General features: G+C 44.7%; 99 protein-coding genes, 6 tRNA genes, 1 pseudogene and 2 riboswitches (1 of these 108 running past the window's edge). Of the genes and pseudogenes, 34 read left to right on the plus strand and 72 right to left on the minus strand.

Annotated features, from left to right (window positions below; all coding sequences use genetic code 11):
- From C1T21_RS15240 to cysE, 5 genes are all read right to left on the minus strand, one after another.
- Positions 1-6,146 (minus strand): non-ribosomal peptide synthetase (locus C1T21_RS15240; protein WP_146032496.1); only part of this gene is annotated, 6,146 nt, incomplete at its 3' end.
- Positions 6,147-6,161: 15 nt separating this feature from the next.
- Positions 6,162-9,437 (minus strand): non-ribosomal peptide synthetase, encoded by a 3,276-nt coding sequence (locus tag C1T21_RS15245; RefSeq protein WP_103048845.1) that lies wholly within the window; start codon positions 9,435-9,437, stop codon positions 6,162-6,164.
- An 18-nt stretch (positions 9,438-9,455) separates the two neighbouring features.
- On the minus strand, positions 9,456-12,641 hold the full coding sequence (locus tag C1T21_RS15250; RefSeq protein WP_103048846.1) for a non-ribosomal peptide synthetase: 3,186 nt from the start codon (positions 12,639-12,641) through the stop codon (positions 9,456-9,458).
- Positions 12,642-12,678: 37 nt separating this feature from the next.
- Positions 12,679-13,686 carry a SagB/ThcOx family dehydrogenase gene (locus C1T21_RS15255; RefSeq protein WP_180984596.1) on the minus strand — a complete coding sequence of 336 codons (1,008 nt, stop codon included), beginning with the start codon at positions 13,684-13,686 and terminating at the stop codon, positions 12,679-12,681.
- Between the two features lie 23 nt (positions 13,687-13,709).
- Positions 13,710-14,282 carry a serine O-acetyltransferase gene (gene cysE / locus C1T21_RS15260; protein WP_103048848.1) on the minus strand — a complete coding sequence of 191 codons (573 nt, stop codon included), beginning with the start codon at positions 14,280-14,282 and terminating at the stop codon, positions 13,710-13,712.
- Between the two features lie 587 nt (positions 14,283-14,869).
- Between cysE and C1T21_RS15265 the strand changes: the two genes are divergently transcribed.
- Both C1T21_RS15265 and C1T21_RS15270 read left to right on the plus strand, forming a co-directional pair.
- Positions 14,870-15,412 carry a PadR family transcriptional regulator gene (locus tag C1T21_RS15265; RefSeq protein ID WP_069012203.1) on the plus strand — a complete coding sequence of 181 codons (543 nt, stop codon included), beginning with the start codon at positions 14,870-14,872 and terminating at the stop codon, positions 15,410-15,412.
- Between the two features lie 13 nt (positions 15,413-15,425).
- Positions 15,426-16,634 carry an MFS transporter gene (locus C1T21_RS15270; RefSeq protein WP_103048849.1) on the plus strand — a complete coding sequence of 403 codons (1,209 nt, stop codon included), beginning with the start codon at positions 15,426-15,428 and terminating at the stop codon, positions 16,632-16,634.
- A gap of 130 nt (positions 16,635-16,764) precedes the next feature.
- Here C1T21_RS15270 and kdpC read toward each other — a convergent pair whose 3' ends face one another.
- The 5 genes from kdpC to C1T21_RS15295 form a co-directional block, all read right to left on the minus strand.
- Positions 16,765-17,493: a potassium-transporting ATPase subunit KdpC gene (gene kdpC, locus C1T21_RS15275; protein ID WP_103048850.1), complete on the minus strand. Its 729-nt coding sequence runs from the start codon at positions 17,491-17,493 to the stop codon at positions 16,765-16,767.
- 19 nt (positions 17,494-17,512) lie between these two features.
- Positions 17,513-19,543, minus strand: coding sequence for a potassium-transporting ATPase subunit KdpB (gene kdpB, locus C1T21_RS15280; protein ID WP_103048851.1), 2,031 nt, complete (start codon positions 19,541-19,543; stop codon positions 17,513-17,515).
- Between the two features lie 37 nt (positions 19,544-19,580).
- The gene (gene kdpA / locus C1T21_RS15285) at positions 19,581-21,257 is read right to left on the minus strand and encodes a potassium-transporting ATPase subunit KdpA (RefSeq protein WP_103048852.1); all 1,677 of its coding nucleotides are present in this window, start codon (positions 21,255-21,257) and stop codon (positions 19,581-19,583) included.
- Positions 21,258-21,407: 150 nt separating this feature from the next.
- Positions 21,408-21,485, minus strand: a complete 78-nt coding sequence (locus tag C1T21_RS28475; protein ID WP_071559652.1) for a potassium-transporting ATPase subunit F — start codon at positions 21,483-21,485, stop codon at positions 21,408-21,410.
- Between the two features lie 183 nt (positions 21,486-21,668).
- Positions 21,669-22,064 (minus strand): hypothetical protein, encoded by a 396-nt coding sequence (locus tag C1T21_RS15295; protein ID WP_023987603.1) that lies wholly within the window; start codon positions 22,062-22,064, stop codon positions 21,669-21,671.
- A gap of 115 nt (positions 22,065-22,179) precedes the next feature.
- Positions 22,180-22,352, minus strand: a riboswitch (cyclic di-AMP (ydaO/yuaA leader).
- A gap of 466 nt (positions 22,353-22,818) precedes the next feature.
- Between C1T21_RS15295 and C1T21_RS15300 the strand changes: the two genes are divergently transcribed.
- On the plus strand, positions 22,819-23,304 hold the full coding sequence (locus C1T21_RS15300) for a glutathione peroxidase (RefSeq protein ID WP_103048853.1): 486 nt from the start codon (positions 22,819-22,821) through the stop codon (positions 23,302-23,304).
- Between the two features lie 144 nt (positions 23,305-23,448).
- Here C1T21_RS15300 and C1T21_RS15305 read toward each other — a convergent pair.
- Positions 23,449-23,531 (minus strand) — tRNA-Leu (locus C1T21_RS15305).
- 262 nt (positions 23,532-23,793) lie between these two features.
- Between C1T21_RS15305 and C1T21_RS15310 the strand changes: the two genes are divergently transcribed.
- Together C1T21_RS15310 and C1T21_RS15315 are read left to right on the plus strand one after the other, a co-directional pair.
- On the plus strand, positions 23,794-24,531 hold the full coding sequence (locus C1T21_RS15310) for an urease accessory protein UreF (RefSeq protein ID WP_103048854.1): 738 nt from the start codon (positions 23,794-23,796) through the stop codon (positions 24,529-24,531).
- Between the two features lie 296 nt (positions 24,532-24,827).
- Positions 24,828-25,049 (plus strand): Rha family transcriptional regulator, encoded by a 222-nt coding sequence (locus C1T21_RS15315; protein ID WP_069291380.1) that lies wholly within the window; start codon positions 24,828-24,830, stop codon positions 25,047-25,049.
- Positions 25,050-25,173: 124 nt separating this feature from the next.
- Here C1T21_RS15315 and C1T21_RS15320 read toward each other — a convergent pair whose 3' ends face one another.
- The 6 genes from C1T21_RS15320 to C1T21_RS15345 form a co-directional block, all read right to left on the minus strand.
- Positions 25,174-25,557 (minus strand): helix-turn-helix domain-containing protein, encoded by a 384-nt coding sequence (locus tag C1T21_RS15320; RefSeq protein WP_069291379.1) that lies wholly within the window; start codon positions 25,555-25,557, stop codon positions 25,174-25,176.
- A 93-nt stretch (positions 25,558-25,650) separates the two neighbouring features.
- Positions 25,651-26,025, minus strand: coding sequence for a helix-turn-helix domain-containing protein (locus C1T21_RS15325; RefSeq protein WP_025722343.1), 375 nt, complete (start codon positions 26,023-26,025; stop codon positions 25,651-25,653).
- Positions 26,026-26,210: 185 nt separating this feature from the next.
- The gene (locus C1T21_RS15330; RefSeq protein ID WP_103048855.1) at positions 26,211-26,666 is read right to left on the minus strand and encodes a MarR family winged helix-turn-helix transcriptional regulator; all 456 of its coding nucleotides are present in this window, start codon (positions 26,664-26,666) and stop codon (positions 26,211-26,213) included.
- Between the two features lie 163 nt (positions 26,667-26,829).
- Positions 26,830-26,912 (minus strand) — tRNA-Leu (locus C1T21_RS15335).
- A gap of 15 nt (positions 26,913-26,927) precedes the next feature.
- Positions 26,928-27,003, minus strand: a tRNA-Lys gene (locus tag C1T21_RS15340).
- 86 nt (positions 27,004-27,089) lie between these two features.
- Positions 27,090-27,161, minus strand: a tRNA-Glu gene (locus tag C1T21_RS15345).
- Positions 27,162-27,405: 244 nt separating this feature from the next.
- On the opposite strand from C1T21_RS15345, the gene C1T21_RS15350 reads away from it, so the two are divergent.
- Both C1T21_RS15350 and C1T21_RS15355 read left to right on the plus strand, forming a co-directional pair.
- Positions 27,406-28,167, plus strand: a complete 762-nt coding sequence (locus tag C1T21_RS15350; RefSeq protein ID WP_013309250.1) for a DeoR/GlpR family DNA-binding transcription regulator — start codon at positions 27,406-27,408, stop codon at positions 28,165-28,167.
- A 69-nt stretch (positions 28,168-28,236) separates the two neighbouring features.
- Positions 28,237-29,112: a Cof-type HAD-IIB family hydrolase gene (locus C1T21_RS15355; protein ID WP_103048856.1), complete on the plus strand. Its 876-nt coding sequence runs from the start codon at positions 28,237-28,239 to the stop codon at positions 29,110-29,112.
- Positions 29,113-29,289: 177 nt separating this feature from the next.
- Here C1T21_RS15355 and C1T21_RS15360 read toward each other — a convergent pair.
- The 3 genes from C1T21_RS15360 to C1T21_RS15370 all read right to left on the minus strand — a co-directional run bounded on the left by C1T21_RS15360 (position 29,290) and on the right by C1T21_RS15370 (position 30,024).
- A tRNA-Ser gene (locus tag C1T21_RS15360) sits at positions 29,290-29,378 on the minus strand.
- Between the two features lie 4 nt (positions 29,379-29,382).
- A tRNA-Asn gene (locus C1T21_RS15365) sits at positions 29,383-29,455 on the minus strand.
- A gap of 44 nt (positions 29,456-29,499) precedes the next feature.
- Complete coding sequence (locus tag C1T21_RS15370; RefSeq protein WP_103048857.1) at positions 29,500-30,024, minus strand: SprT family protein; 525 nt, start codon at positions 30,022-30,024, stop codon at positions 29,500-29,502.
- Between the two features lie 144 nt (positions 30,025-30,168).
- Here C1T21_RS15370 and cmpA point away from each other — a divergent pair, with 144 nt between their 5' ends.
- A complete protein-coding gene (gene cmpA, locus C1T21_RS15375; protein WP_007429337.1) occupies positions 30,169-30,303 on the plus strand; it encodes a cortex morphogenetic protein CmpA in 135 nt (44 codons plus the stop codon).
- A gap of 105 nt (positions 30,304-30,408) precedes the next feature.
- Here the strand turns inward: cmpA and C1T21_RS15380 are convergent, their stop codons facing one another.
- From C1T21_RS15380 to C1T21_RS15405, 6 genes and pseudogenes are all read right to left on the minus strand, one after another.
- Entirely contained in the window at positions 30,409-32,631 is a 2,223-nt protein-coding gene (locus C1T21_RS15380) for a Tex family protein (protein ID WP_180984597.1), read from the minus strand.
- A 179-nt stretch (positions 32,632-32,810) separates the two neighbouring features.
- On the minus strand, positions 32,811-33,161 hold the full coding sequence (locus tag C1T21_RS15385; RefSeq protein WP_007429335.1) for a type II toxin-antitoxin system PemK/MazF family toxin: 351 nt from the start codon (positions 33,159-33,161) through the stop codon (positions 32,811-32,813).
- Positions 33,162-33,167: 6 nt separating this feature from the next.
- Entirely contained in the window at positions 33,168-33,449 is a 282-nt protein-coding gene (locus C1T21_RS15390; protein ID WP_007429334.1) for a CopG family ribbon-helix-helix protein, read from the minus strand.
- 293 nt (positions 33,450-33,742) lie between these two features.
- Positions 33,743-34,939 (minus strand): alanine racemase, encoded by a 1,197-nt coding sequence (gene alr / locus C1T21_RS15395; RefSeq protein ID WP_061829579.1) that lies wholly within the window; start codon positions 34,937-34,939, stop codon positions 33,743-33,745.
- A gap of 257 nt (positions 34,940-35,196) precedes the next feature.
- Entirely contained in the window at positions 35,197-36,474 is a 1,278-nt protein-coding gene (locus C1T21_RS15400; RefSeq protein ID WP_103048858.1) for an outer membrane lipoprotein-sorting protein, read from the minus strand.
- Between the two features lie 100 nt (positions 36,475-36,574).
- A pseudogene (locus C1T21_RS15405) lies at positions 36,575-36,892 on the minus strand (LysE family translocator); the annotation flags it as partial.
- 234 nt (positions 36,893-37,126) lie between these two features.
- Here C1T21_RS15405 and C1T21_RS15410 point away from each other — a divergent pair.
- Complete coding sequence (locus C1T21_RS15410; RefSeq protein ID WP_103048859.1) at positions 37,127-38,119, plus strand: ABC transporter substrate-binding protein; 993 nt, start codon at positions 37,127-37,129, stop codon at positions 38,117-38,119.
- Between the two features lie 107 nt (positions 38,120-38,226).
- Positions 38,227-39,957 (plus strand): ABC transporter substrate-binding protein, encoded by a 1,731-nt coding sequence (locus tag C1T21_RS15415; RefSeq protein WP_103049055.1) that lies wholly within the window; start codon positions 38,227-38,229, stop codon positions 39,955-39,957.
- A gap of 24 nt (positions 39,958-39,981) precedes the next feature.
- Here C1T21_RS15415 and C1T21_RS15420 read toward each other — a convergent pair whose 3' ends face one another.
- From C1T21_RS15420 to C1T21_RS15430, 3 genes are all read right to left on the minus strand, one after another.
- Complete coding sequence (locus C1T21_RS15420; RefSeq protein WP_103048860.1) at positions 39,982-41,613, minus strand: formate--tetrahydrofolate ligase; 1,632 nt, start codon at positions 41,611-41,613, stop codon at positions 39,982-39,984.
- 213 nt (positions 41,614-41,826) lie between these two features.
- Entirely contained in the window at positions 41,827-42,135 is a 309-nt protein-coding gene (locus C1T21_RS15425; protein ID WP_025722058.1) for a hypothetical protein, read from the minus strand.
- A gap of 98 nt (positions 42,136-42,233) precedes the next feature.
- The gene (locus C1T21_RS15430) at positions 42,234-42,737 is read right to left on the minus strand and encodes a DUF6933 domain-containing protein (RefSeq protein WP_103048861.1); all 504 of its coding nucleotides are present in this window, start codon (positions 42,735-42,737) and stop codon (positions 42,234-42,236) included.
- A gap of 888 nt (positions 42,738-43,625) precedes the next feature.
- On the opposite strand from C1T21_RS15430, the gene C1T21_RS15435 reads away from it, so the two are divergent.
- From C1T21_RS15435 to C1T21_RS15460, 6 genes are all read left to right on the plus strand, one after another.
- Complete coding sequence (locus C1T21_RS15435; RefSeq protein ID WP_025722060.1) at positions 43,626-44,333, plus strand: response regulator transcription factor; 708 nt, start codon at positions 43,626-43,628, stop codon at positions 44,331-44,333.
- A gap of 1 nt (position 44,334) precedes the next feature.
- Positions 44,335-45,279, plus strand: coding sequence for a sensor histidine kinase (locus tag C1T21_RS15440; RefSeq protein WP_103048862.1), 945 nt, complete (start codon positions 44,335-44,337; stop codon positions 45,277-45,279).
- Between the two features lie 108 nt (positions 45,280-45,387).
- A complete protein-coding gene (locus C1T21_RS15445) occupies positions 45,388-46,311 on the plus strand; it encodes an ABC transporter ATP-binding protein (RefSeq protein ID WP_103048863.1) in 924 nt (307 codons plus the stop codon).
- A complete protein-coding gene (locus C1T21_RS15450) occupies positions 46,304-46,999 on the plus strand; it encodes a hypothetical protein (protein WP_103048864.1) in 696 nt (231 codons plus the stop codon). Before C1T21_RS15445 ends, C1T21_RS15450 begins: the two co-directional genes overlap by 8 nt.
- 121 nt (positions 47,000-47,120) lie before the next feature.
- Positions 47,121-47,265: riboswitch (FMN riboswitch) on the plus strand.
- A gap of 172 nt (positions 47,266-47,437) precedes the next feature.
- Positions 47,438-48,385: a DMT family transporter gene (locus C1T21_RS15455; protein WP_076292438.1), complete on the plus strand. Its 948-nt coding sequence runs from the start codon at positions 47,438-47,440 to the stop codon at positions 48,383-48,385.
- A 240-nt stretch (positions 48,386-48,625) separates the two neighbouring features.
- On the plus strand, positions 48,626-50,656 hold the full coding sequence (locus C1T21_RS15460; RefSeq protein WP_103048865.1) for a methyl-accepting chemotaxis protein: 2,031 nt from the start codon (positions 48,626-48,628) through the stop codon (positions 50,654-50,656).
- Positions 50,657-50,799: 143 nt separating this feature from the next.
- Here C1T21_RS15460 and C1T21_RS15465 read toward each other — a convergent pair whose 3' ends face one another.
- Positions 50,800-52,281 carry a carboxylesterase/lipase family protein gene (locus C1T21_RS15465; RefSeq protein ID WP_103048866.1) on the minus strand — a complete coding sequence of 494 codons (1,482 nt, stop codon included), beginning with the start codon at positions 52,279-52,281 and terminating at the stop codon, positions 50,800-50,802.
- 153 nt (positions 52,282-52,434) lie between these two features.
- Positions 52,435-52,998, minus strand: coding sequence for a GbsR/MarR family transcriptional regulator (locus tag C1T21_RS15470; RefSeq protein ID WP_023987581.1), 564 nt, complete (start codon positions 52,996-52,998; stop codon positions 52,435-52,437).
- Positions 52,999-53,513: 515 nt separating this feature from the next.
- Here C1T21_RS15470 and C1T21_RS15475 point away from each other — a divergent pair.
- The gene (locus tag C1T21_RS15475) at positions 53,514-54,737 is read left to right on the plus strand and encodes a quaternary amine ABC transporter ATP-binding protein (protein ID WP_029516322.1); all 1,224 of its coding nucleotides are present in this window, start codon (positions 53,514-53,516) and stop codon (positions 54,735-54,737) included.
- Positions 54,712-57,309 (plus strand): glycine betaine ABC transporter substrate-binding protein, encoded by a 2,598-nt coding sequence (locus tag C1T21_RS15480; RefSeq protein ID WP_103048867.1) that lies wholly within the window; start codon positions 54,712-54,714, stop codon positions 57,307-57,309. Before C1T21_RS15475 ends, C1T21_RS15480 begins: the two co-directional genes overlap by 26 nt.
- Before the next feature lie 92 nt (positions 57,310-57,401).
- On the opposite strand, the gene C1T21_RS15485 is transcribed toward C1T21_RS15480, so the two are convergent.
- The 8 genes from C1T21_RS15485 to C1T21_RS15525 form a co-directional block, all read right to left on the minus strand.
- A complete protein-coding gene (locus C1T21_RS15485) occupies positions 57,402-58,625 on the minus strand; it encodes an ABC transporter permease (RefSeq protein WP_103048868.1) in 1,224 nt (407 codons plus the stop codon).
- A 1-nt stretch (position 58,626) separates the two neighbouring features.
- Positions 58,627-59,991 carry an HlyD family secretion protein gene (locus C1T21_RS15490; protein ID WP_103048869.1) on the minus strand — a complete coding sequence of 455 codons (1,365 nt, stop codon included), beginning with the start codon at positions 59,989-59,991 and terminating at the stop codon, positions 58,627-58,629.
- Between the two features lie 23 nt (positions 59,992-60,014).
- Complete coding sequence (locus C1T21_RS15495) at positions 60,015-60,599, minus strand: TetR/AcrR family transcriptional regulator (protein WP_103048870.1); 585 nt, start codon at positions 60,597-60,599, stop codon at positions 60,015-60,017.
- Between the two features lie 264 nt (positions 60,600-60,863).
- Positions 60,864-62,228, minus strand: coding sequence for an ABC transporter substrate-binding protein (locus C1T21_RS15500; protein WP_103048871.1), 1,365 nt, complete (start codon positions 62,226-62,228; stop codon positions 60,864-60,866).
- A 125-nt stretch (positions 62,229-62,353) separates the two neighbouring features.
- The gene (locus tag C1T21_RS15505) at positions 62,354-63,175 is read right to left on the minus strand and encodes a carbohydrate ABC transporter permease (RefSeq protein WP_025721535.1); all 822 of its coding nucleotides are present in this window, start codon (positions 63,173-63,175) and stop codon (positions 62,354-62,356) included.
- Positions 63,172-64,137 (minus strand): carbohydrate ABC transporter permease, encoded by a 966-nt coding sequence (locus C1T21_RS15510; RefSeq protein ID WP_103048872.1) that lies wholly within the window; start codon positions 64,135-64,137, stop codon positions 63,172-63,174. Before C1T21_RS15510 ends, C1T21_RS15505 begins: the two co-directional genes overlap by 4 nt.
- Before the next feature lie 277 nt (positions 64,138-64,414).
- Positions 64,415-64,789: a PH domain-containing protein gene (locus C1T21_RS15515; protein WP_103048873.1), complete on the minus strand. Its 375-nt coding sequence runs from the start codon at positions 64,787-64,789 to the stop codon at positions 64,415-64,417.
- Positions 64,790-65,443: 654 nt separating this feature from the next.
- Positions 65,444-66,160, minus strand: coding sequence for a hypothetical protein (locus tag C1T21_RS15525; RefSeq protein ID WP_103048875.1), 717 nt, complete (start codon positions 66,158-66,160; stop codon positions 65,444-65,446).
- Positions 66,161-67,149: 989 nt separating this feature from the next.
- Between C1T21_RS15525 and C1T21_RS15535 the strand changes: the two genes are divergently transcribed.
- Positions 67,150-67,938, plus strand: coding sequence for a polysaccharide deacetylase family protein (locus C1T21_RS15535; RefSeq protein ID WP_103048877.1), 789 nt, complete (start codon positions 67,150-67,152; stop codon positions 67,936-67,938).
- A 240-nt stretch (positions 67,939-68,178) separates the two neighbouring features.
- Here the strand turns inward: C1T21_RS15535 and C1T21_RS15540 are convergent, their stop codons facing one another.
- The 3 genes from C1T21_RS15540 to C1T21_RS15550 all read right to left on the minus strand — a co-directional run bounded on the left by C1T21_RS15540 (position 68,179) and on the right by C1T21_RS15550 (position 71,945).
- Positions 68,179-69,507, minus strand: coding sequence for a prolyl oligopeptidase family serine peptidase (locus C1T21_RS15540; RefSeq protein ID WP_103048878.1), 1,329 nt, complete (start codon positions 69,505-69,507; stop codon positions 68,179-68,181).
- 100 nt (positions 69,508-69,607) lie between these two features.
- The gene (locus C1T21_RS15545) at positions 69,608-70,489 is read right to left on the minus strand and encodes an AraC family transcriptional regulator (RefSeq protein ID WP_103048879.1); all 882 of its coding nucleotides are present in this window, start codon (positions 70,487-70,489) and stop codon (positions 69,608-69,610) included.
- A gap of 1,042 nt (positions 70,490-71,531) precedes the next feature.
- On the minus strand, positions 71,532-71,945 hold the full coding sequence (locus tag C1T21_RS15550; RefSeq protein WP_081112447.1) for an Lrp/AsnC family transcriptional regulator: 414 nt from the start codon (positions 71,943-71,945) through the stop codon (positions 71,532-71,534).
- Between the two features lie 142 nt (positions 71,946-72,087).
- Here C1T21_RS15550 and C1T21_RS15555 point away from each other — a divergent pair, with 142 nt between their 5' ends.
- From C1T21_RS15555 to C1T21_RS15565, 3 genes are all read left to right on the plus strand, one after another.
- On the plus strand, positions 72,088-72,852 hold the full coding sequence (locus C1T21_RS15555; RefSeq protein ID WP_103048880.1) for an MBL fold metallo-hydrolase: 765 nt from the start codon (positions 72,088-72,090) through the stop codon (positions 72,850-72,852).
- A 187-nt stretch (positions 72,853-73,039) separates the two neighbouring features.
- The gene (locus C1T21_RS15560; RefSeq protein WP_103048881.1) at positions 73,040-74,224 is read left to right on the plus strand and encodes an MFS transporter; all 1,185 of its coding nucleotides are present in this window, start codon (positions 73,040-73,042) and stop codon (positions 74,222-74,224) included.
- A 133-nt stretch (positions 74,225-74,357) separates the two neighbouring features.
- Positions 74,358-74,870 carry a GNAT family N-acetyltransferase gene (locus tag C1T21_RS15565; RefSeq protein ID WP_103048882.1) on the plus strand — a complete coding sequence of 171 codons (513 nt, stop codon included), beginning with the start codon at positions 74,358-74,360 and terminating at the stop codon, positions 74,868-74,870.
- Between the two features lie 451 nt (positions 74,871-75,321).
- Here the strand turns inward: C1T21_RS15565 and C1T21_RS15570 are convergent, their stop codons facing one another.
- On the minus strand, positions 75,322-76,737 hold the full coding sequence (locus C1T21_RS15570; RefSeq protein ID WP_103048883.1) for a helix-turn-helix transcriptional regulator: 1,416 nt from the start codon (positions 76,735-76,737) through the stop codon (positions 75,322-75,324).
- A gap of 240 nt (positions 76,738-76,977) precedes the next feature.
- Here C1T21_RS15570 and C1T21_RS15575 point away from each other — a divergent pair, with 240 nt between their 5' ends.
- The gene (locus tag C1T21_RS15575) at positions 76,978-77,433 is read left to right on the plus strand and encodes a hypothetical protein (RefSeq protein WP_103048884.1); all 456 of its coding nucleotides are present in this window, start codon (positions 76,978-76,980) and stop codon (positions 77,431-77,433) included.
- Positions 77,434-77,594: 161 nt separating this feature from the next.
- Positions 77,595-78,341 (plus strand): site-specific integrase, encoded by a 747-nt coding sequence (locus C1T21_RS15580; RefSeq protein WP_258012479.1) that lies wholly within the window; start codon positions 77,595-77,597, stop codon positions 78,339-78,341.
- A gap of 68 nt (positions 78,342-78,409) precedes the next feature.
- Here C1T21_RS15580 and groL read toward each other — a convergent pair whose 3' ends face one another.
- The 7 genes from groL to C1T21_RS15615 all read right to left on the minus strand — a co-directional run bounded on the left by groL (position 78,410) and on the right by C1T21_RS15615 (position 83,753).
- Complete coding sequence (gene groL, locus C1T21_RS15585) at positions 78,410-80,038, minus strand: chaperonin GroEL (RefSeq protein ID WP_013369880.1); 1,629 nt, start codon at positions 80,036-80,038, stop codon at positions 78,410-78,412.
- A 73-nt stretch (positions 80,039-80,111) separates the two neighbouring features.
- Positions 80,112-80,393: a co-chaperone GroES gene (gene groES / locus C1T21_RS15590; RefSeq protein WP_007429271.1), complete on the minus strand. Its 282-nt coding sequence runs from the start codon at positions 80,391-80,393 to the stop codon at positions 80,112-80,114.
- Positions 80,394-80,749: 356 nt separating this feature from the next.
- On the minus strand, positions 80,750-81,517 hold the full coding sequence (tatC, locus tag C1T21_RS15595; RefSeq protein WP_103048885.1) for a twin-arginine translocase subunit TatC: 768 nt from the start codon (positions 81,515-81,517) through the stop codon (positions 80,750-80,752).
- Positions 81,518-81,628: 111 nt separating this feature from the next.
- Positions 81,629-81,880, minus strand: a complete 252-nt coding sequence (locus C1T21_RS15600; protein WP_013309213.1) for a twin-arginine translocase TatA/TatE family subunit — start codon at positions 81,878-81,880, stop codon at positions 81,629-81,631.
- A 103-nt stretch (positions 81,881-81,983) separates the two neighbouring features.
- Entirely contained in the window at positions 81,984-82,466 is a 483-nt protein-coding gene (locus tag C1T21_RS15605) for a MogA/MoaB family molybdenum cofactor biosynthesis protein (protein ID WP_013309212.1), read from the minus strand.
- Between the two features lie 113 nt (positions 82,467-82,579).
- A complete protein-coding gene (moaC, locus tag C1T21_RS15610) occupies positions 82,580-83,068 on the minus strand; it encodes a cyclic pyranopterin monophosphate synthase MoaC (protein WP_103048886.1) in 489 nt (162 codons plus the stop codon).
- A 52-nt stretch (positions 83,069-83,120) separates the two neighbouring features.
- Complete coding sequence (locus C1T21_RS15615) at positions 83,121-83,753, minus strand: 5-formyltetrahydrofolate cyclo-ligase (protein WP_103048887.1); 633 nt, start codon at positions 83,751-83,753, stop codon at positions 83,121-83,123.
- Positions 83,754-84,023: 270 nt separating this feature from the next.
- On the opposite strand from C1T21_RS15615, the gene C1T21_RS15620 reads away from it, so the two are divergent.
- The gene (locus C1T21_RS15620) at positions 84,024-85,988 is read left to right on the plus strand and encodes an ABC-F family ATP-binding cassette domain-containing protein (RefSeq protein WP_103048888.1); all 1,965 of its coding nucleotides are present in this window, start codon (positions 84,024-84,026) and stop codon (positions 85,986-85,988) included.
- A gap of 548 nt (positions 85,989-86,536) precedes the next feature.
- Here the strand turns inward: C1T21_RS15620 and tsaD are convergent.
- The 4 genes from tsaD to tsaE are packed head-to-tail and all read right to left on the minus strand — an operon-like array spanning position 86,537 to position 89,450.
- Positions 86,537-87,601 (minus strand): tRNA (adenosine(37)-N6)-threonylcarbamoyltransferase complex transferase subunit TsaD, encoded by a 1,065-nt coding sequence (gene tsaD / locus C1T21_RS15625; protein ID WP_013309208.1) that lies wholly within the window; start codon positions 87,599-87,601, stop codon positions 86,537-86,539.
- Positions 87,598-88,113: a ribosomal protein S18-alanine N-acetyltransferase gene (rimI, locus tag C1T21_RS15630; protein ID WP_039269584.1), complete on the minus strand. Its 516-nt coding sequence runs from the start codon at positions 88,111-88,113 to the stop codon at positions 87,598-87,600. Before rimI ends, tsaD begins: the two co-directional genes overlap by 4 nt.
- Before the next feature lie 17 nt (positions 88,114-88,130).
- Positions 88,131-88,967 carry a tRNA (adenosine(37)-N6)-threonylcarbamoyltransferase complex dimerization subunit type 1 TsaB gene (gene tsaB, locus C1T21_RS15635; protein ID WP_103048889.1) on the minus strand — a complete coding sequence of 279 codons (837 nt, stop codon included), beginning with the start codon at positions 88,965-88,967 and terminating at the stop codon, positions 88,131-88,133.
- 3 nt (positions 88,968-88,970) lie between these two features.
- Positions 88,971-89,450 carry a tRNA (adenosine(37)-N6)-threonylcarbamoyltransferase complex ATPase subunit type 1 TsaE gene (tsaE, locus tag C1T21_RS15640; protein ID WP_103048890.1) on the minus strand — a complete coding sequence of 160 codons (480 nt, stop codon included), beginning with the start codon at positions 89,448-89,450 and terminating at the stop codon, positions 88,971-88,973.
- A 134-nt stretch (positions 89,451-89,584) separates the two neighbouring features.
- Between tsaE and C1T21_RS15645 the strand changes: the two genes are divergently transcribed.
- The 5 genes from C1T21_RS15645 to C1T21_RS15665 all read left to right on the plus strand — a co-directional run bounded on the left by C1T21_RS15645 (position 89,585) and on the right by C1T21_RS15665 (position 94,066).
- Entirely contained in the window at positions 89,585-90,115 is a 531-nt protein-coding gene (locus C1T21_RS15645; protein WP_103048891.1) for a cysteine hydrolase family protein, read from the plus strand.
- A 611-nt stretch (positions 90,116-90,726) separates the two neighbouring features.
- Positions 90,727-91,911 (plus strand): acetyl-CoA C-acetyltransferase, encoded by a 1,185-nt coding sequence (locus C1T21_RS15650; protein WP_103048892.1) that lies wholly within the window; start codon positions 90,727-90,729, stop codon positions 91,909-91,911.
- 55 nt (positions 91,912-91,966) lie between these two features.
- Complete coding sequence (locus C1T21_RS15655) at positions 91,967-92,707, plus strand: acetoacetate decarboxylase (protein ID WP_061829615.1); 741 nt, start codon at positions 91,967-91,969, stop codon at positions 92,705-92,707.
- 41 nt (positions 92,708-92,748) lie between these two features.
- Positions 92,749-93,417: a CoA transferase subunit A gene (locus tag C1T21_RS15660; protein ID WP_103048893.1), complete on the plus strand. Its 669-nt coding sequence runs from the start codon at positions 92,749-92,751 to the stop codon at positions 93,415-93,417.
- On the plus strand, positions 93,410-94,066 hold the full coding sequence (locus tag C1T21_RS15665) for a 3-oxoacid CoA-transferase subunit B (RefSeq protein WP_103048894.1): 657 nt from the start codon (positions 93,410-93,412) through the stop codon (positions 94,064-94,066). Before C1T21_RS15660 ends, C1T21_RS15665 begins: the two co-directional genes overlap by 8 nt.
- 242 nt (positions 94,067-94,308) lie before the next feature.
- Here C1T21_RS15665 and C1T21_RS15670 read toward each other — a convergent pair whose 3' ends face one another.
- Both C1T21_RS15670 and C1T21_RS15675 read right to left on the minus strand, forming a co-directional pair.
- Positions 94,309-94,488, minus strand: coding sequence for an H-type small acid-soluble spore protein (locus C1T21_RS15670; RefSeq protein ID WP_103048895.1), 180 nt, complete (start codon positions 94,486-94,488; stop codon positions 94,309-94,311).
- A gap of 60 nt (positions 94,489-94,548) precedes the next feature.
- Complete coding sequence (locus C1T21_RS15675) at positions 94,549-94,788, minus strand: hypothetical protein (RefSeq protein WP_103048896.1); 240 nt, start codon at positions 94,786-94,788, stop codon at positions 94,549-94,551.
- A 211-nt stretch (positions 94,789-94,999) separates the two neighbouring features.
- Between C1T21_RS15675 and ku the strand changes: the two genes are divergently transcribed.
- Positions 95,000-95,914 (plus strand): non-homologous end joining protein Ku, encoded by a 915-nt coding sequence (gene ku / locus C1T21_RS15680; RefSeq protein WP_103048897.1) that lies wholly within the window; start codon positions 95,000-95,002, stop codon positions 95,912-95,914.
- 22 nt (positions 95,915-95,936) lie between these two features.
- Here ku and C1T21_RS15685 read toward each other — a convergent pair whose 3' ends face one another.
- From C1T21_RS15685 to C1T21_RS15715, 8 genes are all read right to left on the minus strand, one after another.
- Positions 95,937-97,748 (minus strand): ABC transporter ATP-binding protein, encoded by a 1,812-nt coding sequence (locus C1T21_RS15685; RefSeq protein ID WP_103048898.1) that lies wholly within the window; start codon positions 97,746-97,748, stop codon positions 95,937-95,939.
- Between the two features lie 20 nt (positions 97,749-97,768).
- A complete protein-coding gene (locus tag C1T21_RS15690; protein ID WP_103048899.1) occupies positions 97,769-99,262 on the minus strand; it encodes a nucleotidyltransferase domain-containing protein in 1,494 nt (497 codons plus the stop codon).
- Between the two features lie 71 nt (positions 99,263-99,333).
- Positions 99,334-99,795 (minus strand): lasso peptide biosynthesis B2 protein, encoded by a 462-nt coding sequence (locus C1T21_RS15695; RefSeq protein ID WP_103048900.1) that lies wholly within the window; start codon positions 99,793-99,795, stop codon positions 99,334-99,336.
- A 1-nt stretch (position 99,796) separates the two neighbouring features.
- On the minus strand, positions 99,797-100,099 hold the full coding sequence (locus C1T21_RS15700) for a lasso peptide biosynthesis PqqD family chaperone (RefSeq protein WP_025720436.1): 303 nt from the start codon (positions 100,097-100,099) through the stop codon (positions 99,797-99,799).
- A complete protein-coding gene (locus C1T21_RS15705; protein WP_103048901.1) occupies positions 100,086-101,129 on the minus strand; it encodes a serine kinase in 1,044 nt (347 codons plus the stop codon). Before C1T21_RS15705 ends, C1T21_RS15700 begins: the two co-directional genes overlap by 14 nt.
- 191 nt (positions 101,130-101,320) lie before the next feature.
- Entirely contained in the window at positions 101,321-101,449 is a 129-nt protein-coding gene (locus C1T21_RS27040; RefSeq protein ID WP_134902123.1) for a paeninodin family lasso peptide, read from the minus strand.
- Positions 101,450-101,502: 53 nt separating this feature from the next.
- A complete protein-coding gene (locus C1T21_RS15710) occupies positions 101,503-103,428 on the minus strand; it encodes an asparagine synthase-related protein (protein WP_103048902.1) in 1,926 nt (641 codons plus the stop codon).
- Positions 103,425-104,693 carry a sulfotransferase family protein gene (locus C1T21_RS15715; RefSeq protein ID WP_103048903.1) on the minus strand — a complete coding sequence of 423 codons (1,269 nt, stop codon included), beginning with the start codon at positions 104,691-104,693 and terminating at the stop codon, positions 103,425-103,427. The genes C1T21_RS15710 and C1T21_RS15715 overlap by 4 nt, the downstream gene beginning before the upstream one ends.
- A gap of 214 nt (positions 104,694-104,907) precedes the next feature.
- On the opposite strand from C1T21_RS15715, the gene ligD reads away from it, so the two are divergent.
- Positions 104,908-105,810 (plus strand): non-homologous end-joining DNA ligase, encoded by a 903-nt coding sequence (ligD, locus tag C1T21_RS15720; RefSeq protein WP_103048904.1) that lies wholly within the window; start codon positions 104,908-104,910, stop codon positions 105,808-105,810.
- A gap of 68 nt (positions 105,811-105,878) precedes the next feature.
- Here ligD and C1T21_RS15725 read toward each other — a convergent pair whose 3' ends face one another.
- Both C1T21_RS15725 and cls read right to left on the minus strand, forming a co-directional pair.
- Entirely contained in the window at positions 105,879-106,823 is a 945-nt protein-coding gene (locus C1T21_RS15725; RefSeq protein ID WP_103048905.1) for a YitT family protein, read from the minus strand.
- A 195-nt stretch (positions 106,824-107,018) separates the two neighbouring features.
- A complete protein-coding gene (cls, locus tag C1T21_RS15730) occupies positions 107,019-108,449 on the minus strand; it encodes a cardiolipin synthase (protein ID WP_103048906.1) in 1,431 nt (476 codons plus the stop codon).
- A 146-nt stretch (positions 108,450-108,595) separates the two neighbouring features.
- Here cls and C1T21_RS15735 point away from each other — a divergent pair, with 146 nt between their 5' ends.
- Entirely contained in the window at positions 108,596-109,627 is a 1,032-nt protein-coding gene (locus tag C1T21_RS15735) for a M23 family metallopeptidase (RefSeq protein WP_023987449.1), read from the plus strand.
- Positions 109,628-109,672: 45 nt separating this feature from the next.
- Positions 109,673-110,134 (plus strand): bactofilin family protein, encoded by a 462-nt coding sequence (locus C1T21_RS15740; RefSeq protein WP_103048907.1) that lies wholly within the window; start codon positions 109,673-109,675, stop codon positions 110,132-110,134.
- Positions 110,135-110,177: 43 nt separating this feature from the next.
- On the opposite strand, the gene C1T21_RS15745 is transcribed toward C1T21_RS15740, so the two are convergent.
- The 6 genes from C1T21_RS15745 to C1T21_RS15770 all read right to left on the minus strand — a co-directional run.
- Complete coding sequence (locus tag C1T21_RS15745; RefSeq protein WP_103048908.1) at positions 110,178-111,263, minus strand: AI-2E family transporter; 1,086 nt, start codon at positions 111,261-111,263, stop codon at positions 110,178-110,180.
- Between the two features lie 241 nt (positions 111,264-111,504).
- Positions 111,505-112,287 carry an ABC transporter permease gene (locus C1T21_RS15750; RefSeq protein WP_103048909.1) on the minus strand — a complete coding sequence of 261 codons (783 nt, stop codon included), beginning with the start codon at positions 112,285-112,287 and terminating at the stop codon, positions 111,505-111,507.
- Positions 112,280-113,200: an ABC transporter ATP-binding protein gene (locus C1T21_RS15755; protein WP_029516218.1), complete on the minus strand. Its 921-nt coding sequence runs from the start codon at positions 113,198-113,200 to the stop codon at positions 112,280-112,282. Before C1T21_RS15755 ends, C1T21_RS15750 begins: the two co-directional genes overlap by 8 nt.
- A gap of 109 nt (positions 113,201-113,309) precedes the next feature.
- Positions 113,310-113,801 (minus strand): hypothetical protein, encoded by a 492-nt coding sequence (locus tag C1T21_RS15760; protein WP_103048910.1) that lies wholly within the window; start codon positions 113,799-113,801, stop codon positions 113,310-113,312.
- A 130-nt stretch (positions 113,802-113,931) separates the two neighbouring features.
- Complete coding sequence (locus tag C1T21_RS15765; RefSeq protein ID WP_103048911.1) at positions 113,932-114,909, minus strand: LCP family glycopolymer transferase; 978 nt, start codon at positions 114,907-114,909, stop codon at positions 113,932-113,934.
- Between the two features lie 14 nt (positions 114,910-114,923).
- Positions 114,924-115,343 carry the end of a UDP-glucose dehydrogenase family protein gene (locus C1T21_RS15770; protein WP_103048912.1) on the minus strand. 921 nt of this gene lie beyond the right edge of the window, so 420 of the gene's 1,341 nt are visible here — the last part of the coding sequence; the start codon falls outside the window, past its right edge — the gene reads right to left on this strand; the stop codon is at positions 114,924-114,926.

The following is a 115,343-nucleotide window of genomic DNA, read 5'->3' on the forward strand; positions in this document are numbered from 1 at the left end:
TAAGCTGCTCCAGCCTTCAAAATACCTATGACATTAGCAACAGTTGCAATGCTCCGGCTTGCCGATACGCTGACATAATCACCACGGCATACCCCCTGCTCTTGCAAATAGCGGGCAATTTGATTCGAACGTTTCTGCAGTTCTCCATACGTAAGGCATTCATCCTTATGCATTAACGCCACTGCTTCTGGAGTACGTGCTGCCCGCTCCTCAAACAAACCGTGCAAGGTGCTAGACGGTATAGTCTTGTTCGTATTATTGTATAACCGGTTAGCTTCCTCATTTTCTACTTTAATTTCCAGATTTGAAGAATGCATAGCATCTAACAAAAGAGAATCAATGATTTGCGTAAACTGTCTGAACATGCCTTCAATCATTTCTAGTGAAAACAATTCCTCTACATAATCCCAAAATAGCCATAATTCATCTGCTACTAATGTAGCCTGAAAATCAATATAGACCTGTGAGGTTTGCGTTATTCCCGTTTTCAAGTTTCCTAATTGTTCAAGACCAGGTGTGCGCTCTGTGTTATTTTCAGAAAGCACAGAGGTAAAAACGTACGGAATTACAGCCTTTCCATGTCTAATCCCATGATGTCTCACAATATCTCTAATAAACTCAACACCCTCATAGTGGCGGTGCTCCAACGCATCAATTAAGACAAACTGAACGGCCCTGGCCTTTTCCCAGAATGACATACCCGGTTTAAATGAAATACCAAGCAGAAGGTTTGATGTAAAGTCACCTACTATATGCTCTACCTGCTCATGAAAAGGGTAACGATTGAAGACCGTAAGATTAATGGACAAGTTCTCTTGATTGCCCCATATGGAAAGAAGATATGAATAAATAGTCGCAAGCAAAGCGGATGGAGTCACTCCATTTTGTAAAGCCAGCTGTTTTAAAGAAATCCACTGTTGCTGATTGTATATCTTCTCTTTTCTTTGGAATTTTGGTGTTTTTATTTGTTCTGGATCACATTGTAAAGGAAGAACAGGCGCTAATGGAAAATCTTCTACTTTATTAAGCCAGTATTTGCGATCCAGCTCATGTATTTCAGATTGCTTCAAATCTAAATAAGCAAGAATATAATCGCGGAAGCTGAAGTCCAATTTGGGCAATTCGGCATTTGGATTGTGATAGAAATACATCAGATCACGACCGATAATATCCATACTTGCTGCATCAGCAATGAGCAAATCTCTGCCCATACACAATAGATACTTATCATTCTCAAGCAGGAAAGCCTTAAATTCGAACATCGGCCACTGTTCAGGAACAAACACATGGTGTGACATCCGGCTTCGCTCCAGATGAATTCGTTCCTCTTGTTCTCTTCTTTTCAGGAATCGAAGGTCTTCTATAACCATTTGATACTCAGGCACATCTTTAAGAATAACCTGCTCGCCGCTTGGCATGATAATCGCCCTTAGCATCGGGTGTCTCTGAATGACTTTATTCAAGCATTCATTAAAACGCACCATGTCAACGTCAGTCTCCACCTCGGTATATACATGAGTGGAAACGCCGCCCATTTCAAGTTCATCATTTCGACCTAGAAAATATGCCATCTGAATATCAGTTAATGCAAAAGGAGCGTTTAATTGTTCTAAATCAGGAAGCACTATCGGGTATATTTTTTCACTAACCTCTCTTGTTCCACATGTTGCGCAATGATTGATAATTTCCAAGAGATGATTTTTAAAATTTAGGGCAACTTCGGCCAGGGTATCTTCATCATACTCATACTCATTGTATATAAAAGAAACTTTCAGCTCGTCTTCCATGACTGCTGCCGTTATATCAATGGAGTAACTTCGCTCTGATTGTGGATCAAGCATTTGGCCCTGAGGCATATCAGAAAGCGTAAAAACTTCCTGATCTATACTTTGGGAAAATTCCCCTAAATAGTTAAAGCAAACTTCTGGATTGAGTTTCCACTTCATTGATTTTTTGTGTTCCAGAGCAGTAATATATTTTAACAGACCATATCCGATCCCTTTTTTTGGGATTTGGCGTAATGTTTGTTTTACATGTTGAACAATATCCTGAACAGAACAAGATGGCGGAAGATCAATTACTACAGGATACATCGTTGTAAACCAACCGATCGTCCGGGAGACATTAATATCAGAAACTATGTCTTCTCTCCCATGCCCCTCTAAACCGATAAGAATCTGAGTATGATGTGTCCAATCTCGGAATGCACTCCCTAATGCAGCTAACAATAAGTCATTAATTTCCGTATTGTAAGCCTGATTGGAATGACGAAGCAGATTGTCTGTGTCCTGCTTGGATAGTTGAATATTTATCGATCTCGTATCCTTGATAAAGTTGGTTGGACATGTGTGATCCTTAGGTAGAGGCTCAAAATACCGCTGATCTATATTCATCCAGTATGGAATCTCATCAAGTAATATCGGACTATTCGCATACTCCTCCAGTGTGCTAGCCCAGCTCTTATAGGAAGTAGTCTTATACGGTAATGAAGGCTTTTCTCCAGAACTAAGCTGTTTATAAACCTGTGTGATATCTTCTAGCAATATCCTCCAAGAAACACCATCTATTACCAAATGATGCACAACCATAAGGAGGTAATCTCCTTCTATGGTTTGAAATACCCCTGCTTTCAGTAGAGGACCTGTAGTTAAATCCATACTCTTTTGAATCTCTTCTGAAAAATTTGCGATACGCTCCCTTACATCTAGTTCACTTGATAGATCCATAACCTGCAACCAAGCCGACTTTTTCATGCCCTGATTTGTTTGTACAATAGAGTCTTGCTCGCTTGAATACACTATACGCAGAGCGTCATGATGATAAATAATATAATTCATCGTTTCTTGAAGAGTCTCAGGTTCAAAACCTTCTTTTCTATACAACATAAAAGACTGATTCCAATGATGACGTTGTATCCCCTGATGTTCAAAAAACCACTTTTGAATTGGGGTAAGCGGAACGATCCCCTCAACAACACTCTGATCTACAACTTTTGTTTGTATAGCTAACACCTGATTTAATTGTGCAATCGTCGGATTCGCGAAAATATCTTTGATCCCGATATGCACATGATGACGTTGTAAACGTGACGACACTTGAATGGCTTTGATAGAATCTCCCCCGAGTGCAAAAAAATGGTCATGGATGCCCACTTTTTCTACCCCCAGCACTTCTTCCCATATCTCTGAAGTCACGGTTTCAATATGATTTCTTGGCGGTGTGTAGCTAGCAGATACCTTTACTTTGATGTCCGGTATTGGTAAATTCCTACGATCAATCTTTCCGCTTTGCGATAGAGGAAATCTATCTAACTTTATAAAACAAGACGGCACCATATAATCTGGTACGTGTTGGATAAGATATTTTTTTATGGAATCTTCATCAATAGATCGGGACTCCATAATATATGCGCATAAATGTCCATTATTTTCGGCATCCATATATACTGTGACTAATGCCTGCTGTATACCTGGATATTGATGTAGAACGTTTTCTATTTCTCCAATCTCAATTCGATATCCACGTATCTTAATTTGAAAGTCTTTTCTCCCCATGTACTCAATATTCCCATCACTCATCCATCTTGCTAAATCGCCTGTTTTGTACATTTTTTGACCCGCTCTAAATGGATCTCTTACAAATTTCTCTTCAGTTGCTTCTGGAAGATTCACATATCCTGCTGCTACACCTGTACCCGAAATACATAATTCTCCTGCTACACCAATTGGCTGTAATTGACCATCCTGGTCTATTATATGCATTTGAATATTATCGATCGGCTTGCCGATTGGTATGGAATCCCTCTCAAAATCAGAAGGGCAATCAAAATAAGAATCATGTATAGTGCCTTCAGTCGGTCCATATAGATTAGAGAAAACAATGTTTTTATCTCTTCTCCATCCATCGTTAAACCGTTGAACATGCCAGCATGTCAGTGCTTCACCACTAGTAAATACTTTTTGTATAGACAATAAACGCTGAATATGTCCCTCTCCATATTCTAAATAGTCTAAAAATGCATGTAACATAGATGGAACAAAGTGGATTACAGTTACTTTTTGTTGTTCAACTGTGCGGATTATGCTCTCAGGATCTTTTTCAGCTCCAGGCTCCAATAAACATAGGGTAGCAGCGCCCTGAAAATACCACCAGCACAATTCAAGCACAGACACATCAAAAGTATAAGCTGTTTTTTGCATGATAATGTCTGCTTCTGTGATCGAATACTTTCGTTGCATCCATAACATATTGTTGACAACGGACCGATGCTGAACTATAACCCCTTTTGGTTTGCCAGTAGAACCTGATGTGTACATAATGTAAGCCATATCCTCAGGTTTATTAACACAATTTAGATTGGTGTCATCCTCGTTATCAGACAAACTTACATCCATAAGCAAGATTTCTGTTTCAAAACCTGAGAGGCATTCCTTCCAATTTGTCTTTGTTAAGACAAGGTTAGTTACGCTGTCTTGTAGCATATAGCGAACCCGCTCCTTGGGATAAGCGGGATCGATAGGTATATAAGCCCCACCAGCCTTATGAGTCGCCAGTATAGCTATGATCATTTCAAATGATCTTTCAACCATTATTCCAACGGTCCGGTTACTACCTATCCCCTTGCGTCGTAGTATTCTGGCTAGCTGATTGGCACGTTTGTTAACCTCTTCATAACTCATATTTTGTTCACCCAAGATGAGGGCAGTTTTATTAGGATAAGCTATAACTCTATCTTCAAAGTATTCGTGTAAATATTTTTGACCAGAAAAAGCTTGGTCTGTGTTGTTGAATTCTGTTAATATACGTTCTTTTTCATCTGGCGTGAGAATTGAAATGTTTCTAACAAGTATGTGTGGATTTTCAGTGATGGAAGTAGTGACCGCACGAATATGTCCGGCAACCTTTCGCATATCTTCATGCGAATAGCAAAATGCATTATACTTTAAACATACAGATATTTCTTCGGAGGGGATGATAATGATATTGAAATCATAGTTTGTTTGGTCCTTTAATTCAAAATCATAAATTTTCAACTCACGGACATGCTGTCCGTCTAATAAATTGAATTCCAAAGGCACATTTTCAAAAACTACAATATGATTGATTAAATTCTCTTTCAATGGCGTAGCCGCTTGTATCTTCATCAGGGGATAATGACTATGCTCTTGGGAATCAATCATTTGCTTATGGATGAGTATCAACAGATCTTCAAAATGGATATCTTGTTCAAATTTTATTCTTACTGGATTGGTATTGATCAATATTCCGATCATTTGGTCGATTCCGGAAACCGCTGCATGCCTTCCTGAAACGACTGTTCCAAAAACCACATCATTGGTATCATTATATCTTTTTAGCACAATACTCCAGATTGCTTGAATAACAGCATTCATCGTTACACGATAGGCGAGTGCCAATTCCTTAAGTTTTTTAGTCATTTCCCGATCGAAGGTAAACTTAATTTGTTCCTGCAAGTAGCCTTCCCTTTTCTGTTTGGGTTGCCATGGTAGAGCAGTGGACTGTTCAATCCCCTCTAAATATTGGTTCCAGTATAAACTTGCAGAATTTTGATCCTGATGTTTAAGCCATTCGATATAATTTTGAAAAGAGTGAATTTCCCTTAGATCAGGAGATCTTTGCGCAGATAAGGCACTATATATTTCAAAAAGCTCTTGTACAATCGCGCTCAAGCTCCAACCATCTACAATAATATGATGAAAGCTTAGAAGTAATCGAAAATGTTGTAGATTCGTCTGGAATACAGCAAGCCGAACAAGCATTTCAGCAGTTACATCGAAGCCTCTCATTTTTTCTTCATCGGCATAATGAGAGATATATTCCATTTGGCAATCATGATTTTTTTCAGTTAAATCCTGAAAAACAATTTTATGTTCCAAATGGTCTACGACTATTTGAATGGGTCGCTTCGCTTTATCGACATTAAAAAGCGTACGAAAAACTTCATGTCGCTGTACAAGCAATTGCATACTCTTATTCATAATATCTAGTGAGAGAGGCCCTTCCACACTGAAAAAAAGCTGAACTATAAAATTCCCCTGATTTTCTTCACGCAATGTATGGTATAGAATTCCTTCTTGCATCGGTGTTAGCGAATAAATCTTTTGTAAAAGTTGTTTAGACGACATGACTAGTTCCCCCTGTTAATTGATCTTGGAATTCAACTCTGTTTGAAGTTCGTGCAGATCACTTGCGGAAATCCCTAATTCGTCATAGCCATTTTGGATCACAGTAGTATTCACAGACTGGGCCTGCTTGGATTGTCCCTTTATAATAAAGGTGCTTAAATCCGCTACGCTTGGATACTGGAATATATCTTTGGTAGTCACTGTAATATCTTTCACTCGAAGTTGCGCCGAAATTTGAATTGCTTTTATTGAATCTCCTCCCAATGTATAAAAGTCCTCGACTACACTTATGTTTTCAATCCCCAACACCGTTTCCCATACATGGGCTATCGTCTCTTCAATGCTGTTCCTTGGATGTATCGCTTGATTCTGAAAAAGCTGGCTTGTATCAGGTATTGGTAGTTTTTTATGATCCACTTTGCCATTTGCATTTAGAGGCAACTTATTTACCTTTACAAAATAGGCAGGAATCATGTAGTTTGGCAACCTTTCGGAAACCCATTGCCTGATTTTTTCGGTATTCATTTCTTGATCTGCAGCAAAATACGCACATAAGCGCTTATCCCCTTGTTTATCTGTCTGCTCCATGATGAATACTTCTTTAATGGCCTGATTTTCAAGGATACACTTTTCAATTTCACCTAATTCAACTCGGAATCCCCTAATCTTTACCTGATGGTCATTACGTCCTAGAAATTCAATTTCTCCGTTTTCAAGTCGTCGCCCTAAGTCACCTGACTTATATAATCGTTTATCATGCAGATAGAAAAATTTCTCTTGAGTTAATTGGTGATTGTTGAGATAACCTCGTGCGAGACCTTCTCCAGCAATACACAGTTCCCCAATTGCCCCAATTGGCTGCTGCTGATTATCCGAATTAAGAACAAGCACCTCCGTATTCTTAATGGGTCGGCCGATCGGGATCGTAAACATCTCCTCATTAACTTCTTGAACTTCATGATACATCGCATAAACGGTACTCTCTGTGGGGCCATACATATGAATAATTTTCCCTTTACCCATCAACTGAAAAGCTTTATTTACATGTACTATGGATACTCGCTCGCCACCAAAAAGTACCTTTCTTACATTGGCCAAGCAATGAATTTCAAGGTCTACGAGTGTATTAAAAAGAGCCGTTGTCACAAAAAAAACGGAGACATTCTCTTTTAAAATCAACTGAGCTAACTCAGATACATTAAGCATTGTCTCTTTGTCTATTAAAACAAGTCTTGCTCCATTCAAAAGACTCCCAAATATATCAAAAATAGAACCATCAAAAGCAAAGTTGGACAATTGGAGAATGGTATCTTGTGGTGTAATTTGTACATAATCTGAACCCTTCACAACTCTCATTACATTGATATGTTCAATCATGATTCCTTTAGGTATACCGGTCGAGCCAGAAGTATACATTACATAAGCCAAATGGTTAGCCTCTGATAGGCGTAGTGGATTACTCTTATCACGATCATTTGTTTGTTCCAGCACGTCCTCAAGAACCAAAATCCGATGTCTTTCGGAACCTTCCAGTTGTGCTATTAGCTTTGTAATTAAAGAAACCTTTGATCGCGAAACTACAATGATTGATAAGTTCGCATCCTGCACAATAACCTTTAACCTCTCACTTGTATTTTCCGGATCAAGAGGAGTATAGCCTGCATTAGATTTCAAAATGCCTAGTATCCCAATAATCATCTCTGGTGAACGCTCAGTAAGCAGTCCAATTAGTTGATCAGGTTGAACACCTATATCTTGCAAAACATAGGCAAGCTTGTTGGCTTGCCTATTTAACTCACCATAGGATATATGAGTTTCTCCATAGGTAAGGGCCGTTGCAAATGGCGCAACTTCAACTTGTCTTTCAAATAAATCTGCAAGTGTTTCTGTACCGCTATGCTCCATACTCTTTGAGCTTCTCAGTGCAATAAGTTCGATTTCCTCATCAGCACTCAAAATACAGATATTTTTCAAGCAAGCAGAAGGTTCACTGTAGATTTTCATTGCGACATTATATATATGATTTGCCATTCTTCTCACAGTATCTTCAGAATAGATATTGGAATTATAGATAAATGTTATGTTTGTTTCATCTCCCGGAAGCACTGTAATACTTAAGTCATAATTAGTATGTTCTATAACATTAACGTCCTTGATGTGTACATTTACTTCTGTTAATTGATGTTTCCATGAGGAATTTAAAGGCGTATTATCAAACACATAAATATGATCAAACAGGCTTTGTCCAATCGACTGATTTTGAATCTGTGAAAGGGACAAATGCTCGTAGGGCTTAGAATTCAAATTCAGATGATGAATTTGCTGTATTAGTGAAGTAAAGGTTAAGTCTCCTGCTGATTGTATACGTAAGGGAACTGTATTAATAAACAACCCTATCATTCGCTCAACTGCTGGGATCTCTGGTGGTCTTCCTGCAACAACTGAGCCAAATACAACATCGTTACTATTATTATATTTTTGCAGCACAACCCCCCACAGACTCTGATAGACCGCGTTTAATGTGACTTGGTTGTTTCGGGCCAATTCTTTTAAAAAATTGGACAGCCGACGCTCTAATTGAATAGAATGTTTACCCAAGCTATAATCTTGAATTAATTTGTTTCCATTAGTATGTGTCTGACCTGGCATGATTGAGCACTCTTCAAAACCGCTTAAATAATCTTTCCAGTATTCAAGCGCACTATCTTGGTCTTGTTTTGCCAACCATTCTATATACTGACTATAAGGCTGCTCCATACAAATGGTTTGGCTTTGTCCTTTAACTAAACCAGTATAGATTTCGAATAATTCGCAAAGGATTAAATCAGAGCACCAGCCATCCATTAAAATATGGTGAAAAGTGAGTATACAAGTACTTTCACTAGAGCTTGTCTGGAGCACGGACAGCCTAATGAGCGGATCTACCGTTAGATTGAATCCTTGCTGACGATCCTTTTGTAAATAATGCTGAATCCACTGTTTTTTATCCAGATTTGATATATCAGCTCTGCTTTTATAAACAAATTGAAGAGGTCTTTCCGTCAGCACTACCTGAAGTGGCTGCTTGACCTTTTCCAATAAGAAAGTAGTTCTTAATACATTGTGCCGTTGGATAAGTGTCGAAAAACTTTGCTTCATAAGTTCAGCATTAAGATGACCTTCCATGGTTAGGATTAGCTGTACTATATAAGTGTTGGGATCTGTATCTGAGAGAGAATGATATAATATGCCTTCTTGCATAGGGGACAGCGCATATATATCCTGAATTTGTCCTTTCGAAAACGGGTTCACTCTACTCACCTGCCTAATCTAGTGTTTAGAATTCAAGGAACTGAGAAGTACATCATAAATCATATCTAAATCCTCTTCCTTTAAATTTTTTAATGTAAAATCACTTGGAGTGCGCAACTGCTCCTTCTTGTCTATGCAATGCTGAATAATCCTGATAAGCTGCTTTTCATATCCTTCCGCCAAATGCTGGATTTCTTGTCCACTAATTCGTGCACTATCATAGCCGATAGAAAGATGCAATTGATCTCCCGTGATATATCCTGTTATTTCAAGTGCATAACACAGTTCATTATTAGGGCTGATATTCCCTAATCCCTCGGGTCCAAAGGAAGCTGCACTACTGTAAGAAGAGAGTTGGAAATATGGAGAACTTGAGATTGGGTCAAGTTGACCTAAATAATTGAAATTAATTTCTGGTTCAATAGAAAATACCAAAGGCGCCCTCAAACTTTCCGTACTAAGATATTTGAGTACCTCATAGTCCAAACCTTTATTCGGAATAGTTCTAAGATTCTCTTTGGTTTTTATAATCCAATCAGACAAATTGTCAGGCTCATACATACATAGAAGTACGGGGCACTGAGATGTGAACCAGCCGACTGTACGTGTAATATTCATATCAGGTAAAATATCTGTACGGCCATGGGATTCCATATTGATTACAACTTGTTTGACTTCAAGCCAGTCATACAGAGCTATCCCTAAAGCAGTTATCAAAACATCATTTATATCGGTGTTATATGCATGATGAACTTGACCAAGAACCCATTTTGTGTTTTCTTTTGACAGAGCAAATTTTAAATTACGTTTGTTCCTTTGTGTTGACACCTGCACTTGGTCATTCTTCCACAGTAATAATTCCTGATTAACTTTTGCATTAAAATTCAGCCAATAAGGGATGTGTTTTACTATTTCCTTACTATATGAATAATTCTTCAATGCTTCAGCCCATTTTTGGTATGAATCTGTTTTTCCTTGCAGTATAACCTTTCTGCCTTTAATAATTTGCTCATAGGACTTTGAGAAATCTTCGATTAATATACGTAAGGAAATTCCGTCCATCACTAAATGATGTATCGACAACAGCAAATGATCTCCCGACTTGGATCTGAACAGTCCTAAATGTACTAATGGACCCTTCTCCAAACTTTTACTCCCTTGAATCTCTGAAATTTGGTCAATAATAAATTTTTCTTCATCCTCATGCGGCACGTCGAATACATTGAAGCCGAATACCTCGGGACTCACGTCCATGTTCACCTGCTTTAAAATACTTCCCTCCATCTGGTAAGTCATTCTAAGCGCGTCGTGGTGCTCAACCAATGTTTTCAAAACTCTGAGCAATGCTTCTGTTTCATACCGTTCCGGATTATAAAACAGAACAGATTGATTCCAATGATGCTTATCAGTTAACTTTTTTGTAAAAAACCAATGCTGAATAGGGGTAAGGGGGACATTCCCCAAAATTTTGCCTTGGTCACTCTTACGGTGAATCTGTTGAATGGACTGGCCAAATTGTGCAATAGTAGGTTGTTTTAAAAGATGATGACTACCGAGCTTTAGATTATGGGAGTTCAACTTTGCAGATAATTGAATGGCTTTAATTGAATCACCACCCAAATCATAAAAGTTATCATATATTCCCACCTGCCCTACGCCAAGAACCTCGCTCATTAGTAGGCATAAAAGTTCTTCTAAATTAGTGCGAGGCTGATGATGATTAGATTGCTCCGATAAATCCCTGGTTGGCATAGGAAGGGCTTTTCGATCCACTTTTCCATTAATGGTCATAGGAAGTTCAGATAAATAAACAAAATAGGTTGGCATCATATAAATCGGTAATTCTTGCCTGATAAACTGACGCAACTCCGTTGTGCTAATCGTATTTTGAGCTACATAATACGCGCACAACTGCAGCTGATCCTGCTCATCCCGAATAGCCTGCACCACTACTTCTGTGATTTCTTTATATTTAAGAAGAATCGCTTCAATTTCTTCCAATTCGATCCGATGTCCACGTATTTTTACTTGCTGATCCATCCTCCCACGATATTCCAAATTCCCGTCAGGAAGCATCCGAACTAAATCACCAGTTCTATATATTGTTATTTCCGGAATTCTTGGATGTTGGATGAATTTTTGTTTTGTAAGCTCTGGACGATTCAAATAGCCTCTTGCCAGCCCACAGCCGCTTATGAAAAGTTCCCCGATTTCTCCAGCATCAACAGGGTTCAGTTGCTCATCAAAAATAAAAAAATGCGTATTCGGCAATGACAAGCCTATAGGAACTGAATTACCTTCAAAATATGCTGAAGGAGCCACCCATAAAGAAGCACATATGCTCGCTTCTGTGGGCCCGTATGCATTCACATAAGTTGTACACGGACTCCATTGATTCACCAAATTACTGGATGATGACGATCCGGCTGTTATCAGCAACCTTAAATCCGAAATATGTGAAGCTTCCAGGTACACTGCATAACTTGGAGGCAGTGTTAAGACGGTAATCATATTTTCTGAAACATAGGATTCAAAATCGATGGGATCATGTATTATTTTCTGAGGAATAATATATAAGGTCGCCCCATTAAAAAGTGCCATGAAAAGTTCCCATACAGAGGCATCAAATGAAAAGCTGGCGAACTGACCGATTCGATCTTTTGAAGTAATATGGAAATTATTTGCCCAAATTGACTGCAAATTTTCAATTCCCTTATGTTCTAATAAGGTTCCTTTAGGCTGCCCTGTTGAACCTGAGGTATAGATTAAATAGGCGAGATCGCTTGAGCAAACATTCCGCTCCAAATTATCAGTCGAGCGATTACAATACAGCTGTTCAGTCATTATTAATTTACTTAATCCTGGATGATTAGGAGTTTTCAAATGCTGTTGTGTAAGCAGCAACTTTACGTTACTGTCACTTAGCATGAATCTAATTCTCTCCTCAGGGTAACCTGGATCAACTGCCAAATAAGCTCCTCCAGATTTAAGGACCGCTAATACTGCAATGATCATATCGACGGAGCGTTCCATCATAATTCCAACAATACAACCAGTACAAACATTATGCTCAACCAGTACTTCAGCTAATTGATTGGATTTTTCATTTAATTCGCGATAGGTTAGGTATTTTTCACAACTGACAACAGCGGGATGATCTGAATTAGCTACTACTTGCTTTTCAAATAGACTGTGGATAGTCATATTGTTATTCCTCCCTGCCGAGTTTCCATCGTTCTATTCACTTGAGTCCAACTTCAATGGAGTGCAGCATAACCTGACTGGAATTTAGTTTGAAATATTTTTTAATTTTCCGGAAATTCATATCACCAATAGAACACAACCCCACCTGTTCCAGTTCAGCTACTTGAGTAAACAGTTGCACCATAATTCCACAGTCGATAGCGGCATACAAATAGCCCATTCCTCCATATTTCGGCATCGTTACCTCACTGTTATAAACCATAAACACAGAAAAAGCTGATGTGCTAAATATTTCTTGATTTTGGGCATAATGAGCTTCTTGTGTGATAACACAAGCGCTGCTTACCATTTGTAGCATATTACGTACAGGATTATAGTAATATAAGCCTGCCTTTACCTTTTCTACACGGGCGTCCTTAACATAAATGAATATATCGATTGGATATAATCCACCATCGGTTGCGTAAAAATAGCGAATCTCCCCATTCGTTATCGTCTGCTTAAAAACAGAGATTAGTTTTGAAAATGTTTTAAATGGAAGTTTAAGATTTATATCAAAATTACGAAAAGATCTGCGATTTACAATCTCTTCTGTGAAAGAAACATCCTCTAGAGGAAGTTCGTACTCCATAACATTCGAAAATGAGCGTTCAAGCTGTTTTTGTTTGAAGTAATTGTAACGTTCCGGATCAATGAAAGTGTCATCGTGGTGAGGATTGTGTACAAGATAATTATGCGGATAAAGGAGCTCTTGAGGGGATAAAATAGAATTTACTAATATACGTTCATTAATTAAGTGTTTAATAAAATCAACAAATAGTCCCTGATCTAAATGAGAATAATGCTCGATAAGAGATTCCAGCTTTATGCCTTTTTGCGTTATGTAGTACAATTCAGGAAATAATTCAAGTGCTATACCAGAGAATATGGATTGCTCAATTTCAACAGCATCCTCTGTTTTGCACCAACGAACGGATGGAGACCAGAAATACTCCGCTTCATCATGGATTAATTTGGATAATTTCACAGGTACTTGCTTATGCATAATAGTTCCTCCTCTAAATATGATCATTTAAGATATCTGACCACTGACTTATTATGCTGGTTGTTTTTTATGAAAGAATACCCGTTCCATTTCACTATGCCTGCCGAAACACCGACAACTGTACAATTAGCAGGTACATTTTTTAACACAACTGCGCCTGCTCCTATTTTGGAGTAATCGCCAATTGTAATAGGGCCCAATACTTTGGCTCCCGCCCCTATAACAACCCTGTTTCCAATAGTAGGGTGCCGTTTCCCCACATCTTTCCCAGTGCCCCCTAAAGTAACATTCTGATATATCGTCACATTGCTCCCAATTACAGTAGTTTCACCTATTACAACTCCAATACCATGATCTATAAAAATCCCATCTCCCATCTTCGCACCCGGATGTATATCTATTCCCGTAAAAAATCGTCCCCAATTAGATAACATTCGTGCAAATAAATACAAATGAGCCTCAAAAAGGAAATGAGATAATCGATAGAATATCAAAGCATGAAGACCTGGATAACATAATAGTATTTCTAGCCAACTATTTGCCGCTGGGTCCATTTCTCTAATAAACCGGATATCCTTGATCAACTTGCTTAACATTTCGGATCACTCCCCTTGCAGAAGTATCTTTCCGATGTAAATGTAAGCATCATTATAGACTGTTCATATATTCCCACCTCTCTAATAGCATAGAAAACATTAATAACTATACATTTTTTAAAAAATATAAAATACTTAATATTTAGTATGTTACACAAGAAATATTCTACCTCCATATTTTCGTAAAGTAAATATTGAATTAATGTTTTTTAGGTTAAATTTATAATTACAAACTATATAAAATCTATCAACTTAATGGTAAAAAGCTTTCCCTTAAACAAAGGGATTATGAGGTGCTTATCTAAGGATACCTTTCTCCATTTAATACTATTGATCAGTAACCAACCGAATGGTATTTAAAAGACAACAAAGCTCACGTACTCCGATGTTGAGGTCAGCCATCGTGTCTCTAGGGATAAAACCTATTAATTTCTTAGTACGGCTTCTTTTGAAGAAGCACAGTGAGAAACGCATGTAGGCAATAAACCTTTACATCATTGGATTGTAATGATATAATCCGACTATAATCCTTTACTAAATATTTAGTATAAAACATTTAGCAATAAAGTTATGGAGGAGATATCATCTTGAGTACAACACGTGTGATGGTTCTTGGGCTCTTGCTGCAATATGGAGCAATGTCAGGATACGAAATACAACAGAAAATGCAATCAGCACAAACGGATAAATGGGCTTATGTGCAACCAGCTTCCATATATCATGCCTTAAAAAAAATGGATTCAGAAGGAATTGTACAGTTAGAAACGTTAGAACAGACAGGGAACCGGTCCAAAGCTATATATGCTATCACGGAGGCTGGAAAAAGTGAGTTTAGTCGGCTTTTAATCGAATCATTTAAGGAATCTTCTGTTGTATTTCCAACAGCACTGTACACAGCTTTAACTTTTATGAATGAGGCTGGGCTCCATGAAATTGAGGAAGCTTTAAGTTTCCAGCAGCAAGCCATCGAAAAAATCTATAAAGAAATGAAATTAGGGCAAGAACAAAAAGCTGAACTTATGGATATCCCTGTAAACGTTATGTTAATTTTCAGAAATATTTATGATCAATGTGAGCTTCAATTAAAATTTGTTAAACAAATTAAAGAGGAAATAAGAAGAAATTTATGAGGAGGATGTAATAATGAAACTGAGTAAAGGAGTACAAAATAAGCAAAAAGCTGCACTAATTGTTGTCGGATTAGCTGTATTCATTGATATGTTAATCTATGGATTAGTCGTTCCCATTTTGCCGAGGTATGCAAATTCTCTGGGCGCAACTCAAACTGAAATCGGATTTTTATTCAGCAGTTATGCAATCGCATTATTTATAGCTACACCTGTTTTTGGCCTATTAACGGATCGGATTGGGAGAAAGACACCTCTATTATGGGGGTTAATTGGACTCATAGCCTCCACTTTTATGTTTGCCATAGCCCACACTTTCTGGCTACTTATAGTGGCACGCGCTCTTCAGGGAATCGCAGCCGCAATGACCTGGACAGCAGGACTCGCTCTCTTGGCTGATCTATACCCTTCTGAAGAACGTGGTAAAGCTATGGGCTTGGCATTATCCGGTCAAGCCGCCGGAACCCTTCTCGGACCGACAATTGGCGGTTGGTTGTATCAATGGGGAAGTTACCAGCTTCCTTTTTACTTTGCCATCTCCTTGGCCGTCATCGATGCTGTACTTCGACTAATTCTCCTGCATGATATTCCGGAAGCGAAAAATGAAAAGTATATTTCCCCTTTCTCGTTCATGAAAAATAAAGATTTGCTTTTGGTTATTGGAGTGGTGATTATCGGCGCATCCATCCCAAGCGTACTTGAGCCAACATTACCGTTACACCTACAGCACAAATTTAGCGCTAACCCAGGAATTATTGGATTATTATTTGCTATTCCCACGCTTGCTTATGGCCTGGCAACACCTTTTATAGGACAGTTTTCTAGTAAAATCGGCTATAAAAATGGAATTCTCCTCGGTCTACTTATGGTATCCATCGCACTTCCTCTAACTGCACTTCCAGCAATATTATCGCTTCAAGCTGTTATTTTAGCTATTTTAGGGGTTAGCATGGGTATGGTCCTTGCTCCCTGCTTACCTCAACTTGCTGATATCTCTCAACGAAGTGGAATTCATTCTTATGGAATTACTTTTGCACTCTATAACACGGCATACTCGATTGGCCTAATGATCGGCCCTATTTTGAGCAGTACTCTCACGGATCTAATGAATATTAAGTTCTCTTATTTAATCATAGGCATTATTGTATTTATATACATGTTCGTACTCGCTTCAGCCTTAAGGAAAACCAAAAATTCATCAAGCAATGTAAAGCTAAGTAAATAAGTGAACAAAAATTCATATCCACATAAATAATAAAACATTTTATTGCATATTTTCCATTATACAGAATTTCAACCCCTGAAAAAAGGTATTCCTCAAGCTTATCGCTCAGGAATACCTTTTTTTGATCCATCTATGGCTTGGCAGGCTCTACCTTCATTTGCGCCTCAAGCGCGAGATTCAGCTTGAGCACGTTCACACGCGGCTCGCCGAATACCCCGGCGCTGCGGCCTTCTGTCTGCTCCTGCACCAGTGCTCTCAGTTGATCCTGCGGGATACCCGTCAAGCCGCTAATGCGCGGAATTTGCACCTGTGCCGCCTGTGGCGAGATGTGCGGGTCCAGACCGGAGCCGGAGTTCGTAATCAGGTCCACCGGAACCTGACTGACAGGTACATCCGGGTTATGCTTCTGCCAATCCGCAATAGAATCCTTGACTCGCTGTATCAAGGCCGGATTCGACGGTGCGTAGTTACTAGAGCCTGAACCAGCCCCATTGTAATCAACGCTCGATACCCGACCTTGGAAAAACGCCGAATCGGCAAAGGACTGCCCAATCAATTCGGAGCCGACCACCCGCCCCTCTGCGTCACGGATCATACTACCGTTTGCTTGCTGCGGAAACAGAACCTGCGCTACTCCTGTACTGACTAGCGGATATGCCAAACCGCACAAAAGAATCATCAGCACCGAAGTTCGCAAAGCCACTCCAATAACTGTACTTCCTCGCATCTCTTGTCTCTCCGGTTGTCCTTCCGACACTGTCCCGGTCCCTGTACGTTTGTTATGACCTTGCCCGCCAGATTCGGCTTTTTCGTGCGCAGCAAATCTGCGTCCAGACATCATCCGATAAAAACCATTCATGTCGTTCACCCTTTCTGCGCTAAATCCACAAATGCACCAGCAAATCAATGGCCTTAATGCCGACAAACGGTACGACCATACCGCCCAGACCGTAAATCAGCAAATTCCGTCCCAGCAGGCGATCCGAGCTCATCGGCTTATACTTCACGCCCTTCATGGCCAGCGGAATCAGAAGCGGAATAATAACCGCGTTAAAGATCAGCGCCGACAAAATAGCGGACAGCGGAGAGCCAAGCCCCATGACGTTCAAAGCGCCCATTTGTGGAATGGCCAGCATGAACATCGCCGGGATGATGGCAAAATATTTGGCAACATCATTCGCAATACTGAACGTTGTCAATGCTCCGCGCGTCATAAGCAGCTGCTTGCCGATCGCGACCACCTCAATAATTTTGGACGGATCGGAATCCAAGTCCACCATATTAGCCGCTTCTTTGGCCGCGACTGTGCCGCTATTCATGGCAAGACCGACATCCGCTTGCGCCAGCGCAGGTGCATCATTGGTGCCGTCTCCGGTCATGGCAACCAGCTTACCCTGTTCCTGCTCACGGCGGATAACCGCGATTTTGTCCTCCGGCTTGCTCTCAGCTACAAAGTCGTCCACTCCCGCTTCCCGTGCAATTGTAGCAGCGGTCAACGGGTTATCCCCGGTACACATGATCGTACGGATACCCATTTCCCGGAGCTGATCAAACCGTTCCTTCATGCCTGGCTTCACTGTATCTTTCAAATAAATAATGCCGTATATCTGATCATCCAGCGCGACTGCCAGCGGTGTACCTCCTTCAGAGGCTACCTGATTCGCTTTTTCCTCCAGATCGGCTGGAACACTGCCGTTTTGCGATACGATCCATTGCCGAACAGAATCCACCGCGCCCTTGCGCACCTTTCGTCCATCGGCCAGATCCAGACCACTCATCCGGGTCTCCGCCTTGAATTCGATAAAGGTTCCACCTGCCGCTAAGGATTCATCCAACGTGTGCTCCTGTTTGCGCATCAACTCGAGAACCGAGCGCCCCTCTGGCGTCTCGTCCTTCATAGAGCTAATCGCTGCCCACTTCACTAGCTCTGCCTTCTCCACGCCCTCTACAGGCACGAATTCACTCGCCATCCGGTTCCCGAAGGTGATTGTACCTGTTTTATCCAGAATCATCGTGTTGATATCCCCAGAAGCTTCTACCGCCTTGCCTGACATGGCTAGCACATTAAACTGGGTGACCCGGTCCATACCGGCAATCCCGATGGCTGACAACAGTCCGCCAATCGTGGTTGGAATCAGACAGACTAGCAACGAAATCAGCACAGGAACAGGCAAATCAATATTAAAATGACGGGCAATCGGCGCTAGCGTAACCACCACAATTAGAAAAATAATCGTCAAGCTAATCAGCAAAGTGTTCAGCGCAATCTCATTCGGCGTTTTTTGCCGCTGTGCGCCTTCCACGAGCGAAATCATTTTATCAATAAATGTCTCGCCCGGCTCTGTCGTAATCCGCACCTTAATCCGGTCACTGACCACTCGCGTCCCGCCAGTTACCGAGCAAAAGTCACCACCCGATTCCTTGATGACCGGAGCCGATTCTCCCGTAATTGCAGATTCATCCACCGAAGCCAGACCTTCAATGACCTCACCATCGCTTGGAATCATTTCGCCCTGGGAGACAATAACCACGTCCCCCTTACGCAATTCGGTTGAGCTAACCACCTGAATGTCATTTCCGATGAGCTTGTTAGCTTGCGTATCCTGCTTGGATTTTTTTAAAGAGGCAGCTTGTGCCTTACCCCGCCCCTCCGCGAGCGCTTCGGCAAAATTAGCAAAAAGCAACGTAAACAACAGAATAACAAACACGGCCAGGTTAAAGCCCATTTCCTTGCCAGTTCCAAAATAACCGGGAAACAGTAACATTAGCAGCACGACCAATGTACCGATCTCCACGACAAACATGACAGGATTTTTCATCATAATCATCGGATTTAATTTTATAAAGCTATCCTTGATCGCATGCTTCAAGATGCTTCTGTCCAGCATGTGTTTGCGCTGTTCCTTCATGATCAAACACCCCGTTCATCCATTCTCATTTTCTTCTTCACATGGTCAAAAATTCAGCAACAGGTCCCAATACGATGACGGGTAAAAAGGTCAACGCACCAATCAGCAGCACGACCCCGATCAGAATGGCTCCAAATAACTTGTTGTCCGTGCGCAGTGTCCCCGTCGTCACCGGAGTCGGTGCTTTGGCATTCAACGAAGCCGCCACAGCCAACAATGCAATCATAGATACATATCGTCCGAAGAACATAACCATCCCCGTTGTCATGTTCCAGAATACGTTGTTATCCGAAAGACCTTCAAATCCCGAACCGTTATTTGCGGCAGATGACGCATATTCATAGAGCACCTGAGTCAACCCGTGATAGCCAGGGTTAGTGACCGCATCGTATCCCCAATGACTCATAAACGCAAGCGCAGTTGGGGCGAGAATGAGAAACGGATGTACCAAAATGGCAATCGCGATCAGCTTCATTTCCTTGCCTTCAATTTTCCTTCCCATAAATTCCGGAGTTCTCCCGACCATCAGTCCGCATATAAACACACCCAGAATCGCATACATCAGCATATTCATCAGCCCGACACCCTTGCCGCCAAAAATGACGTTTAGCATCATTTCTCCCAAAGCAGCCATGCCACCCAGCGGGGTTAGTGTATCATGCATATTATTGACCGAACCTGTCGTTGCTGCTGTTGTGACCGCAGTGAATAAAGCCGATTGTCCAATGCCGAAACGAACCTCTTTCCCTTCCATGCTTCCTTGAGAAGCATCCACACCCAGTGTCTGGATTAACGGATTACCTGTCTTTTCAGACACGTACGTAATGGATAGAAAAATAAGAAACAATACCATCATGGAGCCAAAAATAATCCAGCCCTGCTTACGATTACGGGCAAACAATCCAAAGGTATACGGCAACGAAGCCGGCATTACCCACATTGCCAAAATTTCCAGCACGTTCGTCCAAGGACTTGGATTTTCAAAAGGATGCGCAGAGTTAGCTCCCGCATAACCGCCTCCATTCGTCCCCAAATGCTTGATGGACTCCAGAGAAGCAATGGGTCCCATAGAAATCTGCTGCTGTGTTCCGCTCAGCGTCGTAAGATCCGCCGTAGGCTGTAGCGTCTGTGGTACCTTCAATCCAACCAGCACCAGCGTAAGCACAAAGGCCAGCGGCAGGAAAATCCTTATAATGGCTTTAATAAAATCTTGAAAGAAATTGCCCATCCCTTCACCGCGCCGCGTCAATCCCCTCATAAAAGCCGCAGCAACCGCAAAACCGGAAGCAGCCGAAGTGAACATCATCATCGTGACGAACGCCATCTGTGTCAGATACGTAAGCCCGCTTTCTCCGCTATAATGTTGGAGATTCGTATTCGTCATAAAGCTGATTACCGTATTAAAAGCTAGTGATGCTTCCATATTACTGTTTCCCGCAGGATTACCGGGAAGCATTCCCTGTAAACGCAACAGCAAGTAGCTGATCGCCACAAGCACCACATTCGTTGCAATGAAACTCATAACATACGTAGTCCAACGCATGCTCTCCAGCTTCTTCAATCCTACTACCTTATAAATCAGCTTTTCTGTTCCGCCAAAAATCCGATCCGTCCGATTGGGTTCATTCGAGAATACATGATACATATAGGTGCCCACTGGCTTTACCAAGAGCAGCAATATGACGATCACAATTCCAATTTGAAGCAGCTCCATCCTTTATTCCTCCTTCAAAATGCTCCTGCGTTTGGAACAACAGACCTGCTTCAGAGCACCAAACGTGTGCACACGTTTGCGAAAACCCGTTACCTATGATGCTTAATATTCAGATCTGTTGTTCCCGCCCGCTCTATCCCCTATAGCTGACTAGAACTTTTCAGGGTTCAGGAGTGCGTAGATTAAATACATAAACACAATAGCCGTAAGCCCAAGTATAACGATCATCCTCTTCGTCCTCCTTTAGAGGTCTGCGCATCACACCAGCGTACAAACAGCAGTATCACTCCATAACTCACAGCCATGACGAGCAGCATGTATATATCCATCATGTTTATACCCTCCGTATCGGTCCTCAGATCGCCATTCTTATTTGATCATAAAATCATAAAACAACTATGTTATAAGCGCTTATCCGTTCAGCAGAAAACCCACCTCTCCGTTCAATGTGTAGATCACATGGTCCGCTCCCAATCCCCGATAAATTCCTTGTGGATTACAGCCGTGCGTAATAACATAGATCGATTCCGATGTTAGTGGCCGACATATTTGCAGGAAACGGCAAGTCAGATTCAAGCTGTTCTCGAACAAATACACACTACCAATTTCTTTTTTTGGAAAATTCCATTTTCCCGCTTGCATGGTATTGATGCGGACAATGTGCTCCACACCCATTTTTTTGAGCTGTCGTTCCTCCTGGGCGCTATTCGTCAGAACTGCAAACGCCAATTTTTTGAAAATAAGCAATTTCACAAAACTTCTGCCCGCTTCATTCGGTGCAGTGACAATAATTAACCGACCTTCCATCAGTAGCTCCTCTCCCGGTATAAAAAGACAACAAAAAGAAGCCGAAGGAAAAAGGCTTTCCTCCGGCTTCTTACATATCCATGATAAAATAAACCATGGCTGCACACGGCGGTTTGTTGCCTCTCCCTGTACGCTTACGAGGTTAGCTGTCGGATTCGGACGTGAGAGTCGCCCTATTTCTGGCACTTGACCGGAAAATTCACCCCATGAGACACACGGCTTTCGAAGCCGTACAGTCTCGATTGGTTCCCCCGCTTTTGCAACTGCAAAATTCAGCGCTATAGACATTTCGTTGTTGCTTCATTCAAGTTAATTTGAAATTACGTCTTGAATCATACACCCGCGCATGGAAGACTGTAAAGCTCAACTGCGGGGTTATAAATCGGCCTTTAGAGCCTAGGATATTAATAATAGCGCTTACAATGCAACTATGCTTCTCACAGCTCCTTCAATCTCTGTTTTTCATCCCTTTTCGAAAATGACAAGCATGTCAATATTGGCGTAGGGTAGAGCGTTTTTGGCCTTTTTTTGTAAAAAGAGAAGAAAATACGCTATATGTACCAGCTAAACACCGATTGAACCCGCTTTTATAAGAAGAAACACCTTAATTCGCTCCATTTGCGGTGCGATTTACTGTTTTGAACAAAATACGATTTTACAGCGGCTAAAGGCTTGATACAGCTTTTCCAAACTTGCAACCTCGCTTTTAATTGCTTACAATTTAATTGCTGAATATTGAATAAGGAGAGATACTATGACCGTTTATGAATATGATGCGCAAACCCTGCAAGGGAAACAAATTCCGTTATCCACATATGAAGGGAACGTTCTGCTTATCGTGAACACTGCCAGCAAATGTGGGTTAACCCCCCAATACAAAGCGCTACAAGAGCTATATGACCAGTACCATGAACAGGGGCTCGAAATTTTGGGATTTCCCAGCAACCAGTTTGCCAAACAAGAGCCAGGTTCTAGCGAGGAGATTTCCGAATTTTGCCAGATCAATTATGGTGTTACCTTTCCGATGTTCGCCAAAACAGATGTCAATGGAGATCAAGCGCACCCCTTATTTCGCTACCTTACCCAAACAGCTCCGGGGGTATTAGGATCCAAAGCGATCAAATGGAATTTTACTAAATTCTTAATTACACGAGAAGGTAACGTATTTAAGCGCTATGCACCGCAAACCACTCCAGATAAGCTGGCGGGAGATATAGAGAAGCTTTTGCAGCAAAACTGACATTCTTCTTAATCACAGTTATTAAACAACCTGTTGTCTACCGTTGCTTCTGTGGCTAAAGGATAACGAAAAATGCTTAACAAAAAAAGCATCCCTTCACGTAAACCGTGTCAGGATGCTTTTTTAACTGGGTCTTGCATATAATGCGGTCGAGAGGACTCGAACCTCCACGGGCGTACGCCCACTACCCCCTCAAGATAGCGTGTCTGCCATTCCACCACGACCGCAAATCATAATGTATTGAGGCAACAGATTTATTATACTCTCTCATCAACTATTTGTAAACAAAAATAGAATAATTATTTTCTATGTTATTTTAACTGACATATATGGACAATAAAAATATTTAATTTGACACAAATGATACTTAAGTGTAAATATATATTACATATATATCAAATATTTTTCATTAAACCAAGTGAATAGTAAAATAATATAACATAATGATTCACTTCGAGGAGGCGAACCGCCCTGCATAAAGGCAACCGCTTGCTGAACTATGCATTATTATTGGACCCTTCCCTACCTGTTGGTGGCTTCACCCGTTTTAACGGACTGAAGAAACTATTCCGCAACGGACATTTGAACAGTCTACAAGACCTGGAGCATTACATGCTGGATGATTTGTATCCTCAATTTACAACCGTTGACGGCATGGCCATCAAAAGTCTGTATGTCGCCATCCAGCAGAATGACGGTTGGCGAATCGCTCTCATTGATAAGATGCTGCATACCCAACGTCCCTCCTGGCAGCATGTGAAGGAGTTGCGTCTATCCGGTCAGCGTCTGCTCAAGCTCGCCAAGGCTCTTTATCCTTGGCTTGAATTTGACCAGTTGGAATCCATACTCATTCAATACAATGCGATTGGCACACTCGCTACCGTTCACACCTGGATTAACTTCCTCCTCGGAAACGATGTAGAACAGACCGTGCACGGCTATCTTAGCGCAGCGGTGTCCTTCTGTGTGGAAGATGCCTTCAAACTACTCAATCCTCCTTATGAGGAAAAGAACCCTCTTATGGAGCGTATGACCAGCGAGCTGCTCTCCGCCTGGAAGAAGCTTAACCAACCTGAGCCAACTGCATCTCAGCGTCGCTTTCTTCACAGACATTGGTCCAGCTCCTACATCACTCTACCTCTTTATATGAGCCATAATAGCCAATTGGATGAACCTAGACTGTTTTCCTCCTCAGGTCTATTCAAACGCCTTCCAGCATCCCCCTGATGCGTCGTTTCGCCAATGTGGCCACAACACCAAAAACACTCTGTCCCTTTCCTCAGGTGGCAGAGTGTTTTTTATCCACATATAATCGCAATTCACACCATTAGCAGACTCTAGACGGATTATCAGAACCACCTAGCACTTAATTAAGTAATTAATTCAACAAAATGACGCATTTAAGATTGTAAAAACACGTATAAAAGTGTATCATAGTGTCAGATGGTTAATTCTAACATGTTTACTGATGATTATTATAACACACCAATTATTCTGCAAGAATCCGTAAGGGGCGATTTCTCTTGAACAACAAAATGCCTGTCACCTCCTTCGGGTGGGCCATCAAACAACGGCTTGTCGAACTTCGACTGGATCAGAAAACATTTTGTGAGACACACAATATTCCACCTTCACGCTTGTCCAATCTGATTCACGGCACCCGCAAAGCACAAAGGTACAGAAAACAAGTTGCTGCAATTCTGAACATCGACGATAACGATTATAAGGAGGCACCGCCACTCTAAACCCAACAAGCATTCCAGTTACATATAGGTCATTCCATACCACCAAGAAACCAAATAAACCCGTAAAGCGAACCTCTCCAGTTCGTTTACGGGTTTTCAACCCAGACGATCTTTAGCTAAAAAATTATTCCGGCTTTGTTTTATCCTTCTCACTTTTTTGCTTACGGTATTTCGCAAATTCAACATATTCTAAAATAAAATTCTGTTCTTCCGTCTCAAGATCTTCTGCCTGGCAATTGAGTGGCCCCATCACTCCAAAAAAATAAGCAGCCTTCTGCTCCTGAAGTACGCCTTCTCCTGGCTTAATCCCTTTCATTAACCAATCAAGCGATACATTAAAAAAGTCTGAAATCTGAATCAAATGGGCGGTACCCGGCGTTGTTTTACCTCTTCTCCAATCACCAAGATTCCCTGAACTGATTTTAAGTTTTTCACAAAATGCCTTCTTGGTCATTCCACGATCCTTAATCAAAGCTTCAATCCGCTGATAAATAGTTTGATCTCCCAAAATGTTTCCCCTCCGACACAGTAACTTTTTCTGAAATAATTTTCATTTTTCAGCCTTACTCATTAGTAATCCCCATCAAATCCTAAGCAACCATTACCCCATAGTAGAATTGCGCTGGTTTTTCTCTTTACGAAAGCGGGTAAATTCAATATACTCAAGTATAAAATTTCTTTCCGCCTCACTAAGCGGTTCCCCCTGGCAATTCAGTTGCCCTGAAGCGTCAAAAAAATAAGGGTCTTGCGACTCCTTTAGCACCTCACCCTGTACATCTCGACCCAGCATAATCCAATCCAGACTGGCATCAAAAAAAGAAGCGATTTCAATGAGTTTATTCGTGCCTGGCGTCGTTTTTCCTCTTTTCCAATCCCCGAAGTTCCCTGTACTAATGCCTAACTGCTGGCAGAACGCCTTTTTCGTCATTCCCCGTTCCTTGATGAGTTCCTCGATGCGATGGTAAATAGATTGCATAGAAGTTCCTTCCTCCCTAGCAGGCTCTCAAATAACGATATCATGTTCTCTGTTCCCATTTCAAAGATCACGTATGCTAAAATTACCGAATTATGTATGTTGGTTCCCATTATACCACAACACGCAACAAAAACCGCCTGTTTTCCGAAGAAAGGGCGGTTTTTAAGCCGGTTCACTTACGCCAATCACGTAGCAGAGTTGTCGATTTTAAGTAAGATATGCTTCAATTCATTCAAAGTTTCACTCAGATGCAATAAATCTTCTTCTGGCAGATACACCAGTCTTTCTTGAATTTTATTGGAGAAGGTATGAAATACCTGTTCACAAAAAGCATCGCCTTCCTGTGTAATCGCCACATTCACGACTCTGCGATCCGAATCACACGACTGGCGGTCAGCCAACCCATGCTCCACCAGTTTGTCCAGAAGAGGAGTCATGTTCGGACGTGAGACATTGAGCTGTTTGGATAAATCAGATACCGTAGACAAGCGCACCTCACGCAGAAGCAGTAATACCTGAAAGTTATTAGGCGACAAGTGTAATGGGAAATCGAGCGGACCGTAGGTGAAAAATTTCTTCTTCACAATCGGAAACAAGCCCAAAATATTTTCTGATATATTTCCTAACAGTTGAGTGTCCATATTTTTCACCGTCACTTCATAAGTTTATACTTATCATTCTATAACATTATGGCATTATATTATACTATGGAATCATTATTTCATCATAATCATTACTTTATTACATCACTACACAAATAAAAAAAGCCTCTACCGCGAGAGACTTTTCCGTTTATTCCATTGATGCGGTCGAGAGGACTCGAACCTCCACGAGCGTACGCTCACTACCCCCTCAAGATAGCGTGTCTGCCATTCCACCACGACCGCATAACAAAATATAAATGGTGAGCCATGAAGGACTCGAACCTTCGACACCCTGATTAAAAGTCAGGTGCTCTACCAACTGAGCTAATGGCTCATGCTGTTCATCCAAGCTGTCCGCCATTAGACCAGACCTCAGGAATTTCCCTTAAGCATGCAACATGTAGTCTATAAAGACAACAATGACCCGTAGGGGATTCGAACCCCTGTTACCTCCGTGAAAGGGAGGTGTCTTAACCCCTTGACCAACGGGCCTTATTATTATGCGCCAACTTGGCGACAAGAAAGAGTATATCAAATAGAATAACGAATGGCAATACTTATTTCTAAAATTTTAAAAAAAGCAGTTTTTATAAGTACAAAATGCGTATTTACTTACAATACCTTATCTCAAATCACTAAAATCCTGAAAACAGCGATAAATGATTGCAATATCACTTACATTTACTTATAATCACTTACAAGATACCGAAATAATTATATATCAGAGGAGCTTTTTATGTATCAGGAAGAACGAATGTTAAAAATCGTTGATTACTTACAGCTTCATAAGCGTATTTCGGTGGATGATATTTGTGAATTTTTCAATGTTTCACGAGATACGGCGCGTCGAGACCTCGTAAAACTTGAAGAACATCAAAAAATTATTCGCACCCGCGGCGGCGCTCTTCTCCCTACACTGCATCACGATCCAATTGGAAATTATAACGAAAGACTACTTACTGTATCCGAGGAGAAACAAGTGATCGGACAGCTGGCTGCCAGCATGGTACGAGATAAGGATCGTATTATATTGGATTCCTCTACCACCGTACAGGCGTGTGCAGAAAGACTGAATGTGCAGGAATGTTCGGTCATCACCAATTCAATCAATCAGGCTGACGTGCTATCTGGAAAAGACGGTGTCTCCATTCATCTGCTGGGAGGCCGCCTGCAAAAAGAACACCGATATGTATATGGCTCCTCCGTGATCGCCACTTTGTCTCACTATTTTGTAGACAAAGCCTTTATCGGGATTGGTGGTATATCTGCCCACGGACTAAGCCTGATTCATGAAGAAGACGGTATGCTGAAGCATCAGATGATGAAGCAGGCAGATCAGGTGATCATCCTTGCGGACCATTCGAAATTCGGAATCAATTTTCCATATCGTTTTGCCGATCTGTCTGAAGTTAATATCGTGATCACCGACAGATTGCCAGAACCAGCGATGCTGGAAATTTTGCAACATTATGATGTTGAAGTTGTTGTACCCTCATAAAATATGAAACTGCTTAGCTAGAACTCAAGATTTATCACAGAGATATCGAAAGACAGGAGTTGGAGAGAAATGAAACTGTTTGCGATTGATATGGATGGAACACTGCTGAACGAGGAAGGAAAAATAAGCAAAGTGAACGCGGAGGCTATACGCCAAGCACAGCAGCAAGGCGTTCAGGTGACAATCGCCACTGGTAGAGCCGCTTATGACGCCTGGACGAAGCTAGAGGAAGCAGAGCTTATAACTCCAGTCATTGGAGCAAACGGTGCAACCGTACATGATGTGCATCGTCGTCAGTTAACCTCTACTCCTATGGGCCGCAGTGAAACGTTTGAAGTGCTGAGCTGGCTGCATGACAACGACTTTTACTATGAGGTCATGACAGACCGCGCTATTTATTCTCCACAAAACGGACATCAGCTACTTGCTGTTGAAATGGACCGCTTGCTGAGTGCCAACCCGGATATTTCGCTGGATACTTTATTACATGCAGCTGAAAAACAATATGAACAGACTGGACATACCCGGATCGCTTCATATGAGGACATTCCACTGGATGTAGAGATTTATAACGTGCTCTGTTTCTCCTTTGATCAAGCCAAATTGGAGCGGGGCCGTGAGCGTTACCGAGGTTTTCAGGGCCTGAACATGGTCATCTCTTCAGACCGTAACTTTGAAGTCGAGCATAGGGATGCGTCTAAAGGTAATGCATTGCGTTATCTGGCGAATCATCTGAGCATTCCCATGCAGGAAGCCGTAGCGATTGGGGACAGCTACAACGATATCTCCATGCTAACGATGGCAGGAACAGGCATTGCCATGGGCAATGCAAAAGACGATATCAAGGCCGTCTGCTCCCAAGTGACTCTGACTAATGCGGAAGATGGCGTCGCTCATGCTCTGTTGAACATACTCAAGACAGTCGAGGCTGACACCGTGAAATAGACGTCATTGGCTGCGTACAAGACAGGCTAGCGCCGCTTCATGCTGTACGCAGCACGTCCCCTCTCCATTTAAACGATTTCAGTCCACCGTTATTCTCAAAGCAGATATAGACGAAAAGGACGCTCGCAAGCATCATTACAATGCATACGAGCGTCCTTTTTCTACTTAAAATACCAACGGAGAGAGAGGGATTCGAACCCTCGCACCGCTTTCGCAGCCTAACCCCTTAGCAGAGGGTCCCCTTATAGCCACTTGGGTACCTCTCCATGACTCCCCGAACAGGACTCGAACCTGTGACAACTCGATTAACAGTCGAGTGCTCTACCAACTGAGCTATCAGGGAACATTACTGTAAATTATCTTACAGTATGGTTAATTTACCATGATTCAGGGGGTGCCGTCAAGTGCCAACAGGCGTAGCTTACCTCCACATTTCCCACAGCGATACCGCTGAGGATTCATCTTGCGCTTGCGCATATACTCCTGTTTACAGGAAACGCATACTAGCTTGTAACGATAAGGCTGAGGCTCACGTTCTTTTCTTCCCGGCAGAGTCTGACAATGCCTGCTTCCTCCTACACGGGCCAGCCATGCTTTGAAGTCAGCATCTCGATGCTGATAGCCCATCCCGCGCAAATGCAAATGATAATGGCACAGCTCATGCTTAATAATTTTCTCCACCTCAGAACGTCCGTAAGCTGCGAGTTGATGTGGATTAATTTCAATATGATGACTTTTCATAAAATACCTACCACCTGTGGAAGACAGGCGCGCATTAAAGGTGGCTTGATGTCGAAACGGCACGCCGAAGCTCTCCAGCGAAATGCGCTCTACCCATTCTTGAAGCTCTTCATTACTCATAGAACGGTTCATTGAATGGTTCATTGAATCGCTCAGGGACTTGGACTCCATTCTAACGGTCTCCCCTCCATTGCTCCTTACTGACAAGCATATTATAAAATAACGACCGAAGTCTAACCCCCAATTCATAAGCACACTTTAGGTACCCACCCCATATGCTAAACATACAGATGTAACGCAGAGGAGGAGATCGGCTTGCCTCAATGGCTCAGCAACCAGCTCATGCGGGCCTTTTACAAAAAGGACCGGCGCCAAATTAAACTGTTGAACGATTGTTGGTTTTTTTATCATAAAGCACCTGGCGTGGAGTTCGATGCCAACAACGGGTAAAAGCTAAAGGCATCCAAAAATGAAAGCCGGAAGCTCCGATGCAGTTCGGAGATTCCGGCTTTTGTTATACCTTCACAAGAAGGTTGTACAGCTTTATTTAAAGTATTATGCCTGCGATTGCGCCTCTGCAGGAGGTTTCATCGTCAGACCAACCCTGCCTTTTTTCAAATCAACATTCAACACCCACACCGTTACGTTATCACCGACAGATACGACATCCATCGGATGCTTTACGAAGCCACTGCGCAGCTGTGAAATATGAACCAACCCGTCACTTTTAATACCGATATCGACAAACGCGCCGAAATCAATGACATTGCGGACGGTTCCCTGAAGCTCCATACCCGGTGCCAGATCCTCGATCTTCAGCACATCCTTGCGGAATACAGGCAACGGCAGCTCGTCACGCGGGTCACGGCCCGGACGCTGGAGGCTGTCCAGAATATCCTTCAGTGTCGGCACGCCGACTTCCAGCTTCGCAGCCAATTCGTCAATGTTGGACACGCTCAGTGCTTCCATTGCAGTCTTAGTACCCAGATCGTGAGCGCTAATGTTCAATTCCGCCAACAGGCGGTCTACGACAGCATAAGATTCAGGGTGAATCGGTGTGCGGTCCAGCGGATTTTCTCCACCCGGTATACGGATAAAGCCTACAGATTGCTCGTAGGTTTTTGCACCAAGACGCGGCACCTTCTGCAACTGACGACGGTTGCTGAATTTACCGTTTTCCTCACGGTACTTAACAATGTTTTTGGCAATCGTCGCATTGATCCCTGCTACATAGGATAACAGCGCAGAGGAAGCCGTGTTCACATCCACACCGACATGGTTAACGGCTGATTCGACAACGTCCTTTAAGCTTTCATCCAGATGTTTCTGCGACACATCATGCTGGTATTGGCCTACACCAATAGCCTTCGGCTCAATTTTGACCAGCTCAGCCAGTGGGTCCTGCACACGACGTGCGATGGAAGCCGCACTGCGCTCGGCCACGTCCAAATCGGGAAATTCCTCCTGTGCCAGCTTGGAGGCAGAGTATACGCTCGCGCCCGCCTCATTGACGATCAGATACGCTAGACTGCTGTCACCAATGTCCGCGATGACTTCTGCTACGAATTGCTCTGTCTCGCGCGAAGCGGTTCCGTTACCAATGACAATCAATTCGATACCGTATTGGGCAATCAGCTGCTTGAACTTTTCAGCAGCCTCGCGCTTCTTGTTGTTCGGCGGTGTCGGATACGTCACTGCTACTTCCAGCAGCTTGCCGGTGTCATCGACAACCGCCAGCTTACAGCCTGTCCGATAGGCCGGATCGACACCGAGCACACGTCGGCCCTTGATCGGAGCCTGTAGCAACAGACTGCGCAAGTTGCCTGCAAAAATGGAGATGGCCTGCTGCTCGCCCTTCTCCGTCATTTCAGCGCGCACTTCACGCTCGATAGACGGCGCGATAAGTCTTTTATACGCATCCTCAATGACACTGCGCAGCAGCTCCTCCACGACAGACGATCCTTTAATCACTTGGCCTGCCACGTAATTGTAAATGGAATCTGGCACTACCTCCAGACCAACCTTAAGAATGCCTTCCCGCTCCCCGCGATTAATCGCCAGAATACGGTGAGGTGGCATTTTCTTAGCGAGCTCACGATAGCTGTAGTAATTCTCATACACGGATTCTTGCTCCGCGTCCTTTGCTTCGGAGGTCAACATACCATGGTCCAGCGTATATCGGCGTACCCATTGGCGAATAGCCGCATCATCCGCTATATTTTCAGCTAAAATGTCCAAGGCTCCTTGGATGGCCGCCTCAGCGCTGTCCACTCCCAGTTCCGCATTTACATAGGACTCGGCTTCTTTCAGAGCATCGCCCTGCTTCGGCTGGCTCCAGATCCAGATAGACAGCGGCTCCAGTCCCCGTTCCTTTGCTACACTAGCGCGGGTTTTGCGCTTTTGCCGATACGGACGGTACAGATCCTCCACTTCCTGAAGTTTAACCGCAGAGGTGATAGCAGCCTGCAGGTCTTCCGTCAGCTTGCCCTGCTCATCAATAATGCGGATGACCTCTACCTTACGATCCTCCAAATTACGCAAATACACCACACGATCTTCAATTTCACGTAGCTGATTTTCATCCAGCTCTCCTGTCATTTCCTTACGATAACGCGCGATAAAAGGAATTGTATTCCCTTCATCCAACAAACTGATCGTTGTCCGGATTTGCTTGAGTGCCAGCGACAGCTCTCTCGCCACTTGTTTGACAATCCGCTCTTGGCGTTCTGCTTCGTTCGGCTCCTGCCGGATTTCCGTCTTCGTTTCCTCGTTAGACAAACCTATCCCTTCTTCCTCACAGCTCTTGTCATACACCATGTCTTTCATTATCACAAAAAATGATTCAAAGCGCCAGCAGGTGACGTTAAAGCAAGCCCTACCTGCATTTTTCATCGGACACGCAAAAGGACAGCGCCCAAGCGCTGCCCTTTTCCCGTTTCACTCGTCGTTCCATCACGCTAAAAATCAATCAAACCGAGACTGATTTGTAGCGAATCGCTCACTTTGCGCATGGTTTCTTCATCTAAATGGGTGATTTTGTCGGTAAGCCTTTGCTTGTCGATCGTCCGAATTTGCTCCAGAAGAACAACAGAATCACGATCAAAGCCATGCGTCGCCGCGTCGATTTCCACGTGTGTAGGCAGCTTTGCCTTCTGAATCTGGGCAGTGATGGCTGCTACGATCACAGTAGGACTAAACCGGTTGCCGATATCATTTTGAATGATCAGCACAGGTCTGACGCCACCTTGCTCGGAACCGACTACGGGTGAAAGGTCTGCAAAAAAAACGTCGCCGCGCTTTACGATCAATATGGATTACACCCCGCTAACTGTACGGCCCAAGGTGCTGTTTGCATCTTCCTCCGCGTGAAAGGCTTCGGATGCCATGGTTAAGTTAATTTTAGCCATTTCCATGTATCCACGCTGCATAGCTTCACGAATGTAACGTTTTTTACGTTCGCCTACATACAGCTTCATGGCCTGCCTGATAAATTCACTGCGGTTGGAATTTTCCATAGCTACGATCCCGTCCACTTCCTGCAAGAGATGATCTGGCAAACTGATCATTATTCTTTTGGTGTTCTGCAAATTAGCCAACTTCTCTTCCACCCCCAAAACCTTGTCGCCATTGTACCATTATAACGTTATTCCCGGTAATTTATTCAAACGGAATACAAGAGAATGTATATGATATTCGTATATCATCTATGCTGCATTCCATTATAAACTACGCAGTTCGTTTTCGTACAGGCGTTTGATCCCCGAAATACAAGTGTCAGCGGAGCCTGATGCGTCTTTTGACAGTTATAGCGCTCTTTTCTTTCCTTTGTACATATTTCGGGACGTTCTGCGAAAACTCCTGCTTTTATTCGGTAATTTGCGTTATGAAATTAATTCCAGCGGGTTGGAAGAAGCGAGTTCACTCGAACAACAGGAACATGATCTCGTGTGTATACACGCGGTACCCTGTCTGCGATCATGCAGATTACCTCATAGTGGATCGTACCAAGCTTGGATGCCAGCTCATCCGCCGCGATAGTTTCGCCGGACTGCTGGCCGATGAGAACAACCTCTTCGCCGGTTTGGATTTCTTCCGCATCTTCTGCGAAAGATTGTAAGGATACCATACACTGGTCCATGCAAATCGTACCGAGTACCGGGACGCGGCGACCGCGTATCAACACTTCGATCTTCCCACTCAGCATGCGGGAGTATCCATCCGCATAGCCGATTGGCAGTGTACCGATCCGTTCTTCACTGGAGGTCACGTACCGGGTGCCATAGCTAACTCCCCAGCCGGGAGGAAGCGTCTTGGTATAAACCACTGCCGTCTTTAATGACAACACAGGCAACAGTTCAATGGCTTGCCGGTTAACCTCATCAGACGGGTACAGACCGTATATACTGATACCAATCCGCACCATATTGGGGGAAAGAGAAGGGGTATCAATGGTGGCGGCGCTGTTGCCCGTATGTATAATGGGAATGGTGATACCTTGTTCCCTTAGCGCTTCCGCCACGCCCCGAAACCGATCATATTGTAGCAGTGTATAGCTTTTGTCTTCTTCATCCGCGCGGGCAAAATGGGTGTACATGCCTTCCAGCAGCACTTGCTCTAATTCGTTAGCCTGCCGGACAAAAGCCATAGCCTCTTCTCCAGGCAACAAACCCAGTCTTCCCATGCCGCTGTCTATTTTGATGTGCACCTTCAGCTTGCGTTCGTTTCCTTGGCGGTCCAGTCTGCGGATACCCTCCAGCACTTCCTCACTGAACACTGTCAATGAGATATCATGCTCCCAAGCCGTTTGTACAGCTTCCGGTGAGGTATAACCGAGTACTAGAATTGGTAGCTGAACCCCCGCATGACGAAGCTCCAACGCTTCATCCAGAAAAGCGACGCTCAAATAATCCGCACCAAGGCGTTCCAATTCCTTTGAAATTTCCACGGCACCGTGTCCGTAGGCATTTGCCTTAACACAGACCAGCATCAGCTTATCCGCTGGCAATGCCTTGCGAAAAGCTTCATAGTTGGCGCCAAGGAGATCCAGGTTGATTTCGGCCCGGGTCGATCTGTATTGTGCTTGCAAAATCCAGTCACCTTCTTCAATTGTTAGCCTGTAACATAACCTTTACCATTCGGAGTGTGGCACATACCTTACTTCCAAAGGTTAATGGTAATGTTCAGAAACGTGGCTGTCAATGGCAGGGGGCGTTTGCCAGCATCCTCTACAATGAACACGACTTACAAGCGATGCACATCCTAGACCGCGAATGAACAAAAGACGGATACGGGCGGCAGCAGAGTAATTTACACTCTAGACCGTCTGCATCCGTCTATAAAGTTTTATTTACCCGATTGATCCTGTATAGAAGCGGCAATTTGTATCATTTCGCTTACAGGCAGGTCAGCACTGGTGATTCTGAACTCGATTCCGTCATTCATCCAGGTCATCGTCTGCTGTTCGCTTCCGGTCAGAACGGCGAAGCTCCCTCCAATATCAACCAGTTCACCTGCGGCCAGTGCGACCGCCCGATCTTTTGGACGTGCCTCCACAATGGTATAATTATACGTTCCACTATACCGCAGCATCACGGCATGTGTCCCATTATCCTCCAGCTCCGGCGTATCCTTGATCTGTACTCCGGCTGGCGTGTAGGACGGCTCGATCAAGCCGAACTCACCCATCACTGCTTCTGCTGCATCTGTTCCCGCTGATGTTCCGTTTGCGGCATCCGATGTGCCTGGTGTTTGTTGCTGTGCCTCTGCGTTGGCTGCTCCATCCGGTTTGGACGTATCGTTTGTGGCAGTACCATCCACCTTTGCTTCCCCTGACGGCTGCTGGACTGCATCTCCTGCTGTTCCCTGCTCTTGTCCGGGTTCGCCAGACGTCACGCCAGTCGTCCCATCCATCGCACCGGAAGGATCAAGCTGACCGCTGGGCTCCACTGCTCCAGAAGATGGCGCCCCTTCGCTACCCGTACTCGTCTTACCTGAAGCCATATTCCGCTCCATATCAAAAGAGTCCTTGTCAAACTTCGTATCAAAAGCAAATTGATCGAATTTCAGATCAACAACTACCTTGGCATTCGCATCAGACACTTGTACCTGAGTGGGTGCATAGTCATTTTTGGATAGCCATATCTTTTGTCTCACCAGCGCATGGCTGTTGTAATTCGCTGCCACATCAAACACATAGGATTTATCGTCGGTAGCCAACTGACGGGAGGCATCGCCGATAATGCTGCGAACCAACGTTTCATATAAATATACTTGACCCTGATTGTTTGGCCAGTCGCTTTTGAAACGGAAGCTTTTGTTCAGACTGGGTGTCAGTACAAATACACCCTCATCATTACGAAGCACAATTTGCGTAACATCCTTTTTCTCGTTCGTCATGGCAATTCGGTAATAGGACGGCTTGCGGTAGGAAATATCCACCTTGTATTCCTGCGGCGTGTCGCCGGTATGCAGCGTCATCAAAGCTGTACCGTGGTAGCTGTTCAGGTCGCTCACCACGTCACTCAAATCTTTAACCACATCGTCCGCGCTCTTCTTGCCGCACCCGGCCAGCAGCAGCGTTACACACATGACCATGGCGAGCATCCATGAAATCCGGCGCATGTCATCAACCCCTTCAGCACATGTTTTAAATGAATTAGTACATGTCTATGAAGGACTTGTTCGATTTATGCAGACTGGCATGACAAGCTTGAACGTATCCTAATGATTTCGTCTTTTTCTCTCCTTCTAGCGCAATATCATGATCTGCATTTTTAATGCTGTCGTACCCCACGTAGCACAAAAATATAGCACCAATGAGCCACATGATCACCTGTACAACAGATAATGACAAAACAGAGGCCAGACCAAAATATAAACCAATGATTAATAACAAATCGACGGTCATCCCCCCAAGACCCACAATCCATCCATGCATGAATCCATTCTTTAGCCCTTGCTTCGTCATTTCAATGGTAATCGTACCTACAGGTAGTGCTATAGAGAAACCTAGTAAAACATATGTAATAAACAATGCCATTTCAAACCCCCTTTCAAATGTATAAAAATGATATTCTATACCATAAAAAATGACAAATCAATAAAATTTGAAACCTGAAATGAGCTAAGAACTCATGAGACTTATTTTGTACAAAATCGGATTCATTGACCAAGTTTGTCCATTGAGTATTGAGGAGCCAGCGCTTATCATTGCTTTTGTGATAATAATTCTCATTTGAAAAATTCTGAATCATTCTATTATACGGAGGTTGCTATGACCAACAAGAACTCGACAATCAACAGAAAATCTACTCGACAATACACTGCTCTGATCTGCCTATTCTGTCTTATGGGGGCGTTGCTGCTGGGATGCGGTGCATCTGACAATCAGACTGCAAGCAGCAACACAACAGCATCTGCAAAAACATCGGAAGCTGCCACAACTCGTGACTACACAGACTATAAGGGACATACAGTGAACATTCCTACGACTCCCCAACGCATTGCTTATTTTGGAGAAAACTACGGGGATTTATTGGTTTTAGGCGTACAAGCTGTAGGTACATCGACTTCTATAATTGAAGGCAAGGTTTATGAGAAGCAGGTTCAGAACGTGGCCGATCTGGGGTTCCCGATTAATTTGGAAAAAGCCTTGGAACTACAGCCTGACCTGATCATTACCGCCGATACGGATGAAAAGCAATACGCAGCGTTAACAAAAATTGCACCTACAATTATGTTCGATACCTTTGCCCCGTTAAACGAACGTTTGCTGCATCTCGGAGACATTGTGAACAAGAAAAAGGCTGCTGAAGATTGGCTTGCCCAATATAAAATAAAGGAAGCGGAGATGTGGACCAAACTTCACGCAGAGGGTGTTAAGGCGGGGGAAACAGCTTCAGTCTTTACCTACTATCCAGGTGACCGTTTATTCGCAATGGGACGGACAGGACTGTCACAAATACTGTATGAAAAGAATGGTTTCAAGCCTACCTCTCCTATTCAGAAAGCATTGGATGAAGACAAAGGATTTGTTCAAATATCTCAGGAAGTGATCGGACAATACGCTGGAGATCGGATTTTCATACTAAGAACACCAAGTTCAGAAGCCCAACAATCCACCGAACAGTTAATGAAAAGCAAGCTGTGGCTCCAGCTCCCTGCTGTCAAACAGGGGCGTGTGTATACTCAGGATATTGGCAAAACTGAAAGTGATGCTTCCACTCGAGAATGGCTGCTGGAGGAATTGCCCAAGCTCATCAAATAAAATTGGAGAAGCTTATCGACACTTGTTGATAGCTTCTTTTTTGTTGAACCTAAAGGAGGTATACTTATATATACATGATAACCATTCTCAATAAAAGGAGCAATACCGTGAACCAGTCTCCGTCGTCCGTATATCCTCCCCCGTTCAGCTCACTGCTTTTTCATTTTAAAGAAATTGCGTTGGTTGGTCAGCCTACCGATGACTTATTATCACGTCCCAATTCATATCACTGTCTGCTTATATTCATCGGTGGGACAGGTATGGTGGACATTGACCCAGAGCAGTATCTATCCCCTACAGGTCATGGGTATTGGCTAGTTCCAGGTGAATCCTATCAAATCGCTCCCCTGAATGGAACTGTACCCGAATACTACAAAATCACGTTTGAGGTCATCGCTTTGCCGTCAGAACCACAAGCGGACATGGCCTTGGCTGAACACGCATCGCGTATGCCATCCATATATCATGGACCTGTCCTGCCGAGACCGCGCGAATGCATCGTCTCCTCTTCTTCCTCCAAACTTATTCAGTTGACTGAAGAGCTATTTCATAGTACCCAACAAGCGGTACAGCCGAATAACCAGATATCTGTATTACGGCAGCAAATCATGTTTCAAGAGTTGCTCTTGCTGTGGCAGGAAGACCACACCCATATTGATCAAAATAATACCTCTAATCCGGCATTGCCAGCATCGGTAGAAGGCACTCTCTCATATATGGAAAACAACTATGAAAAGCCCATTACCGTCAAGCAGCTTGCCGAGCAGGCGAACGTTTCCATATGGCAATACTCACAAATGTTTCGTAAAATGACAGGCAAAAAGCCGCTGCATTACCTCACTGAGCTGCGCTTGAACCATGCCAAGCGGCTGCTGCTGGAATGCAAACGGCCTTTACGTGAAATTGCCCGTCAGGTTGGTTTCTCTGACGAATATTATTTTAATCGACGGTTTAGGCAAATGACCGGGATTCCCCCTGGCAAGTACGCACTTTCTGTCTCCGGATCTGTGCGCGTCAAGGATTGGACGGGCCACCATATTCACATTCCACGCCGAGCAAGCCGTATCATCTATCATGGAGAAACGATGGGCGATCTATTGGCATTAGGGGCCAAAGCCATCGGTGGAAGTCTGCGACTCAGTGAATACAGCGTCTATAAACATCGTCTTGTGAATGTCGCCGATGTGGGCCTTCCCCTGGATATTCGCTTGACCAGCGCTCTTGATCCTGATCTAATTATCATCGCCAATTCGGATGAACAGGAATATGAGCGCATTGCCAGTATCGCTCCCACCGTCACCTTCAACTCCTTCGCCACGCTGGAGGAACGGATGCGTACACTTGGCGCCTGGCTCGGTAAGGAGCGTGAGGCCGAACGCTGGTTGTCTACCTTCACAGCCCGCAATCTGGCAATGTGGCAGCAGCTCGGTACGCAAATCACAGCTGGAGAAACGGCCTCCGTCTTCATTTTCGATCATGGTGATCGGCTCTTTGTCATGGGTATGTCCGGATTCTCGTCGGCCCTCTACCACCCACAGGGCTTTCAGCCCGTTGAGCCGATCCAAAAGGTGCTCGACGCGGAACAAGGCTTCGCGGAAATAGATCCGAACGAATTGCCTGATTACGCCGGGGACCGCATTTTTATGCTTGTCCCAACAGCCCCAGAATCCAAACATACGCTGGAACGCATGATCAGCAGCCCTCTCTGGCGCAGCCTTCCTGCTGTACGTCAAGGTCGGGTATATTTCGTAGAAGCTGACCGCTGGAACTGGAGCGATGCCATGACCCGGCAAAAACTGCTTACTGCACTGCCCAAACTGCTTGGAACTCCATCCTGAGAAGCTGCCATTTTTCTAAAGATACTACATTAGACCATGAATGCTCCCATCTGCTTCCAGCGACATATGCTCAGCTGCTGGGGATTTGGGCAATCCTGGCATCGTCATAGTATTACCTGTTTCCACGACCACAAAGCCTGCCCCTGCGGACAAAGAAACGCTGGACACGTGAATGGTAAATCCCTCCGGTGCACCTAGCAGAGAAGGTTGATCTGAGAAAGAATACGGCGTTTTGGCCATGCATACAGGCAGTTGTCCAAAACCAAGCTGCTCCATACCGGCCAACGCCCGTTTGGCCGCAGGAGTGTAAGCTACCTCTGCCGCACCATAAAGCTCCTTCGCAATGACACTAATTTTCGCTTGCAAATCAAGTGTATGCTCATACAATGGTGCAAAATGGGCTTTGTTCTCCTGAAGCAGGTTGAGCAGGCTTTGGGCCAGCTTCTCTCCACCTTGGCTTCCCTGTGCCCACACCTGTGACAGTTCTACGGGTACACCCAGCTTGCGGCATTCCGAGAAAATCAGTTCCAACTCGGCTTCGCTATCTGTTACAAAATGGTTGACCGCTACCAGTACTGGCACGCCAAACTTTTGCAAATTCCGTACATGCCGATTCATGTTGACTAATCCAAGTTGCAATTGCTCCAGATTTTCTGCGTCCAGCTCATTTTTAGCTACACCGCCGTTATATTTCAGCGCTTTGGCGGTTACGACCAACAGAGCCGCATCTGGCTGCAAACCGGATTGACGGCACTTGATGTCAAAAAACTTTTCCGCGCCCAGCTCGGCCCCGAATCCAGCCTCCGTGACGACCACCTCTCCCAGCTTCAGGGCCAGCTTCGTACCGATCAAACTACTGCATCCATGCGCAATATTCGCAAAAGGTCCGCCATGCACAATAACTGGAGTTCCCTCCAACGTTTGCACCAGATTGGGTTTCAATGCTTCCCGAAGCAGCACAGCCATACCTTCCACCGCATGTAGTTCCTCAGCTGTTACCGTTTCGCCATCTTCGTTATAACCAATCACCATCCGACCCAATCGCACTTTAAGATCGTCCATATCTTCACTTAAACATAATACTGCCATCACTTCTGAAGCCGAGGTAATCAGAAAGCCACTTTCTCTCACTGCTCCATTACCTGACCCCAATCCGGTCACAATATTTCGCAAACTCCGGTCGTTCATATCAACAGCGCGTTTCCACACGATCCGCTCCGGTTTCAACCGCAAAGCATTTCCATGAAATAAATGGTTATCGATCATCGCTGCCAGTAAGTTATGCGCTGCCGAAATCGCGTGAATATCACCTGTAAAATGCAGGTTAATGTCTTCTGCCGGAACAATCTGGGCTTGTCCTCCCCCGGTTGCTCCTCCTTTCATGCCGAAGCAAGGGCCGAGGGACGGCTCACGCAACGCAGCAACGGTTTTATGCCCCAGCGCATTCAGCGCCTGTGACAGCCCGATGGTTGTCAGCGTTTTTCCTTCTCCCGCCGGCGTGGGATTCATCGCTGTAACCAGCACCAGCTTTCCATTCGGGCGATCCTTTAACTGCTCCCACAGGGACGGATTCAGCTTCGCTTTATATTTTCCATACGTCTCCAGATGTTCTTCTTCAATTCCTGCTTCCTTGGCTATATCAATAATCCTCTTCATCTTTCGTTATGTACCCCCCGTTTTATAAGTCTGACCGATGGTGTCAAACCCTGTATCGTTTTATTTTACCAAAGTGTGCCGCTTATTGCGCTATGATTCATTTCATCGCAAGCGTTGCTATCATGTGAGTTATAAAAAAAGAGCATTCCCCGGCCGCATGGACTTCGGTGAATGCTCTTTTGACACGTCTCGTTTTAACAAGCAGCTCTCAAATTAACCTGCAAAGTTAGCAGCGTAATTTTCAGCAATAAATCCCTTAGAAATCAGGATAGCTTGGGATTTCTTAGTAGCAGGACCATAGCCTTGGGTCAGCAGGTCATTAATATGTAAGCGGTTATATATGAAGCAAAATACAAAGTTGGACGCCCCACTCGTAAGGATCGATACCAGAAAAATAATAACAGCCCACTTCCAATCCCCTCTAAACAACGCAGGGAAAAAACCGAAAAAGAGCGTAGTCCATGAAAAACCTACTTTGCGTTCCTTGATCATTCCCGTTTTATTTCTCAATTTAATCTTCATTTACCCCTTACCTCTCTTTATATAGTCTTTTAGAACTATATTAGATTATATAGGACAGAGGGAATAAATGGAACTCATTTCGTAAAATCATAAATTTCTCAAATACTTTCTAGTTTATAATGCTTTTCTAGCATTTCTTTAAAAACATCAACAGGGTACTTGTATTCAACTGTTTTGAAAACAATCCGGTTATTCCACTGGTTTTTTTCCAGCTCGCACCCATGCTCCATATCCAGTTCCTTCATGATAAAAATAATCTCATCCAGGGTTCCCATCACACTATGTCTATTTGTCGTCGTCACCAGCATCTGCTCGCCTTCCTGTATGTATGCCTTTACGATACGCTCATCAATTCCTTCGCTGATCATCAATTCCTTCAAGGCTTGCACAAAAAGAGTCGGCAGGTTGTTGTACTGCGATTTTTTAATCCCAAAAAGCGTGATGCTTAAGCGGGATATATCATGCATAAACACTATATTTTTTCTTCGATTCAGTAAAAACAAGCTGGCATGCCAACTATTCAAAGGCGGATAAATATCAACTTGAAGTGGTTCAGTCTCCCATTCCTTCAGCAGTTTTTGTGTTCCTCGTATGACAAACATCTTTGCTCTCCTTTATGACGGTCCTGTGCCGTAGCTCGTGATTAGACATACCTGATTTCTTGTATAAAGCATGTCACGTATATCATAACATCGTATTCCAAACACCGGATTATAAACTCTTTCAGTATAATAGAGAGGCTAGCAGCTGCCAGTAATTTGATCACATCTTCTGTTAGGAGTGGAGATGAAATTACTACAGTGCCTTCAGGTTAAGAGCATTTTGAATACTTCTCTGTTGTGGTTAAAGGGATCGGAAGCATGGGCTATTTGAAAAATTAAACTAATTTCAATACATTCCATGTTGTGGTTAAAGTTTAGAGCAAGCTCATTGATTTTATCCTGAATCTATTTCAATACATCCCATGTTGTGGTTAAAGCATCGGAATGCATGGCGGTAGACGTTCGCGACTCGCATTTCAATACATCCCATGTTGTGGTTAAAGTTCAATACATCACATGTTGTGGTTAAAGGCTAGTAGAATCAAGCTTTTCAGTTTTAATAATGTGCTTATTTTACTACAGCCACTAGGGTTTCGCAATTTTTTCCCAACCGTAGACCCCTCCCCTCTGATTGTAGAGAAAAACGTCTAAAACCCTGGCACCTCTAAGAAATTCCACGTCTCACCCTTTTAAGAGGTTGGGAAAAAATCACTTACAACGCTTAATGAAATACCTTAATTTAATAGGAACATCATTGGATGTACACCGTGGAATTCATTCTTGAAATAAAGCCAATGCATCGGGAAAAACACCCTTTTAACTTTCTATGAATATTCCCCACTCAACTTCAATGGATAATTTTTATGGAAATCCCCTCCACTGCTCTATATAATTCAGGTACAGTTCGTCACGCGAGCTTAATCTAAAAATTAGGGGTGTTCCACACCTATGTCACAGCATATTTTACTTATTGAAGACGATCTATTCATTGCCGAAATGCTACTTAAAGCACTCACCAAGGAAGGTTACACTTTAACCACCGCCTATGACGGGGAAGAGGGACTTCTTGCCTTTGAACGTCATACCTATGATCTGGTACTGGTGGATTTGATGATGCCGAAGGTGGACGGTATGGAGGTGATCCGCCGAATCCGTACCCACAGCGCCGTACCTATTCTGATTATGTCAGCCAAGGACAGCGACGTGGATAAAGCGCTTGGACTGGGCTTTGGGGCAGACGATTATGTTGCCAAACCTTTTTCAATGCTCGAAATGACGGCTCGTATTCAGTCCGCGATCCGCAGATCTACTACATATGCCCGTCAGCAACAACAGGAGGAACAGCCGCAAGCACAAGTTTTGACCTACGGCAGTCTGCGCATTGATTTTGATCATTTTACAGTCATACGCAATGAAAATGAAATTCAGCTAACAGCCAAAGAGTCCGATATTTTGAAGCTATTTGTAGCCAATCCGAACCGGGTATTTACAAAAGCACAATTATACGGATTTATTTGGAAAGACGATTATATGGGCGACGAGAACGTGATTAACGTCCACATTCGCCGCCTGCGTGAGAAAATCGAAGAAGATCCCTCTCATCCTCTCCACATTAAAACGCTATGGGGCATTGGCTACAAATGGGAGAATGGCTGATATGAACATCGAAAACATTTCTGAGTGGATTGTCGGCCTCATCATGTCAGTCGTTATAGTATGGCTTTGGCGGGAGCGTATGGCCTATAAGCGCAAAATAAAAGATATACGAGCGCTACTAGAGCGGATTGTGACGGTGAATCATGCGGAAAAGCTGCTATATGTCACAGGTGACGTTGAACTGCAACGACTCATGACGGAAATTAATCGACTGCTGGACTTGAATCTCAGAGTGTCTGCAGATTACAACCGTAGCCAAATTGCTATGCGCAAAATGATTTCGAACATTTCACACGATCTCAAGACCCCGCTTACGGTTGTGCTTGGATATGCCGAGATGCTGGATGGCGATCCGACTATTTTGCCGGAAGAACGTATAAAGCTGCTATCCAAAATTCATCAAAAGACAAGCGAAGCGATTGAGTTGATCGCAAGCTTTTTTAATTTGGCGAAACTGGAAGCTAATGATACGGATATTCCGTTGACCCGACTGGAGATAGGAGAACTGTGCAGACGCAGTATTTTGGAGTATTATGACCTGCTGACTGCACAGGGATTTACTGTGCATATTGAGATCCCCGAGTACCCCATTCATGCCTTGGGGAACGAAGGAGCCATTGGGCGGGTGCTGAATAATCTGATCTCGAATGCCGTTCGCTACGGGGCAGATGGACGGACGCTAGGCCTGACACTGTCAGAACAGCAGGATACAGTGCGTATAGAGGTATGGGATCGTGGGAAAGGCATACAGGAATCTGAGCAAGATAAAGTTTTTGAACGCATGTACACACTGGAGGACTCCCGCAATAAGGCGGTACAAGGCAGCGGACTGGGCCTTACGATTGCCAAACGTCTGGTTGAAACGATGAACGGAGAAGTTCAATTGACCAGTAGACCTTATGAGCGGACAGTCTTCTCTTTTACATTGAAGAAAATCAACTATTAATCGTACTCAACATGCTCAACTTAATAAATTTGTAAGAATCACGAAAGAAAAATGAACATTTCGCCCTGTATCCTTGAATTATCAGCAGTATACGAAGGGAGAACACCCATGACTTACGTAATACGTACACATCAGTTGACCAAGGCCCTGAAGGGCAACGAAATTGTAGCGGGAGTCAGTATGAATGTGCGCAAGGGAGAAACCTATGGCTTTCTCGGCCCTAACGGGGCAGGCAAGACGACGATGATGAAAATGATTACGAATTTACTCAAGCCGACATCGGGTGAAATTGAATTATTCGGTGAGAAATTAACGCCAAAATCGTATCATCTGCTCGGACGGATGGGTTCGATTATTGAATACCCGATTTTTTATGACAGGCTAACGGCGCAGCAAAATCTCGAACTTCATTGTGAATACATGGGCTACTATAATAAGCAGGCTGTCCGGGATGCCCTGGAATTAGTGAACTTGCAGAATGCGGGTGACAAGTCGGTAAAAGACTTTTCACTGGGAATGAAACAGCGTCTCGGGATTGCCCGCGCTATTGCGACTAAGCCAGAGCTACTCATTTTGGATGAACCGATTAATGGTCTGGACCCCGTGGGAATCAAGGAAATCCGCCAATTATTCCATATGCTATGCAAGGAATATGGGATGACCCTGCTCGTGTCCAGTCATATTTTAGCGGAAATAGAGCAGATTGCGGATACGGTAGGCGTGATTAATCACGGAAGGCTGATTGAGGAAGTGTCGATGGAACAGGTGCGAGAAACCAATACGGAATATATCGAATTTACGACCAACGATTGTAAAAAAGCGACCTACGTCCTCTCCCATCATCTGAATCTGAATAATATAAGGGTACTAAATGAACAGAGTATACGTATTTACGATTCAAATGTACCGCAGAAACAAATTACGAAGACGCTCATTTTAAATGATATAGAAGTGGATTCCATTCATCAGAAAAGCAGCACCCTGGAAGACTACTTTTTACGGCTGTTAAACGGAGGTGATCTCCATGCTTAAATTGATGCAGTTGGAGCTGAAAAAATTTCATCTGGCGGGTTATATCCGTTCAGCACTGATCGCCAATGCATGCATTCTTGGGCTGCTCTGTATTATCGCGCTGGACAGTCAAAGTGAAGGAATACCTGAATTTACACAGTACACTCAACTTTTGGATATAATAGACATTTTTGTAAGAGCCACATTTATTGTGTTTTCCTCCGTTTTGCTATGCCGCTTTATCGTCGGAGAATTTAAATCCAAATCGATTACGATCTTGTTCATGTATCCGATTCACCGTCAAAAGTTGATGATCGCCAAGCTCTTGGTTGTGCTGCTGTTTACGTTCTTGTCTATTATTATATCTGAAATAATCATTACGGCCGCTATTCATCTGCTCAACCAGTTTGTCTTGATTGTACCGGATAACCTTACTCTTTCGATACTGGGTCAACAATCAGCACGGACGTTAATCAATGCCGTTGCTGCCAGCTTTATGGGATTGGTTCCGCTGTATATGGGGATGCGAAGATACTCTGTACCCACCACTATTGTGACCTCAATCCTGATTGTAGCATTGCTTTTCTCCAATAATAACGGCGCTACACTTAGCTCCATAGCCCCCGTGCAAATTGGCTTCTCTATACTGGGAATGCTTGTGGCTTATGCGGCGATTCGACGTATTGAGTATAAGGATATTACCTCGTAATATGTAATTTCGTAGAGCGCTTTCAAAAAACAGATGAAAATCATTGTTAGATATACACACATTTTTCACTGGACTTCATTCTAAAACAGGTATATCCTATAGGAGAAATTAAAAACGGAATAAGGATCTTCGGGGTAGGGTGAGATTCCCAACCGGCGGTATGGCTCATGGAGCTAAGCCCGCGACTCTGTATCTGGCAACAGGATACGGACTGATTTGGTGAGATGCCAAAGCCGACGGTAAAGTCCGGATGGAAGAAGATCGAAATATCAACATGCCGCGAAGTGGATGAATACTGCGTTATTAGTTTTGCAGCAACTTCATTTAACTTGCATAAAGCGGCAAGTTTATTTGATCAACCCCCGTCTTGCATGGCCTTTCGCCATGGACGGGGGTTTTTGTGCCACCGGTCCTGTATTCGCAAGGAGCTAATTGAGTATGAGTCAATCTTCTACTGTACTAACATCCAAAGGTTTTGATCGTAGCTCCCACATGAAAAGCGGTTTTTGGCTGGTCGCAATTGGAGCGGCCTTGTGGGGCGCAGACCCGCTGTTTCGTATTATTTTGCTAAAGTCATTTACTTCAACACAAATTGTACTTATGGAGCATGTGCTGCTCTTCCTCGCTCTGACACCGATGCTGTGGAAGCATCGTGAGGAACTCAAAGCGGTACGGCTTCGTCAAGTTTTCGCTATTTTATTCGTCTCGTGGGGCGGCTCGGCTCTGGCCAGCGTGATTTTCACTATGGCACTCAGCAATGGTGATTTGAATGCTGTACTCTTACTCCAGAAGCTTCAACCCTTGGTCGCTATTGTTCTAGCCCGTATTATTTTGAAGGAAATGTTGCCGCGTCATTTTGGATTATTAATTGTCGTCGCTCTGTTCGGGACGTATCTTCTGACCTTCGGTTGGTCGCTCCCCTTCGGACATGTTCGTGATTTTGTTCAGGTTGGTAGTCTGCTTGCACTCGGTGCAGCAGTTCTGTGGGGCGGTTCGACAGTCATGGGAAGTTACTTGCTTCGTTCAATGAAATATGAAACAGTAACCTCCCTCCGCTTCATGGTGGCGCTCCCTCTGCTGATTGTCCTCACCTCTGTAGAGCATGCGCCATGGAATATGCCTGCCGGTACATGGGCGGGCGCAGCTGTGATTATCAATCTGCTATTGCAGGCATTGCTTCCGGGTCTTCTCAGCTTGCTGCTGTATTACAAAGGCTTAAGTACGACCAAAGCGTCTTATGCCACGATGGCAGAACTGAGCTTTCCCATGGTTGGTGTCGTGATTAACTGGATCGCATTTCAGCAAATCGTTACTGTAGCGCAATTAACTGGTTTTATGCTCATCTGGATTACGCTCTTTATGATTTCACGTCAGCAAAAAAATTAACAGGTTCAATGTCCCTTTCATGACTCACCCAAGCCAAATCGTGAAGATGCCTTTGCATCTCCGATTTGGCTTTTTATGTATTAGTATTAATATTTCAAATAGTTCTTTAGACCTATTTTTCGACAAAAGTGTCTAAAACATGAAACTATTCCTCGTTTCCCATAGATTACATCTTTAAAATTTATCGGTTTCTGTCGAATAAAACAATGTAGTGATCATCAGACACAGAGGAGCAAGAATATGACTAAAGAAAAACAAACAGTTCCATGGTGGAGCAGGTTTCTCAAACAGTTTTATTTAATGAGGACAAAATTAATTGTAGCTTTTATGGCAGTCCTATTGATTCCCAGCATACTTATTGGATACTTTTCTTATCAGGGTGCTACGACGCAACTCAGTCAGCAAATGGGCGGTGCCGTGTACACGAATCTGTATCTGATCCGAAGCAATGTCAATCAGTATGTATCGCCTATTATGAAAGACGTTGACGTGCTATCCACTGAAATCCAATCTGATTCCATTGATTCCAACGAAGAGGCTCTTCAGAAAAAATTGGATGTCATCGTCAAAGCTCATCCCGAATTAGATGCTGCGCTCCTCGGCAATGAGGAAGGACAATACATTCGTACGCCGAAAAAAAAGGAAACCGATTATGATCCAAGGGAAAGAAAATGGTACAAAAACGCGATGCAGGAGAAGGGTAAAGTAGCCGTCAGTGTTCCAGCTGTCAGCGTCACGACAGGGAATTTAGTGGTTAATTTATCAAAAACGCTGGAGGACGGTCAAGGAGCTATTGCATTAGCTTTGAACCTAGACAAGATGAGCCAAAACCTGCAGTCTGTAAAGATTGGGGAACGCGGAGGACTCATTATTGTTGATTCTGATTATAAAATTGTGGCTGGAGCTGGAACTGCCTTTAAAAATACAGGCAAAAAACCAACAGACATCATAGAGGGACTTCCCGAAGTAGCGAAAACCGCTGAAAATGATACTCCCTCCATATCACAAATTCAATTTATGAATAGGGACGTGTTGGCCTTTACACTCAAGGACCCTCTCACCGGATGGAACATTGTCGCACTGTCGGATCTGGAGGATTACAGTGATGCAGCCCAACCGATTCTGAAGCAAAGCCTGATTGTAATTATTATTTCCATACTGGCCGCTGCCATTATCATCGTGCTCATGATTCGCTCGTTCCTGATTCCACTGCGCAAGCTGCAAGCAGGAACACGTATCGTCCGTGACGGAAATCTGACCGAACGTGTTAATCTGTCCAGTAAGGACGAGTTCGGCGAGCTGGCACAGAATTTTGACCAGATGACACATGCCTTGCATACGATGGTCTCCGAGGTCAATCAAACGTCCTCCCGACTCGCTTCCTCTTCCCTGATGATCAAGGAAAGCACAGAGCAAACGACGGAGTCCGTACAACACGTAGCGGAAACGGTTATGGAATCCGCAGAAAATGCAGCCACCAGCGCCGAGGCATCCGAGCAAACCGCTAATGCCGTTGAAGAAATGGCCAAGGGTGTCAGCACCATTGCCGAATCAGCAAGCTCCATCGTGGATTCAGCAGGACAAACCGAGCATGATGTAGCTCAAGGCAGTCAAATGATCAGCCATGTGCGGACACAAATGGACCGTATTCTGGAAGCTGTAAGCCAAACGGCTAGCCTGATGGATGAGCTATCCCAGCTCTCAGACGATGCGAAGCAGATGAATACAGCTATTGCCGCCATTGCCAAGCAAACCAATTTGTTGTCTCTGAACGCGTCTATTGAAGCTTCCAGAGCTGGCGAAGCCGGGCGTGGATTTGCCGTAGTCGCTATAGAGGTACGCAAGCTGTCTGAGCAATCCAAGGAAAGCGCAGATTCCATCAGTCAGATCATTACTCAGATGCTCGATTTGATTCAACGCTCCACCGCTACCATGAACGGTAATGTTCGTAACCAGGTAGGTGAAGGATTACGTATTAGCCAAGATGCAGAAGGTGCATTTACGAATATTGAACGCTCTACATCTCATATTGTGGAACAAATTCAAAGTGTGTCCGCTGCGGCTGAACAAATCTCAGCCAGTACAGAGGAAGTTTCGGCTACTGTCACCCATTTGGCAAGTCTGTCTCGCAATTCGGCGGACAGTTCGCAGACAACCTCTGCTGCCGCTCAGGAGCAAATGGCGGCCATGGAGGAAATCGCATCTTCGTCTCAGGAGTTGTCCAACATGGCGCAGGATTTGCAACAGCTGGTTAAGCGATTTAAGATTTAAGTTACACATCGTATCGTTGCAATTTCATGCAAGTAAGAATGAGCAGCAGTACATCTAATGACTAACAAAAGCCTTCGTCCGTATACTAATTACGGGCGAAGGCTTTTTCCATGTGAGTACTTGGGGTGATCTCTCTTGTTTACTTATAGGGTCATCTGACCGGTTAACTGACGGCGTCTATCTCCTTCGGGGTCGTGCTCCATTTTAATATCCTGATGGAAAATAACTGTAGTCCGCTCTTCCCTGTCGTACATCGGCCAAGCCTCCTCGGACAGCACAGGCTTCCCATCACGTGCAAAAGCAACCCATGCCTGCTGCATAGCTTGAGCGAGCTTCTGCATCGACGGTTGAATCTCTAATCCAAGCTTACCTAGCAGCTCCAGATTATCGAAAACAAACGCAATTTCTGCACCGTGAACCGCTTGTCCAAAGGTAGGATGCCCCGGCAATGTCCAATCAAAACGATACATCCATACAGGCGCATGCGCCGACTGCGCAACAGCAAGAGCCAATGCAGGACGCCAAAAAAATAGATCAGTCAACATTTGTGCCTGTCCCTCAATCGTAACCGGAAATGGTTCTATCAGGTCGCCGATGTCTGACATGCCCGTCATCATTTCCAATGCCTGACTCGCTGTTGACTTGTTCATTAGATGGGATTCTTTTCGGATGAAATAGGCCCCCTCATGCAAGTTCGTTCCAATCAAAACGGATACCTGCTTTGCTGAACCTTGCACGATTGCAGATAGGGGTACATCTGGCAAGGTCACACCGTCCACAACGGGTTGATAGATCATCGCCATCCCTGGTCCGATGACTTCATGCGTCTTCGCCATAGCTAGCATCAGCGCATCTGTCGGCAGCGTAAACAACCGTTCTGGATGCTGAGTGTCCACACCCAACTGCTGCAGATACACAGCCGTCACTTGTTCGGCCTGTGAAGTTGGCAATACCTGCGACGCACCGCTCTGTAAAATTGCACGCTGGAACAGTCCCTCAGCTGCTGGCATTGCCAATAAAGCGGCAATACTCATCGCGCCTGCTGATTCACCGAACACCGTTACTTCGTCCGGGTTACCGCCAAAGGCAGAGATGTGATCCCTAACCCATTTCAGCGCAGCGATCTGATCCAGCAGTCCCGCATTAGAGGTCAGGCCATCTCCCTTTGGAGTCAGATGCAAAAATCCTAACGGCCCCAATCGATAATTGATCGTAACAACCACAACATCGCCATTCTTCGCCATACGTTCCCCGTCATATAAAGGTATAATCCCGGACCCCGTGACAAAGGCACCACCATGAATCCACACCATCACCGGGCGTCCCTTCTCAGGGGCCTTCGAAGCAGGTGTCCAAACGTTCAAATATAAGCAATCTTCGGACTGCTCAGGCGGTTCCACCAGATTTCCAGTCATACTTTCAGCGGATGGCATAGGTTGCGGGCAGATTGGCCCAAAACTCGACGCAGCCCGCACACCCTCCCAAGGCTTCAAAGGCTGGGGCGCGTGAAAACGTAGTTTTCCAACAGGAGGCTGTGCATATGGGATACCTTTCCACACATGATATCCATTCCCCGTTTCCCCACGTAATTGACCTAAACGAGTATGTACCGTAATACTCTCCATCATGAAGCCTCCTTTATTTCGTATGTTCAACACAACGGTATAATATCAATCTTTACATATCTCTATTATACCCTTTGCACACGGCCAAACCAAAAAATACCGGAAGCACTTTTGCGCTCCGGCATTTTTAAAAACAAGATAGGGAAATAGCGATTAATCCCGAACTTCTTCTTTGGGAATCAGCTTGTAAATTTCTTCGCTTTCCATAGAGTCAATTAATCGGTCTAGCCACTTGTAATAAGCGACGGCCTGCTTCATTTTCAAACGATCTTGCTGAAGAATCGCCTTAAATTCCTCGTACTCTTCACCCTGATTCATCAATCTATCCAGCTCATCAATGGCTTTGCGCAGCACCAGTAAATTTGTTTCTACCGCTTTTCTCCATTTAATAGCGAAGAAGTCAGTGAATGTTTGATGCCAGTCATATTCGACTTCATACAAGTCCTTGCGTGAGCCCTTGCTCCATACCTTATTTACCATTTTCAGATCCAATAATGTTCGAACTCCTGTACTCATGCTCGTTTTGCTCATTTCCATTTCACGGCCCATCTCGTCCAGCGTCATCGGTTTATCCGCAAAGAAAAGCAAACCGTATAAATGCCCCGCAGACAAAGTGATCCCATACAGGTCCATGTTTTTACCTATAGCTTCTATAACACGTTTGCGAATTTTTTGCAGCGAAGCCTGCTGCTCATCACCTAACTGGTACAAGCTCATGCTTGCAACCTCCTAATTTTAGAGCATTTTGCACAACCTAGTATGAACGATTTACCCGTAAAAGATTAGCTTTGACGCAATGTATGAAATCTTTCAATAATAAATGAAATGTTTCAAAAACAAAGCTTCTGTCTATATTACAACAGCATGGATCGTTCAAAATCATAATTCGCAAAATTGCTAATGATAGTAGATTTTTAAAATTATGGATATACATAAATCTTTTTCTTATGGTTATATTTCATTGTCTATTTTAAAAAAAGCACTATCGGTTGTAAAGTTCCGAATGTTTGAGCATTCTATAGAACGAAGGAGCATATCAAAGGAAACTTTGTACAGTTTTTTCTGTACGTACTTTATGAACAGTTTTTTTGTTTGAAATGTAAGCAATGCTTCTGTTACAATTAATTTTGTCATTAACCGTTCAGGATGTTCAGAATTATGATTTTTATACTCAATCCTTAATGCAACAAGGGGTTAATACCAAGCAAAGTATAGAAAGAAGAGGTGTATGTATGACGATTTTGGAAGTCAAAAATGTCAGCAAACTCTTTGGTCCTCACGCAGAGCAAGGTGTTCCGCTCCTGGAGCAAGGCTGGGGCAAGGAAAAGTTGGCCAAAGAAAAACAGATTACTGTTGGTGTCAATAAGGCCAACATGGAAATTAAGCAAGGTGAAATTTTCGTAATTATGGGGCTATCGGGCAGTGGCAAGTCCACTTTGGTGCGAATGCTAAATCGCTTGATTGAGCCTACCTCCGGTGAAATTCTGGTCCACGGCAAAGATCTCCGTAAGATGAACAAAGAACAACTTCGCGAAGTTCGTCGTAAAACCATCAGCATGGTTTTTCAAAAATTCGCCCTGTTCCCACATCGGACTGTATTAGAAAATGTAGAATATGGTCTTGAAATTCAAAAGGTAGAAAAAGCACAGCGTCAGGAAAAGGCGCAACAAGCGCTGGAACTGGTTGGTCTTAAAAACTGGGGCGATAAAATGCCCGATGAATTGAGTGGCGGTATGCAGCAGCGTGTCGGCCTGGCACGGGCGCTGGCTAATGACCCTGAAGTGCTCCTGATGGATGAAGCGTTCAGTGCATTGGACCCTCTCATTCGCCGTGACATGCAGGATGAGCTGTTGGAACTTCAAGATAAAATGAAGAAAACAATTGTATTTATCACCCATGATCTGGATGAAGCGTTGCGGATTGGTGACCGGATTGCATTGATGCGAGACGGTGCGGTCGTACAAATCGGTACACCGGAAGAAATTATGATCCAACCGGCTAACTCTTATGTAGCCCGCTTCGTCGAGGATGTGGATCTGTCCAAGGTATTGACGGCTGCTCATGTCATGCTTCGTCCAGAAACCATCACCATGGATCGTGGTCCACGTGTGGCTCTGGAATTGATGCGGGAGCGTGGGATTTCCAATTTGTTCGTCATTGACCGTACTAAAAAGCTACTGGGTGTTATTAACGCCGAGGATGCTGTTCATGCACTGCGCAATAATTTGAAGATTGAAGATATTTTGATTACTGACGGACCGCAGGTTGCTGCCGAGACTGTCATTAATGATTTGTTTGAAATTACAAGCTCGTCCAAGGTGCCGTTGGCTGTGGTCGATGACAAGCAAAAGCTGCTGGGCGTTATCGTCCGTGGAGCATTGCTCGGCGCACTTGGTGGAGATGTTACCACTACGAAGGAGGTGAATGCCCATGATACCGAAACTGCCAATCGCTGAGTGGATTCAATCTATTGTCGACTGGATGGGTATTCATCTGGCTGGATTGTTTAATGTTATTTCTTCTATTATAGAAGCTGTAGTAGGCTTTTTCTCAGGTCTGTTCATGCTTCCGCACCCTCTGGTGTTCATCGTGATCATCGGGATTATCGCCTTTATGATCGGGCGAGTTCAGCTTACGCTGTTTACTGTCATCGGCTTCCTGCTGATTGATAATCTCGGCTATTGGAGTGAAACAATGAATACGCTCGGACTGGTCATCACGTCTGCGCTCGTATCCATTGTTATCGGGATTCCCATCGGGATCTGGTGTGCATACAGTAAATCCGCATCCCGCATTATCACGCCTTTACTTGATTTTATGCAGACGATGCCTGCGTTCGTGTACTTGCTCCCAGCGGTTACCTTTTTCAGCCTGGGTGTTGTACCTGGTGTTATCGCATCTGTTATCTTTGCTATCCCCCCAACGATTCGCATGACTAACTTGGGAATTATGCAAGTATCAGGTGAGCTGATCGAAGCCTCAGATGCTTTCGGTTCAACCTCTGCGCAAAAGCTGTTCAAAGTTCAGCTTCCACTGGCATTGCCTACCTTAATGGCTGGTATTAACCAGACGATTATGCTGTCACTGTCCATGGTTGTTATTGCTTCCATGATCGGTGCAGAAGGCATCGGTGCTGTTGTGTACCGTGCTGTGACACAGCTGCAAATCGGTAAAGGTTTTGAAGCCGGCTTAGCTGTTGTCGTTCTGGCTATTGTGCTTGACCGTTTTACGCAAAACCTATTTAAACCTACGCAAAAAGGCAAAAGCCGCGTATCCAGCAAACAAAAAGTATGGATTACTTCTGCAGTTACAGCTGTCATTTTGATCGCTGGTGCATCCCAATATTTTGTTGGTACGGATCATTCCGCATCTGGCAAAGGTAACGCTGCTGCCAACCCGGTTGGCGAAGAAGTCGGTTACAAAATTATCGGTATTGATGCCGGGGCAGGCATTATGAAATCGACTGCCAAAGCAATTCAAGACTACAATTTGTCTGATTGGAAGCTGGTTGAAGGTTCCGGTGCAGCTATGACGGCCACACTGGACAAAGCCATTAAAGCGAAAAAACCGATCATTATTACAGGTTGGACTCCACACTGGATGTTCAACAAGTATGATCTCAAATATTTGGAAGACCCTAAGAAGTCTTATGGTGAAGCCGAGGGGATTCATACGATTGCCCGTAAAGGCTTGCAGCAGGATGCTCCTATCGCTTATGAGTTTCTAAAACGTTTCAAATGGACACCGGAAGATATGGGTGAAATGATGGTTGCCATTCAAGCCGGAACCAGTCCTGAACAAGCTGCCCAGGATTGGGCGGAGAAACATGCCGACAAGGTTCAGAAATGGACTAAAGGACTGCAACCTGTCAATGGCGACACGTTCAAGCTGAGTTATGTGGCTTGGGATTCCGAAATTGCCAGTACGAATTTGCTAAGTTATATTTTGGAGAACAAACTGGGTTACAAAGTAACCGCACTTCAAGTGGAAGCAGGTCCTATGTGGACGGGTGTCGCTAGTGGTGATGTAGATGCTTCACCGGCTGCATGGCTGCCGTTAACACATGCGGATTACTGGGCTAAATACAAGGATAAGCTCGACGATCTTGGGGCTAATATGAGCGGTGTTAAAACCGGATTGGTCGTTCCAGCTTACATGGATGTTAAATCGATTACTGATTTGCAGGATAACGGAGCCGAAGCGGCTCCGGCTTCCGCCACAACTGAGGACTTTGGCAAAGAGGTCGGTTACCGCATTGTCGGTACCGACCCTGGCGCCGGACTAATGAAGCTGACCGCTAAAGCTATGAATGACTATGGCTTATCCGACTGGAAGCTGCTTGAAAGCTCTGGAGCTGCTATGACCGCTACACTGGATAAAGCTATCAAAGCCAAGCAGCCTATCGTCGTTACAGGTTGGACTCCTCACTGGATGTTTAACAAATATGATTTGAAATACTTGAAAGATCCTAAAAAAGCGTACGGTGATAAGGAAGAAATTCATACAATCGCCCGCAAAGGTTTGAAGCAGGATGCTCCTGTGGCTTATGAATTTCTAAGCCGCTTTAAGTGGACTGCTGAGGATATGGGTGAAGTAATGATCGCGATTCAGGACGGTACTGCCCCACAGCAGGCTGCCAAGAACTGGGCTGATAAACACCCTGACAAGGTTCAGGAATGGATCAAGGGCCTACAGCCCGTCAACGGCGATCCTTTGAAGCTGAGCTACGCTGCTTGGGATTCTGAAATTGCCAGTACGAATGTATTGAAATATGTACTGGAACAAAAATTGGGCTATAAAGTAACAGCCCTGCAAGTGGAAATCGGCCCGATGTGGACTGGCGTGGCCGGCGGAAGTGTAGATGCTACTGCTGCCGCTTGGCTTCCATTGACGCATGCTGATTATTGGGCTCAATACAAGGATAAGGTGGATGACATCGGAACCAGCATGACTGGCGTTATGTCCGGGCTTGTCGTTCCATCCTATGTGCCGATTGATTCTATCGAGGATCTTAAGGCGCCGCAATAATATTCCGCTTTTAAACCATACGAATAAGTAAAAGGCAGATCAGGGTTTACTCCTGATCTGCCTTTTTATGAATTCCATATTTAAAGTTGCTCTCAGCCTTTTAGCGTGAATCCTTCTTGAGCAGGCACATCGGCATGCTGCCTTGCCGTCTGATGCTGTTTAAAGAATAACGGATAGATCGCGAAGGACACCAGCAGACTCACACAACCAATGACGCCTAGAGCAATCATATCTTTGAAGATGTAGGTGATATCCAGTCCTTTGAGCGTGATGTTCCGTACAGCATCCAGGTAATACGTCAGTGGCAATATTTCAGCAAGCCCCCGCAAGAAGCCGGGCATTGCTTCCAATGGCCACGTATAGCCTGACAGCATAAAGGAAGGAACAGCAATCAGCATCAGCGTTTGGGTCGCATCCACTCTGGTCTTGGAAAAGAGACTGAATAAGAAGCCTAATCCGCACAATGCAAAGTTAAAGACCAGCGATACCAAAATTAACGGCAGTACCTGTCCCCTAAACGGAATATCGAAGCATAAAGCGCTGATACTGAATACAGTCAGCACATTGAAAGCTCCCGCCGCATAATACGGTGCCAGCTTGGCAATAGCCAAACGCCAAGGGGTATTTTTCCATGCACCAAATCTCCCCCAAGTCCCTGCTTCCTTATCACGCGTGCAGGACAACGCGATACCAAGCAGCAAACACTGCTGGAGAGCCGCAGAGATAACCCCTAGTGGCATGAAAAGCTTATAATCATATACCGGGTTAAATAGCACTCTGGATCGGAACGGGATGGTAGTCAGCGTCGACGCGGCCTGATCGGCGTTCATTCCCTTTTGCTTCATGGAATTGACCGATACTCCAGCGCTCACGCTGCTAATGACCTGATTCGCAATCCGACTGGCACTATTGGAATACATCATATTACTGCCGTCAATCAGCGTGAGCACGGGTGGATTCTCCCCATGCTTAAGCCGAGTCGTAAAGTTGTCGGGAATGACGATTCCGACCTTAGCTTCCCCGGTCTCTACCTGACGGACAGCATCTTCCTGATTGGTCGCTTGCCGTGTAACGGCAAATGAGTCGGTCGAATCGAACGCCTGAATGATCTGGCGACTGAGCTGTGAATTATCTCCATCGTACACTGTGACAGGCATCTCGGTAATTCGCTGATGTGAATATAGAAAGCCGAATAGTATCGTATACACAATCGGCGTAATCAGCAGAATAGCCATAAAACGGCGGTCCCGGAAGATGCTCAGCCATTCCTCGCGAAACACATCGCGGATACGAAGTCTTTCCTGTGAATCCTGCATATTACTGCGCCCCTTTGCCTGTAAACAGGACCGTGGAGCCTGTTGGAACCGAAGCAGCAAGGTCCGGCAATGCTACTTTAACACCGAAGGAACGGACATCCTTGTCACCGGAGCTTTGGCTTGGTTTTTGAATGGCAAAGTCGGCAGCCGATTCTAACAGAATGACTTTACCCTTCAGCTCCTTACCGCCAGACAGCAATTTAATTTGGACGGTATCCCCTGCTTGAAGACCGTTCAGAGACGTTTCAGGTACATAGAATTTAGCCCAACGTTGTGTCGAAGTTTCAATGGTATAGACCGGGAATCCTGCGCTAGCCATTTCACCTAAGCTAAGCGACTTGGATTTTACGATTCCATCTTCAGACGCATATAGCGTAGTGTAGCTCAAATAGGTCTGAGCCTCTTGAAGCGCGGCTTCCGCTTGGGCTACCTGTGCATTGGCACCTGCAACCGCAGATTGAGCCTGCTCAACTGTGGATTGCGCCGCCTTCACAGCGGATTGCGCTTGTTCTACCGAAGCCTGAGCGGCTTTGACATCTTCCTGCTGCAAAGCAACTTTACCTGCTCCTGCCTGTGCTTCCTTCACCGCGGCCAATGCCTGACGGTACTGTGCTTCAGCCGCCGTAATTTCTTCCTTGCGGCTTCCCTCACGTACCATATTCAGTTGTTGAGAAGCAGAGTTGTACTTGGCTTCTGCCTGTTGATGGTCCAGCGTCGCTTGATCCAGTGACGCTTGTGTTGCTGCCCCGGCCTCTTGAAGCTTTTTGGTGCGCTCCAAATTTTTAACGGTCAGATCCAGTGTTTCTTTGGCTGCTTTCACAGCTACTTGCGCTTGCTCCAGCTCTTGTGGTCTTGCGCCGCTCTTGAGGGCGTCCAGCTTTGCTTTGGCTGCGCCCGCAGCCGCTTGTGCCTGTTCAATCTGGCTGGATGAAGCCTGTGCAGTCACGCCGACCGCTGTCGACCCCTGGCTCTTTTTGGCCTGAGCTGCGCTCACGGTAGCCTGTGCCTGGCCTACTCCTGCTTGAGCCTGCAACACACCGGCTTTTGCTTTGGATACATTACTCTTGGCTGCCAGCAATGCCGCCTGTGCCTGCTTCACTTTATCTTCCAGCTCACGACTTTCCAGATGGGCTAACACTTGCCCCTTTTTCACCTGATCGCCCTCTTTAACGAGCATCTGGTCAATCCGTCCTGCCATTTTAAAGCTGGCATTGAGCGTATCCGACTCCACATAAGCCGTAGGAATGGAAGAAGACTGATCCGCAGACAAGCTGCTTCCATCTCGTTGAAAAGCGGTCAAAGCATAAATTCCTACCGCGATTAAAACAATAAGTACGGCGAAAATCGTATATTTTTTAGCTTTCATGTTCTCATCACTCCACCTGTCTATTAATGTTGCATCCCCAGCGCGTTACATACAAATACTTCAATACTTTCGCGAACCTCCTGCAGATTCATAGTTTCGCCCCAAACCATCGACCGCATCGGAGTGAAAATGTAAATACCGAATAAGCAATTGGCCGTCGTTTTGGCATCCAGCTTACTTGAAATTTTCCCATGAAACTTACCGGAATCGATCTCTGCCTCCATAAAATCAAAATAGTCAGCCAGTACCTGCCTAATATTAAAATGCTGTTCCTGTGAGACCCATCCCTTACTGACCAGGAGACGGCAAAAGTCCGGCTCTCTCCCAATGAACTCAATATGTACTTGGATCAGCTTGCGAACCCTAAGTTCTACCTGATCCATAGGAACCTGAGCCATAGCTTCATGGATATCCTGGACAAAACGCTCCATCCCCATTTTCAGAATGTAGATGTACAATTCTTGCTTGTTTTTAAAATTGTAATACAGGGTTCCCTTGGCTATGCCGCATACCTTGGCGATTTCCTCCATATTTGTTTCATTAAAGCCTCGTTCGGAAAAAGCTTTGAGTGCGCCATTAAAAATAATTTCCTTCGTCTGCTGTTTCATGCTTCCTCCTTTTTTTGAACTGACCGTCCAGTACAAAAATTATGTATTTATTATAAGCCCATTTTTAGTTATCCAGCAATAGGAAATGTGCAAAAATGACCATTTTAGACAGATCGTCTAAACGCTTATTCTAAAAGGGGAAATGAAAATGCAAAAACGGACCGAATAAGTGAGGGGGTCACTCATTCGATCCGTTATTTCATAAAATCGGCTGATAAGGGGGCGCATACTACGGTTTATCAGTCGATTTTAAGGGAAGGCCGACTATTTTTTCACCGTTTGATTGTATTGCGCAATTTTGCCTGTAATTTCTTGTGCAGCTTGATCCAATGCCTGTTTTGGCTGTTGCTGGCCACTCAGAACGGCCTCGATTGCACCTTCGACGATTTGGCGCGCTTCTGGGAATACGCCCATCACTGCGCCCTGTGTAGCGGTGGATTGTGCCGATGCGTGTAATTGGTCAACTGCTGTCTGGAATTGCGGATATTTTACCATATTGTCTTTGAGTACCTTCTCGTCATAGGCTGCTTTCGTGATCGGGAAGTACCCGGTATTCACACTCCATTGTGCCTGTACAGCTGGGGAAGCGACGAATTTAATGAACTCCCATGCTGCCTTCTGCTGAGCTTCGGGCTTGTTGTTCATGATGTACAAGCTTGCGCCGCCTACAACCACGCCGCCTTCTTTAGCTTCATTGGCTCTTGGCAGGAATCCTGTGCCTACTTCAAATTTATCGCCAACCTGCTCCACAATATTACGCAGCGAAGCGGTGGAATCTAGCGTCATCGCAATTTGTCCTGCGGAAAAAGCCTTTGCCGTATCGTCCGAGTTACGTCCCAGATTGGATACAACCTTTTCATCGATCATTTTCTTCCACCACGTCAGCGTTTTTACACCGGCATCCGAATTCAGCATGGATTCCGTTGCCGCTTGGTCACGACCATTGCCATTATTCACATAATCCGCGTTCTGATTGGCAAACAGTTGCTCCATAAACCAGCCGTAGATGGCAATGGAAGCACCGGATTTACCATCCTTGCTCAAGGCTTTTGCAGCCTTTTCGAACTCATCATACGTTTTCGGAGGGTTAGCTGGATCAAGTCCTGCGGCTTTGAATGCATCCTTGTTATAGTACAAGATCGGGTTTGACGTATTGAACGGCATGGCGTTTAATTTACCATCAATCGTGTAGTATCGTGTAATATTCGGCTCTAGCTGCGACAGATCGAACTTGTCTGCATCAATAAATTGTTGTACAGGTGTGATCATTTTGGAGTCAATCATGAATTTACTACCGATTTCGTATACTTGAATGATGTCCGGGCCGCTGTTGGAACCAAGCGACGCTTTCAGCTTGTTCAAGCTATCATCATATTTGCCTTGATATACTGGCTCTACCTGAATGTCCTTATGACTGGCGTTAAAGTCAGCAGCGATCTGCTTGATTGCTTTTTCACCGTTACCGGACATCGAATGCCACCAAGTCAGCTTCACTGGAGAAGTCGCTGCTGCCCCATCACTACCATTACTCGGCTTCTCTGCAGCAGTATTATTGCTACAACCTGCTGCAACCACCATGGCAGTCAAAATAAGCAGGGTCAATGTACTTTTTAGACGAAAAAATCTCATAGTCTCTCTTCTCTCCCTTTGATTAAATGATTCTTGAATTGGCATTCTCTTGCGATATTCTTGTGTGTTGAAGCTCTGTATATGGGCTGCTTGCGCAGGTGTTGCTTTTCATTCAAAATACGTGATCAGCCTTTAAGCGCTCCCGCTGCCATTCCACGAACCAACTGTTTTAGTCCAAAGATCAGCAGGAGCAGAGACGGTAAAATGACAAGGGCCGTACCCGCAAATACCAAATTCCATGAAGTCGATTCCTGAAATTCGAGCATGGATATTCCGATCTGTACCGTACGCATATTCTCACTATTGGTGATCAATAAAGGCCAGAGGTACGAATTGTACATATTCAGGAACGAATACACAGCCAGTGTTCCAAGCGCAGGGCGCGATAATGGAAGCACATGGAACAGAAAGTAACGGATATGTCCGCACCCATCCATTCGAGCCGCCTCAAACAGTTCCTTGGGAAGCTGGAGAAAAAATTGCCTTAACAGGAATGTTCCGAATGCCGTCGCCAGAAAAGGAACCGTTAACCCTTGATATGTATCAAGCCAGTTCCAGCTTCGTACCGTCAGGTAGTTTGGAATAATGGTCACTTCCCAAGGGATCATCATCGTCGCTACAAACATGCTGAAGATGAAGTTTTTTCCCTTGAATTCCATTTTGGCAAAGGCGTAGGCCGCCAAGCTCGCTGTAATCAACTGCCCAATCATCGTCAGACCCGAAATGAGAAATGTATTTCCAATAAAGGCTGCAATCGGAACAATTTCAAACACTTCAGTGAAATTCGCCATATGAAAAGAATGTGGAAGAAAGCTTGGTGGATAAGCGCTTGCTTCCTCCGGCGACATGACTGCCATAAAAAACGTATATATAACCGGATACAAAATGAGAGCAGCTGCAATCGTAAGCAGTACATACAGCAATGTTGAATTCAGGTGTCGTTTCATTGGTAATGCACCTTTCTTTCCACCCATTTGAACTGAATCATCGTGAGCAGCAGAATGACGGCAAACAAGACAATGGCCTGCGCGCTCCCCGTTCCAAACCGGAAATTAACGAAAGCTTCCTGATAGATGGAATACACGAATACATTCGTACTGTTCACCGGACCGCCTTTGGTCAAAATGTTAATTTGAGCAAAAGACTGGAAGGCTCCAATGATGGAAACTACTGTTACAAAAAAGATCGTCGGTGATAACAGTGGCAGGGAGATACGCCAGAACGTGACGAGCGGGCCAGCTCCGTCCATTTTGGCACTTTCATACATGTCATCTGGAATCCCTTGAAGTCCGCTCGATAAGATAATGTAATTGAAGCCAAGATTCATCCAGATGGTCATCATGGCTACTGAGAACAGTGCCCAATCCGGGCTGGTCAGCCACGGAACCGGATTGATATGTAGCAGGGAAAACACATAGTTGAACATCCCCAGTGTCGGATGAAAAAGAAATTTCCAAATGACCGCAGATGAACCGACCGACAACACCATCGGCAGCGAAAAGGCAAACTGGAAGATACGCATTCCCCGCAATTTACTGTGTGTAAGTGCAGCCAGTACCAGCGCCAATAAAATACCTACTGGTACTGTTAGCAGTGCAAACAGGAGTGTGACCTTAATCCCTTGTAGAAACAGTCCCGAGCTGAAAAGTGTAGTAAAATTATCTAACCCCACATAAGCTGCAACGTTTCCTGCGGGATCTGTAGAATGCAAGCTGAGATAAACGGATTTGACCATCGGATAAAACATAAATACAGCAAACAAAATAAGCGATGGAGCCAAAAAGGTATACGCCAGCGCGTTTTCGCGCAGTCTTTGAATTTTTAGCGAACCCGTGCGTATGCGGGCTTTAGACGAAGTCTGTTGCTGACTCCTCGTCCCCAGTCCCATAGATTTGTTAAGCTCACCCAAAACGGAGCGCCCCTTTCTTTTCAAACCAACCTCAGTAAGTGTATCGTTTTGATGTAAAGGGAACATCAAGTGGGCTGGAGTAAAATGTTAATGTTTTTTCTTTTTGTAAAAGCAACCCTCTATAGGTATGAGCACAAGGGCGGTTCTAACCCTGTTGAGCTAGCGCTCGATCCATATATATCTCTCTAATTAAAAGACAAAAAACCTCCAAATTTGTAAGGAGCCTTCTTGGCACATTACGAAGTTGGAGGTTTTAGTTATTTGTTTTTCATAATCATTAGTTCTCACAAGAGATACCTGCTTCTTGCTCTAGTACAGCTATAAACCTTTCTATACAATCTCCACTCGGCAGGTGGGTGAACACCTCGTTCACACCCTGATTGATCAGCGTGATGTTCCCCCTAGAATCCGACAAATCCTTATCCAGCTTAGCCAGTGAAATATGGTGATAATTGATGAACTTGACCCAAGGAGTACCCATAGTGCAGGAATAAAAGATGATTCGTTGGGATGTCACTGCCAGCATTCCATGATGCGATATCTTCTGGGAGCTCTGTTGCAAATCATACGTACACCCCATACATGATCGGATGTGTTCGCCCGCTTCTAACGTCAGACTAATAGCTCGCAACTCTTTTTCATTTGTTTGCATCCCGTCTCATCTCCTGTTCGAAGTTCAGGAACGAGTCGCAGCTCCTTGACCTCAGATCAGCTTTTGCGGCTTGTCCCGTCGACCTCTTCATTTTTCGTCAGATTAAGACTCTCACGAACTGGACAATGACCTACCTCAACTGCACATTGAAACCAAGGATGGATATGTACAACTTAACATGGGTACAGGATGTTATCAACAAGCAAGCTACCACTCTTTTTCAGCATAACTCCGCAATCTGCGCATTGTTGTGTCAGCTTGTATCTCACAATACTATACTAATATTACTACGCAGGTCGTATCACACCTCTCCCCTGTCCTTACAGGGATGATATAACAAAGGGACATTGTATGGGAAGTTCAACCGACCATAAGAAAATGAAAAGAAGGACATGAAGTCTGCAATCATACCTTCCATAATCCATCCTTCCATCATAGTTCCGTAACAAAGCTCTGTCTGGAGGATCAGTGCCAAGTCCGCATCGTATAAGTTACGGGTACAGAACCCCATCTTTTTCCTCCTCCAGATGCTTCCTATACTGAACTTGCTCGTCAAATCATAAAAAAAGACTTCCCCGAGTTTATTCACTTGGAGGAAGCCTTTTTCTGTTTCTCGCTTATAAATAGAATAAAAAAATACAACAAACTATTTAATTAATATGTTTGTAATTGTGAGGTTGCTTGACTGTTGTGAACATATAAAAATAATTTGTATGTAGAGCTAAAGTAACCATTAATTTTAACCCAAGTAAATGTCAAGGTTGCACGAGCAGGTCTTGAGTCAGTCTGTTTAGGTTGATCAACAACCAAATTATCTCCACTTGAGTATCCCCCGATGATATCAACATAAGGATCATAAGCGTCTGATATATAGCTATTTCCACCTTGAACTAATGTATAATCAGCAAAAAATCTTGCTTTAACGAAAGAGGTTTCTTCTCTTACTGTTGCATTTGTAAATGTTCTATAACCAGTTCCTCCTGAGGCATATCCTCCTGAAACATCATTTGGAGTAATAACATGTTCTTCCTTTATTTTCGCGTTTGTAAGATCTATTGTTGACTGAATTACGGAGCCATCGGGAAATGTAGTTTTTTGTATTTTCAAACCATCTGATGATTCTATTTCACTTGTAATACCAGTACCTTTTTTCTCGGGATTGTCAGAATCAGGAAGTTCCCCTGCCTTAATCTTTTCTATTAAGCTTTGTTGCACTTTTTCAGAAAGCCCCAAATCATTTAAATGATTAGATATCTTATCTAAATCCTGATTTGAAAATGTAACAGAAGGAACCTCACTTGCAAAACTAGGGGGTGCCACTGAAAGTAAAAGAGAGGCGGACAATATTGCAGACGCTACAACTTTTTTCATGTCCTTCCTCCTATAATATGGTATGATACTATTGAAGATTAACATATTATAGATTTATATGTCAAATATTATTAAAATTTGGAGGATTATTTATGTTTGACAAATTATTTCTTCATGAAATGTCTATTTTTTTTTCTTAGGAAGCGAAATACTGCTCTTCATTTTTGCGCTTATTTTTATCATTAACACTTTTAAAAAAAACAAAGCAATGCATCAATTGGATAAGATTCTGGCAGAAACAACCCAGCTAATAAAATCGAAGTAAGGAGAGGATTCCAATAGGAACCTGGACTATATCTGTAACCATAATCTACTGGTTCTGCTTTATTCATATTTTTATATGTTCATGTGCGTTGATCTACTTCTTTAAAGTAAGAAAAACAAATAAATTATTCCAGAGAAAAATAGAATTGCTTACTAAGCAATTAGAAATACTCAAGGAGCAGCTAGAAAAAAAATACTAATTTGCAAGAGGGATTATTAGTATTAGGCACTATTCGCTAACTTGAAATTCTAACCGAGTTATGTTAAGGAATATATAGTCTATTTCAAAAAATCGCCAACCAAGACCTCTCACAAGTTCAATGAACTCATGTGAGGCCTTGGTCTCTTTAGAAGTGATCAATTCCATTATTACATCTTGCACCCTCTTGGATTTAGCCTCATCAAATGATCGCATTTAATCTTAAGACCTGTTCTAAAGCTTATACCCCTCCCTTTAAGAAAAATTTTATCGTTACATTCATTCGCCGAAATTATGATTTTTAGCGTGTTTTCTTAGTGTAATCTTTCGTGAGTTTCAAATTTCAAATACCGCATCGCCCTCCACGCAAATGGTCGTATCAACAGCTTCTTTACAATTAACAAAATCGCCATGCTTCTCTTCCTGAGGTTTAATATCCCAAAAATGAATTTCAGAAACGAGGAATGGTATACGCTTCTTCTTGGCAAGCTAATGTGAGAATACGTTAGAACGGAGAAGAAGCCTTATGAAATATAACCGTTTGCTGTGCGCTGGAATTGCTGTTTCTTTACTGTGTATCAGCTCTTGTCCCACTCCATCTACCAATGCACAAGCCCCATCATACGCCTCCCCTACTCCTACAAAGGGAAGGGCCTATTACGAAGAACGGGGCGACATTGTATGGGAAGTTCCTACCCATCGTAAGCTTATCGCTCTCACATTTGATGACGGACCGGACGAAAGCAATACGCCTGCCATTTTGGATTTGCTTAAAGAATACAATGCTAAAGCAACCTTTTTTGTCGTCGGCAGCCGTGTAGAAAATCTTCCTGATATTGTGAAACGAGAACGAGCAGAAGGGCATGAAGTGGGCAATCATACCTTTTATCATTCATCTTTTCAGTATATTTCCCGTAACAAAGCTCTGTCAGAATTGGATCAAGCCCAAGCGAGCATCGTTCAAGCAACTGGTGCGGGAACCCATCTTTTTAGACCCCCCGGCGGCTCCTACACCGATTCGTTAGTCAAGCTCTCCAAGGAGAAGGGGCTGAAAATTATTTTATGGTCCTGGCATCAGGATACCCTAGATTGGCGAAAACCAGGTGTACACCGTATCGCTAATAGGGTGCTTCGTAACGCCCGTAATGGCGACATTGTCCTGATGCACGATTATGTACATCAAAGTACACAAACCGTCGAAGCCCTGAAAATCATTTTACCGGAGCTCAAGAAGAGAGGGTTTACCTTCGTTACGGTATCCGAATTACTCTCTAATCGTGAAAAACCGGATGGGCTCATTGAAGTGAATAAGTAAAAGAGAGCAATAAAACTCCGTCAATTATTTGTTGACGGAGTTTTATACATGAGGATTTTGCGAAAACCCAATAAGAAAGTGATAATTCTCCGAGCGATAACGTGTTGTTAACGAATGACTCAGAGAATGTACGGTATGGCTGGCTTCCCAAAAGCATAATCTATTTTTCAATAATTTTTCATTGAACTTTAAAAAAGCCTATTACATCATATTGCTATTTTCATTTGCTAGCTATACCTTTCAGTCCAACGTTTTGGAGGCTAGCCATTGCATCATCGTTATTTTCTTTCCGTTAATCACCTTCGATACTTCGTTGTTATAGACGTAAATCCAAGACCAGTGGCCATTGTATTCATACGGTGTTTGGTCGCTCTTTTTGTACAAACCAGAGGTATCTACTACGTTATCAAATAACGACATATGAACATCCTTTGCTCCAGCATTCACTAAACGGTTGTAGGTCGGAATCGTATAATCGTTGGGCGGAACCACAGTGTCAGTTTTGGCAGCCACAAACCAGATCGGCAGCTCCTTCATTTCGTTAATCTGTTCATCCGTTATAAGGCTATCCTTCAAGGCTTCACATGCGACCACAGCGGCGGCAAAATAGTCTTTATAATCACGGATCATCAGCATAGTCATATAACCACCGTTGGAGTCTCCTCCAATGTAAATTCGATTTGTATCAATGTCTTTGTTCTTGGCCACGTAATCCTTAATTAAGGACATCAATGCTTGCTCGTATTTGGAGGTGCCGTCTCCGAAGCCTGTAAAACCATCCATCCAGTAGGTTGGAGTCTGAGGTGCCAGCACATAAGCCCCTTCAAAATAGGATTGAATATCTTTAGATGCAAAATTTGCTGCATTATTTCCGGAAATCGGAATCGTCGGATCTGTACCTCCCTCACCCATACCATGCAGCCAGATCACCAAGGGGTTTTTCACTTTGTCTTTTGACGGTGCATAGTCCGCATAGGCTAAAGTAATCCCGTCAAAAATAGCTTTGCCGGTTGTAAATTGATCAACTAGCTTCCGTATCTGTCCTGCGGAAGTATCAATCTTCAAGCCGGAAATCGTTCCTGATGTGGTTTTAATAGCTTTTTGCTGCGTGATTGTGTATTTGTTATCATTCCATGCGTTAAACCCGGAACCTGCCGCATCATAATGAATAGCTGAGCTTAGTGTTAAGGCCGGGCCGACTTCCATTTCTAATACGACATAGCTTCCAGTTTTATTTACAGGGTTGCCACTTTTGTCCGATACATAGGCCTTGGTGACTTTCCGGTTGCCACTCTCAATAAAGGGATTTACCAATCGGCTGTCGCTTCTTCCCACATGCACCTTAAATGTATCCTTTGTTATCGCATCTTTAGGTACTGGCTTACCCAGGTTAACAATGATCTTCGTAATGGCTGCTCCCCAATCCTTAACCTCCGCAACCGTCTGGTACGAGGTGGGCTGTATCTTTACATCCTTGGCCCATGCACCGGAATTGAAAGCAAGGGTCGTACCGATAGTTAAAGTGAATAACATAGTTGTTTTAGCAGCCTTTTGAAACCGTTTAAACATGATGTCTTACCTCCCAGGTCCATTAATAAAACGCTTACATTATTTATTCTAATGATTTTTTTATTTGTATCCTGTCTTTTATTAGCTTAATTAAGGTCAATTACTGACTCCTTGCTCCAGAATACCCCTTGTTCTCTTTTCGATATTGATGCGGTGTCGCCTGATAAACCTTTTTAAATACCCTGGCAAAAGACTTCTCGTTCGGAAATCCATGTTCCAGCGCAATTTGTATGATGGAATGATCCGTATTCATAAGAACTCGAAAAGATCTCTCCAGACGGATGGCATTGATATATTGAAATAGGGTCATCCCTACATGCTTCACAAAAAAACGGGACAAATATTCGGGAGACAACCCAAAAACCTGAGCTATCGAATCCAAGGATAAACTTTGATCGTAATTCTTTTTGATATAATTGGTTATCAACGTCAGCCGCTCCAAATATTTATCGGAGTTAAAGCCACGGATAGATTCATTATCAATTTTAAAATGCATTAATAACAGATACACCAGTTTATAAGATAGCGATGTTAAATGGATATGTGCTAAAGAGTCATTATGCTGGTTGAGATAAGTCGCAAATAAGGTGTTTAATAAGTCACGCAGCTCCGCAAAATGCTGTAATTTCTGCTCGTTGGTTTCGAAAATGGAAATACAGTCAAATAAAATAGGATTACTGCCGTTAACATTTTCTCGAATAAATCCAGAAGGAATCAGGACGGTTATAGCCTCTCTTCCTTGTCCCTTAGCCACAGAGAAGGAATGAATAGCATTCGAATTAATGAGCACAATATCTCCTTCTTTGGAGCTATAACTGGCGCCATCAATATAGATATTATCGATTTTTCCTGAAAGCACATAGGATATTTCGATGCTATCGTGCCAATGCCTAGGTATGTACGCTGGTTCATTGGAGGAATGAACTATAATTTTTAACGGAAAATGATTGTCTGCCTGGACCAGCTCATATTTGTATTCCAAGTTTGTCGCTCCTCTCAGATGTGAACTCATAATAGAAGAAAATGGCTTCAGCAAAGTGCCGAAACCACTTGTATTTAACCTTCCTTTCTCTATAAACAAAAAAACCTAAGTATAACAAAATACATAAGATCCTTAGATCTTAACATTTTGTCCCTTAGGTTTTGCCTGCGTAACAGTAACAATCCTAGTGCTATTCATTTAATTAGCTAAGTATATAGCGGGTTGAAAATCATGTCAACGCTTTCATTCAAGGCGTAATAAACGAAAAGGTCTTATAGATCATGCGTAAATCTATATATAACACTGCAATTTGGATCATTAAAAAAGGCTGATTATGAGAGTGTCCATAATCAGCCTTTTGTTATATGTTATGTGGTCAAACAGGGCTTCTAATCATAGAAGCCCTTGATGCATAAGGGTTTTTCAAACCTATTACATCATGCCGCCCATCTTTGATTTACTCTCGCCGATAAACGTTTCCGAACTTAACTCTTATTTTATAACATGTTTTGTTCCCTATTCAGAAAATTTCATTTGCCTATATTCATACATATTCGCCGAGATTGTGATTTTTTATGTGATTTTTTGTGATTCAAATAACGAAATATTCACCACATATCGGTCTCATCAACAATTTACTTCTATTGTATATTGAGGCATAGGAAGTAGCAATGATATTTCTGGAATTTTAATACTCTAAAGTACCCTTCTCCGTCTCCTGCGTGCAATTTTCTAATTGCGATCCCCAGCCCTCCAGAGGACAATATCCCGTAGTGTAGAATTATCCACTCCCATAAAGTTAGGTATCCGCTCTAAAGCAAGCAACCTAACTTTTATGTCCTCTGTGCGCTTCCCCGTCTTTATCTCCAGCTCCTTAATAGCTCGCATCTTACGGCGGCCTGCTGAAAGCTTATAGACTGAACGGCGACGTTAAGCTAATGGGCAGGTTAGTTTAAAAACCTTCTTATATACTCTTTTTAAGGGTGGATCTTTTTCTGATGGGTTCGTTTCTCAGAAATACAAGTTTCTTTGACGTTCTTGTTTACAAGGTTTTCTCGATTACAATGGATAATTTGTAGTTAGCGTAGTTGTTTAACTCTAATAAAAATTGGTTTAACGCTTCATTACTTGGAAACCTACATTCAAGCAGATAGCATCCATCACCGCTTATTTTGTAATTATTTAGGATGTGATCCTCTTTAGAATGAATGAATGAAAGAAATGGTTGATGGTGTGTATCTTTAATATAGATATTTAGAAATGCATACGTAAAACATCCTAATTTTGCGTGATTAACTTTAATGCTGTATCCCTCTATAACTCCAGTATCCTCAAGTTTTTCTACCCGGGCTGCTGCTGCAGGTCCAGTTAGGTGCACTCTTTCCCCTAATTCTTTCATGGTAATTCGACTATTTTGACTCAGCTCTTCAATAATTCGTTTATCTGTTTGATCCAAATCAAACGCATCTCCTTTAAAAAATAAAGTAAAAAGACCAATACACTTTATTTAATCTGTGTATTTGAAGGTTACATCTAGTATAAACTTATCATTGTCAACAAACAAAATTAAAAAAACAGAAGGAGAATTATATATAAATATGCACATTCAACAAGTTCGAAATGCAACAATCATTGTTCACTATGCAGGTAAAAAGTTCCTAGTCGATCCAGTACTTGCGGACAAAGGTCTGTATGATCCTTTCCCGGCGGGGATCAGAGAGGATTTGAGAAATCCTATAATTGATTTGCCAATGTCCGTTTACGACATCATTAAGGATGTCGATGCTGTTATTCTAACTCATTTGCATCTAGATCACTACGATGATATAGCAAAAACAGTGCTTCCAAAAGGCACTAAAGTTTTTGTACAAAACGAAGAAGATGCTAAACAAGTTGAAAGTGACGGTTTTCAACAAGTAGAAGTACTTGCTGAAGATACGCTTTTTGAAGGTATTCAGTTAATTAAAACAAAAGGCGAGCACGGCAGAGGGAAAGATTTATTAAAAATGATGGGTCAGGTATGTGGTGTTGTCTTCAAACATGCCAACGAGAAGACGTTATACCTAGCCGGAGATACAGTATGGTATGAAGGTGTCGAAAAAGAAATCATTTCCCACACTCCTGAGATTATCGTGTTGAACGCTGGAAATAATAGTTGGCATGATTTGGGCTCACTTATAATGGGCAAAGAAGATGTTTACGAGGTGCATAAGGCGGCTCCTAACGCCAAAATTATCTCAGTCCATATGGAAGCAGTTAATCATTGGACATTATCTAGAAAAGAACTAAAAAGCTTTGGAGAAGAAAAGGGATTCACCTCTAATTTATTAGTTCCCGAAGACGGCGAATCGTACACTTTTTAATGTGCACTGCGAAAGGTAGGAATATGAGTCGCATTGGAGATTGTGTTGTTCAAATAATATGAGACCTTCATATGGGTCTCATTTTATTATGAATTTTTATAACAAAATTATTTATTCCTTTAATGCAGAATATTAGCTCACTTGCATATCAAGTATTTACCAAAATCTACAGACAGGAGAATATGCTGTGAACCAAACGAATCCTAAACTGTGGACGAAAAACTTTATTATTCTTTCGTCTGTCAATTTCATTATGACATTAATTTTCTTTTTATTAAACGCGACAATCACACTTTATGCAATTAATGAATTTGATGCATCAACCGGCCAAGCTGGTATCGTCGCAGGTATTTTTATTATCGGTTCATTATTAGGGCGTTTGTTTACAGGACGTCTTATACATTCCAAAAAAATCTTGATGACCAGCTTGTTTTTATTAATTTTAACAACATTACTTTATTTCGTTCATCTTAATGTTAACTTTCTCATATTAAATCGGCTTTTAAACGGTATCACAGTGGGTATTATATCTACAATTGTGAGTACGGTTGTTATATTTAGCCTTCCTGCATCACGAAAAGGTGAAGGGATAAGTTATTTTGCAATTAGTACGGCCTTGGCCACAGGAATCGGTCCATTTATTGGTTTAGTTTTGAGTCAAAACTCAAACTTTGAAATGATTTTTTCTTTAAGTCTATGGCTTGGAATTTTTAGCTTAGTAATCGCATTTTTTCTGAAGTTTCCCGCAACGTACAAGACTGAGAAGAACAATAAAAAGGGAATAAAAATTTCTGACTTTGTTGAGCCAAAAGTAATGCCGATAGCAATTATTATTTTTTTCATGACTTTTTGTTTTTCCGGCATAGTTTCATATTTAAATATTTATGCTTTGGAGTTAGGGTTAATAGACACAGCAAGTTTCTTCTTTATGGTATATACTGTTTTTGTCTTAATATCACGACCTTTTACAGGACGAATAATGGACAAAAAAGGAGCTAACATTATCATATATCCGGCTCTTATTATATATGGAGTAGGGATGCTTCTTTTAAGCTCAGTTAACAGTAGCTTTACATTGTTATTGGTAGGAGCATTAGTTGCTCTGGGATTTGGTAATATTTCTTCCATAACTCAAGCCATAGCCATCAATTTAGCTGAACCTCACCGAGTTGGCTTAGCAACTGCGACGTTCTTTATATTCTATGATCTAGGGAACGGATTTGGCCCATCTATTATCGGTTTGATAATTCCAGCTACAGGATATAGTGGTTTGTATGTAATACTCGGATTAATTGTATTAGCTACACTTTTTCTATATTACATGTTGTATGGAAAGAAAGAAGGTAAAATTCAAAATCAAGTGGTAAACTAAAGAGCACTTAAAGAGAGGATCCTGAGAATTTGAACTGTGACCTGTAAGAGATAGACATCTATATATTTTTTTCATATCAAAGCGATTGGCATAAGTACGAAATCTTCTTAAAAAATAGAGCGAGGAGAAATTTATGACTGTAGTATTAAAAAGAGTTAATAACGAGAATATTGATGAGATAAAAAAAATCTATGATGATTCGTTTCCTAAAGAAGAGATGGTCCCATATAATAAATTGGTAGAGATAAGCAATGATACCGACCATTTGTTTTATGGAATATATGATGATTACACGCTGGTAGGAATGAATTATCTAATCGTAAAAAACGATATGCTTTACATATTGTATTTGGCAATTAGTAAAGCATATCAAAATAAAGGGTACGGGAAAGCAGTTGTTAATGAGATAATAAATAAATACTCTAACTATCGGATTTGCCTGAATATTGAAGAAGTTAACCCTAAATTTCTTAATAATAATCAAAGAATTAAAAGGAAAAGTTTTTATCAACTCTTAGGTTTTGAGTCTCAGGATTACTTGTTTTCAAATTATGAAGGCGTAACTTTCGAAACGATGTCAATAAATGGGGATGTATCCTATAAAGAAATTCATGCGTTATTCGATTATTTTAAAAAGCTAAGATAGACTGAGAATAACACGGACGGGTAGCAAGAAAAATTATCAAAAGAACGGTATCTAACTGTAAATATGTTGATGGCGTGTGCATATTGGGGTAAAGCTAATATGCACACTTTACTATATTTTCTTGATGTCATGATGAAGAAAAAAGTCAGATCATTAAACTAACGGGAAACGTTAGTTCAATGAAACAGCGTCTAGGGCTTTATTTTCCCGTCTAGCCTACCGTTGTTTCTTTTATTGTAGTTATCAAAACTTTATTTTCATCGAACATTTAAAAAGTGGATTAAAAGCACCTTGAATGTCCGTCTGTAAACAATTTCTTTAATTAAAAAGCTCTGCCGACCAATTAAGGTTAGCAGAGCTTTTGCTTTAAAATCCTCCAATGGTAACGTTAGGCTGAATACTGTGGTGGTGGTTAAAGGCTTGGTCCGGCATAGTAACAATAAACAAAAAGCTAGCCGCGATGACTAAAAGTACCATTTTTTTGAACATTGTTTTCCCACACCCTTTCAATAAAATTGAAATACTCAGCTTTAGTTTCAGGAACTGCATGGGCTTGAAAACGAACAAACAACCCCATACAGTTTATAAAGTAAGTTTCATTATTTATTATATGTGACTTTACCATTGCATTCATCAAATATTTAAAGCCATCAATGTACTTCCCTCGGTGTAAATAATAAAAACCTAACTCGTAACCAAACCACGCGATATAATCCGGTATCACTTGTCGGGTATACATATCATCTGATGATGGTTGCTGTGAAAAAGTCGCAATTATCGTTTCAAACCGTTTGAGTATATCGTCTACATCTATGCTAAATTGGTTCGCTGCGATTATAACATTCAACAGTTTTGAGAGCTTTTCATTCTCGTTAGCGGCTGATGTTACAGCAATATATTCAACATATTCGTTCAGTAGATTTATTTCTCCTGACAACAATTTATATACGTAAGCATTACCTTCTGCCCACTGACTGAACAAGTTTACCCAGTGTTTTGTATCGTCGTCATCCTCTTTAACCCAGTCTAAATCCGCATAGGCGTATGTATATTGTAGAGCTTGCTGATAATCGCCACGGGCTTCACAAACACTTGCACACAACAGGTCAGCATAAGCAATGTATCCAAATAACGGTCCTCTTGTTTTCTTTTCTGGCGTTCCATCTTTGCGTTTCTCATTATGGACGAACGAATATTGGATTTCCGCTTTACCTCTCATCTGTCTTGCCATTTCGCCAATCTTGTCCCATTTACGTAAAGACCTGTATACGTTCGCCAAATCCTTCAGTGCGTCAAGCTGGTCAATTTCGTCCAAACGTTCAACATAAGGCTCAAAGAGAATAGCTGCCTTGAGATTTCGGCTTTGATCGTCTCCAATTTGAATCGTAAATATACGATATTGGCAGACTGCCAAGCGTTCAGAATGTTGATATTTCTCCGCTTCAGCTACCCCCTCATAGAGCAGCAATGCAGCTGAATGTCTTCCCTGCGACAACAATTCTTCTGCAATTTCAAATAGCTTCGGTGAATAGAGTAGATTGTCCATGATGGCTCCAACCACTCGACGGATCGCATCCAACTTGTCCAACTCTGCACAGCGAAACAAAAATGGCTCGATTCGCCTCATATTCGGGGGATGATCGATGATGTAATTTTCTATGAACAAGTCGTAAAAGTGACCTTCCGGTAAACCCATAGCCTCAGTGATTAGGTCAAGCTGGTTAACAGACATAGACTTATTCCCTGTCACAATAGCACTTACTATTCCCCTATTCATGCCTGCAAGTTGCCCAAATTGCGCTATGCTCAAACCCTCTTGTTGTAGGAATCTGTCTAATTCTGCTCGAATCGTAGGTGTATGCTCCATGCCATAGCCACCTTTCACACAGAAATTCCAAAAAAATATATATTATTGCAATCTATTGTTGTCCATAATTTAACAGTTGTCAATAACTTTTATTTTTTTGCAGTCATTGTCGATTCCTGTAAAATAAGCAGTTCCGAAGAATCATTTTACAAAATATTAATATGTTTATACAGACATTTCCTTTTTATGTGGTATAATGGCTAAGTATTCCATATATTATAGAAAAGGAAGTGCTTTCGAGTGTTAAGGTTGAAAAAAACAGCAGTTATCCTTACAGGTGTTTTAGCTCTTACGGCAGTAGCTCCGCTGGCTGCTTCAGCCGCACCAGTTACCGGGTTTGAAGTATCGAAGGATCATGGAGGTATAGTTATCCAAGAAACTGGTCAAGAGGTACATGAGGTTCTTGGTGGGACAAGTCCGACGATGGACTTAACTGTTGATAAAGGTTATGGACATGTAAAGATTAAAGTTCGGAATCAAGGAACATCAACTATCTCTTGGAGCTTGCAGGGTAACGGGAAAGAATATGTCTATAAAACTGTTGGCAAAGGAGGCTCATTAACGTGGAATAGTCTTAATTCATTCCCTAATGGGATGCCTTCAGGGAAATACGTAATTCAATTCAGAGCCGACGGAAACAAAGTTGATGGCGAGGCTTGGGCTACTACTGGTCAGTACCCATCAGACATTAACTAACCGTTATTACAAGCAGGGGAGCGTCTTGGAGTTAAATCCAAGGCGCTTTATGTATTTAATGTTGCCATACTCAGTGTCTAACAAAATCCCCCGACAATACGTTATCAGGTGTACATTCAACCGGCAGAATGATATTTTCATATGGTTTAAAAATCGGGGCTTTGAAAACAGATCCTACATCAAATGCTTTTGTGTCTAAGCCCCAGAAAACAGTCCAAGAGCTTGAACAGAATAACGAACTACCGAAATATTTAGAAAGGGATGAACTCGTCCATTTCTTGCAGGTCGCTCAAGAACACGGATTGGACAATGACTTTGAAACCTTTAATACATTGGCTTATACAGGTATGAGAGTCGGCGAGCTATGCGCGCTAAAGGAGCTAGACGTCAACTTTGGGGATGACAAGATCAGAATAACAAAAACACTATACAATCCAAATAATAATTATGCTCTTTACAAACTCAACACACCTAAAACTGTATCATCGGTTCGCGAAATAGATGTGGATCACGAAATTATTGTAGGATTTCAAAATCTCCTGACCATTCAACAAATAGAGAAATCAAAAAGACCAAAAACTTATCACGACCAAGGTTTCATATTCGCGATAATCGGTAAATTCGCTGGGTATCCTCAGGTTATAAAAATGGTTGAACTTCGGATGAAGCGACTACTAAAACTAGCTGGGCTTAATCCTGATCTCACCCCGCACTCACTTCGCCACACTCATACATCACTATTAGCCGAAGCTGAGGCTACTCTCGAACAAATCATGCAGCGGCTTGGACATGCAAACGACGAGATAACACGCAGAATATACCTGCATATAACTAAGCCAAAAAGAAAAGAGGCTGCTCAAAAGTTCAGCGAACTAATGAGAGCCTCAAAAAAATCTGATCAGAGTTAACAATTTGTTAACAAATCAATATAACAATCACCTAAACCCTTGTTACAGCAAGGGTTTTGAGGCCCTTATTACATCATGCCGCCCATTCCACCCATGCCGCCCATGTCAGGCATTGCAGCCTTTTCTGGTTCTGGCTTGTCAGCGATAACAGCTTCGGTAGTCAGGAACATTGCTGCTACGGAAGCAGCGTTTTGCAATGCATAACGAGTTACTTTCGCAGGGTCCACGATACCAGCTTCGATCATGTTTACCCAGTCGCCAGTAGCTGCGTTAAAGCCTACGCCAACTTCTTCGCGTTTCAGACGCTCAACGATTACAGAGCCTTCTTCACCTGCGTTAGCAGCAATGGTGCGGATTGGAGCTTCCAGAGCGCGCAACACGATGTTCACGCCTGTTTGCTCGTCGCCTTGCAGTTCAACAGCTGCAACTGCTTTGTATACGTTCAGGAGCGCTACACCACCACCGGATACGATACCTTCTTCAACCGCAGCACGGGTTGCGTTCAGGGCATCTTCGATGCGCAGTTTGCGTTCTTTCAATTCTGTTTCAGTTGCCGCACCGACTTTGATGACTGCTACGCCGCCGGACAATTTAGCCAGACGCTCTTGCAGTTTCTCTTTGTCGAACTCGGAAGTGGTTTCTTCCAGTTGCGTACGGATTTGGCTAACACGAGCGTCGATGTCGGCTTTGTTTCCAGCACCGTCAACCACAATCGTATTTTCTTTTGTGATACGCACTTGACGTGCTGTACCCAGTTGGTCTACGGAAGCTGTTTTCAGGTCCAGACCCAGTTCTTCTGTAATCACTTGACCGCCTGTCAGGGCAGCGATATCTTGCAGCATTGCTTTACGACGGTCACCAAAGCCTGGAGCTTTAACAGCTACAGCGTTGAATGTACCACGCAGTTTGTTAACAACGAGCATAGCCAGTGCTTCGCCTTCGATGTCTTCAGCGATCAGAACGAGTGGCTTGCCTTGTTGTACGATTTTTTCAAGCAATGGCAGGATTTCTTGTGTGTTTGTGATTTTTTTGTCTGTGATCAGGATATACGGATTGTCCAGTACAGCTTCCATTTTGTCCGTATCTGTAATCATGTACGGGGAAATGTAGCCACGGTCAAATTGCATACCTTCAACCACTTCCAGCTCTGTTGCAAAACCGCGGGATTCTTCAACAGTGATTACACCGTCTTTGCCCACTTTTTCCATAGCTTCAGCGATCAGTTCGCCTACTTCGTCATCAGCAGCGGAAATACCGGCTACTTGAGCAATGGATTGTTTGCTTTCGATTGGTTTGGAGATGGCTTGCAGTTCAGCAACAGCCGCTTTAACCGCTTTGTCGATCCCTTTACGGATACCGATTGGGCTTGCGCCAGCAGTTACGTTTTTCAGGCCTTCTGTGATGAGGGCTTGAGCCAAAACAGTAGCAGTAGTCGTACCATCACCAGCTACATCGTTCGTTTTGGTTGCTACTTCTTTAACCAGTTGAGCGCCCATGTTTTCGAACGCATCTTCCAGCTCGATTTCTTTTGCAATCGTTACACCGTCATTGGTGATGAGCGGGCTACCGAATTTTTTCTCCAGTACAACGTTACGGCCTTTCGGTCCGAGTGTTACTTTAACAGCATTAGCCAATGCGTCAACCCCGCGCAACATAGAGCGACGAGCGTCTTCACTGAATTTAATATCTTTAGCCATTTGTGATAAACCTCCCTATGGATTATGAATGATTTGTTTCAATTCCTATATTCAGGTCTTGTCCGGGTTCCGGTTAACCGATGATCGCGTGGATATCGCTTTCTTTCATAATCAAATATTCTTTACCTTCATATTTGATTTCCGTTCCAGCGTATTTAGAGAAAATGACACGGTCGCCTTCTTTTACTTCCAGAGGAATACGGGCACCGTCTTTCAATGCGCCTGCGCCAACCGCGATAATTTTGCCTTCTTGCGGCTTTTCCTTGGCAGAGTCAGGAAGTACGATCCCGAAGGAAGTCGTTGTCTCTTGCTCAATTGCTTCCACCAATACGCGTTCACCCAAAGGTTTGATCATGAAAAAATAGCCTCCTTATTAAGTGTTTTATCCTGTAATTTGGTTGTTATGTTGTATGTATTAGCACTCGACAGTCGTCAGTGCTAACAACCAACTTTATGATACTCAACTTGGGATTGAATTTCAAGTCCCTAATGTATTTTTTATGGGAATTTTTATGGACAGCCCTTCCCGATTATATCCATCTATCTGAAAAATAACCGTTAACTCAAGGCTAATGGTTATTTTTAAGGCGCTAAGCTGCTGCTGTTATGCTCTATAAATAGTCATGATATACAAATGCCATTCATCATCTGCAAGTGACATGTAGCGCGGACCCGAATAAATTGTTACTGAGCCATTCAGGTCCTGCCTTATTATTCTGAAGCTACACGCAATTGGGCCTCACGTTCCTCCTGTGCACGCAGCTGCCTGCGGTACACGACCGAAGACAAATACACGCTCACTTCATATAGCACCAGCAACGGAATCGCCACCAAAAAATCGGAAATAAAGTCCGGCGGGGTAATGACAACCGCAACGAACACAAGCAGAAAATAAGAAATCTTCCGCCATTTGCGAAGCCGCATCGGTGTTAAAACATGTATCCCCGTCAGAAACATGATAAGCAGGGGGAGCTCAAACAGCAGCGCTACAGGTAGTACAATATTAAACATAAAGGTGAAATATTGTGCGATCCCGTACGTTTCCTGTAATCCCATACTTTTGGTGACGGACGATGTAAACTGAATCGCCATTGGGAAAATAATGAAATAGGCAAAAGCTGTCCCAATGATGAACAAAAGCAGCACATAAGGCACATACCGCAAAGTCGCACTCCGTTCTTGCGGTCTTAAGCCCGGGCTGACAAACTTCCACAGTTGGTAGCAGGCAAACGGTAGCGCCACCGCAATCCCGATGATCATGGCGATCTTCATGTAGATACCAATCCCGTCCCAAAAGGAAAACGCGTTTAACTGAAAAGCTTGCGCCGAACCGGAGCGAATAAGCCAGTCATAGACAGAACCCGCCGCGAACAGACCACCAGCCAGTGCCAATACAAATACAATTAGCACATAGATAATTCTGCGGCGAAGCTCTCCCAGATGTTCCATTAGCGGCATTTCATGCTCTGATGGGGTCAAGTCCACTCCTCCTTTCTGAACGGAACGCAGCAGCGCCTCCTAAAAAATAAAGCCCTTCACTGAAGAAGAGGCTTTTGTTTATTGTACAAGATCAAGAATCGATCACTAAATCTATGACAAGCGTTTATCCTCAGGCTGAGGTTGAACTTCTGAAGACGTCGTTTGTGATGCTTTGACCACACTATCTTTGCTGTCTTTACGCTCAGTCCGTTCATCTTCTGATAAAATATCGCGTGCCCCGTTTTTAAACTCACGGAATGTACGCCCTACAGCTCGACCCAGCTCAGGCAGCTTGTTCGGACCAAATAACAGCAGCGCCAGAATGATCAACAAAATATAACCCGGTGCTCCAATATTGGGCATGTGTAGTAATCCTCCTTATGTTGACGGACAAAATAAGAATCTTTGTCCGTATACGGCCTTATAAATTCTTATAGGTATCATACCACACACGATGTGCTGCCTTCTACCGGAACTGGCCTGTCACCATAAGCAGCGCTTCTGGAAGTTGGTCCATTATCGCTGCCAAATTTTCATGCACACCTTTGGGCGTTCCTGGTAAATTGACGATCAGTGTACGTCCGCGTATTCCTACGATTCCACGGAATAGCATAGCCGCTGGATTTTTCTGCATCACGATCATTCTCATGGCTTCCGCCATGCCTGGCACTTCCCGTTCCACAACCCGCCTAGTCGCCTCCGGTGTCACATCACGGATCGCCAGCTCGGTTCCACCCGTAGTTAGTACCAGGTCTGCATGAAAATAATCGGTCATTTCGATTAAAGCTGCAATAATTTCATCCGGTTCATCGGGAACGATCCGGTATTCCACAATCTCTCCGCCCAGTTCTTCTTCGATGAGTTCCCGGATGACCTGTGCGCTTGTATCCTCACGCTCTCCCCTTGCCCCTTTATCACTGGCTGTTAGGATCGCCGTTTTCCACACCATAAGATCACCCTTCTCCTATCATGAAAGAATACTTTCTCTTCTGAAAATCAGAAACAGCCACGCTGCATCCTCCATCACATCACAGTACCCTCTCGGCGACAATGTTGTCTATGTCAAGGTTCCCGGTGGTCCACCCTTTGAAAATCCCCATGCTTGCCACCTGTTTTGGATTGCAGCATGGTAGGGCCGATGATCATATCTTTTTGCAGCGCCTTGCACATATCATACACGGTTAACGCTGCGGCTGAAGCCGCTGTCAAAGCTTCCATTTCTACACCTGTCTTACCTTCGGTCTTCACTTCAACTTCAATATGAAGCACATCATGTCCATTATCGGAAAAAGTAATGTTCACGCCTGTCAGGGCCAGTGGATGACACATCGGTATCCAGTCTGACGTTTTTTTCGCGCCTTGAATCCCTGCGACCTGGGCCACAGCAAGAACATCACCCTTGCCGATTCTTCCTTCTTTTACAGCCGTCAATGTAGCCGGATTCATCGTAATCTGAGTCACGGCAACTGCTGTACGAATCGTAGACGTTTTACCCGAAATATCTACCATCCGAGCCCGTCCCTGTTCGTTAAAATGAGTAAAGGAATCCACGACTCCCTCACAGCTCCTTTCACATACCCAACTTTACTTCATTCATCATTTGTCAATATTCACAATCTAAGCGTCCATCCAGAGTAAACAGCACGTCCACTCGCAAATCCCTTGGCTCCATGGGCACCTGTGTCAGCAATTGTCCCGGCAACAGCAGCGAGACATAAAGCGGACCTACGTGGCTGTTGTTACGCTTCTCTGCCTCTACCTGTACGGTAAAGCGGTCATAATAGCCTCCGCCGTAGCCGATCCTACCCCCTCGACGATCAAAGGCCAAGCCGGGCACAACAACCCAGTCAATTCCAATCCACATTTCAGGCGACCATTCCTTGCATGTCAAAGCAGGCTCAGGGATGTTCCAGATGCCGGGTACAATATCTCCGTACTGATCCATCTCCCTCAGCTCCATAGTCCGAGTTACCGGGTCCACTCTTGGGGCTAGGACACGATCTCCCTGTGACCAGCAATGCTCAATGAGGGGAGTCGTCGAAATCTCGCTGCCAAAAGAGAGATAACTAAATAAGGTTAGCTTATCTCCGTTTCTGTCTATTCTAAGCTGCTCCCATGCCTCGATTGCATGCCGACAGGCCACAGCCGATGCCTTCTGCCTTGTCAGCGGGTCCATGGAGTCACGCGCTTCCCGTTGCTGCAAACGCAGCGCGTTCTTCACATTACAGACATCCATCACATCCGCCCTCCCGCACAATCGTCGATAATCTTTAAAACGTTACTATTGTCCCATTTGTCAGTAAGTGCTGTACGTTGCAAGTTTTTTTCATTCTTTTTCACTTCTCGTTTAAGTTTATCATTGTTTATACAAATTGACTACACGCGGCTCAAGGGTTTACGGGGTGAAAGCAGTGCAATAGTGGGTAATTTCATGTAAACTGGAAGGAAGGTACCTGCGAAGAAAGCAGGGAGAACTGTGCAAAATGTAATGGAGGAACGATACGCTATGCTATTGCAAGTAACCGGAATTACTAAATCCTATGGAATTGAGCCCGTTCTGGACGGGATTAACCTTCAAATATTGGAACGTGAACGTATTGGACTCGTAGGTGTGAACGGTGCAGGCAAATCGACCCTGCTCAAAATTATTGCTGGTGAAATATCCTATGACAGTGGACAAATTTTCAAGGCGAAGGAGACCAGCATCGGTTATCTGGCGCAAAACAGCGGCTTGAATTCTGACCGTTCTATCTGGGGGGAAATGATGCTGGTGTTCACTCCCCTGATTGAAGCGGAACGGGAACTGCGGCAAATGGAACAGGACATCGCTGACCTGGCCAATGCTCAAAACGAAAAACGCTACGCAGATCTGCTGGAACGCTATGCACGTCGCTCAGACTGGTTCAAGGATCACGGTGGTTATGAAATGGAGACCCGTATTCGCAGCGTGCTGCACGGTATGGGCTTTGGTTCATTTGCACCTGAGACGCCTGTAGCTACTCTGAGCGGAGGACAGAAAACTCGGCTTGCGCTAGCGCGCATCCTACTGCTCGCCCCAGATGTCCTTATGCTCGATGAGCCTACCAACTATCTGGATATTCAAACACTGACCTGGTTGGAGGACTATTTACGCGGCTACTCCGGTTCTCTGCTGGTTGTATCACATGACCGTTATTTTCTGGACCGACTGGTAACGACGATTATTGAAATTGAACGCCATCGTTCTACTCGATATACAGGCAACTACAGCCGCTACATGGAGCTGAAGGCTGCCGAGTACGAAACGAATCTGAAGCATTACGAAAAGCAGCAAGGAGAAATTGCCCGTTTAGAAGCATTCGTACAACGTAATATAGTGCGGGCTTCCACGACCAAACGCGCTCAAAGTCGGCGCAAGCAGCTAGATAAAATGGAGCGTATGGATCGGCCCATGGGAGACTTGAAAAAGGCTCATTTTTCCTTTGAAACAGCCCATATGTCAGGTAAGGAAGTACTGGAGGTACGTGACCTCTCTGTGGGGTATGAAGGTAAAAAGCCTTTATTCCAGCATGCATCGTTCGATTTAAAACGTGGAGATACCGTGGCACTGATTGGTCCGAACGGGATCGGAAAATCGACGTTGCTCAAATGTCTGACCGGATCACTTAAACCTGCTGCTGGCTCCATCCACTGGGGCACGAAAATCAAAATCGGCCTGTATGACCAGGAGCAGACGAACCTGAACCCCGCCAATACCGTACTGGAGGAGTTGTGGAGCGAGTACCCTCATATGGAAGAAGCACGTATTCGTACAGTGCTGGGTAATTTCCTGTTTAGCGGTGACGATGTACTTAAGAAGGTAGCTGCATTAAGCGGAGGGGAAAAAGCCCGTGTATCTCTGGCCAAGCTCATGCTGCGCGAAGCCAACGTATTAATTCTAGATGAGCCTACCAACCATCTGGATCTGTTTAGCAAGGAAGTGCTGGAAGCTGCTTTGATGGACTATGACGGTACGCTGTTGTTCATTTCCCATGACCGTTATTTCCTGAACAAAATGGCGGAACGTGTCATTGAGCTTCATCCTGGAGGGATAGAACATTTCCTGGGGAATTATGATGACTATGTAGCCAAAAAACAGGAGTTGGAGGAAATAGCGCAGGAAGCTCTGGAGGCAAGTCAGGCCACACGCGGCAAACCATCGACTGCCTCTGCATCCGTGACAGACGAGACCACGCCCAAATCACGCGCGGCCACCTATGCGGCAGACAAACAAGCCAAAAGCGAGGAACGCAGCCGTCAACGCAAGCTGGAGGCATTGGAAAACCAGATCAAAACGCTGGAAGAACAAATTTTAGGGCTGGAGGAACAAATGACCCTGCCTGAGATTTATCAGGATTACACAGCGCTTCAGAATATTCAGGCACAACTCGACACCCATAAACAGGAATTGACTGAAACCTATACCTCTTGGGAAGAGCTGTTAGAAGAATAAAAACTACTGCATAAAATCTTAGCCTTAAAAATTTCACATTTTCCTCTTCTATATTTTTGTACACAAGATTATCCACAGCTTATGTGTATGAATGAGATTGAAAAATGGCCTTTTGGGCCATTTTTTTTATTGATAAAAAGCCATTTTCAAATGAAAACCAAATTTATCCACCCTTTTATCCACATTATCCACAGATTTCACAAGAACTAAAGGTGTTACATATCCCCCAACTTGCTATCTCCAAAAAGTCTTAGCCTGCTTGCTTCGGACTCGGTTATCCACATTTGAAGCGGTATATGTGGATAACTTTGTTCACAACTTGACAAATCACATCATTATTCGGGCAATATCAAAATTCCAGATTTTTTTGATGGATCATGAAAAATCGTGAACAATTGTGACGAATAATGCGAGTGAATGAGATGCTGCCATCCATTTACTCAAACTCCTGTATTTTATCCTCTTGCATTTATATTTTTATGATAGTTATGGAGCGGAACAAAAAAGACACGACTCAACTGTGCCGTGTCTTGCTCATTCTTCTTTAATTAAGTTTGGACAGACCATTCTTCCAGAGACAGCCCTGGATCAGCCTTCATATCCAATGAGGTAAATTCCCCGCGCTTCCATTTGGCGTAGGCCGCAGCGCCGATCATCGCTGCATTATCTGTGCAATATTTCATCGAGGGTACAAGCAACTCGATTCCTTCGCGCTCACAGCGCTCCCGCAATGCTGTACGCAGTCCGCGATTAGCAGCCACACCGCCACAAAGCAGGAGCTGCTTCGCACCATATTCACGCATGGCACGAATCGCCTTTTCCACCAGCACCTCGACGACCGACTCTTGAAAGCCTCTTGCGATCGCTCCGACATGAATGGTTTCTCCGCGCATTTTCGTCTGGTTAATTACATTCAGCACCGCAGATTTCAAACCGCTAAAGCTAAAATCATAAGAATCCGGCTCCAGCCATGCACGCGGCAAAGTAACCACTTCCTCCGATTCATGAGCTACACGATCCACATGCGGGCCACCGGGATACGGAAACCCAATCGCTCTCGCTACTTTGTCGTAGGCTTCTCCAACCGCATCATCCCTTGTACGACCAATGAGTTGAAAATGACCTTCGGACTCCATCAGCACCAGCTCTGTATGTCCTCCTGACACAACGAGAGCAATGCACGGATATACGATATCATGCTCCAGCTGATTGGCATAAATATGTCCCGCGATATGATGCGTCCCAATTAACGGCTTGCCGAACGCCAAAGCAGCGCTCTTAGCGGCGACAATACCAACCAGCAATGCACCAACCAGTCCTGGTCCTTGTGTCACGGCAACCGCCGAAATCTCGCGAGGGGTAATTCCCGATGTTTGCATGGCCTCGTCCAACATGTAGGTGATGCTCTCCACATGTTTGCGTGAAGCCACCTCTGGCACAACACCACCAAAGGCTTTGTGTGTTTCAATCTGACTGGAAATCAGATTCGAGAGCACCTCTGTGCCATTTTTCACGACGGAAACAGCCGTCTCATCACAACTCGTTTCCACTGCCAGTATATAGCAAGGCTCGCCGGAGGCGGAGCCTGTACCTGCTTTTTCCTCTTGCGTCATTGCTTCTGCACGCTTCCTTCCTGTTCACCGGATGCCCCATGCGCGGGAAGATCCGCCCACATGATCACAGCATCCTCGTTATTATCCGAATAATAGCCTTTGCGCACACCTGCGGGCTTAAAGCCTTTTTTCTCATACAAGCCCTGAGCGATCCGGTTCGTTACCCGCACCTCCAGCGTCATACGTTCCATCCCTAAATAAGAGGCGGTCTGCATCAGCTCATCCAACAGCTTGTCTCCAAGCTTGCGTCCGCGATAAGCCTCACGAATCGCAATATTCGTAATATGGGCCTCATCCATAATCGTCCACATGCCTGCGTAACCAATGGCTCGTCCGTCTAGTTCCATAATCATATATTTAGCAAAATGATTCATCGTCAGCTCATTGCGGAATGCTTCCTCCGTCCACGGCAGCGTGAACGCTTCATGCTCAATCTCCAGCACATCGGGAATATCATCCAGTTGCATCAAGCGAAACTCAAGTTTCTCTTCCCGCTGTATGTTCTTTGCCATGTTGTTCACCGCTCTCTTCAGCGCTGACGAAGCAGATTGGCTTCCGCCTCCGCCAGCTGGGTATAATTAGGAACCAGCGTATGTAGCTCGTCATGTTCCTGACGAAGCAGCTTATCCGCCCCAAGGCGGCCAACCCATCTTCCCTCCAGCTCATAAGGTACGATACGAAGCTCGCTCCATGCACGCAGGCGCTCGGCTGTTTCGGCGTGAACCGCCGTTTCACCGACTAGCCAAATGACCGCAGGACGCTCTTCAGAGGGTAAAGCCTCCAGCCGCTGCAGCAGATCTTCGGTCCAAGCAGTCATCAAGCGGATTGCATCTGGCTCCAGCCGTTGCGGACTCTCGACGTCGTCAACTATATTCACAGCGAACAGCCCCGTGTAAACCTGACCACGGCGCGCATCCAGCACAGGCACAATCCAGTCTGCTGCCTGCGCTCCGGATGAACCGTTATTCACAGACTCATTTTTATCTTCTTGTCCCTTCATCTCGATGCCGCGATTCCACCCACCCCACGCCAAAGCATGCAAAGTGGATATGGACGTCACCGGGATACCCCAGGCCCAAGCGAGTGTTTTGGCTGCGGTCACCGCAATCCGGATACCGGTATAAGACCCCGGTCCAACACCAACTGCAATACCATCTACATCATCTCGTGTCAGCCCTTCTTCATTCAGCAGTCGTTCCAGCTCGGTAATCACATGCACGGAGTGATTACGTTCGCCATAGACGTTGCTTTCTCCCAGCAATTCTCTTCCGTTCATCAGAGCGGCCGCCATCACGGTCGTCGCTGTATCTAACGTCAAAAACCGCTCACGCGGCTTTACATTCACATCTGTATGCTGTCTTTGCATGGTTCAAACTCCATTCTCCCGCAAACTGCGGCACCATTGTTCATAAGGCTCGCCGTACCCGGTCAGGTGAATCAAGCGCTCCCCCAAATCTGTTGTTTCTATATACATGTGAAGCCGCTGCTCCGGTAATATATCCGGTATAATACTACCCCATTCCACCAGACATACTCCTGTCCCGTAAAAATATTCGTCCAACCCGAGATCCTCCGCCTCGTCCTGGGAAATCCGATACACATCCATATGATACAAAGGCAATCGGCCCTCGTACTCCTTAATGAGGGTAAAGGTTGGACTATTTACGATACCCGGCACACCTAAATGGCTGGCAAAAGCCTTGGAAAAAGCAGTTTTGCCCGCTCCCAGATCTCCATCCAGCACAATCACCGTTCCGGGAACCGCCTTGGCTGCCAAAAAACCTGCCAATGACCCGGTCTGTGCCTCTGAGACAGAACGGAACGTAAACTGCTCCTGCGAAATTGTCATATATTTTAATCACCTTTCGTCCGAATCGGACCGTTCCAACTTGTTCTTTATTATATAGTTCACCTTATGTCGCCGCAAGGCATGAAGACATGCTATTGTAAGTTAGATGATACACACAGGGAGGGATTGAAACGATGGGACAAACTGTTTTACTCATGATTGATGTTCAGCAGGCTATGTTCATGTATGATGAGAAGCTGTATCGTGAGCAGGAAGTTATAGTGCATTTGCAGCAGCTTTTGGACAAAGCCAGAGCTACAGGTACACCGGTGATTTTTGTACAGCATACCGATGAAGCGGATGAGGATTTCCGAGAAAACAGTGTAGGCTGGGCCATCGCCGACGTGGTGCGCCCTCTTCCTCATGAACGAATTGTCCGTAAATCATCCTGGGACAGCTTCTACCAAACCGAATTGGGCCATGTGCTGAAGGAACTGGGGGCCGATCAACTCGTAATCGCGGGGATGCAGACCGAGTTTTGCCTCGACACGACTTGCCGAAGCGCCTATAGTCTGGGATACCAGAACAACGTGCTCGTATTGGATGCACATAGTACATTTGATAGCAAGGTGCTGAGCAGTGAACAAATTGTAGCTCATCATAATGGGATGCTTGGCAATCGTTTTGTGCGTTTACTCGCGACGGAAGATGTACATTTTTCGTGAGTTGTTGAAGTTTTATGTTCCAAGCCGATTGCTTCAAGCAAGTCGGCTTCTTTTTTTGTTCATGCGAAAAAACCGCACTTTCGAGTGACACCTTTAACAAGAAGCAAGCTGGCACAATATGACGAAGATCATGAATATTGAAAGGCAAAGCCGTCTTCAGAAAATTCTGGAGGCTTTTTTTATTTTCCAGCGATGAGTTAGATGATATTTGCGAGGAAAACTTTTTCACGTATGGATTGGAACTTTCATTTTTAACAGAAAATCCAATTTATGATCATGATTTTCAGAAAAATTAAGTAATTAACAGAAAACATTAGAATGGCCTAATTATTGTGGCCTATATGGCTCTATAAACATCTGTACATAGATATGTGTAAATATTTGGACATTGAGCAAAATCTGCATTAGAACTATGATGAAAATGGTTTTAATTTCCAATGAGAGAAGGCGATCGAACCGTCACACTCACTGTCTTAGGCACCATGATATGCCCGCATGCAAATGTATCTTGCAGTCGCTGCGTCTCGTAGGTTAAGAGCGGAAATTACGAATTGAAGTGCAATCATGGATGTATTGTGTCTTGAACACAGCGAAAGGAATGTGAGTTTTTAATGAAAAAAGTAGCTTTAGTAAGCCCGTTGAGAACAGCGGTCGGCTCTTTTAACAAAACCCTTGCGCCTCTAAGCGCTTCCGAACTAGGAGCAACTGTGATGACAGCATGCCTTCAGCAAAGTAAATTAGAGCCTTCTTTGATCGATCAGATTTATTTGGGAAATGTTCTTCAGGCGGGCAATGGACAAAATCCTGCCAGACAGGCGGCACTAAAAGCCGGTATCCCTATTGATGTACCCGAAACAACGATAAACACGGTTTGCGGTTCAGGACTTCATGCCGTTGCTTTAGCCTACAATTCAATATTGGCTGAACAAGGCAACATCGTCTTGGCCGGAGGCATGGAGAGCATGTCGAATGCCCCTTACCTGCTAAGGAATGCAAGAAACGGCTACAAACTTGGCAACGGTGAGTTGGTAGACTCCCTAGTGGCCGACGGCCTTACGTGCCCGATCAACCATTACCATATGGGAATTACCGCAGAAAATGTTGCCGAGAAATATGGAATTTCAAGACTTGAACAGGACGAATTTGCCTATCAAAGCCAGCTAAAAGCCGTAGAAGCAAAAAACAAGAAAGTTTTTGAAGAGCAAATTGTTCCGGTCATGATCAAAACCAAAAAAGAAACTATTTCTTTCACAGAGGACGAACACATAAGAGGAAATACAACGCAAGAAAAACTTTCTCAATTAAAACCTGCGTTTAAGGAGAACGGGACGGTTACCGCCGGAAATGCTTCAGGAATCAATGATGGCGCGGCGGCCGTGCTTGTAGTGTCGGAAGACAAATGCAAGGAACATGCATTAAAGCCATTGGCATATATCAAGGGTTATTCACTTGTTGGCGTTGACCCTGCATATATGGGAATGGGGCCAGTGAAAGCCATTTCGACACTTCTTAAGCAGCAAGGTATATCCATCGATGCCATTGATCTTTTTGAAATTAATGAAGCGTTTGCCTCACAAGCATTAGCGGTAGTGAAAGAGCTAGGGGTCAGTCCGGAGAAGGTGAATGTCAATGGCGGCGCAATCGCAATCGGGCATCCTGTAGGTGCCAGCGGTGCTAGGATATTGACTACGTTGGTTCACGAAATGGTGCGAAGATCTTCACGCTACGGCATCGCCTCGTTATGCATCGGAACAGGAATGGGAATAGCCATGCTGGTTGAAAATGCGCTCATTTAAAGTGCGTGTTCAGGATGACTTTTAGAACTATCTCTTAAAAGGAAGGGAGATCGCTATGAATCAAAAAGATGTACTTTCACTCCAATCTATGCCTGCGGCTAGCGGCAGCTACGGGCGCCCACCATACCGCTTCATCAACCGGGAATTTTTTATCATTACCTATGAGACCGATCCCGCTGCGATTAGACAGGCGGTCCCAGAACCTCTTGAGCCGGATGGAAGCAATACGGTTTCCTATGAATGGATCAAGATGCCCGATTCTTCCGGTTTAGGATGCTATGAGGAAAGTGGTATTGTCATTCCGTGTACTTTTCATGGAGAACCCTGTAATTTTGTTGCCCAAATGTATTTGGATAACGCGCCTGCTATTCTGGGGGGACGTGAAGTCTGGGGATTTCCGAAAAAATGGGCAAAGCCTCGCCTGAGCGTGGAGGAAACGGAGACGCTAACGGGTACATTGCATTATAATCACGTCCTGGTGGCCACGGGAACTATGCCTTTCAAATATAACATTCTTGATGAAAAAGAAACGGCTAAAGCCATCGCAAAAACGCAAGTTAATTTGAAATTAATTCCTGATGTTGACGGTACCCCCAAAATCGCTCAGTTAGTAGCGTATAATCTCGAGAACATTACTGTAAAAGGTGCCTGGTCAGGGCCTGCTAGGTTAAGCCTGATCCCCCATGTCAATGCTCCTGTGGCAGATTTGCCGGTTAAAGCTTATATTGGCGGAAAACATTTTATTGCTGATTTAACGCTTCCATATGGAAGAGTCCTCTACGATTATCTCCAATAAAGTTTGCCTTCCTAAAAATATATATATAAGGAGAAGGAACCATGAATAACAAAGTAATCTCCGCTGAAGAAGCAGTTAAGAAGGTCAAAAACGGAAGCACGGTGATGGTCGGAGGTTTTCTGCAAGGAGGCTTTCCGGAGGAGTTGGTGCGTGCGCTTGTCGACACAAATTCCGCCGACAATCTTACGATTATTTCCAATGATACAGGCACACCGGAATTATCTATCTATAGACTTGTTAAAAGCGGCAGAGTAAAGCGAATTTTTGCATCCTATATCGGCTCCAATCCGGAAACGGGAAGACTCCTTATGACGAAAGAAGCCGAGGTTCAACTCTTCCCGCAAGGCACGCTCGCTGAAAAAATACGCGCAGGGGGAGCCGGGCTGGGCGGTATTTTAACTCCTGTAGGTGTAGGCACCATTGTAGAGGAAGGAAAACAGAAAATCAAAATTGATGAAAAGGAATACTTGCTCGAACTGCCGCTCAAAGCCGATGTGGCATTAATTAAAGCCCATAAGGCTGATGAAGCGGGGAACCTTGTCATCAACGGCTCATCACGCAACTTCAATATGGTTATGGCTACCGCAGCCGAATATGTAGTTGCTCAGATAGACGAATACGTAAAGACGGGAGATATTGACCCCAATCATATCAACGTTCCCGGAATATTTGTTGACGCGATTGTAAAGGTAGGTGGAGACCATGAATAACAGAGAATTAATTATTCGAAGAATAGCCCAGGAATTCAAGGATGGCGAAGTGGTCAACCTTGGTATTGGATTGCCTACAATGGCGGTGGACTACATCCCTGATAACGTTAATATTATGCTGCAGGCGGAGAACGGAATTGTCGGCGTTGGCCCCAAAGCAGCTCCGGGAAAAGAAAGACTCGATTGTATCGATTCAGGCGGAAACTACGTTACTACCGTGAAAGGAGCCTGCTTTCTCGACAGTTCGCTTTCATTTTCCATCATCCGCGGAGGGCATGTGGACATCACCGTTCTGGGTGCTCTGGAGGTCGATGAGAATGGCAACCTTGCTAACTGGATGATCCCAGGGAAAAAGGTGCCAGGCATGGGAGGAGCCATGGATTTGGTTGTCGGAGCCAAGAGAGTGATTGTAGCCATGGAGCATGTGAACAAAAGTGGAGCGCCCAAAATACTGAAGCAATGCAAATTGCCCCTGACCGCTGTAAATGTTGTAAAGACCATCGTAACTGATAAGGCTGTCATTGATGTTATACCGGGTAAAGGGCTGATGCTGAAGGAAATTGCTCCGGGGTTGTCGGTGGAAGACGTTCAAATGGCCACAGAGGCTGAGCTGATAGTTTCACCACATTTGAAGACCATTGCAGTGTAAAGGTCATAGAAAGGAACCAGTTTCACCTTCAAATTAACTTGTCTGGCGTTTAACATGCCCCCTGGACTGCATTTATTATTACAAATAAGGTTCGCTAATTGCTCATTGAGCAATTGCGAGCCTTTTAGGATTGGAGCGGGACCATTCAAGCAGCATTCTACGATGAAAGCCTATAGCTGTCCAAGATCTTTCTAAAGCTATACCCCATACTATGGAAAAAAATCTGTTTTGGTGCCCCTCTTCTATTGTTCTTCCAGACGATCCACACGGACGGTTTGGGTATTGGTGGGTCTGCTGCCCACCTGTACAGTGGCCATACCGTTCGCTTCGTCTACATGCTCAATCCAGATCGGTTTTCCATCCATTTGTACGGCAATGGTATCGGGCGAATCGTAAATCGCTTTTGCTCGTTCCACGTTCATGCTATTCTTCCCTTCCTGATTGTTTTTGTGTTTGTGTATTCATTTAGAAATATAGGTGACCTAGTCCTCATCTATAATCCGTTCAACGTCTAATGAAGGGATACTATGAGAAGGCGAAGTTGAAACTACAGCCTCCAAATCCACATGAGCCACAGCTATGGGAAAAGGCGGTTGGATTCCATGGGAAAGGGCAAACTCTGGCGGCAATGCATCCTGTTCGCCTCCGGCGGGTCCCCGAAAAGCGACATGGTTTTGACCCACACGATGCCTGATTTGCCGAGGATAGGATTTTCCGGACATAAATTGTGTACCTCCTTTTGAATCGGATATGACTTACTATGCACCAAAATTGCTGTAACCATGCGCAAACAGAAGTAATTCGCAGCCTTCATTTGCACCTCATACAATCACTTGTACGAAGCATACTAAGTGAAAAATCATATGCTCATATCCCGGGGTGACCGGAATCGAAGGATGCAAAATGCGGATTTAAGAAAAGGGGGACTGGCGTATGCATACGGTCTGGAAAGGCGCGATCAGCTTCGGGCTGGTTCATGTGCCCGTTAAAATGTTTTCAGCTACGGAGGATAAGGACATTTCCATGCGTTATATTCACAAGGAGTGTGGAAGCCCACTTAGCTATGTACGAAAGTGTCCCGTTTGTGACAAGGAGGTCGAATGGGAGGAAATTGGAAAAGGCTACGAATATGAAAAAGGAAAATTTGTCATGTTCGACAAGGAGGAACTGGAGCAAGTTAGCGGACAAGCGGATAAAAATATTGTCATTTTGGATTTTGTGGATTTGCAGGAAATTGATCCGATTTACTTTCAGAAAACGTATTATTTGTCCCCAGATCAAGCTGGATCTAATGCCTATAAGCTACTCATGAATGCGATGAAGGACACCGGGAAAATCGGGATTGCCCAAATCTCCATCCGCTCTAAAAGCAGCCTGGCGGCTATTCGGGTGTTGGATGAATGTTTGGCCGTTGAGACGATGTTTTACCCCGATGAAATTCGCCCCATTGCTCAAGTTCCTAACTTACCGGGGCAGGAGGAGGTTAAAGAGAAGGAGCTGACCATGGCAAAAATGCTGATCGAGCAGCTATCTACACCTTTTGATGCGGCAAAGTATACGGATCAGTACCGCGAGCGTCTGCTGGATCTCATTCAACATAAAGTGGCTGGTGAAGAGGTGCGAATCGCCCCAACACAGCCTCAGACCAATGTAGTAGATTTAATGGCCGCCCTTCAGGCCAGCATCGAGGCAGTGCAACCTGTCGTTACCGATCCCGGCCCTGCTGCGAAAAAACGCCCTGCGCGTAAACCAGCAGCCCCAACAGCACAGCAGGCTGTTGCAGGCGAGAACATCTCTCCGACTCCAGTCAAAAAGAAAAGAAGCACTACCAAACGTAAAGAAACTTAAGCTGAGTTACAGAAAAGTCTGGCTAAGGGGTGGCGGTGAGACTGCTTTGATACGATAGTAGCTGACTGAACGCCCCCCGCTCCTCTTGTTCCAGTTGGTGGTAGTTCCCCTGCTGTATGACCTCGCCTTGATCCAGTACAACAATTTGATCCGCATGTCTGATGGTTGACAGGCGGTGAGCGATGACGATCAACGTCATTTGACCTTTCATCCGTTCCAGTGCTGCCTGAATTGCGGCTTCATGCTCACCATCCAGCGCACTTGTCGCTTCATCTAGTATAAGTACCGAAGGATGATGCAAGACAGCCCGTGCTAATACTAGCCGTTGACGTTCTCCTCCAGACAGACGAATCCCGCGATCTCCAATGACCGTGTCCAGCCCTTCGGGCAGTCTGGATACAAAGCTGTCTGCGGCTGCAAAATGTAACGCCTCCCATAGCTGCTGCTCACTAGCATCCTTATCTGCCAGCATCAAATTTTCGCGGACAGTCGCGTGAAATAAAAATGGGTCTTGTGACACGTAGCCAAAGGACTGCCGCCACTGGGGCAACAATTCGTCGTCCAGAACAAGCCCGTCTATTGTGATCTGCCCCCCAGTTGGACGTAAAAAACCCATCAGGACATCGACCATTGTACTTTTACCTGATCCCGATTTCCCTACAATGGCTGTCATTCCCCGGGCGGGTATGAACAAATTGATATGACGAAGCGCAGGCTCCGCTGCACCATCGTAGCGATAATCCAGATGGCTGCATTCAATCCCATGACGAAGGGACAGGGGTTGCCGTACAGCTGCAGACGATAGATTGAATACCGATGGATCGGAGAAAGCTTCGCACTCCTGCTGCACCTTGGTGACACTTTCAAAAGCGGAGATCATAGACATGATATATTCCAGACTCGCTTGAATAAGGGCAAATCGGGGCCATAAGCGGGAAAATATAAGAATCAGCACAATCAGTTTTTCAGGTGTAACATGCAGCCACTGCAGCGATATAAATATGAGACAAGCGACAAAAACAGCTGCCGCTGTACGATGAAAAAACTGTGTGGTCGCATTTTGCCGGACAAATTGGGTCGTATTATCCTCCATGCGTTGCGTCAGGGAGCGAAACCAATGGATATTCGCCGCTTCCAGCAGATTGCTTTTAATATCTTTCATGCCGTTCATGTGATCCGTAATTCCAGCAAAATAAACCTGCGACAGCTCAGTCGTACGATCACCTAATTGTTTGGCATTTCGAATGGAGCGGCGGAACACCACAAACAGCCCCAATCCACTCAGAAATACCAGTCCGGTTAAAGAGGGGGATAACCAAAAAGCCAGCGCAATCTGGATCAGCGTAAACATGACGGCTGTAGTCAGTTGAAGAAGCAAATTCGTTCCCTGACTGACACGCGCCAGCTCGGTCGTCATCACATGGCTAAAATCAGATTTACGCTGACGCAAATAAAAAGCCCACTGCGCCTTCATAAAGGAAGTGTACACGTCTATTCGCAGAGAACGCATAAAACGCTGCTGAATCCGCGAATTCAGGATGGATTGGTAACGCTGAAGCCAAGCCTGCCCTGTAAGCAGCACTACAAAAACCATCAATATCCCCGGTAACAGCCAGCTTTTAGGAATGAACGGCAAAAAATGATCCAATCCATCAGACAGAAATGGCATCCCTGAATGACCGACAAATACGCCGATGGCCGCCAGCATAGGAACAAGCATATAAATGCCAAAACCCTCCAGCAGGCTGACAATGATCATACATCCAATATTGAGAAATAACGCACCGCCGTTCACGCTATACAGCTTTGTCATATATAATCGCAGGTGAACCATAATGCACACTCCTTATCGAGTCAGTGCTTTGAAAATCGCCGCTTCAGCCAAAGAAATGGACGTAAAGGGATATACAAAAAATGCAGCTGGCGAGGCAGTGGAAAAACGGCCGGATCCCCCGTAGAGGGAAACAAACGGCTGATGAGGTACCATAGTCTGTGTCTTGGCTGTTTTAAGGAAAGCAAGTAAGTGCGGCTGACCGGCTGATGGGCAGCCCTGTTTTGGGTCATGACTTGGCTGGAGGCGACAGCTGGAGTAATGGGGGCACAACTGGTAGCGGTGCTCATCGGGCTATAGTCGTCGTTACTGGCATCTTCCGTGATGCTAGCAACGCCACGGATGGCAAGCATGCCAGCTTCGCTTGTGGCACCGCCTACTGAAGGACCGCCATCCGGAGGGGCGGCCTCCGCTTGCTCCGCCAAAGCTCTGCTGTGCAGCAGCTCTGATGGAGCAAGCCTACCTGTACCCGACCCGTGGGCAATCGGGTACGGTGCGGGAACGCTGGCCTGCATGAAGGCCAGCGCGCTCAGCGCGAGCCTGTGCGCCTGCCGGGTAGCCGATACCGGACGCATCGGCTCTGGTATCGGCGTACCCAACAGCGCAGCGGCGAGCGCCCAGGCCTGCCCGCCAGCAGGCAGGCCCCCGTAGCGGCGCATCATCGGCAGTAGGGCCTCCCAATCGACAGCACATACCGCAAGCCTGTCGATGTCAACCAGCCAGCGCAGCCTGAACCATCCGTGACGCGCACCATGCGCACTCAAGTACAGAAATTGATGCTCGCTGCCAAGCGTATACATACAGGACGTCATCGCAGTCCTGTTGTCGGCAGGTGCCAACGGTACCATCCGACTGGCTCCTGTAGCTTTACCCATTTGCCGACAGCTCCACAGCTCGTCAAATGAGGGTTCCCCACCCCCATCCGGGTGAAGACGCCAATGCAACTCCATCTCTACCCGTTTTTGCGGATGTAGGTAGGATGCATGATGGTCCTTCCATTTCCAACTGCCAAGGACACGCACTTCTCCGCTCTTGGACGCATATCCGGCTTCCTTCATCCAATGCTCAGCCTCATCCATATCGTCAGGGGCAATGAGTAAATCTATGTCCTTGGAAGTACGCAGGGAAACATCCCCGTACAATTGCTGCGCCAGAGCAGGACCCTTCAGCATAAGCACACGAATTCCATGAGCTATGAGCAGCCTGGTCAGACGCCCGGCTTCTGCTTGAAGATGGAGCATGCGAAGCGTGTTTCGATGATATTGCGCCTGAAGGTTTCGCAACAATTCTGCGGGAATGAACGGATGATTCAATGTTTTCAGTTGGAGATACACCGTAGGTACCACTCGATGGTGCTCGGTCAGACGTAAAAAGCGGACCCAATCCATCTCACGCAGCTGGGTAGCAGTAGTCTTATCCTGCCAATGAGAAACGTCCTTCCCCAATAGAGAGAGTAACAACGTTAATTCCTGATCCTCATTCCAATTCGCAAGTTCCAAAACAGACTTGGTGGGCATGTATTCTTCTCCTTCGATTCTTTGGACTTCTTTTGTCTCATCGCATTAAAGCAAATAACTACCTTTATATGCTATTTTTTTGTATTTGTATCCTTAACTGCACGTCTCCCGAATATCCCCACCACCGTAAAGGCTTCCATCTCCCGTTTCCCCGTAACATAAATCGGTCCGCTACGTACCCATGCATGTGCGACCAAGCGTCCAGCGGCATTTTTGGCTGTGCCCAGATACAGCGTGCAGTCCAGTTTTCTGCGCCCCAGCAACGTCATCGCCGCAGCGGCTTGTACAAGACAACTACTGCGCCAAGGAGTATAACGGCTTGCCAGCTCCACAGCGTGCGAAATCTGCTGAATGGACTTCTCCTGCCTGACATCACACTGCCATGGAGTTTCTTCCATGCATATGCCCCAAACCCTTGAGTAATCCCCAAAAGAACGACGCTGGCGCAGCCTCGCCCATCCCAGCTCCAACCAGGCTTCCGGCAACAATCTCCTGACCTCTGGAGACAGGAAAAGAAGCCGTTGTATCCGCATGTTATACCGACTCCCGTAGAAGCTTTAACAGTCCTTCCCGCTCCAACTCAGCCACAAAGGTATGTACCTGCTGTCTGCACTGTTCCTCGTCCACCTCATATTCGTTCGTCAGGACAGTTACGATATCGCCAAGTGAAGGACCGGATTCTGCCAGTTCCCAGATTCGTCCTCCTGTGAAGCCTAAGTTGTAATATTTACCAGTATTAATACTCATCATCACTTTTTCCCCGTCCATATCACTGACGTAGACCTCTTCACCGTAAATGACGCGATAATGGTCTTTAGCTGGATTAGTGGCTGCCATAACTCTTTTCCTCCTTACGAATGATATCAAGTACCCGTTGTACAACCTCGGACGCAGTAAAGACGGAACTATCCCTCAGCAGCCGCCAGCCCTCTACTTTACGAGCCATCCTAGCCGCTGTATCAAACGACCATTCACTCAAACCCATTCGCGGAATAATCACCCTACGATATGTATGTTGTAGTAATGTATGCAAGCACTCCAGAACGTTCAAGGGCTGTTCCGTAACTGCCACTAGCTCCCCTTCGCGCATCAACGCACGGATTGGAGAATCTGCCACTAGCTCAAATACGCCCCCTAAGGGCAGCGGATCGTTAAAAAATTCATCTACGGCGGGTACGGCATATTTATTCAGCTCATCTGCAAGCATACGCAGATCTCTGTATTGTGGCATTACAGAATTGCCATCCGTTAGGGACCGTATGTGATTTATTGTGCGTGCATGCTTGTTCTCCCGTAAAGCCTCTAGTTGGAGCAAGCTATCCAACCCCAGCTTTTGCTGCGGATAAGCTGGATACACGATGGATGAGGAAGCCGTAGTTTTTACAGCAATCACGTCATCACTAACCATCTGATAACCTGCCTGCCTAAAAGCAGCCGCCAGTGTCGATTTCCCCGTACCCGATTCACCCACAAATGCGTAGGCCCTCCCCCCAATGACGACCGCACTTCCGTGAATAGGTAATATTCGTCTTTGCATCAGCAGAACACCCATGCATGTACCCAGCACAAATAGCCGCACGGTGTCAGGATCGGCCCCGGAGAATATGCTTACCTCGATTTCCTTGCCTTCCCTGACGGCATAAATGGCCGTGCCTGGTATTTTGAACATAAATCGCTCGCCCAGCATCACAAAATTGGCCTGTTCCAGCTGACCACTCCATGCAGTCAAATCAGCCTGTCGAATGACTACATCCTCTACTGCTTCCGGCTCTGCCAGGAGCAGTTCAGGCAGATTCAGTTCACTGGCAATCCTGAGTCCAAAGGCTGTATATTTCGTCCAACTGACATTTGCACTTCTGTCATGCACGGTAGGACTCACTCCTCTGTCCTTAAAAATCCCGTCTTTATTTCTTGGGCAAAATCTCTAACCCGAAAGAAATAAAGACGGCTCTGTATTGAATACGAGTCCAATGGATTATGCTATTTTCGTTCACTCAATCGTTATAGGCCGAGCTGTCTGGCTTCCAGTCCAACATCGGCTGCATGTATAACCATCTATTAGCTTGGATTATAAATATCGGCATCGTGGTCGGACACCCAATCAATCTGTCTCCAGCCTTTCCCCGCCATGGTCTGGCTAATATCCAGCACCTCTATCGTCGGTTCCTGCCATTCTTTTTTACTCATTTCATCACCTCCCCTCCAACGAATGACGAACTGTCCGCCCGGATCAATCTGAATCAGTTCAATCCACAGAGAAAACGGTACACGATCAGGCTGTGCATCAGTAGTCGTATATTTGGATCAGACGCCTGTTCAGGGCGGGGGTGGCGAAGTTTCGCCATAGCCGTCTTTATTAATTCAATATTGAGATATTCAGCCGCTCGTAAATCATGACACATCAGTTGAAGCTCCCCCATAAACGTATCCCAGCAAGGAAGCATACGATGTAGCCAATCTGCAGGCTGCACGCCGCGTACCCGCTGGTTCAACCGAACATCATCAGGTAGATGATCACGCATGGCTTTACGAATGAGGGCACGATCCCGACCATTTTGCACATACTGCTCAAAAGGCACCGATAAGCAAAAACGAATTACCCGGCTGTCCCCGGTCGGATCACGTTCCCATAGTCCATAACGTAGTGAAAGTTTGGTCGCGACCACACCATTTTTGTTGGCAATCGCCAAATTTGAGAACTTCTCTTTTCTCGTCTGATCGGCATTTTTTATCCAACCTGTTCCGCTCAATACAGGAATATCTTCTACATGCATCCGTTTGGCAAACTCCGGGTGAATCAGTGAAGGAACGGGACTTCGATTGCTACGCCGCAACCATGAACGAGATTCAAGTGGAGTCGCTTTTTTCAACATCACGGGGAGTAGATGAGACATGCGCCTGCCCGTAAGCTTGCTGTACCGCCACAATCCCTGAAAGGATTGCAACCAGTGCAAACGACGAAACTGCCGGGCATAATAGTCTAGTGCAGGGCCCCACGATACGGTAAAGTTGCCTCGTGCCCCGGTCAACAGTACACCGACATTGTGCTCCTGTGCTTTTTCGTAAAAACCTCTGATCCAGAAGGAGTTTTCAAAATATTTGTAGGGTGCTTCCATGAGTTCCAGCCAAATATCAATTTCTGAAAACGGACTTTTCCCCTCAAAATCCATATAATTTTCGTTAATGTTGCCCACATAGCGAGCCGTAGACTGAATATAGCTTCGTTCGTTCGCCAGCAATGTAGGCGGTGTCCAGTCTGTAAAATCTTGAACAGGCACATAGCTGTAGGCATGCAGCGGCTTTTGTTGCAAGTGCAGCGATGGCGCGGCAAAGCTGGCAACCGCTCCAGAATCCAGCCCTCCGCTTAAGGCAGCCCCTACAGCGCGATGCGTCCGTAGTCGGGCAGTGACCGCCTGTGTGAACACCTCGCGGAAAGCTTCTATGTACTCGCCCCCTGTTTTGAGCCGCAGTGGCTCTACCTCATCCAGACATGCATATTTATGAAGGGTTCGCTTTCCCTCCTCCATAGTGAACCAATGTGCAGGAGGAAGCTGATTGATATGCTTGTATGCGGTCGTTCCGATATCGACGGATTCCTGCATGGCGCGAATGGACAAAAATTCGGCCAGCCATGGCTCATACAATTCTTTTCGCAGAGAGGACAGGGCCAAAAGCGGAGCGACTACCGTGCTAAACGCGAATCCTCGGTCATGCTGGTAGATGTACAACGTACGATTGCCTGTCATATCTCGAGCACCATATAATCGATGTTCCTTGGCATCCCAAATAACAAAGGCAAAATCACCTATCAGATAACCGGCTGCATCCACTCCCCATTTGTCATATGCCAGCAAAATCAGCTCGCTGTCCGTGATATCTTGTCGCCGTTCCTGCTCAACACCCAGCCGTTCAAACAGTTCGGAACGATTGTCAATAATTGCATCCGCTGTGATTGCCAAATCTCTTAGCTCATCATGGAAGGGAAGACGCTCATGAACAGATTCCGGGGTCACATGCTGGGCATGACAACCCAAAAAAATAGAGCCTTCACACCAAGCGCATACGCGGTCAGCGGGATATTTTCGCAGGGCTTGCATCATTTTCCCGCCTTCTTCGGTGCATACGGACTCATGCCCAAAGCTATAGATTCCGGCAATCGCACTCACGTTCTTCCCCCTTTTTCTTTTCCTATACTTGATAACACTACAGACGCCAAGCGCCCGAGCTTACGGGCAAAGAGGCTGCGATATCGGAAACCTTGATTTGGGCGTTGATAGCTTTGGAGCTGAGCGATAAGACGGTTCCGCTCCTCATAGCTATGTGCCAACCTGTTTTCCAGTGATTGAATCCGCCGATCGTTCACGATCTGGTCCACCTGCATCCTTGCCGGATCTTGAGGTGCAGCATGACGGGTTGCATTTATCACGAGTTCTCTGTTATCTGCATCCTGTTCTTCCAGCATCCGATAAGCTGCCTTCCATTCAAAGCCGCTTTGCTGGAGGAATTGTTGTGTACGTCGACTCAGCAGCTCTATATCCGGCTCATCTTCAAAGCGGACTCCCGTCATCTGTTCAGCCTGCTCCAGCGCTTCCGCGTAACCAAGCTGCCTAAACATGCGGGACCCAATGCTTCTGCAATACAGCTCAATTTCCGTTTTACTCAACAAATGTTGCCAGCTATGTACCGAATCCTGATGCGCCTGCTCATGCTCTCCTACGAATGGATCACCCGCTCCCATACTATAAAAAAGACTGGATTTGGGCGTATCCGCAAAGTCTCCGTACTTTTCCATCCCCAGCTCATACTTGATTCCCAGAAAACCGCACAGCTTCTCGATCTCCATCGTTGGATTGGATACGAGTTGTTCATACCTAAGCGGGTATGCAAGTGGATGAGGTGTAGCAAAATAATGAGCATAACGGAATAAACCAACCGTAATATCCGTCATTTTCATATTAAAATGCGGCCCCCCCAGTTCCTCCAGCAGTTGAAAACGTCCATTCCGTAGCTGATTAACCTTTTTGAATGAGGCCACAATGGCCAAAGGATTCCGGATAAGCCACAGCCTGCGGGCAGCAGGGAATAAACGGTCTATAAATTCTAAAACCGTATAGTAACGCGGGGATTTGTCGATAAGCATATCTGCTGTTGTTCCTTGAAGCAGACCATTATATATTTCAAGTGCATACGAACGGGAGGCCTGCTCCAATACGTCGGAGGGGACCATACCTTCAAAAAATTGCCGAAGTATCCCTGTTCCTCCATATGGCCGTGCATGTGACTGAGGAAGATCATATAAACTGAGCAGAAACCACATTTCCTGCGTGGCAAACAGGCGGGAATGGTTTTGCAAAATGGCGGTAAGCAGCGAGCTTCCACTCCGAGGGACACTTAACAGGAATACCAGCCCTCCGCCTTGCTTTTCAATCAAGCAAACTCCTCCTCTACCTCTGCTCAAGACACTTTAATAGATACATATCGTATTTTTTATTATAAATTTATGATACATAATGTATCTTGTCAATCCCTTTGATGGATAAATTCAGCACTTCACGTTCATGTTAAACCATATGTAGATCTATAAGCTCAACAATCAGCCTGTAAATAAAGATTTTGCTGCATATTAGCCAAAGGAGGATAGCACTATGGGACAAGCTGTTAAAGGTACAATTACCATTGAAGGTCAGGAAATTCCTATCACAAACCCGGATAAACCACTGTGGCCTGAAGCAGGCGTGACTAAGGCGCTATATCTTCGCAAGCTGGCGGTATTGGCTCCCTTCCTGCTCAAATATTGCCATCATCGTCTGCTGACCGTCATCCGCTGGCCACATGGGATTCATGGTGATTTTTTTTATCAAAAAAATGCCCCACGTCCTCGGCCGGACTATATTGAAACCGCTCTGCATGACGGTATTGAATATATCGTGCTCGGCAAATTGCCACAACTTCTCTGGCTTGGTAATCAGGCTGCGTTGGAATTCCACCCCTCTCTACATGAAGCGGGAAGCAAGCTGCCCTGTGAATGGATGATTGACCTTGATCCATCCAGAGAGGTGGAGCCACGTATTATGGAGGCAGCCTCTATTGTCGGTGAAGTACTGGCTTCGCTTGGTTTGGATTCCGTCCCCAAAACATCCGGGGCCACAGGTGTACAAATTATCGTTCCGATCCGTACAGGCATAACCTTCGACGAACTTCGCAGCATCGGGCTATTAGTCGGACAGTTTGTGACAGAAAAGCACCCGCATCTGTTCACACTCGAACGGTTAAAGAAGGATCGTGGAACAGCCATCTATTTTGATTATTTGCAGCATTATCAGGGGAAAACTCTGGCCGCTCCTTATACCCCGCGGGCACGCCCCGGCGCTACGGTCTCCACTCCGCTAACATGGGAAGAGGTACGGCAAGATGTATCACCACTTGACTACCATTTGCTGAATATTGAGGAACGACTAAACCAGGTAGGCGACTTGATCGACAAGGTTCCTCCCCAGCCCGTAGAAGACGTCCTCAAGCATATGCGCACCAAGGCACAACGAACCTAATCCATGCTGGAAGAACAAAAAAGGGGACGAACCCCGCAGCCATTAGGCTGAGAAATTGTCCCCTTGCGCTAGTGTATTCCTTTTTTCTTAAAGCGTCCGCCCTTCACATCGTGAATGTTACCGATCGCAACGAAAGCGTGCGGGTCCCAATCTTCAACGATGCTCTTCAGCTTCGCTTCCTCCAGTCGGGTAATGACGACGAAAATCACTTTCTTGCTTTCGCCCGTAAATCCGCCTTCACCTTCCAGATAAGTTACGCCCCGTCCAAGACGGTCCGTCAGGGCATCCCCGATATCGCGGTATTTATCACTAATAATCCAGACCGATTTGGATTGATCCAGACCCTCAATCGTAATATCAATCATTTTCATGGCGATATAATAAGCAATCATGGAATACAGGGCATTCGGCCAACCGAATACAAAACCTGCACTTCCCAGAATAAAGATGTTAACAAACAGTACGATCTCACCGACCGAAAAAGGAGTTTTTTCACTGACGAGAATAGCTACGATCTCTGTTCCATCCAGCGAGCCGCCGGACCGAATGACAAGACCCACCCCAACGCCGAGAATGACACCCCCAAAGATAGCACCCAGCAGTGGTTCGCCAGGAGTCAATGCACTTACATTGTGAAGTAACGCGGTTCCGATGGACATAACGATAATGCCGAATAATGTGCATAAAGCGAAGGTTTTACCGATTTGCTTGTAGCCGATAATCAAAAAGGGAAGGTTCAACAGGGTCAGGAAAATGCCGAGCGGGTAGCCAGTAATCTTGGAGGCCATAATGGAAATACCTGTGACGCCTCCGTCGATAACGCCGTTAGGAACCAGGAATATTTCCAATCCCACTGCCATGAGCGCCGCTCCAAAAATAATCATGGTCGCACGCTGGAATAGGCGTTTTGCTTTATTTTTAGGATTGGCTGGTATTTTGCTGATCTTGGTCAACTCTCCGGTCACATCTGTGATCTCAGACAGATTTTGGACTTCCTTGCTTACTACACTCATATATAAATCCCCCCGTTACAGTATGGTATATTGGACCGAAAAAGGGGCTGCTATCCGCAGTCCCCTCTCCTTTACCGCGCTTGTGTTATATGAATAGTATACCATAAAACTGTGATTTTGCGCAAAAAAGTTAGCAAAGAGCACATAAATCACAATAAAGTGGGATTATAGCGATAAAAACGGCGAAAATCGCCTTTAAAGGAGTGGAGAGAGCATGCGAGTTAGAATTTCAGCTGTTTTCTGAGATCGAGGCCGTCTGCGGAACACGTTCAAATCAATGCGTGAGGAGTTGGAAATGTCCTCTACAAAATCTGCCGAAAGCCGTTCCAGCGCTGAATTAGCAAAAACTACAGCGGTCAACTCAAAGTTATAGAAAAAGCTGCGCATGTCCATATTGGCGGTCCCGACCGAGCCGAGTAAATCATCGACAATCACCACTTTGGCGTGAATAAAACCTTTTCGATATTGGTAGAACTCCACCCCTGTCTCCAACAGTTCTTGCACATAGGATAAAGACGCCAGATGAACCAGCTTCGAATCAGATTGGTAGGGAATAATAATTTTCACATCTACGCCACTGACTGCTGCCAGCTTGAGCGCCTCATAAATCCCCGGATCGGGAATAAAATACGGCGTCGTAATCCAAATCCGCTTTTTGGCAACCGTGAGCGCACCAAAACACATTTCCTGAATCGTATCCCATACCTGATCGGGACCGCTGCTCAAAATCTGTACTTCCTCATCCCCGGTGCAAGTATGTGGAGGAAATAAATTCACATCCATCAATCTCTCCCCTGAGGCCAGCTTCCAGTCGCTAAGAAATGCATTTTGCAGAAAATAGACGCTATCTCCTTCAATCTGCAAGTGCGTATCCCTCCAAAATCCCACTTTGGGGTATTTTCCGAGATAATCGTCGCCTACATTAATCCCTCCTACAAATCCAATCATGCCGTCCACCACCACGATTTTCCTGTGATTGCGATAGTTAATCCGGCGGTCCAGCGTGGCGAAAAACGGAGGTAGAAAATAATGAAATTCTACTCCCGCCTCACTACAGGTACGAATAAAGGAATAGGGCAAATGGTAGCTTCCTACACCGTCCACAACGAATCGTACCTTTACTCCCTCACGTGCCTTGCGGATCATGATCTCTTGAAACTTTCTTCCAATTTCGTCAGCCCGAAATATGTAAAACTCCACATGGATATGATGTTGCGCATGTTCCATCGCTGTCAGCATAGCCTCGAAGGTTTCTTCACCGTTCGTCAGCACACGTGTGCGATTACATCCAGTCAACGGGTTTTCCGACATACGAATTAACTGGTTAAACAGACGCTCCTGATGCTTGAAATGAGGATTATGCATTTGCTCCACATGTTCAATCACTTTGGATTGCGCCCACAGACGCTCTCGAAATTCACGAAACAGCTGCGATCCCCCTTTTCGAACCATTTTGCGCTTCTGATAATCCTGTGCAACAAAGTAGTACACGACAAAGCCAATGAGCGGGAAGCAAAACAAAATAAAGAGCCAGGCTACCGCTTTGGACGGCTTGCGAAATTCAAAGAGCAGGATCGTCCCGGTCTGAAAAATAAAAACAATTAAAACCAACAGCAACCACAGCATGTCTAAGCCTCCTTATATATCTCAGGATTTTGCAAAATCCTCATCTACGTTTTATACTAAGCTCCAATTTTTTTGACATGTTTGCCTCTTAAGCTGAATAGATAGTAACCAAGCACTATAGGAGCGATGTCCGGAAAGGAGCGATTATGAAAAAAGGAAGCCTAAATCGCCGGATGACCCTGCTTGTTATTCGGGATGCACAGCAACCGCCCAAGCAGCTACAATGCTCTACTGCCGCTGTCATTCTCGTCCCGACTCTTGTGATCGCCTCTATCTCTACACTCGTGATCGGGCTGCAAATCCGTTCTTCCCATATTATCTCCCAAATGGAAACGAATCTTGCTGTCCAGAGTTTGCAGATGGAGGTCACGGTAGCGGACAAGGATGCAGCCATTGGGCGACTACGGCAGGAAGTCATGGAGTTGACGAATCAAGCCACCAATATTCGTGAACGCCTTCAGCGCGTAACAGAGCTGGAACAACAAATGCAGCAATTCATTCGTAAACACGGAAACTCATCTGCCACAAGTAACCATAAAAAGACCATGACGCCGCTCTCCTGGGATGCTTCCGGCCATATCGGGGGCGAACTGATCGCAGTGCATGAAAATACTGCCCTCCTAACTCGCCAGGCAATGGATGATTTTCAGGAGATCGAATCTCTGTTGGACACGGTGGAACGTACGGTTCCCCGCTCTATTCAGCAAGCAAATGCCGTACAGCAGAACCTAGAGCGCAAACAAGCCGCACAGCTACTCCAGACCCGTAGGCTGGCTCTTGCTGAACAAGGGAATCCCTCCGTTTGGCCTGTAGGTTCACGGCGAATGACCTCCAGTTTCGGCTATCGCAGCGACCCTTTTACGGGTAGATCTGCCTTTCATTCAGGCGTGGACATTGCCGGACAAACCGGTGATCCTGTCTATGCAGCAGGAGCAGGCACCGTCTTGGAGGCTGCTTCTAGCGGAGCCCGCGGCAAGTGCATCATCATCCAGCATCCTGACGGACTCCAGAGCTGGTATATGCACCTGAGCGGCATGCAGGTGGCTCCGGGAGATCGTGTCCACAAAGGACAGACCATCGGTCTGTTAGGAAGTACCGGGAGAAGCACGGGACCTCATCTGCATTTTCAGATCGTCAAGCATAACCAACCTGTCGATCCATTACTGTATGTACAATGAGGACTTTTCAAAATCCTTACAATAAAAGATTGGGGGAAAACCATCATGTTCAAGGAATCCAAAAAAAAGCTCTCCGCCCCAGCTATGGATACACTGCTCGCTAATGGCACCAGCTTTGAAGGTACAGTTGAGGCAGAGGCCAATATTCGGATTGATGGTCATTTTCAGGGCGATATCCGCAGCACTCGTACTGTCGTCATTGGAGAATCTGCTGTAGTACGTTCGGACATCATCGCACAAGACGTCATTCTTGCCGGTAAGGTGTTCGGCAGCATTACTACAGAAGGACGACTGACCATTACGCCGACAGGTGAACTGTACGGAAATACCGCGACCGCTGCATTGGTCATTTCTGAAGGCGGTGTACTGGACGGCACAAGTCAAATGAACCGAACAAAGGATGTAGAGTTGTCAACTTCTACGGATGAGTCAAACGACGAAACCCAATCTAGTTTCAGCAAAAATAGGGAGGACAGCCAAACCGATCTGCAATCCGAAGCAGGATAAAATCAATATACACTCACTCCTTTAAATCCAGTGCATTCTCCATTCATTCCATAATATCCTCCACTCTGCGTTCCAAAAATAATTGGTATACCTTGCGTATGACGATTTTTCCGCACATATACAATGGAATCACCAAAATGATACCCAGAATCCCGAGCAGGTCGCCACCAACTAACAGTAAAATAACGACAGTCAACGGATGAATATCCAGCTGTTTACCAAAAACTATAGGTGACAGCCAATTATCCTGAATTTGCTGTGCAGCAATCACCACGACCAGCGACCAGAGCGCCATCGAAGGTGATTCGAGAAATCCAATAATAACCACGGGTATAGAAGCAGCCACTGCCCCCACATAGGGAATAAAATTAAGAAAAATCGAAATAACGGCGAGCAGCAAGGCATAAGGCAAACCAATAATTAAAAATCCCAGAAACATCATCACACCCAACGCGACATTAATCAGCACCCGACTCACGATAAAGCTGCTGAGTGCACTATCGATATCTTCCATAACCTCCAATGCGTCCTTGTGATATTTTTTTGGAAAGAAGTTTAGCATTTTAGGGCCAAACTTGCTCCCTTCCTTCAGCATGTAATAGAGCAATATTGGAAAGGTAGCCAATACGATAAAAAAGTAGGACACGAACGATACCAGCTTTACCGAATAATCAGACAGTGTCGAAAAAGCTTCGTTCAACGTATCTGACAGTTGTGACAGCGGGTCTTTACCCGGGGGCAGCACTTGTCTCAAGGATTGATTATGCCGCCATTGGCTCAATTGATCAACCAAACTTTTAATGAGCTTCGGCGCATTTTCAAATAAATTGGTAACTTGATCACGCAGCGTAGGCCACACACCCCATGAGAAAACAAACAATAACACTCCAATGACCAAATAAATCAGCAAGATGGAGATAGATCGTTTGATTTTTCTCCGTTCCATTACATCTACAATCGGCCTCAATAAATAATAGAGGAAAAAAGATAGCATTAACGGTACCACCAGCAAGCTGACCAAGGATACGAGAGGACTAAATATAAAACTTACTTTGGTGCCCAAGTAAATGATGAGTAATAGCATGACGATACCTGTAGTTACACGAAAAAATCGATTATTTTGCAGCATACCATGCGGCCCCCTCTGTTCTGTTTCTCTCTACCTCTTTAAACGCAAAATGACCCTATTGATTGATTCTTGCTGAAAATAGATTACAATATACCCCTGCACGCAGAATGTGTAGCAAAAATGACATAGATACAGGATAAAATAGTGTTAAATGAGGATTTTGCAAATTCCTGAAATAACAAAAGGACGTCCAAATGCTAGGCATTTGAACGTCCTTTGTATTACTCTGAGGCACTTCGATTTAGGTTGAAACATCCCGTTTTACGAAAACCACCCAGGCGATGGCGATAAAAATCACATAATAAGCGGCCAGCACGGTGAGCGAAAAGGTTAGACTGGAACTTACTGTACCCGGCGGCATATCTAAATATTTTTTCAGATCCATATGCGTAAATAATACGTATTTGGTCCATTCAAAACGATCTGTGCTGAACAAGCCAATCGTGTTATAGACTGTTTTGGTGAACATCATGAACAACGACAGCCCAATCGCCAAGGCACTGGAACGGAAAACTGCGGATAGCATAAATGCAAAGGCCATCGTCACGAACAAGGCGATATAGCTATATAAAAAGTTCAGCGTTACATAAGATATCGGATCACTGAACAGTGGAACAGAACCCGCTGGTGCATCCTTGGATAACATCAGCCATGAGGACAGCGTAACCATCAAGATCAAAATGATCGTTCCGAGCAAACTGAACAAAACCACGGATATATACTTGGACAACAATATTTTGCTGCGAGTCCAAGGTCGGATGAGCAGTAACTTAATCGTTCCCCAAGTAAATTCACCGGCCACCGAATCAGCGGCTACAATGACCGTAAACGTCGTATTGAGGAAAAATGTAAACAATGTCGTCAACGCAATTCCATCCCACACACTGACCTGATCAGATACAAGAGAAATCAGCATCGGAATCGCAGCCGTGATGACCGCCAGCAGACCCAGCATAATCCATGTGCGCACACGCAGGTAAATTTTCAGATTTTCGTTATGTACCAACTTGAAGAAATCAGCCAATGAACCCGCCTCCCGTCACTTCCAAAAATTGATCTTCCAGCGTACGGGCAACCGGGCGAATCGCATATACTTTAATTCCGTTTGCAGCCAGCAGGCTGTTCATCTCTGCGATCTGTTCCCGCTCCAGGTGAAGCAGCAGTTGATTGCCTTCGACGCGCCCTGCTCCAGCAAGCGCATAAGCTTGCTCGGCATCATTTACCTCAAAAGCAATTTCTGCCGTCTGCACTTCCTCCCCTGTATTCTTCAGCTGCTTGATATCAACCAGCCGTCCGCTCTGAATAATGGCTACACGGTCGCACATCAGCTCCATCTCGGACAACAAATGACTTGATACGAACACGGTAATTCCTTCCGTACGGGTCAATTGACGCAAATAATCCCGCAGTTCTCGAATACCCTGCGGGTCCAAGCCATTGGTCGGCTCGTCCAGCACGAGCAGCTTCGGTCGATGCAAAATCGCCTGAGCTACCCCAAGTCGCTGCCGCATCCCGAGCGAGTAGGTTTTTACTTTATCATGAATTCGGTTTCCGAGTCCCACCAGACGAATCGCTTCATCCACGCGCTCTTGGGTCACCCCAGGAGACATTCGCGCAAAATGCTGCAAATTTTGATAGCCTGTCAAAAACTTGTACATCTCCGGGTTCTCAACAATCGCGCCAACATGGGAAACGGCCTTTTCAAAATCGGTATTAATGCTGTCTCCACAAATATGAATATCGCCCTTGCTGATCGAAATCAGGCCAACCATCATACGGATGGTCGTCGTTTTTCCCGCACCATTGGGTCCAAGGAAACCAAATACCTGCCCCGCCGGAACCTCCAGCGTCAGATCATCCACGATCGCTTTTGAGGAAATGATTTTACTCACACCCTCCATACGTATGACGGGAACCTGTCCTGTCGCTTGCTGCATGCTATGAAACTCCTTCCATCCGGAGTGAAGCTGTTATCGATTTTACTGTACATTTCCGGTTTTGGAAGTATTGTACCATATTTAACCTTTTAGAAACACCACGCAACCTCTATTCCTTGTCCTTGTATATCCAAAGCACCCGCCATTTCTCATCTTCCTGTGTCACATAACAAGGCTGTACGATATCAAAATTACCGAATCGGGTCTTGTAATGCTGAGTGACCGTAATACGGTAAACCTTCCCTAACTCTTCTCCATTCTGATCGGTACGAATGTCATACTCAGCCTGCGGCTCCCCCAGTTCAAACGTGAACGTATCCGTCCCCATATCCTGCATAAAAACGTGCGCACGCTGCTGTACATACGTAGATTTCTCGAATTTCTTTTTCATTTGCGAATGAAAAAACTCCCATGAGCCTCCGAAATTTCCCGATTGCTCCATAGTGTAAAACTCGTTCAGTGCTTCTACCGCTTGTTCGCCCTCGCCTGTAGACATCACCCCACGCAGACCCAGCCACAGCAGCCATAACAATCCACATATGATGGCAAAATATAATAGCTTACGGACGAACGCCGAAGCCGCTCTCCTTCTAAACAGCATACGTTGCCCCTCCCTCTGTTGGACTATACCGAATTCTCTACAGATGTATGTGGGACAAGCCTTGTTTAGAAGACTTTAGAAGAAAATAACGGGTGACCTCCCAATAGGGCACCCGCCTGCATAAGGCTGCCTAAGGCGATATGGCAGTGGTAAGCAAATGCTTCTCCATCACTCCATGGATACGCTGGCGTTCCTGCTCATCCACAATGTAATAATACACACCGTTGATTTTACGCCCATGTCCCTTCAGTTCAACGGTATCCGTCTGCTTGAGGGACGGACCGATCCGGGTCAGGAAGGTCGTCATATCGTCAAAGGTAATGTCTGTGCGAATCTGCTCCCCCGCTGCCTCCAGTATCGGCTTTACCCTCAACAGCCCTTTCTTGCTGATGGACTGGGCAAGAATTTGCTTGAGTAGCTCCCGCTGGCGGGCATTTCTTCCGAGATCCCCACGTGGATCATCGAATCGCATACGGGCGTAGGCCAACGCCTCAGCCCCGTTCAAGTTCAAATTACCCTGCGCAAAATGATGGCCCTCATATTGAAAATCAAGTGGATTATGAACCTCGACTCCCCCCATAAGGTCCACCATTTTCGCAAACCCTTCCATGTTCATCTGTACATAGTAATCTATCGGATGGTTCAAAAAATGCTCTACCGTACGGATCGACATATCCACGCCCCCAAAAGCAAAAGCGTGATTGATTTTGTCCTCACGCCCCCTGCCGATCAACTCTGTTCGCGTATCACGCGGAATGTTGAACATCAACATAGAGCCTTCGGCAGGGTTAACAGACAGGACGATCATCGTATCCGATCGTCCTGGATCATGAGGCCGCCGATCTACGCCCAGCACCAGCACGGTGAACGGCTTGAACTGGGAGATGGCTGCCGGATTGGGTGTACTTGATCCAGTGTCTGTACCTACGGATGGCCCTGCTTCGCCCGTTGCAAGGGTAGAGACCGCCCCAGGCTGCACGATGCTGCGCGGATGATACATCGCATTTGCCGCCGTTTTAAAGGAATGATACACATAAGCGGTGTAGGCAGCAGCTCCTACGACCAATAACGCCGCAGCCCCCAATGTCATCTTCAGCCATCGTTTCATACGCAGCCTCCCCTTTACGGATTCACTACAGACTGATGACGATCTACATCCAGATTGTTCATCTGTGGCCTGCCGACAGAATAGTATGCAAAGGCGGATTGTCTGATTTGCTCTTCGCTGTACACATTGCGTCCGTCAATCATAATTGGATACTTCATAAGCTCATTCAGCTCACCCAACCCGATATCACCAAACTCTTCCCATTCCGTCAATAGACACAGTGCGTCGCATCCCTCTGCCGCTTCTCGTGCGCTATCTGCCCACGTTACTTCCGAGCTGTCCAGCAGTCTGCGGAAGTTAGCCGTAGCGATCGGGTCATATGCACGAATTTGCGCCCCTGCCTCCAGCAGCGACTGCATGATATCCAGCGCCGGGGCATCTCTTACGTCATCTGTATTCGGTTTAAAGGCCAGTCCCCATATACCAATCGTAGC

It is taken from the genome of Paenibacillus sp. F4, assembly GCF_002894905.1.
In the GTDB taxonomy this organism is placed as follows: Bacteria; Bacillota; Bacilli; order Paenibacillales; family Paenibacillaceae; genus Paenibacillus; species Paenibacillus polymyxa_B.

Excerpts from the sequence above, each read along its gene's own strand:
- C1T21_RS27040 (WP_134902123.1), bottom strand. The coding sequence starts at position 101,449 with ATGAGTAAAAAAGAATGGCAGGAACCGACGATAGAGGTGCTGGATATT.
- C1T21_RS15495 (WP_103048870.1), bottom strand. The coding sequence starts at position 60,599 with ATGAAACAGCAGACGAAGGAAATTATTTTTAATGGCGCACTCAAAGCT.
- cls (WP_103048906.1), bottom strand. The coding sequence starts at position 108,449 with ATGCTGTGGTTGCTGTTGGTTTTAATTGTTTTTATTTTTCAGACCGGG.
- C1T21_RS15470 (WP_023987581.1), bottom strand. The coding sequence starts at position 52,998 with ATGAGCTTGTACCAGTTAGGTGATGAGCAGCAGGCTTCGCTGCAAAAA.
- C1T21_RS15740 (WP_103048907.1), top strand. The coding sequence starts at position 109,673 with ATGTTCAAGGAATCCAAAAAAAAGCTCTCCGCCCCAGCTATGGATACA.
- C1T21_RS15445 (WP_103048863.1), top strand. The coding sequence starts at position 45,388 with ATGACTTACGTAATACGTACACATCAGTTGACCAAGGCCCTGAAGGGC.
- C1T21_RS15490 (WP_103048869.1), bottom strand. The coding sequence starts at position 59,991 with ATGAAAGCTAAAAAATATACGATTTTCGCCGTACTTATTGTTTTAATC.
- C1T21_RS15735 (WP_023987449.1), top strand. The coding sequence starts at position 108,596 with ATGAAAAAAGGAAGCCTAAATCGCCGGATGACCCTGCTTGTTATTCGG.
- C1T21_RS15535 (WP_103048877.1), top strand. The coding sequence starts at position 67,150 with ATGAAATATAACCGTTTGCTGTGCGCTGGAATTGCTGTTTCTTTACTG.
- C1T21_RS15250 (WP_103048846.1), bottom strand. The coding sequence starts at position 12,641 with ATGACTATCCACAGTCTATTTGAAAAGCAAGTAGTAGCTAATTCAGAT.
- C1T21_RS15270 (WP_103048849.1), top strand. The coding sequence starts at position 15,426 with ATGAAACTGAGTAAAGGAGTACAAAATAAGCAAAAAGCTGCACTAATT.
- C1T21_RS15665 (WP_103048894.1), top strand. The coding sequence starts at position 93,410 with ATGAATAACAGAGAATTAATTATTCGAAGAATAGCCCAGGAATTCAAG.
- C1T21_RS15435 (WP_025722060.1), top strand. The coding sequence starts at position 43,626 with ATGTCACAGCATATTTTACTTATTGAAGACGATCTATTCATTGCCGAA.
- C1T21_RS15685 (WP_103048898.1), bottom strand. The coding sequence starts at position 97,748 with ATGGTTCACCTGCGATTATATATGACAAAGCTGTATAGCGTGAACGGC.
- tsaD (WP_013309208.1), bottom strand. The coding sequence starts at position 87,601 with ATGACGCAAGAGGAAAAAGCAGGTACAGGCTCCGCCTCCGGCGAGCCT.
- C1T21_RS15440 (WP_103048862.1), top strand. The coding sequence starts at position 44,335 with ATGAACATCGAAAACATTTCTGAGTGGATTGTCGGCCTCATCATGTCA.
- C1T21_RS15295 (WP_023987603.1), bottom strand. The coding sequence starts at position 22,064 with ATGGAAGGTCGGTTAATTATTGTCACTGCACCGAATGAAGCGGGCAGA.
- tsaE (WP_103048890.1), bottom strand. The coding sequence starts at position 89,450 with ATGACAATTTCGCAGGAGCAGTTTACGTTCCGTTCTGTCTCAGAGGCA.
- C1T21_RS15455 (WP_076292438.1), top strand. The coding sequence starts at position 47,438 with ATGAGTCAATCTTCTACTGTACTAACATCCAAAGGTTTTGATCGTAGC.
- C1T21_RS15615 (WP_103048887.1), bottom strand. The coding sequence starts at position 83,753 with ATGGATGTCTGTAATGTGAAGAACGCGCTGCGTTTGCAGCAACGGGAA.
- ku (WP_103048897.1), top strand. The coding sequence starts at position 95,000 with ATGCATACGGTCTGGAAAGGCGCGATCAGCTTCGGGCTGGTTCATGTG.
- C1T21_RS15400 (WP_103048858.1), bottom strand. The coding sequence starts at position 36,474 with ATGCGCCGGATTTCATGGATGCTCGCCATGGTCATGTGTGTAACGCTG.
- C1T21_RS15480 (WP_103048867.1), top strand. The coding sequence starts at position 54,712 with ATGATACCGAAACTGCCAATCGCTGAGTGGATTCAATCTATTGTCGAC.
- groES (WP_007429271.1), bottom strand. The coding sequence starts at position 80,393 with ATGATCAAACCTTTGGGTGAACGCGTATTGGTGGAAGCAATTGAGCAA.
- C1T21_RS15690 (WP_103048899.1), bottom strand. The coding sequence starts at position 99,262 with ATGCCCACCAAGTCTGTTTTGGAACTTGCGAATTGGAATGAGGATCAG.
- C1T21_RS15465 (WP_103048866.1), bottom strand. The coding sequence starts at position 52,281 with ATGGAGAGTATTACGGTACATACTCGTTTAGGTCAATTACGTGGGGAA.
- C1T21_RS15570 (WP_103048883.1), bottom strand. The coding sequence starts at position 76,737 with ATGGAGCATACACCTACGATTCGAGCAGAATTAGACAGATTCCTACAA.
- groL (WP_013369880.1), bottom strand. The coding sequence starts at position 80,038 with ATGGCTAAAGATATTAAATTCAGTGAAGACGCTCGTCGCTCTATGTTG.
- cysE (WP_103048848.1), bottom strand. The coding sequence starts at position 14,282 with ATGTTAAGCAAGTTGATCAAGGATATCCGGTTTATTAGAGAAATGGAC.
- C1T21_RS15600 (WP_013309213.1), bottom strand. The coding sequence starts at position 81,880 with ATGCCCAATATTGGAGCACCGGGTTATATTTTGTTGATCATTCTGGCG.
- C1T21_RS15425 (WP_025722058.1), bottom strand. The coding sequence starts at position 42,135 with ATGAAGATTAAATTGAGAAATAAAACGGGAATGATCAAGGAACGCAAA.
- C1T21_RS15450 (WP_103048864.1), top strand. The coding sequence starts at position 46,304 with ATGCTTAAATTGATGCAGTTGGAGCTGAAAAAATTTCATCTGGCGGGT.
- rimI (WP_039269584.1), bottom strand. The coding sequence starts at position 88,113 with ATGGCAAAGAACATACAGCGGGAAGAGAAACTTGAGTTTCGCTTGATG.
- C1T21_RS15420 (WP_103048860.1), bottom strand. The coding sequence starts at position 41,613 with ATGAAGAGGATTATTGATATAGCCAAGGAAGCAGGAATTGAAGAAGAA.
- C1T21_RS15760 (WP_103048910.1), bottom strand. The coding sequence starts at position 113,801 with ATGCTGTTTAGAAGGAGAGCGGCTTCGGCGTTCGTCCGTAAGCTATTA.
- C1T21_RS15605 (WP_013309212.1), bottom strand. The coding sequence starts at position 82,466 with ATGGTGTGGAAAACGGCGATCCTAACAGCCAGTGATAAAGGGGCAAGG.
- C1T21_RS15620 (WP_103048888.1), top strand. The coding sequence starts at position 84,024 with ATGCTATTGCAAGTAACCGGAATTACTAAATCCTATGGAATTGAGCCC.
- C1T21_RS15660 (WP_103048893.1), top strand. The coding sequence starts at position 92,749 with ATGAATAACAAAGTAATCTCCGCTGAAGAAGCAGTTAAGAAGGTCAAA.
- C1T21_RS15500 (WP_103048871.1), bottom strand. The coding sequence starts at position 62,228 with ATGAGATTTTTTCGTCTAAAAAGTACATTGACCCTGCTTATTTTGACT.
- kdpB (WP_103048851.1), bottom strand. The coding sequence starts at position 19,543 with ATGAAGGAACAGCGCAAACACATGCTGGACAGAAGCATCTTGAAGCAT.
- C1T21_RS15645 (WP_103048891.1), top strand. The coding sequence starts at position 89,585 with ATGGGACAAACTGTTTTACTCATGATTGATGTTCAGCAGGCTATGTTC.
- C1T21_RS15515 (WP_103048873.1), bottom strand. The coding sequence starts at position 64,789 with ATGCAAACAAATGAAAAAGAGTTGCGAGCTATTAGTCTGACGTTAGAA.
- ligD (WP_103048904.1), top strand. The coding sequence starts at position 104,908 with ATGGGACAAGCTGTTAAAGGTACAATTACCATTGAAGGTCAGGAAATT.
- C1T21_RS15370 (WP_103048857.1), bottom strand. The coding sequence starts at position 30,024 with ATGGAGTCCAAGTCCCTGAGCGATTCAATGAACCATTCAATGAACCGT.
- C1T21_RS15540 (WP_103048878.1), bottom strand. The coding sequence starts at position 69,507 with ATGTTTAAACGGTTTCAAAAGGCTGCTAAAACAACTATGTTATTCACT.
- C1T21_RS15505 (WP_025721535.1), bottom strand. The coding sequence starts at position 63,175 with ATGAAACGACACCTGAATTCAACATTGCTGTATGTACTGCTTACGATT.
- C1T21_RS15255 (WP_180984596.1), bottom strand. The coding sequence starts at position 13,686 with ATGCATAAGCAAGTACCTGTGAAATTATCCAAATTAATCCATGATGAA.
- C1T21_RS15330 (WP_103048855.1), bottom strand. The coding sequence starts at position 26,666 with ATGGACACTCAACTGTTAGGAAATATATCAGAAAATATTTTGGGCTTG.
- C1T21_RS15555 (WP_103048880.1), top strand. The coding sequence starts at position 72,088 with ATGCACATTCAACAAGTTCGAAATGCAACAATCATTGTTCACTATGCA.
- C1T21_RS15410 (WP_103048859.1), top strand. The coding sequence starts at position 37,127 with ATGACCAACAAGAACTCGACAATCAACAGAAAATCTACTCGACAATAC.
- C1T21_RS15755 (WP_029516218.1), bottom strand. The coding sequence starts at position 113,200 with ATGCAGCAAGCGACAGGACAGGTTCCCGTCATACGTATGGAGGGTGTG.
- kdpC (WP_103048850.1), bottom strand. The coding sequence starts at position 17,493 with ATGAATGGTTTTTATCGGATGATGTCTGGACGCAGATTTGCTGCGCAC.
- C1T21_RS15725 (WP_103048905.1), bottom strand. The coding sequence starts at position 106,823 with ATGAGTGTAGTAAGCAAGGAAGTCCAAAATCTGTCTGAGATCACAGAT.
- C1T21_RS15695 (WP_103048900.1), bottom strand. The coding sequence starts at position 99,795 with ATGCGGATACAACGGCTTCTTTTCCTGTCTCCAGAGGTCAGGAGATTG.
- kdpA (WP_103048852.1), bottom strand. The coding sequence starts at position 21,257 with ATGGAGCTGCTTCAAATTGGAATTGTGATCGTCATATTGCTGCTCTTG.
- C1T21_RS15745 (WP_103048908.1), bottom strand. The coding sequence starts at position 111,263 with ATGCTGCAAAATAATCGATTTTTTCGTGTAACTACAGGTATCGTCATG.
- C1T21_RS15765 (WP_103048911.1), bottom strand. The coding sequence starts at position 114,909 with ATGAAACGATGGCTGAAGATGACATTGGGGGCTGCGGCGTTATTGGTC.
- C1T21_RS15325 (WP_025722343.1), bottom strand. The coding sequence starts at position 26,025 with ATGCAATCTATTTACCATCGCATCGAGGAACTCATCAAGGAACGGGGA.
- C1T21_RS15525 (WP_103048875.1), bottom strand. The coding sequence starts at position 66,160 with ATGAAAAAAGTTGTAGCGTCTGCAATATTGTCCGCCTCTCTTTTACTT.
- C1T21_RS15355 (WP_103048856.1), top strand. The coding sequence starts at position 28,237 with ATGAAACTGTTTGCGATTGATATGGATGGAACACTGCTGAACGAGGAA.
- C1T21_RS15300 (WP_103048853.1), top strand. The coding sequence starts at position 22,819 with ATGACCGTTTATGAATATGATGCGCAAACCCTGCAAGGGAAACAAATT.
- C1T21_RS15655 (WP_061829615.1), top strand. The coding sequence starts at position 91,967 with ATGAATCAAAAAGATGTACTTTCACTCCAATCTATGCCTGCGGCTAGC.
- C1T21_RS15670 (WP_103048895.1), bottom strand. The coding sequence starts at position 94,488 with ATGAACGTGGAACGAGCAAAAGCGATTTACGATTCGCCCGATACCATT.
- C1T21_RS15675 (WP_103048896.1), bottom strand. The coding sequence starts at position 94,788 with ATGTCCGGAAAATCCTATCCTCGGCAAATCAGGCATCGTGTGGGTCAA.
- C1T21_RS15700 (WP_025720436.1), bottom strand. The coding sequence starts at position 100,099 with ATGGCAGCCACTAATCCAGCTAAAGACCATTATCGCGTCATTTACGGT.
- C1T21_RS15475 (WP_029516322.1), top strand. The coding sequence starts at position 53,514 with ATGACGATTTTGGAAGTCAAAAATGTCAGCAAACTCTTTGGTCCTCAC.
- C1T21_RS28475 (WP_071559652.1), bottom strand. The coding sequence starts at position 21,485 with ATGATCGTTATACTTGGGCTTACGGCTATTGTGTTTATGTATTTAATC.
- C1T21_RS15430 (WP_103048861.1), bottom strand. The coding sequence starts at position 42,737 with ATGTTTGTCATACGAGGAACACAAAAACTGCTGAAGGAATGGGAGACT.
- tsaB (WP_103048889.1), bottom strand. The coding sequence starts at position 88,967 with ATGCAAAGACAGCATACAGATGTGAATGTAAAGCCGCGTGAGCGGTTT.
- C1T21_RS15460 (WP_103048865.1), top strand. The coding sequence starts at position 48,626 with ATGACTAAAGAAAAACAAACAGTTCCATGGTGGAGCAGGTTTCTCAAA.
- C1T21_RS15350 (WP_013309250.1), top strand. The coding sequence starts at position 27,406 with ATGTATCAGGAAGAACGAATGTTAAAAATCGTTGATTACTTACAGCTT.
- C1T21_RS15565 (WP_103048882.1), top strand. The coding sequence starts at position 74,358 with ATGACTGTAGTATTAAAAAGAGTTAATAACGAGAATATTGATGAGATA.
- C1T21_RS15485 (WP_103048868.1), bottom strand. The coding sequence starts at position 58,625 with ATGCAGGATTCACAGGAAAGACTTCGTATCCGCGATGTGTTTCGCGAG.
- C1T21_RS15650 (WP_103048892.1), top strand. The coding sequence starts at position 90,727 with ATGAAAAAAGTAGCTTTAGTAAGCCCGTTGAGAACAGCGGTCGGCTCT.